Below are 115,343 nucleotides of genomic sequence, written 5' to 3' on the forward strand. Positions count from 1 at the left end.
GAAACCCGGCCCGTACAGCAGAACCTGCGTTTCCAGGGGCAATATCTGGACAGGGAAACGGGGCTGCATTACAATTTGTACAGATTTTATGATCCGGATATCGGGAAGTTTATATCGGGCGACCCTATTTCGATCCGGGGCGGGATAAATCTTTATCAGTATGCGCCTAATCCGATAAGCTGGATCGATCCGTTAGGTCTTAAACCCTGTGCCAGAGATATTGATGGTTTACGCACTGGGCCTAATAAAACCGTTGTTCGCGTTAAAACCAAAAAAGATGCACAGGAATTATTAGATGCAGCTTTCCCGGGGGCTCAAAAAGTCAAAGGTATTGGCTCACAAGATGCAATTGGTGTTCGGAAGAAAAATAAAATGGATCAGTTTAAAAGAAATGACGGGAAGGTTCGTTATAGAAAAGACTATCCAATAGATTCAAAAACAGGACGTGTTTATGGTCATGATGATCCAAAAGGCAACGGGCATGGCTCTTTACCGCATATTAATATAAAACGTGCCGATGGAACCCTAGTCAGAATTGATATAACAGGTTAAAAATGAATAAATTAATTGAATCTATAGAACGCGGTAAGGTTAGAGGTATTGAAGAATATAAACTCATTGATGGTGAACGGTATTGTTACCAATATGCTCTGAAAAAGATCGCAAATAAATACGTCACTTATCTGTTTTTTATCCCCGAATCTAAAATGGATGTAATGGAGGATTATGGCTCGGAAGAGATAAAGGAATTTTTCTCTATAACAGATGCAATTAATTATTTTACATCTATTGGTGTAGATTTTTCTCTATTTAGACCTATCAAAGGTGTGTTACCATTTTAATTAATCAAAAGTCGGGAAGAAAATTAAATCTTTCCAGCTTTTTTATTATTTAATTCCCGTTCAGTCCACTAAACCAGCACGTCCTTCACGCCCCGCTCGGTCTCAAAGCCCGCATCGGCCAGCCAGTCACCCTTGAGGTGCAGGATGGGGTGCTGTGAATAGTACGTGGTCATGCCGGTTTTACGTCCTTCGTGGCGTGCTCTATTTAGATGGAACTGGTCCAGCAAGATATGCTGATGTTATAGATTTAAATAATTACTCTAAAGTTTCCTGGAGTAAAGGTGTCAAAGTTACGTCTGGATGTTAAATCAACGTCGGAGGATTTTATGTATCCAGTGAGAATTGAATAGATCTCTCCTGAGAAATGAGGGAGGAAATCAATACCACTTGAAGGTAAGTATTATTCTGTTTCTCGATTTCCTGAAGATGAAGTATGGAAAATTAATGCATGGAGTGTGGTTTTTGAACTGAAAAAAAAGAAAATAGAAGGTGAAATCATAGTATCTTATGGAACTGTTGACTTTCTTATGAATACAGCCCCTCAAGAACGAATGGAGAAATATGAGTGCTTTGAAATATATGAGGGCCTTAAAAAAGTAGCTAATGTTTTCTTACTCCACCGATAAGCTATGGCCACAACGAGTGGGGCGAGCTGACCACGCGGCGAGACCAGCAACTGGAGTGGAACGCGCAGGGGCAGCTGACGCGGGTCATCAGCGGCAACACGGAGACGCACTACGGCTACGATGCGCTGGGGAGGCGAATCCGCAAGGCGACGTACGGGCGGCACACGGGCCATACGGCGCGGAGCCGGACGGACTTTGTGTGGGAGGGGGTCAGGCTGTTGCAGGAGAACGTGCAGCAGCAGGGCTGGCGGACATATCTGTACGATGCGGAACAGCCGTACACGCCGGTGGCGAGCGTGACGGGGCGGGGAGAAAGCAGGCAGGTGTGGTATTACCACACGGATGTGACGGGCACGCCGCAGGAGGTGACGGCGGCAGATGGAACGCTGGTGTGGGCGGGGTATATCAGGGGGTTTGGAGAGAATGCGGCGGACATCAGCAACAGCGGGGCGTACTTTCACCAGCCGCTGCGGCTGCCGGGGCAGTATTTTGATGACGAGACAGGGCTGCATTACAATCTGTTCAGATATTATGCACCGGAGTGTGGCAGGTTCGTCAGTCAGGACCCGATAGGGCTGAATGGAGGTATTAACCTCTATGCTTATGCGCCTAATCCGATTAGATGGATCGATCCTTTAGGACTTGCTATCCTGGAGCATCAATCTAATTTTGATGCGGCAAGGAGAACCGGATTTGAAAATGCGGGTATGACAAACCCTGAGGATGTCACTTTCTCGAAAGTCGATCCCAAAACTGGTACTGTTGTTGAGTTTAAAGGTCCAAATGGGGCTAAAGTTGCTTATGATGCACCTCATGCAGATATGGATGTGACAGCAGGGCATGATAAACCACATGTTGGTTGGCAATCCGCAGGAAAAAGAGGTTCCGGAGGAGCTAATAGAGGTAATATTACTTATGATGGCCCACAACATCCGCATCGCTCTGACTCTAAGGGAGATGATAAATGTTAAATTCAAATATGTCTGAACTTAGAATCGAACTGGAGAATGCGATTAAAAATCTCGGTATTCATGATTATCGTGTCGATAAACCCGAACAAATCGTTTCTGAGATAAAAGAGATATATGTTAATGGTAATCCTAGAACCTGGTGGTTATCATTAAAACATAGACAATATGTCTTTTCTTATACCGATAATTCTGGATATAAAAACATATCACAAATAGTAAGTAAACAACTCAATGAAAGCAATGTAATCAACAAACATATATTTTTGATTGCTGATGAAGATAATGAGCAAATATATGTATATAACGTTCCTCTTAACTCCCTGCCTGAAATTATAGAAAATTGCAGATATTTTGAATATTATGTTGCAGATCATGAACTATCTTGGCTTATATGTGAAAATGATCATGGTGATTTGATTGTATGCTCAACCATTAAGTAAAGCGCGAGTGCTCTTTAGCGATATAGTTGCCCATATTTAGGCGTTACTAGCCGAAGATGGCGCGATTGTCTGGCAGGGGAAACAGCAATTCTGAGGTCAGGAAGATAGCATAACCCATTAACCTGGATAGATCCGCTAGACCTGAATCCAGTTGATGCGACAGGTTATAGTGTTTAGGGTTTATTTGCTCCTGGAGCAAATAAACCTTATTACATTGGTATTACTAATGATATGGATCGACGAAGGGCCGAACATTAAAGCACTGGCAGGTTATCAAAAGAAAATGGAAGGATGCTGTCACTTGATGAAAATGTAATCTAATGGAAAGTCAGAGGTTACGAGCAATATTATATAGAAAAATATAAAACCAGAACCGGAACCATAGGTGAAAAAAATTCCTCAACAAATAGAGAGAATAAATATAATTCATTTGATCATGGGCGAAAAGATCCCTGGGCACAGGCATTTAAAGATGCTTATAATAGTAAAAAAGGTGGTTCCGGTGGAGGAAAATGCGGATGAGTGATTACAAATTTTGGGGCTGGGATAAGAAGCCGAGAACAATGCTGCGTTTTGTGAAGCCCGGAGACATATTTTGTTTTAAATTAGATGAAGATAGATATTGTTTTGGGCGAATTATAACACTAATGACTGTCGGACATCTTTCTGAATTATTTGATATAATTAAAAAATCCCCTGGAATAACAGAGTTAGAAATTAGTAATGCAAGGCGAATTATTGAACCAATTATAGTGGATACATATTCTTTATTTGATAAGAAATTAGAAAATGGAAGTGACTGGAGAATTATTGGTCATCAGGTTAATTACAATCCAAAAAATTTAGATGGTATCTATTTTGCACTTGGAATAGGTGATTCCTGTAAAAAGAAAGACTGTTACGGAAATGATTTTCTCATTTCAGAAAGTGAGTGGAAAACACTTCCTAAATTATCTCCTAAAGGGGGTTTTGATATCAAAAAACGGCTTGAAATTGCCTGAAAATGAAAATAAAAAGCCGGGAAAGATCTTTTGTCTTCCCGGATTTTATTATTTAATCCCCGTTCACCACATTATTTACCCCCGCCTTAATATGCTTCATCGACTTTTTCACCTGATAAAGCTCCTTCCGTAGATCCCTCACTTCGTCCGTCTCTGCAATCAGGATCAAACACCCCTCGGAGATCTTCACGGTGACGCCGTGCCCGGTCTCAAATCCCGCTTCTTCCTGCCAGTCACCCTTAAGGTGCTGGCTGGGGATTTGTGAGTAACAGGTGGTCATGCAGGCTTTGCTGTTGATGTGGCGGACGCTGACGCCGAGGCATTCATATTTGCTGACTAAATAAATTCTTAATTCTCCGCCGGATGCTGGCTGATTGTGGAGCTCAGGGCGAGCGAGTATGGGCGCGACATCCTGGCACTGCGCTCCCCTCTCCCCGGCCGGTGATGAGCAGCCGGCTGCCGGGGCAGTATTTTGACGACGAGACGGGGCTGCATTACAATCTGTTCAGATATTATGCACCGGAGTGTGGCAGGTTCGTCAGTCAGGACCCGATAGGGCTGAATGGAGGTATTAACCTCTAACAATATGCGCCAAATCCGTTAAGTTGGATTGATCCGCTGGGTTTAAGTGGAGAACCGATAGGCAGTGAGAACAATCCATTTGATTCTTCTCGTGCTGCTCGTCGTGAAGCTATGAGGCAAGCAGGAATACCCACAAGCCAACAACCGATCAGCCAATCACAAAATAGCTCTGGTCGAGAATATTCTTACGAAACACCAAAACCAGGTGGCGGCACTGGTTTATCATCCGTACAAGAGCAAACAATGGATATTAGTCATCCAGATAAGCCACATTGGGAAGCAGGACAAGTTAAAACAGATGATTTTGGAAATCCTCGAATGAATAAGTATGGGCGACCTCAATTACGTAATGGTAAAGGGAAAGCATATTATGGTAAAGGAGGATGCGAATGAGTGTATCTGAATACAAACGAGCATTGCTCTATAGAAAAGCTCAGGCTAATGTATGCAAAAATGATTATTTTAATAAAATACAATCATTTACTAATGATACTGTTGTAGGGGGTAATTTTCTTACCTTAGAAGAAACTGATAATATTATAAATTCTCTTAAAGATAAGAAAATAAATTCAAAAATTAAAGTGGAAATTGATAGCTATCAACAACTTGTTGAATTTATTAAAGAGAAAGTTGCAGGTCTTTCTTCTTATTTATTAATTGATGAAGAATGGAAGTTTTGCGGAATGTATAAGATAAGTAGTGAGTTTTCGAGTGATTATAATTTTGATGAATTACATTCAGACGAGATAAGAATAATATCTTGCGATCTATCTTTTCAGATTCAAATAGACTATGACCACAATAAAATAGAGTGTGAATATATTGTGTATAAATAATTTTTGATTGAATAAATATCTTTGAGCGATTATCTCTCACTGAAAGTATTTTGATTTCCCAGCCCAGCCAATCGCCCTTAAGTTGTTGGCTGGGATGGGACTACGCGAATATTGGATAGAAATTTTGGTTTTACGATTGATGTGGGAAATACCGATATAGCCAACTTTAAGACAGCACTGTGTTTTGGATGATTTTTTACTTAACCTGATTATTAAATAGTAAAATAAGTATCGTACAGATAGCTAAACTTATCAGGGGGGGCGGTAGCGTATGAACTATGACGCAATGAGTTTGATGATTTACATACGAAACTGATTGTACGATCCACCTTTCGGTTAGATTGCGTGATCTGACCCGATAGGGCTAAGAGGCGGGTTAAACCTTTATCAGTATGCACCGAATCCGTTAAGCTGGATCGATCCGCTTGGATTAGCTGTTACTCCCCTAAACAAGGAGGGATTTTATGTTTATGGGCTTTATAAACCAGGGGCTACAGAGCCATATTATTAGGTCATACAGAGCAAAATCCGTTGAAGCGAGAAGGCCAACATGCTGGAACAGGAAGACTTGGTGATGCAGAATTGAGAGTCCTTAAAGGTGAAGACGGTAAATTGACATATTCTCAGGCAAAAGGTTATGAACAAGCTTATCGAGAAAAATATAAAACAAAAACAGGTTTTCCAGGAAATGTTATTGAACCAATCGATAAGAGCCGCACTGATTCACGAGGTAAGTCTCATTATAGAAACTATCGTGCAGCAGCTAAAGAAATCGGTATAAAACCTACCAAGAGTAGAGGGTGTATTTGATATGAAACCATTAATAAAACCTGAACCAGGTGATTTGTTCTATATTCCTGCTCTCAATATATCAGATGTTAATGGTTTTGTTCTGGCTCGCTACATTGAATTTATTAAGCCAAATTTAGGTTATCTCATAGAGGTTTTTGAGCATTTTTATACTGAACCGCCTGAAAAAAAATCTGATGTAGATATGAGTGGTAGACTATTCAGACCTATATTTTGTAGCATGCGATTTTCAGATATACCAAAATGGAAAATTCTGTTCAGCGATCTTGATTATGATAAGTCAAAATCAGGATATGAGCGCATATCGTTTGCATTTGATGGAAGCATCTGGACAGGAGGTGTAAGTAAAAAAGTAAAATCAGAACAGTTAATAAATATTGAGCCATCGATTTGTTGGCGTATGGATCATATTGTATTTAGAACTATAGCTCATTTAAAAGGTTTGGTACAAAAAAATGATGTGATGGATTATCATCAGCTTCCTACAGAATATAGAGTCGATAATGAAATCGCAAAGAGAAGAGTACGTGAAATTTCGGAGTTAATGGATAAAAAATTTAAAGCTTGGGATAGAGTTTGATTTTAAGTTTTGATGTTTCTGTTTATCACGTGAGATTTTGTTATAAGTGGAACAAGTACTACGATCACAAACTGTGAGCACTTTGCATAGCTCGAACCAATCTCGCTGAAGGGTGGAATAAACTTATATGCGTATGCACCGAATCCGTTAAGTTGGATAGATCCGCTGGGGTTAGCAAATAGACCAAATAACGGGAAGTATAATATATTTCATGATTACTCTCTTGACCCTAAATATAAATATTCGAGTGATGGTGTTCAATTTAATAGAGCAAACACTGATTTTATTAATAGAATGAACAGTAATCCTTCATTTAGAAGAGATATGCTGGGACGTCATCCCGCATTAGGCGATTGGTTGAAAAACCCGAATAAAGCATTAAGCCCTCCAGATTTAACATGGCATCATCATGAAGATGTTAATAGACTGGTATTAGTTGACCGCATAGACCATGCCGATAATCAGGGTCTGTATCACCCTACCGGGAAAGGTGGACGTGATATGTGGGGCGGAGGAGAACTTGGTCGTAGAGGTAAACTGGATGGGGTAACAGGTAAACCCAGAGGGAGGAGATGTGGATGAACCAGTTAGAATATAGAAAGGCTTATAATTTAGATGAGTTAATATCTAAAATTATGAGTGGATATAAGAAAGATAATTTCTGCTTGTATACAAAGGAATACGAATCATCTGCTAGAGCGGATCTTATTTGTTATTTAGAAATGTATCCTGTTATTAGCGATGATGATGATGATGATGATGATGAAGTATATCCAGAGTTTGTTATTAATAACTCATTAGAACTTTTTTTCTATGGAGATCAATTTTTAGATGTACTAAGAAATATATCTACCCAGAAAGAAAACCCATCAATGGAAGATTTTATCGCAGGATTAAATTTTTATTTAGAGAACGATAATTTCATAGATCTTTGATTTAGAAATCGGGAAGGATTATTAATTCTTCCCGGCTTTTTGTTTATTTAATCCCCGGTCAGTCCACTAAACAATCACGTCCCACATCCCCTTAACTACCTGTTCAGCCTTGTAAAGCTGTTCGCACAGCTTCTGCACCTCGTTACCGTCCGCCATTAGCACAATACACCCGTCCGAAATCTTCACCGTCACGCTGCGCCCGGTCTCAAATCCCGCTTCTTCCTGGCAGTCGCCGCTGGGGATTTGTGAGTAACAGGCGGTCATGCAGGTTTCGCTGTTGATGTGGCGGACGCTGGCGCCGGAGGCATTCATATTTGCTGACTAAATAAATTCTTAATTCTCCGCCGGATGCTGGCTGATTGTGGAGCTCAGGGTGAGCGAGTATGGGCGCGACATCATGGCACCGCGCCTCCCTCTCCCCGGCCAGCACCGGGCGGTGATGAGCAACCGGCTGCCGGGGCCGTATTTTGACGATGAAACGGGCCTGCATTAAAATCTGTTCAGATATTATGCACCGGAGTGTGGCAGGTTCGTCAGTCAGGCCCGACAGGGCTGAAAGGGGGATTAAATCCTTACCACTATCCGTTGAATCCCGTCACAGATACAGATCCGCTGGGATTGTTTACATGTGAATTATGTAGTCGCATGATAGATGAGACTAATAATAGTCTGGATAGTCTTCCATTTAATCCGGCAAAAATGTTAACGGCTAGTTTAAATATGGCTAATTCTGCAAGATTGCACGCAAGTGGGGTAGCCAAACTCGGGATAGGTATTGCTGCTGATGGATTGGTTATATTGTCTCCAGTGGGCAATGTTTCTCTGGCATGGGGGCGTGGAATATCAAATTGGCAACTGCTTCATATAACAGGGCAAATTTATGATTATCAGAATCACTTAATGAAACCGACAAGGATAGGAGCTGGAGAAATTTATTAGGTGTATTGCCTTATAGTGAACAGTTTGACGATCCAGATGAGCCATCAATTAGCGATTTGTATAAAGAGAAATTCCATAACATGATGGATTCTCCAATGAATTTCATCAAAAAGATAGGGACATTGATGTTTGATGAATATGATTAATAAAATATCCATGTTGATCTTTATTATTGGAAGTATAATCGCGATAATATGGGTATTATATGCCACTTTATCGAAAAGAGGGATGTTTAGAGATAATCTTAAAAAAATAATCAAGATAATATGTGATTTATTTTGGGGGATAGGCTGATAACTCTGAGTAAAGAATATCAGAGACTGTACATGAAATTATTAATCCTTCGTTGAATAAAAGCCGGGAAATCATTATAGGCGGATAACCGCATCACGGAAGATATGCAGTACGTGTACCGGTATGGCTGTTACGGGAGGCTGACGCCGGAGCAGATGGCGGGGCAACTGGAGCCGGAGTACACACCCCAAAGGAAAGAGAGGTTTGTGCGTATTATTCATTGTGTGATCATAGCGGTACAGGTACTTCTGCTGGTTTGTTCTTCACACTATCAGCCCCTGATGCTGATTTATCACCAGGAATATCAGAGTCTGGAGGGGATTCTTATGGGGGCACTTCTTGCGGGAATGGCTTATACAGATGCTCGTAATAAAAATGATAGTTATAAATATACAAAAGGTGTGAGTATGGGACCCGGATTTGGAGACTGGGGGGAACTCACATGCTCCCGGCATTCGAGGTGTCTATCGGAGATTTTCGATCTGATGGATAAGGAATATGATTGGTTATCAGGTGAATTCAAGTGAAAAGAAATAGATTTTTTCTATCGTTACTATTTATGGTGTTGATTGTGTTGTTCGTTATTCTATTTTTTACATGGTTAGGTAGAGAGAATATTAAAAATGATAGCGCTATTCGAGAAGTTGCGAAAGAAGAAGTTGATAAGCTTTTTTCTCTTTATAATAAAGGGGAGTATGCTGAGATATATGATTTGTCATGTGACTCTTTCAAAAATGCCACTGCGAGAAAAGATTTTTTAACAGTTATGGGAACTAAAATGAAAATACTCGGTGAATTTAAAGGGCTAAAACTTCAATATAGTAATGTCATTAATTCAAAATCCGTGGAGTTATATTATAGAGTGGACTATATTAACTATTCTTTAATTGAAGAATTTAATTATATTAAAAATGATGGACAAAAAATATGCTTGCAAGCAATGTATACGGATGATGCGGGGAAACATGGGGAGGTAATTAAATTACATTAATGTGTGATAACTCCAGTTAGAACCTATCCCAATGCGATGAAGAATCGGGGCTGTATTATAACTAGCACCGTTTCTATAATCCGGGACTGGGAAGGTATATTACGCAGATCCAATAGGGCTGAAAGGGGGATGGAACCGATATTATTCTCCGCTGAATCCTATTACAGATAGTGATCCTCTTGGCCTTATTACTTGTGGTGCTGATAGAGGTGATCCTGGCAAGTTATTAAGATGAAAAATGGTTGAAAATAATTGCGTTAGTGAATGCTCATTTATGTCTTTACCTACAAAAAGTAACGGATTTGCTTGCTGGAATTGTGTTAACGAATGTAAAGGAAATCAAGGCTATTGATGTTTTTACTACAGGAATAAGTATGGTTAACGATAAGGATACAGCTATGTTAATTAGTGATTTAATGTTGAGATTCGGTAAGGAGCTTGATGAATCTGTTGCTGTTGTTCAGTCCCGTTGTGATGAGGATGAATTTAATGTATATCGAGAAGCGGTTGGTTTTATCATGGGTGAAATGCTTATTAAAATAATGAATCCATTATATGAAAAATATCCAGAAATAAAACCAAAAGGATTGAAATAAAACATCTGGAGCCGGATGGATAATATGTAAAAGCCGGAGGGGTTATCTTTTTCCGGCTTTTTATTATCAATTACTCATTAACTCCTGTTCCGTTCTTTTACGTTTAATCACCGGAATATCCCCGGTATCGTTCAGCGCCCCCGGAAAGGTTTTTAGCCACGCTTTCACCTTCTTTTGATTAATAAAAGTCACGCCCATCCCTTCAATACAGCCAAAGAGTCCGCGGGTATGCTGCGGCGTGATCACGATGCAATCCCTCATTACCCGCACCTTGACGGGCATCCCGTTAATAAACCCCGCCTGCGGCATCCATTCACCGTACAAACGAACTGAAAGTCTCTCAACGCGTGAGTATGTAAGTATCCCGCATAATCGAGCCATTCACATTTAGAGATCATCCGACATAATCAATCTGCCAACGCAGGAGATCGCTGTGCGTAAAGCCCGTATTACTGCGCACCAGATCATCGCTGTGATTAGATCAGTCGAATCCAGACGGACTGTTAAAGATGCCTGCCGGGAGGCCGGTATTTCTGAAGCCACCAGGGACAACTGGAAGTCTGGATACGGCGGCATGGAAGCTTCTGATATTAACTCTTGAGGATGTCAACGCCAGGATTTATGGTCGTTTTTCGCTATTTTTAATATCCGCTGTTTGATCACTTCTGCTGTCCGCTTTCCGCCATTTCATCTTCACTGATTGGCGTTGCGCTTTTGGTCAGCGCCCCGACTTTGCGTTTTTCCTTCAGTTGGTAACTTTCTCCTTTGATATTCAGTGTGGTTGAGTGATGCAGTAGCCGATCCAGGATCGCTGTTGCCAGCACGTTATCACCGAACATCTCTCCCCAGTCTGCGAAGCCTTTGTTTGACGTCAGGATAATGCTCGCTTTTTCATACCGTCGGTTCAGCAGTCGGAAGAACAGACTGGCTTCCTCACTGGTCATTGGCAGGTAACCTATTTCGTCCAGGATCAGCCCCCGCGCATAGCTCAGTTGTTGTAGCTGGCGCTCCAGGCGGTTTTCCAGCTTCGCTTTCATCAGCGTCTACCAGCCTGTCCTGCGGCATGAACAACACCCGATGGCCCACATCTGCCGCTTTCACACCGGGGGCAGCGGCCAGGTGGGTTTTCTCCACTCCGGGGGCCCCAGCAGGATCACATTCTCGCAGCGCTCCACGAACGCCAGACCGGCCAACTCCCGGACGACCTTACGATTGATGCCTGGCTGGAAGCTGAAGTCGAACTGCTCCAGCGTTTTGACTCATGGCAGACGAGCCTGTTTCAGCCGGGATTCCATTCCGCGCTGATGTCTGCCGTTCTATTCCTGCTGCAGCGCCATGCACAGGAATGTCGACTTATTTTGGGCTGACAGAGGCATTGGTCGTTAAGACTTGTATATTCATGTTGCTTACTCGCACAAAAGGGGGAAAGGAACCGTAAACAACATTGACAGGTAAGGGACTGGCATCAATTTGAATGGTGTTTTTTATAACATTATGTTTTAAAAGGTGAATTGTATTTTCATGGTGCATTATTCTGTTTTATATTGTTGTTTATGGAATATTTAACCAATATTTAATCTAAAAATAGTGTATTATATTGATTACACTTTGCTGGAGAGGTGTAAACATCAAGCGTAACCATATGATGTATATAAGTTTTTGTTTGCTGATATCATATTTTTAACAGATATTGAGCAAGTAAATCTGATCTAACTGTAACTTTAATTTTCTAAATTAATTACTTTGCTTACTTTTTTTTACCTGGTTTTGTAAAACCTCATGATGATCAGTCTATTTGTGGCTTTGTTTAAGGTTTATTTGGTTTTGTAGTCTGAATTGTATCTCCCTCCTGGAGGGCTTTCTTTAGATTCTCTGTCTCCTACGTTGTTATGTTACGTATTTGTTGCTTTGAAGGGGGGGGGGGGAATACAGTTCCATTTATCTGAGTAAGTCAGGTACACAGTAACAACTTTTTTATGAAGAATTTCCAAAATTTTTACTGCTGCGTTATTAATTGTTCAGCGATTCTTACAGATCTGTCGTTCGCTTTTGGTGAATGAAATCCGTGGACTTTTATTTACTAATTTTTTCTTTCCTGAAAAAAACAGAGGTATTGAGCGAAAAATTTTATTCCGTATGATGCCCTCCACACAAAATGTATTAACACTGAATCGTAATTTGCTTCTTTATGCTGATAACTTTCTGTCTATGCTAATACTAAAATTTAGATGACTTTTATACGGTAAAATCTGGTATGAATTTTAAAGATACTCTTCCCGGGGTGTTTCTCTGTGTCGCTATGTTTGCATGTGGTCATGCCAGGGCGAATATGCTCGTTTATCCCATGGCGGCAGAAATTAATAGTAGCCGCGAAGAGGCCACCTCGCTGTTCGTCTATTCTAAATCAGATCATGTGCAATATATTCGAACAAGAATCATGCGTATTGAACACCCTGGTATGCCACAGGAGAAGGAGGTACCAGCAGGGAATGATATAGAGACAGGACTTGTTGTCTCCCCGGAGAAATTTGCCCTTTCCCCGGGAACAAAAAAAACAATACGTGTTATCAGTACTCAGGCACCGGAAAGAGAGGAAGCCTGGCGGGTATACTTCGAGGCTGTTCCTGAACTGGAAGATGATCCACAGGCAGGCGGAAAGCAAAATTCATCCGTAAGTGTGAATCTTGTCTGGGGGGTGTTGCTGCGTGTTTCTCCGTCAGACCCCAGGCCTGCGCTGGTAACGAACGGTCACCACCTGCTGAATACGGGAAATACCCGGCTTTCTCTTATTCGGGCCGGCAACTGCGACACCACATGCCACTGGCAGAATATAGACAAAAGTATTTATCCCGGCGGGAGTGCTGATATTCCGGCCGGAATAAAAAGTAATGCATTTCGTGTGGAATATCGTACGGGTGCAAATTCACCGGTAATTTCTGCTGATTTAACAGCAGCCGGAAAGTAAAAACACACGGAGCGTACGCTATACCCTACATTTATTCTCAGGGGGAGCGGATGTATACCGAGTGTACATATATCACTGTAATAAACAACAAAGCAAGGTTATTTTTTATGAACATGAAAACATCTTTTATTGCCGCAGCTGTGGCATTGGCCACCGTTTATTCTTTTTCTGTTTCTGCGGTTCAGAAGGATATTACCGTCACTGCCAATATTGACAGTACACTTGAACTGCTGCAGGCCGATGGTTCATCCCTCCCGTCGACTATGAAGCTGGATTTCATGCCGGGTAAGGGCCTGGTCCATAAATCACTCCAGACCCGCCTTTACAGCAACGATCAGACCAAGTCGGTTAATGTAAAACTGTTGAATGCTCCACAACTTATCAACGTCCTGGATCCCACCAAAACCATTGATATGGAAGTGACTCTGGGAGGACGGTCACTGACCACCACCAATTCTGTACTGGAAGCTAAAACCCTGTTCCCGGACGGAAAAACTGGCGATGCTTCAGCTCCGCTGAACCTGGATATTGGTCAGAAGGCTGGAGCAGCCTTACAAAACCTGCCTGCCGGTGAATACAGCGGATTGGTCAGTCTGGTGATTTCACAGGCTGTCACTGCCGGCTAATAACCGGTTATTAGCTCTTCATCTGATCCGGTTTTGGGGTGTCACCGTTCGTACCTGAACCGGATCCGGTATTGATTTTATTATTCATTGCAATTCAGGTTTCTTTACGTGAGTCGTTATTTCTGGATGTATTATTTACTGGGATTGTGCAGTTTTACCAGCCAGGCAACTCTTATTCCCCCTCCTGGATTTGAATCTCTGCTGGAAGGACAGACTGAGCAAATTGAAGTGTTGCTACCAGGGCATTCACTGGGATTATTTCCGGTGGTGGTTAAACCGGACACCGTGCAGTTCATGTCCCCATTGATGGTACTTGAAAGCAGTGGGCTTGCCGCGTTGCCGGCCGCAGAACGGCAAAAAGCGCTGGCTGCACTCAGCCGTCCGTTGCTACGTAACAGCAATCTGGTCTGTGGTGTCTCAGAAGCAAAAGACAGCAGCGAGTGTGGTTACGTGGCAACAGATAAAGAGGATGTTGCGGTTATTTTTGATGAGAACAACGCTCAGTTATCTTTGTTTCTTAACCGGGACTGGTTGCCGGATGAAGAACGACGTGATAAACGCTGGCTGACTCCGACCCCGGAGGGTGTCAGCGCATTTATTCACCGCCAGACGCTGTATCTGAGTGATGATCTCTACAGTCGTAATATGACACTGAATGGTAGCGGTGCCCTGGGGCTTGGTGACGGTCGTTATCTGGGAGGCAACTGGGCGGCTATCTGGAATCAGTCAGAACATTACAATAACAGTCAGGCCTGGTTTGACAATCTGTTTGTCCGTCAGGATCTCGGCAATCAGTATTATTTCCAGGCTGGTCGGATGGATCAGCGGAATCTGTCCAGCGCCACGGGGGGGGATTTTGGGTTCAGTCTGCTTCCCCTGAGCCGGTTTGATGGATTACGAACCGGGACCACCCAAGCTTATGTGAACCATGAGGTGGACCAGAATGCCACTCCGGTTATGGTTCAGGTTACCCGAAATGCCCGTATTGATATTTATCGTGGCAGCGAGTTGCTGGGGAGTCAGTTCCTGACCCCGGGAATGCATACCCTGGATACTCACTCTCTTCCACCGGGAAGCTATCCTCTGGCGTTGCGGATATATGAGGATGGAATTCTGCGACGAACGGAGAGCCAGCCCTTCAGTAAGGGGGGGAATAGCTTCAGTGCACAGACCCAGTGGTTTATTCAGGGCGGGCAGGAAGATACCGGGGATAAAGCCAGCCATTATGACGGTGAGACTGTCATGGCTGCCGGATTCCGAACTGGGCTGCGGAAAAATATCAGTCTGACCGAAGGTATCTCTCTGGCACATGAGGCCTGGTACAGTGAAACCCGACTGAATTCACAGCATGCAGTGCTGGATGGCACGCTGGACCTTTCTGCCGGGATACTGCATGGGACAGACAGCACGAGCGGTAACACTGAGCAGGTGACATACAACGACGGATTTTCCGCGAGTCTGTGGCGTAACCATACGGAAAGTGATGCCTGTAGTGGTCGTCATCCACAGTCAGTGCATGCCAGTATGACCTGCCAGACTTCGATGAACGCCTCCCTGTCGGTTCCGGTGGGGAACTGGTATGCCCTACTGGGATACAGTACCAGCAGGACAGAAGGTCGGCCGGTTTACCGGGGATATGATGATAACAGTGACAAAGAAAATGTGTTCTGGCGACAGGCATACATCCCTGCCTCTCACCGCGAATCTGCTCAGGCTAGTGCAACGTACAGCCTTAATATGGCTGGCATGAATATTAATACCCATGGGGGAGTATGGCGAACCCGAAATGACGGAGTGAATGATGATGGCTTGTTTATGAGTGTCAGTGTGTCATATGCCTCTCAACCACCGACAATGACTGGCAGTAATGGGTATACCTCAGCCGGGACCGATATTCACAGTAGCCGGAATCAAAAAACACAGACGTCCTGGAATGTGAACCATGTGAGATCCTGGCAGCAGGATCTGTATCGTGAACTGTCGGTGGGTTTCTCCGGTTATAACGACGACAGCTGGAGCGGGAGTCTCGGCGGACGCATGAGCGGCCGTATGGGGGAACTGAGCGCCACTATCAGTAACTCCCATCAACGTAATGCGGGCAGCGCCAGTTCACTCACCGCTGGCTACAGCTCGTCTCTGGCGTTATCCCGTAATGGACTGTTCTGGGGAGGTGGTCAGGACGGTGAACCGGCCTCTGGCATGGCGGTGAACGTGGAGTCAGAGGGGGACGAGGGCAGTAGCGGGAAAGTAGTCAGCGTTCGTGGCAGCAGCCAGCCGTTCAGTCTCGGTTTTGGTCAGCAGTCGCTGTTGCTGATGGAAGGCTATAACGCCACGGAGGTGACCATTGAGGATGCAGGGGTTAGTTCACAGGGTATGGCAGGCGTAAAAGCGGGAGGGGGAAGCAGGTGTTACTTCCTGACACCCGGGCATCTGCTGGTTCACAACATCAGCGCCAGTATGAGCCGACTGTACGTTGGCCGCGTACTGGGCAAGGATGGCAGACCGCTGCTGGACGCACAGCCACTGAACCATCCATTTTTGTCGTTGGGACCTTCCGGGCGATTTAGCCTGCAGAGCGAGCATAAAGAATCCAGCCTGTGGCTGCTGTCAAAAAACAGGATCCTGCGTTGTCCGATGTCAGTACATAAACGTCGGGATGTTATGCAGGTAGTGGGTGATGTGCGGTGTGAATTAAGTGACGTGGAGGCCCTGCCACAGGCGTTGCAAATATCGCCGCGGGTCATCCGTTTGCTGAACGTGGCAGGTTTGCTGCGCCATTCCGTTCAGGAAGCCTGACGTAGAGATAAAGGCGATTACTATGAAGAATAAAATGAAGTGGACAAAGATAAACCATTATTTACATCCGAAAATTTGTTCGGCCTGCGCAATCTTGCTGATGGCTGGCGCTACACTGCCACAAGTCGCCGATGCGGAGACTACCTACGACCGGACCAGCACCGTCGACCTGAATTACGACAGGAGTAATGTACTAGGCTTTGAACGCATGTTTGAGCAGCATATAGATACGAATTATCTAGGATGGGTATGTAGATCCAATAGTAATGAAAACGAGGGGGCGTGTGACGATACAAATCTGATATGGGATAAACGGGGGGTAACAAAGATTCGTCTGCGTTTCAGAGAACAAATCAGTCATGCTGAAACTACGCTCATACTGGACGCTCGTGCTGGAGGAGCATGTGGATATTTTACTATTAATGGAGCCTGTACTTGTGTATATCCACATAACTACGTAACGGCCGGTATTTCCGCCGAAGAGCTAGCGAAAATACCGAAAGCCGGTATATGGAAAGCAACGTTGGTCTTGGATGTACATAGATGGCTAGACGGAAAAGTTGGTGTCGGGACTGCAGATATCACGCTGAATGTGACAGACCACTTTGCAGAAAATGCGGCTATTTATTTTCCGCAGTTTGGTACTGCAACACCTCGGGTGGACCTGAATCTGCACCGGCTGAATGCCTCACAAATGTCGGGCAGGGCTAATCTGGATATGTGTCTGTATGACGGAGGTGTGAAAGCCCGTTCATTACAGATGAAGATAGAAGGAAGCAATAAGTCAGGTACGGGATTTCAGGTTATAAAGAGTGATTCTGCTGATACGATTGATTATGCGGTCAGTATGAATTATGGGGGACGAAGTATTCCTGTCACCCGTGGCGTGGAGTTCAGTCTGGAGAACGTGGATAAAGCAGCAACGCGTCCGGTGGTACTTCCCGGGCAACGGCAGGCGGTACGTTGTGTGTCAGTGCCCCTTACCCTGACAACACAACCCTTTAACATCAGGGAGAAGCGTTCTGGTGAATATCAGGGAACGCTGACAGTGACAATGCTGATGGGAACACAAACCCCCTGACAGTAATTATTTATTTTATTGATATCTTTCTTATATGGTTTTTTAAATCAGAGTTCTCTTTATATATTTGCTTTATTTAATAAAGAAAATCTATTCACTTATGAAAATCAATGCGTGAGGTTCTGCTTTCCTATGACTGAGTATTTAGATGATAAAGATAAAGAATTATTGAAAGAAATCCAAAAAGATTGTGCGCAAACTTTATGGCAACTTGCATATAAAGTGGGACTTACGCCCACACCATGTTTCAAACGTTTAAAAAAACTTAAAGACAGGGGGGTTATCATTGGTCAGTTCGCTTTATTGGATAAAGAAAAACTAGGTCTTTCACTTAATGTCTTTATTATGATTAACATATCTGAGGAGCAATACGCTAGTATTTCTGAGAAAATAAAGTCAATGCCTGAGGTTATTGCCTTTTATCGAATTTCTGGATCATTTAATTATTTAATGCATACAGTATTTACAGATATGAACGATTACTATAGTTTTTATGAGAAAATAATATTAACGAATTCTTCAATTAGTGGATCTGCATCGAGCTTTGTTCTTGAGCAAATAAAGGAAACAAACGAACTGCCAGTGTGAAAGTGTGATGTGTACTTACTGATTTAATACATTATTATCCTTCTTACGGAACAACAACGGCAGATTGCGGCTGTTGAACAAGGATTTTAATCAGCAGTAGTGAGATTAAGCGGCACAGAATAACATAGCGGAATATCATATGGTTAAATATCACCCCGTGCATGTAACAAAAAACCGCATTAAAACAGATGATGTTACTGATATTTATTTCGTTGAACCCTTCTGGAAAGAAGGCGAAAACCACATAATTGAGTCATTGACGTTTTTTGAAGAGTTACAAAAGTCATTTAATTTATTCAACCATAAATATGGGTTAAATAAATATATACTCAGGATTCCCTGGGAATTTGTGCTTATACATTTGGAAAGGATCAGTAAATTAAATAGCGTCGGGTTATTTGCTGTTTCTGTTGACTTTAATAACAACCACAAATTTCTGAGCGAGTACATCAGGAGTCGCAGAGATTATGGTATGGAAGTTTGGTTTGATTTTTGTGGTAAATATTCTTATTCCAGTGAAATTAAAAACCTTGGGTTCTTTTTTCAGGCTTGCGTAGTGCCTCGTGATCCTAATTTTATTAGTAGTGTTTATCATTATCATAAGTTCCAAAAGATTCTTGTCGGGGATATAAATGATGTAGAACAGAGAGCCGTGTACCAGAACGAAGTTGATTACATGTATGGAATGCAATGGCCATCGTCATATGACGGTTTTTTCTTTCGGGATCATAAAAAAAATGAAACTTGGTGTATATAACAGAAGGAGTGAAAATTTGAATCAAAAGTATCTTATTTATTTTTTTGTTTACTTATTGTTTTGTTTTTTATTACGATTAAATATAAAGAACATCATTGTTCGTGCGGTGGGGAGGCTGGAAGTTTAGGGGATGACCGTTTATCAACAATTTTATTACAGCCACCATACGAATGGTTTATATATGCACTAGATGTATTATTTTAGTTTAATATATCGATGGTTGCTATTTGCATTGATGATGTTCCGTTACATTAAGGAATATACATCTGTATCTCGTTATACGCACACTCACATTACTAATCATTATTAATATGAGTGTGGTTCTTGTTTTACGCATGCATGGTTGCATGTGTCGTTAAATTTAAATGAGCTGACTGTATGAATTCTAAATACTTTAGAGAGGTGTTTTTTGTCTCGGTAGTTGTTATATTATTATTTTATTTGGTGTTATTTGCAGCCAGTGCCCATGCTGAAGGCGGCTTCAGCTCTGGAGGCATTGGGTTATTTATGACGGGAACAAGAGAGATGCTACTGTAGAGATAATAAATTCTGCTAAAGATTCCCCAATTCTTGTGCATTGACATCCTCCACGTCCTGAAGGGCGTGGGTTCCTGCTCCAACGGGCTGCCTGACTGCACGCTCCTTCCACAGGCAAGCACGGCGTGTCCCGCTCTAAAATGTTACGCGCGCCGTTTACATCGGCGTTCGCAGTATATCTTCATACCAGACACTTGTAAGTATCTCGCATAATCGTGCCATTCACATTTAGAGATCATACAACAGGACGGGACTGTTTTTGGGTAGCCGGAAGTTAAGCCCATACCAGAAACGTTGCAGTGTACTGAAAAATGGCGCCAGGTTGCACCTGTTCAACGATTTTCTGAAGGCGCAGGAGTATTCATTACTGATATCCTCCATTGCGCCTTCGGGAACCCACAGGACCAGCTATTTTACCGATAGTGTTTAAAAGGCGTAAGTAATGCCGAGCATGAAGTCATTGGAGGCAGCCTTTGTGTCTGCATCATAAGCGGTATGTTCATCACCAGCATAGTGATTTTTTGAAATGCTTACTTTGCCTGCATTAATGTATTTATAACTGGCGTCAATCATAATATTATCTGTTACAGCATATTTTGCACCGATACCTGCGCCCCAGGCAAAGTTATTTTTTGAAGCAGACAGAGTTTCATTAATACCAAAACCAACAGGAATGGTGTTATTACTTAGCTTCACATGAGCGAGGCCAACGCCTGCGCTGATATAGGGTGTAAACGCCGTACTATTGTGAAAATCATAATAGCCATTAACCATGTAAGTGGTCATTCGGACCTGATTTTTTACATTTATGTGTACTGGCTGACCAAATGCAATAATATCCTGCCCGCCTTTAGCATCCGTCTCACCTCTGAAAGTGGTATCCAGTTCTAAACGTACTGGAAGCTGGAATGGATCATAAAAGTCATAACCGATAGCAACCCCGCCGCCAAAAACGCCTTTGGTACGGTCAGGTAACGTTGCATGACCATTGACTATCTCATCCTGGCTGAAGGTTGAGTTGATTCCATAGACATTGACTACGGATGTCCCCGCTTTCCCGGTGATATAGATCCCTTCTTTTGCTGATGCAGTAGCGGACCAGGCTACCACAAGGGGAATGATGCAGACTGCGAAAAAGTTTTTCATTTCAGAACCTGCCTTAATATTGGGCTAAAAGACAAGTTTCACGGTATAGGGTGTGATATAACGATTACATAAACGAAGCCCAAAAAACGGTCTATTGTAACGCTGGGTTTTCTGTAAGCGGGTAAAAAATGAGATGAAAATTTTAAATAACAATACGATAATCGTCGGTATGGAAATCCATCTCCTCGCCAAATTGCCCCACGTACGGTTTCACTTCTACGTTATGTAACGGGTAGTGTTAGATAGAGCGATGCTGTAAGAAAAAGATGAAGATGAATTTGTACCCGACCAGGATAAAGCCCGTTATCCAGGAATAACGGGCAAAAATATTTACTCAAGTGCCTGGGCGAGATCTTGTTGTACCTGTTGACGCTGTTCTGGTGTTAAGACTTTGCTTAAATCAAAATAATATTTAACCCGATAATAGCGAGCCTGTTGTTCTATGTTACTGAAGGCTGCAAGCTGCTGTTTTACGGCGGCGTCATCCCATTTACCGGATTTAATCACCTCTATCAGCGCACCGTCTTTAATCCCCTTCATAGAAATCTGACTGACGTCGCTTTCCAGTTGTTGGTGAAGTTTTTTGATCCGGGTAATCTGATCGTTTGTCAGCTTCAGATGCTGGACAATAGGATCCTGGGCGGGCAGGGGAGGATTGGGAACAGCGGTGGCGAAAGCGCCAAAAGAAACGCCCGCCAGAGTCGCTGCCAGTAAAGTTGTGCGTACAAAGTTTTTCATGAAGATATCCTGATAAGGGAGTGATTAACCGTTTTTATTACCCACGAATGGCGAGCAATTATCTTCGAGCCTATCCCATTAGGCGTTATTGGCGCAGCCAGTTTGGACACGGACAGCGTGCAAAAACCGGAGCGTACACGTAGTACGTGAGGATTTTGAGCACTGCCCAGGTCCAAAATGGCAAGTAAAATAGCCCTAATGGGATAGGCTCTTAGTCAGAATACGTTGCCTGCCACATTACGCCACGCGAATTTGTTTTACGGAGAGTTACGGAGTGAAACAATCCCGCCGCGGTGAGCGGCAGGTTGCTTACAAGGTGAATGGATCGGCATCGCGCCAGGCTGGAAATTTTTCGCGATAGTCCTGCAAGGCGACGAGAGAAAGATCGGCATCAATACGTGTCGCCTGGTGTGGTTCGGCGGTGGCGATAATATCACCCTGGGGATTAATGATCCGGCTATCGCCGCGATAATGTAACCCATTGCCATCGGTGCCAACCCGGTTGCAGCCTGCGACATAAGCCTGATTTTCAATAGCGCGCGCTGTCAGTAATGTTTGCCAGTGTAGCGAGCGCGGCGCAGGCCAGTTCGCTACATACAGCGCCAGATCGTAATCATTGCGGTTGCGCGACCATATCGGAAAGCGCAGATCGTAACAGATCAGCGGCAGGATGCGCCAACCGCGCCACTGCACGATGATGCGTTTATCGCCTGCGGCATAATGTTGATGTTCATCCGCCATACGAAACAGATGGCGCTTATCATAGAGATGAACCTTACCTTCCGGTTCAACCAGTAAGAAGCGATTTACGGCGCCGCGCTCAGTTTGTAGCGCCGCGCTGCCGGCAATCAGAGCATCAGTTTGTCGGGCTTTGGCCTGCATCCACGTAATCACGCTATCTTGCGAAAGTGAGTTATTAGCGGCCTCCATCGCGAAGCCGGTGGTAAACATTTCAGGCAGAACAATCACATCCCGGCCAGATACGAGCTCTAGCTGTCTGTCAAAATGACGCAGGTTTGCCGGGCCGTCCATCCAGACTAAAGGTTGTTGCAACAGAGTAATTTTCAAACCAGACACGATCGGAGCTCCTCATTGAACAGCGTCTTTACACTGTAGCATGAGCAATAATAAAAAAGCGGCAAGAAAAAGCCCCGCGAAAGCGGGGCAGGAAAGACACGAGACTGATTATGCGGCTTCGACTTTACGCACTTTCTCCGGCAGCTTTACCGGCCTGGTCGCCAGCGCTTCAGGTTCAAAATCATCAACGTTGATACTGCGCAGGCGGCTCTCTTCCGCTTTCGCCAGAATGGCGGCTTCATCTTTATCTATAAGCCCTTTCGCCAGCGCATTGCGCGCCAGTTCATCCAGACGAGTAAACGGCAGATTTTTACCCAGTTCTTTGCAGATGCGCTGGTGGATAGGGTCGGCAGCGATGACATCACGCAGCGCTTCTTCCAGTAAACCGACCGGATTATGTTCGGCGGGCGTCAGATACTGACCGCGCCCAATGCGTGAACGTGTGGCGTTCGGCACCTGCAGGATCTTCGCAACGGCGTGATCCAGCTTATCAGACGGCGCCAGATAATGACGGCCAGTCGGGAAGATCATCGCGGTGAGCAATCCGGCCACGACGCGGTTCGGGAAGTTCTGCAGCAGATCGTCCATCGCTTGTTCAGCACGATACAGCGCATCCTGTACGCCCCAGTGCACCAGCGGCAGGTCGGCTTCGTGGCGACCTTCGTCGTCGTAACGCTTCAGTACGGCTGAGGCCAGATAAAGCTGACTCAACACATCGCCCAGACGCGCGGAGATACGCTCGCGGCGTTTCAGGCTGCCGCCCAGTACCGCCATTGACACGTCGGACAGCAGCGCCAGGTTTGCGCTCAGTCGGTTCAGATGCTGGTAATAACGCTTCGTGGCGTCGCCGGTTGGCGTATGGCTCGTTAATCCGCGGGTCAGGCCAAGCCAGAAACTGCGGACGGTATTGCTGCCGACATGACCAATATGTTTAAACAACAGTTTATCAAATGCATTCACATCATTATTCTGCGCTGCGGCCATCTCTTCCAGTACATAAGGATGGCAGCGAATGGCGCCCTGACCAAAGATCATCATGCTACGGGTCAGGATATTCGCGCCTTCCACGGTGATCGCGATAGGCGCGCCCTGGTAAGCACGCGCCAGGAAGTTGCTCTCGCCCAGCATAATGCCTTTACCCCCTGTGATATCCATCGCGTCGATAATTGACTGCTGGCCGCGGTGGGTGCAGTGGTACTTCACGATAGCCGACAGTACCGCCGGTTTTTCGCCCAGCATAATGCCGTAGGTGATTAACGATGCGGCGGCATCCATCACATAAGCGTTACCTGCAATACGCGCCAGCGGTTCCTCAATACCTTCCATCTTGCCGATAGAAATTTTGAACTGACGACGAATGTGAGCATAGGCGCCGGTTGCCAGCGCGACGGATTTCACCCCGCCAGTGGAGTTGGACGGCAGGGTAATACCGCGTCCTACCGACAAACATTCCACCAGCATACGCCAGCCCTGTCCGGCCATTTTGGGGCCGCCGATAATATAATCAATAGGCACGAAAATATCGTTACCGCGGGTTGGGCCATTCTGGAACGGAACGTTAAGCGGGAAGTGGCGACGACCAATTTCCACACCCGGCGTTGAGGTGGGGATCAGGGCGCAGGTAATACCCAGCTCTTCTTCTCCGCCTAACAATCTATCCGGATCGGAAAGCTTAAACGCCAGGCCCAACACGGTAGCTATCGGCGCCAGCGTAATGTAACGCTTGTTCCAGGTCAGGCGCATACCCAGCACCTGCTGGCCCTGCCATTCGCCCATGCAAACCACGCCGGTATCCGGAATGGCGCCTGCATCAGAACCTGCTTCCGGGCTGGTCAGCGCAAAGCAGGGGATCTCCTGGCCGCGCGCCAGTCGCGGCAGATAGTGATTCTTCTGCTCTTCCGTACCATAGTGCTGCAATAACTCGCCAGGGCCGAGTGAGTTTGGAACGCCGACGGTGATAGCCAGAATCCCGGAGACGCCGGACAGTTTTTGCAGTACACGGGACTGTGCATAAGCGGAGAACTCCAGCCCGCCGTACTCTTTTTTAATGATCATCGCAAAAAAACGATGCTCTTTCAGATAAGCCCACAGTTCCGGCGGCAGATCCGCCAGTTCATGGGTAATCTGGAAATCGTTCGCCATCCGGCACGCTTCTTCTACCGGACCGTCGAGAAACGCTTGCTCTTCGGCAGTGAGTTGCGGTTGCGGATAGTTGTGCAGTTTTTTCCAGTCAGGCTTGCCCTGGAACAGATCGCCTTCCCACCAGGTTGTACCGGCATCAATCGCTTCTTTCTCAGTGCGCGACATCGGCGGCATGACCTTACGGAAGCCGCGGAACACCGGTGCGGAAATCATTGATTTTCGCATCGGTGTGAGGTTAAACGGCACGAGGATAATGGCCAGAGGAACCAACAGCCAGATGGACCACAGGCCAGCGACGCCAAGTGCGGCGGTCCAGGCGAGCAGAATCAGGCTGCTGAGAAATAAACTCACGCGGTGATAGAACAATGCGCCGAGCAGAACAACCGTAGCGATAATACTCAAAATCATCATAACGAAAAGCTCCCTTGCTTGTAGGAGGTCTGACCACTTGTGATGATTAGGTTGTAGTGGATGTGAAATCTTTTAGCAATGTGTTTACAAAATAATTACAACAAAGCTCACATTGTTGCCGTTTTTGGGGGCACGAAAAATCAAAAGCGTGAGGCGTTAATTCGGCTTATGCTTCTCGCCTGTACTGCTATCCGGTACACTGCATACTGTCATTTACATTCATGCTGAAGGATATCCTCATGTACCAGGATCTTATTCGTAACGAACTGAACGAAGCGGCGGAAACGCTGGCTAATTTTTTAAAAGATGACGCCAATATTCACGCCATTCAGCGCGCGGCGGTCCTGTTGGCTGACAGTTTTAAAGCGGGTGGTAAGGTACTTTCCTGCGGTAACGGCGGCTCCCATTGCGATGCGATGCACTTTGCTGAAGAGCTGACAGGTCGTTATCGTGAAAATCGTCCGGGCTACCCGGCAATTGCGATTTCTGATGTTAGCCATATATCCTGCGTCAGTAATGATTTTGGCTATGACTATATTTTCTCTCGTTACGTTGAGGCGGTAGGGCGCGAAGGCGATGTCCTGTTAGGGATCTCGACGTCGGGTAACTCTGGTAACGTGATTAAAGCGATTGCCGCGGCCCGTGAAAAAGGCATGAAAGTGATTACGTTGACCGGCAAAGACGGCGGCAAAATGGCGGGAACGGCGGATATTGAAATTCGCGTACCGCACTTCGGTTATGCCGATCGTATTCAGGAAATTCATATCAAAGTGATTCATATCCTGATTCAACTGATCGAAAAAGAGATGGTTAAATAACTATACCCGTCATACTTCAAGCTGCAGGTGCGTTGGTTGCGCTCAGAAACCCCAGTCACATAGTTATCTATGCTCCTGGGGATTTCCTCCCTTACCGCCTTCCTGCAACTCGAATTATTTAGGGTATAGCATATTGTTTTCTTTGATATTTTGAGTTTTGATTGGCTGTAAAAATTACGCCTTCCCGCTTAAGGCGTTTGTGGAGGTGATGTATGTGCGAACTGCTTGGGATGAGCGCCAATGTGCCGACGGATATCTGCTTTAGCTTCACCGGACTGGTGCAGCGTGGCGGCGGAACCGGGCCGCATAAAGACGGCTGGGGAATTACCTTTTACGAAGGAAAGGGCTGTCGCACGTTTAAAGATCCGCAACCGAGCTACCATTCGCCGATTGCGAAACTGGTACAGAATTACCCGATCAAGTCCTGCTCAGTTATCGCCCATATCCGTCAGGCTAATCGCGGTGAAGTGGCGCTGGAAAATACACACCCTTTTACCCGGGAATTATGGGGACGCAACTGGACTTATGCTCATAACGGTCAGCTCAACGGTTATAAGTCGCTGGAAACCGGTAATTTTCGTCCGGTGGGGGAAACCGACAGCGAAAAAGCGTTTTGCTGGCTATTGCATAAATTAACGCAGCGTTATCCCCGCACGCCGGGCAATATGACGGCGGTATTTAAATATATTGCGACACTGGCGACGGTATTACGTGAAAAAGGCGTTTTTAACATGCTGCTGTCAGATGGGCGATATGTGATGGCGTTTTGCTCAACCCATTTGCACTGGATCACTCGCCGGGCGCCGTTTGGCGTAGCCACGCTGGTGGATCAGGATATGGAAATTGATTTCAGTTCACAGACCACGCCAAATGACGTGGTTACCGTGATTGCTACCCAGCCGCTAACGGGGAATGAAACCTGGCAAAAGATTATGCCAGGCGAATGGGCGTTATTTTGCCTCGGAGAGCGTATAATTTGAGGCCAGCTGTGGCTGAACGACTTCGTGACTCAACGGTTTGCTCACGACGTAACGTCCATCAACGATAGAAACAGTTGGCGGCTTATGCGTCTGTTCAAAATAATCGTAGCCGGGTTTTAGCTGCGCCCAGAAATCTTTGTAATAAGAATACTTATGACGCTGCATATTGGCGTCGGTCATCCGGAACGGATAAATACTCACCTGCACGCTCGGCTGACCAAAGACCAGCGCGGCGGTGACAAACTGGAAAATCTCATCAATGCCGCTGTCGGTCATGGCATAGCAGCCGACGGAAACACAGGCACCGTGAATCATCAGATATTTACCATCATAGCCATGCGCGCGATCGTAGGCATTGGGAAAACCAATGTTGATGGCCTTATAAAAACGGCTGTCTGGCTTGAGTTGATTACGCTGAACGCTGTAAAACCCTTCCGGACTTTTAAAATCGCCCTGACGGCGTTTCGGGCCTAACCCGCCGGAATAGTTGCAAATTTTGTAGCTATCAAGCAACTGGTATTGCTCACCCATTTTGACGTAGAGATCAAGAGTGCGCTCTTCTTTAAAAATCTGAATATAGACCGGTGAGCCCATTAACTGCTGCTTATACTCTTTACTGACCGGCGTGACGGGGCTGCTGCTGCTCAGCAAACCGGCAAATGAGACGCACGGCATCAGAAGCATCGCAAGAAAAAATGCGATTTTACGCATACTGCTTGTTCCTTGATAAAACGGTTACACACGCCAGAACGGCAAAAGAGTCCCCAAATCGGAGTAATCTGGATTTGGAGCGCTCACATTAGCACCACGGCAGTTTTTCGCAAGTCCCCGTGTGTACGTTTACAATTTTCCCGCCGCTTTCGTCGTCATACCTTCGAATATGTCGCATTTTTAACGCGAATGTATCTTTGCGCGCAATAAAACATACTGTACACTTAAACAGTATTGTGGGGGCGAGCGATGCGCAAAATCATACATGTTGATATGGACTGTTTTTTTGCCGCGGTAGAGATGCGTGATAATCCGGCGTTACGCGATATCCCCATTGCCATTGGCGGGAGTCGTGAGCGAAGAGGTGTTATCAGTACCGCCAACTATCCTGCGCGCCAGTTTGGCGTACGCAGCGCGATGCCGACTGCCATGGCGCTAAAGCTGTGCCCCCATCTCACCTTACTGCCTGGCCGCTTTGACGCCTATAAAGAGGCTTCACGGCATGTACGTGACATCTTTTCCCGCTACACTTCACTGATTGAACCGCTCTCGCTGGATGAAGCCTGGCTGGATGTGACTGACAGCCCGCACTGTTATGGTTCGGCAACTCTGATCGCCAGGGAGATTCGTCAGACTATTTTCAATGAACTGCAACTCACCGCCTCCGCCGGCGTTGCGCCAGTGAAATTTCTGGCGAAGATTGCCTCCGATCTCAATAAACCGAACGGACAATATGTTATTACGCCAGCCGATGTACCCGGCTTTCTTAAAACGTTGCCGTTAGCCAAAATTCCAGGCGTGGGGAAAGTTTCCGCCGCCAAACTGGAAAATATGGGGTTAAGAACCTGCGGGGATATTCAACAGTGCGATCTGGCGATGCTTCTCAAACGCTTCGGTAAATTTGGCCGGGTATTATGGGAGCGTAGTCAGGGTATTGACGAGCGTGATGTTAACAGCGAAAGGCTGCGTAAATCGGTAGGCGTTGAACGTACTCTGGCGGAGGATATTCATGAGTGGTCGGACTGCGAGGCCATTATTGAACATTTATATCCGGAACTGGAGCGTCGTCTGGCTATAGTAAAGCCCGATTTACTGATTGCCCGACAGGGCGTTAAATTAAAATTTAATGATTTTCAGCAAACCACTCAGGAACATGTCTGGCCGCAATTAAATAAAGAAGACTTAATTACCACCGCCCGTAAAACCTGGGACGAGCGTCGCGGCGAGCGCGGCGTACGGCTGGTGGGGCTACACGTAACGCTGCTCGACCCTCAACTGGAACGACAGTTGGTGTTAGGGTTATAAGTCAGGCTATTAAGATTTTATCACTATTACGATTGCGCCATCTAAATTTCAGTATTACTATACCCGCGTTTTCTCATTCTCAATAACTGCAAAGGAGGTTCATCATGACACTTTATTCTCTGAACGCACTTTGCAGACATTTCCAGGATTAATTTTCTTTTATTGCCCTGGATTAGTCTGCCATTTCCTGATTTTTTAATTCATATATGGAATGGTATATGGGCAATTATATTCGTCCTTTATCAGATGTGGTATTTTCTATCGCATCAGATAACCTGTGGATCGAAGATTCCGCGATCCAACAATTATATACGACGGCTAAGTTAACCGGTATGAAACGCGTTATCGGGATGCCAGATCTGCATCCGGGGCGCGGCTACCCTATTGGCGCAGCCTTTTTCTCGCGTGGACGCTTTTATCCGGCGCTGGTCGGCAACGATATCGGCTGCGGCATGGCGTTATGGCAAACGGATATTTTAGGGCGTAAATATAACGCCGATAAACTGGAGAAGCGTCTGGCGTCGCTGCCTGACGTGGCGGACGCGCAGTGGCTGGAGGAGAATGTCCCCGCCGCAATGCAGCATCATTCGTGGCGCTCTGCGCTGGGTTCCATTGGCGGCGGCAATCATTTTGCCGAGCTGCAGCAGGTCGATCGCATCGTCGATGCTGATTCGTTCGCTTTGTCGGGGTTGCAAAAAGCGCAGTTATTACTGCTGGTACACAGTGGTTCACGCGGTCTGGGGCAAGCTATCCTGCGTCGTCATGTGGAGGCGTTTTCGCATAACGGTTTGCCGGAAGATAGCGACGATGCGCGCCGCTACCTTGCAGAACATGACGATGCGCTGGCATTTGCCCGCAGTAATCGCGCGCTGATTGCCCGCCGGATACTGCAACAGCTCAAGGCTGAGGGCGAACCGCGGCTGGATGTGGCGCATAACTTCGTTGAACCCTGTACTGTCGCGGGTGAGGCGGGGTGGCTGCACCGTAAAGGCGCTACGCCAGATGGGCAGGGACTGGTGATTATCCCCGGCTCGCGCGGCGATTATAGCTGGCTGGTGAAACCCGTCGTCAGCGAGGAGAGCCTCTTCTCCCTGGCGCATGGCGCGGGGCGCAAATGGATGCGTACCGAGTGTAAAGACCGGTTATCGGCAAAATTTACCCCGCGACAGCTCTGCCGTACCGGGATGGGTAGCCGGGTGATTTGCCGCGATCGCCAGCTCATTTATGAAGAAGCGCCGCAGGCGTATAAATCCATCGATAGCGTTGTGGATTGTCTGGCAGACGCCGGACTGATTACGCCAGTTGCCTGCCTGCGTCCGGTGCTGACGCTGAAAACCTCAGGGGAGAAAAGCGCATGATCTTACTGCAACTTTCTTCTGCGCAGGGGCCGGACGAGTGTTGTCTGGCGGTAAAAAAAGCGCTGGATTGTCTGACGAAAGAAGCCGCCAGAGAAAAGGTATCGTTGACGCGACTTGAAACAGAGCCGGGACGATTACCAGACACGCTGCGTTCCGCGCTGGTCTCGCTGGACGGCGAAAAAGCTATGGCTTTCAGTGAACGTTGGTGTGGCACGTTACTGTGGATTTGTACCAGCCCGTATCGTCCGCACCATGGGCGAAAAAACTGGTACGTCGGCATTGGGCGCTTTTCCGCCGACGAGCACATACAGTCTGATGAGATTCGTTTCGAGACTCTGCGCTCTTCCGGCCCGGGTGGGCAGCACGTTAATAAAACCGACTCGGCAGTGCGGGCCACGCACCTGGCGAGCGGGATTAGTGTGAAGGTTCAGTCGGAGCGCAGTCAACATGCGAATAAGCGTCTGGCCCGGCTGCTGATTGCCTGGCGGCTGGAACAGCAACGGCAAAATGAGTGTGCGGCGTTGAGGTCTGAAAGGCGTCTGTTCCATCATCAGATTGAGCGCGGCAATCCGCTACGGATATTTAAAGGAATGGCGTTTACGCCACAATAATTCGGTGTTACCGGCGCTGTTATAGGGCTGTCCGGCTATTCGCGTGTAGCCGCAGCGCTATTTCAGCGCATTCAGGAGAGTTTATCTGGCAATGGATACCCGATATTCCATATTGATAGCCCGTCCAGAAATGGGACGGGCATTTTAGCGCTTTCTTACTTCGCAGGAATCGCTTTCAGCAATTCGGTCAGCAGAGTCCAGTAGTGGCCGACGCTTTCGATATGCACCTGCTCATCCGGAGAGTGAGGTCCGGTAATGGTAGGCCCAATAGAAACCATGTCCATATCCGGATAGGGTTTCTTAAACAGACCGCATTCCAGGCCAGCGTGGATAATCTGGATGTTCGGTGTCTTGTTGAACAGACGCTGATAGGTTTCCCGCACCAGGTGCATGACCGGCGAGTTCGCATCGGGCTGCCAGCCCGGATAGCTGCCTTTTGCTTCGGTTTTCGCGCCAGCCAGCTTGCCCAGCGAATCCAGCATACTCACCACATAATCTTTACCGCTGTCGATAAGAGAGCGAATCAGGCAGTGAATTTCGACATTCGCATCAGACATTGTGACCACGCCAACGTTCAGCGATGTTTCCACTACGCCTTTCGCCACGTCTGAATTGCGGATCACGCCGTTCGGCGTTGCGTTCAGCAGGCGCACAAAGGTATCGCGTGACGGCGCGGTCAATGCGGCTTTATCACTGGCAACCTCATTGAGTTGCAGCGTCAGGTTTTTCTCTTTTTCCGCCAGTTCGTTTTTCAGAATATCCTGGTAAGCGTTCACTAATGTTTTCAGAGCGCCTACGTTGTCTGCGGCAACGGCGAGGGTAGCGAACGCTTCGCGCGGAATCGCGTTACGCAGCGTGCCGCCGTTGAAATCGATCAGACGCAGATCCAGTTCTTCTGCGTGCCCGGCCAGAAAACGCGCCAGCAATTTGTTGGCATTGCCAAGGCCTAGGTGAATTTCACCACCGGAGTGGCCGCCTTTCAGGCCTTTCAGGGTTAGCTTAAAGCATGCAAATCCTGCGGGTACAGCTTCACGGGTCAACGGCAGATTAGAGGTAAAATCGATGCCGCCTGCGCAGCCCATATAGATCTCACCTTCTTCTTCAGAGTCGGTGTTGATCAGGATGTCGGCCTGCAACCAGCCGGACTGGAGGCCGAACGCGCCATCCATGCCCGCTTCTTCGGTCATGGTCAGCAGCACTTCCAGCGGGCCGTGGACGACATTATCGTCAGCCAGTACCGCTAACGCAGAAGCCATTCCAATACCATTGTCGGCGCCGAGCGTAGTACCGCGCGCTTTAACCCATTCGCCATCAATATAAGGCCGGATGGGATCTGTAGTGAAGTCGTGAACGGTGTCGCTATTTTTTTGCGGCACCATATCCAGATGCGCCTGTAAAACGACCGGCTTGCGATTTTCCATACCTGCAGTGGCGGGCTTACGGATCAGAATATTACCGACCTGGTCGCGATCCACGTAAAGGCCTTTCTCTTTGGCCCAACTCACAATATGTTCCGCGAGTTGCTCTTCGTGATAGGACGGGTGAGGAATAGAACAGATTTTGGCAAAAATATCCCACAAAGGTTGTGGTGATAACTGAGACAGTTCAGACACGATAAGTCTCCTTGGCGGTGGTCTGAAAAACGTTCTTACAGGCCACAGGGTTAGCGGAATTGATAACTCTTACGAGATGCGACTGAGAATACCACTTTCTCCGCCTGCGGGTAGTATAAAGCATACAAAAAGAGGCGTGGATTCCGCTAAACACTGGTTTTTAGCGCGTCAGGTCTCTATAATCTCGCGCAACTATTTCCCCCTCGAACACTTTTTAAGCCGTAGATAAACAGGCTGGGACACTTCACATGAGCGAAAAATACGTCGTCACCTGGGACATGTTGCAGATTCACGCACGCAAACTGGCGAGCCGCCTCATGCCTTCAGAACAATGGAAAGGCATTATTGCCGTAAGTCGTGGCGGCCTTGTACCGGGCGCACTACTGGCGCGTGAATTGGGCATTCGTCATGTCGATACCGTATGCATCTCCAGCTACGATCACGATAACCAGCGCGAACTGAAAGTGCTGAAACGTGCAGAAGGCGACGGCGAAGGCTTTATCGTCATCGACGATCTGGTCGATACCGGCGGCACCGCCGTCGCGATTCGCGAAATGTACCCTAAAGCGCATTTCGTCACGATTTTCGCTAAACCGGCGGGCCGTCCGCTGGTTGATGATTATGTTATTGATATTCCTCAGAACACTTGGATTGAGCAGCCCTGGGATATGGGTGTGGTATTTGTACCGCCGATTTCAGGTCGTTAATCAGCAGCTTTTCAGAGCGCCCGGCAATGCCGGGCGCTGTTTTATTGGTTACAATAAGCCTCTATGAGTATCCAAGGAGGCTGCACGAATGACACAGGCTAACCTCAGCGAAACCCTGTTCAAACCCCGCTTTAAACATACTGAAACGTCTACCCTTGTCCGTCGGTTCAATCGTGGGTCGCAGCCGCCCATGCAATCCGCGCTGGACGGTAAGAACGTCCCGCACTGGTATCGCATGATAAACCGCCTGATGTGGATTTGGCGCGGCGTTGATCCACGAGAAATCCTTGATGTGCAGGCGCGTATTGTGATGAGCGACGCAGAGCGAACGGATGATGATTTATACGATACGGTCATCGGTTACCGCGGCGGCAACTGGATTTATGAGTGGGCAAAGCAGGCGATGGACTGGCAGCAGAAAGCCTGTCAGGAACAGGACGCCATGCGCAGCGGACGCTACTGGCTTCATGCTTCAACGCTCTATAACATTGCCGCCTACCCGCATTTGAAGGGCGATGAGCTGGCGGAGCAGGCGCAGGCGCTGGCGAATCGCGCCTATGAAGAGGCCGCGCAGCGGTTGCCCGGCTCGTTACGTGAAATGGAATTTGCCGTTCCTGGCGGTTCGCCTGTCACCGCGTTTTTACATATGCCGAAAGGGGATGGTCCGTTTCCGACGGTGCTCATGTGCGGCGGCCTGGACGCCATGCAAACCGACTATTACACCCTGTATGAACGCTATTTCGCGCCGCGCGGTATTGCGATGTTAACGCTTGATATGCCTTCGGTTGGATTTTCATCAAAGTGGAAATTAACCCAGGATTCCAGCTTGCTCCACCAGCATGTGTTAAAAGCGCTTCCTAATGTCCCCTGGGTGGATCATACCCGTGTTGCGGCGTTTGGTTTCCGTTTTGGCGCCAACGTTGCGGTGCGTCTGGCCTATCTGGAAGCGCCGCGTTTGAAAGCGGTGGCTTGCCTGGGGCCGGTGGTCCATGCGCTACTTAGCGATCCGCAACGACAGAGCACGGTGCCGGAGATGTATCTGGATGTGCTGGCCAGCCGTCTGGGTATGCATGATGCTTCGGATGAGGCGCTGCGTGTGGAGCTCAATCGCTATTCGTTGAAAGTACAGGGGCTACTGGGCAGACGTTGTCCTACGCCAATGCTTTCCGGCTTCTGGAAAAACGATCCTTTCAGCCCGGAAGAAGAGTCTCGCTTAATTACAACATCATCTTCAGACGGTAAGCTGATAGAGATCCCTTTTAACCCGGTGTACCGCAATTTTGACCACGCGCTGCAAGAAATTACCGACTGGATTAATCATAGATTGTGTTAATAGATTGATAAATTCTATTGATTTGGTAAAACAGTTGCTTCATTAAAGGAGATCGCAATGACGTTACCGAGTGGACACCCGAAAAGTAGATTGATCAAGAAATTTACCGCGCTTGGCCCCTATATCCGGGAAGGGCAGTGCGAAGACAATCGTTTTTTTTTCGATTGCCTGGCAGTTTGCGTCAACGTGAAGCCCGCGCCAGAGAAGCGTGAATTTTGGGGCTGGTGGATGGAGCTGGAAGCACAAGAGAAACGCTTCACTTATCGTTATCAGTTTGGTTTGTTTGATAAAGAGGGCAACTGGACCGCAGTGCCGATTAACGAAACCGAAGTGGTGGAGCGACTGGAATACACGCTACGCGAGTTTCATGAAAAGCTACGCGACCTGCTGATTTCTATGGAGCTGGCGCTGGAGCCGTCTGACGATTTCAACGACGAGCCGGTAAAACTGTCGGCATAACCCTGCTGTCATGCCTGATGGCGTAGCGCCATCAGGCACAATGCGACTTATCAGAACTGGTAGGTCAACCCTATTGCCACAATATCATCGTCATTAATGCCTAACGTGTTATCGCTATTAAGCTGATTGATTTTGTAATCTACAAACGCGGACATATTTTTGTTGAAGTAATAGGTTGCGCCAACGTCAATGTAATTCACCAAATCCTCACTGCCGACGCCCTCAATATCTTTGCCTTTTGACAGCACATAGCCTAATGACGGACGCAGACCAAAATCAAACTGATACTGGATAACTGCTTCGAAGTTTTGGGTTTTATTGGCAAATCCGCCGGAAACTGGCGTCATGTTGCGGGTTTCTGAATAGAAGGTCGCAATATAAATATCATTAGCGTCATACTTAACACCCGTAGCCCAGGCTTCGGCTTTATCGCCCGTACCGCGGCGCTGCAGATTTTGCTCCCTGGTGCGATCGGAGAGAGTATAAGCGCCGCTGACGGCAAAATCGCTGCCGCCGAAATCATAGCTCACGGATGTGCCGAAGCCGTCGCCGTTTTGCTTTTTCACATCGCGATTTTCGTTTTTCCCCTGATACTGTAAGGTAAGATCCAGTCCATCAACGATGCCGAAGAAATCGGTATTGCGGTAAGTCGCCAGCCCGCTGGCGCGTTTAGTCATAAAATTATCGGTCTGAGCGGAAGAGTCGCCGCCGAATTCGGGAAACATATCCGTCCAGGCTTCAACATCGTACAGCGCGCCCAGGTTACGTCCATAGTCAAAAGAACCGATATCTTTTAATTTCAGGCCAGCAAAGGCCAGGCGGGTTTTTTGCTGGGACGAATCACTTTCGGCTTTATTACCGGCAAACTCAGCTTCCCAGCGCCCGTAGCCGGTCAATTGATCGTTAATTTGCGTTTCGCCTTTAAAACCAAAACGAACGTAGCTTTGATCGCCATCTTTGCTGTCATAATCGCTCATATAGTGCATGGCTTTAACTTTTCCATACACATCAAGCTTATTACCGTTTTTATTGTAAACCTCGGCGGCGTGAACAGATGCTGATGCGATGATACTCACCACTATTGCCAGAGTGCTCTTATTCATTTCCATTCCTGTTTTAATTACGCGCTATGATTTGTCGGGAAACCCGGTAAAAAACAGGAAGGTTTTTAACGTTCGGTAATGAAAGATTTATGACAAAGTGAGAATTTTTTTAAAAAAATATGTTTAATTGTTGCGGTAATAAAATGGTCAAATTCTGCCGCTACGCTTGCTGATCCTGCGCAACAAAATTTCACGCTACGCGTACAGGTTGTTGGCAACCGGAGCCAGTCCTGCTAAAACGTTCATTTGGTCTTTATTTCTTATTTTGAACGGCAGAGAATCATGAGTGACAGCCAGACGCTGGTCGTAAAACTCGGCACCAGCGTGCTAACAGGCGGATCGCGCCGCCTGAACCGTGCCCATATCGTAGAACTTGTCCGCCAGTGCGCGCAGCTACACGCCGCGGGACATCGTATTGTTATTGTTACCTCTGGCGCGATTGCCGCCGGACGTGAACATCTCGGCTACCCGGAACTGCCGGCAACAATTGCCTCTAAACAGCTTCTGGCGGCGGTAGGGCAAAGCCGTCTGATTCAACTGTGGGAGCAGTTGTTTTCAATTTACGGTATCCACATCGGGCAGATGCTGTTGACGCGTGCGGATATGGAAGACAGAGAGCGCTTTCTGAACGCCCGCGATACGCTGCGTGCATTACTGGATAACCATATTGTGCCGGTTATCAATGAAAATGATGCCGTTGCGACAGCGGAAATTAAAGTGGGCGACAACGATAACCTCTCCGCGCTGGCGGCGATCCTGGCAGGCGCGGATAAACTGCTGCTGCTGACCGATCAGCAAGGATTATTTACCGCCGATCCGCGTAGCAATCCGCAGGCGGAGCTTATCAAAGATGTGTATGGCGTTGACGATGCGCTGCGCTCTATCGCGGGAGACAGCGTTTCCGGGCTGGGAACCGGTGGTATGAGCACTAAGCTTCAGGCGGCAGACGTGGCCTGTCGCGCGGGTATTGATACGATTATTGCCTCAGGCAGTAAACCGGGCGTTATCGGCGATGTGATGGAGGGGATTTCCGTCGGCACCCGTTTTCATGCGCAAGCCTCGCCGCTGGAGAACCGCAAACGCTGGATCTTCGGCGCGCCGCCGGCAGGCGAAATTACGGTTGATGAAGGCGCGACCGCGGCAATGCTGGAACGTGGCAGTTCACTTCTGCCAAAAGGCATCAAAAGCGTGACGGGCAATTTCTCGCGGGGGGAGGTCATCAGAATTTGTAACCTGCAAGGGCGTGATATTGCTCATGGCGTCAGCCGTTATAACAGTGATGCTCTGCGGCGGATAGCCGGTCACCACTCTCAACAAATCGATGCGATTCTGGGCTATGAATATGGCCCGGTCGCTGTTCATCGTGATGACATGATTACTCGATAAGGAACAGGCATATGCTGGAACAAATGGGCATTGCTGCTAAAGCGGCGTCGTATAAGCTGGCGCTGCTCTCCAGCTGCGAAAAAAATCGCGTGCTGGAAAAAATAGCCGATGAACTGGAAGCGCAAATGGAAAGTATCCTCAGCGCGAACGTACAAGATGTTGAGCAGGCGCGAGCCAACGGCCTGAGCGAAGCGATGCTGGACCGCCTGGCGCTGACCCCTGCGCGTCTGAAAGCGATTGCTGACGATGTGCGCCAGGTCTGTAATCTCGCCGACCCGGTCGGGCAGGTGATCGACGGCGGTCTGCTGGACAGCGGGCTACGTCTGGAGCGCCGCCGCGTGCCGTTGGGCGTGGTTGGCGTTATCTATGAGGCGCGTCCGAATGTTACCGTTGATGTGGCTTCTTTGTGTCTGAAAACCGGTAATGCGGTGATTCTACGCGGTGGGAAAGAGACGCATCGCACGAATGCCGCAACCGTTCGTGTCATTCAGAAGGCGCTGAAAGCTTGCGGTTTACCGGAGGCGGCGGTTCAGGCGATTGATAATCCGGACCGTTCGCTGGTCAATGAAATGCTGCGTATGGATAAGTACATCGATATGCTGATCCCGCGCGGCGGCGCAGGCTTGCATAAACTGTGCCGCGAGCAATCCACCATTCCGGTGATTACCGGCGGGATTGGCGTGTGCCATATTTTTGTCGATAGCAGCGCAGACATCGCCCCGGCGCTGAAGATTATTGTTAACGCCAAAACCCAGCGCCCGAGCACCTGTAACACGGTGGAAACCTTGCTGGTGCATCAGGACATCGCAGAACGCTTTTTGCCTGCGCTGAGTAAGCAGATGGCGGAGAGCGGCGTGACGTTGCATGGGGATGAAACCGTCATGCAGGTACTGCATGGCCCTGCCAAACTGGTGCCGCTGAAACCGGAAGAGCTGGATAACGAGTTTCTGTCTCTGGATCTGAACGTTGTGGTGGTCGAAAATATGGATGGCGCTATCGCCCACATTCGCGTACATGGTACTCAGCACTCCGATGCGATTTTGACGTGTGATATGCATAATGCTGCGCGTTTTGTGAACGAAGTGGATTCCGCTGCGGTTTATGTCAACGCCTCTACCCGTTTTACCGATGGCGGGCAGTTTGGGCTTGGCGCAGAAGTGGCGGTCAGCACGCAGAAATTACATGCCCGCGGTCCGATGGGGCTTGAAGCGCTTACCACCTATAAGTGGATCGGCTTTGGCGATGGTACGATTCGTGCGTAATTAATGACGAGCGGTGCAAAAATAGCCGGTTGAGTAGCAAGGCTATTGACGCACCGCCCGGTTAGTTTTAACCTTCTACCCCGTGATTCACCCGCGTGAACACACCCTTCTCAGGGCCGATATAGCTCAGTTGGTAGAGCAGCGCATTCGTAATGCGAAGGTCGTAGGTTCGACTCCTATTATCGGCACCATCTCAATCAAGTAGTTACAAACTTTTCTGTCATAACAATCTTCTCATTTTCTTTCTCGCATACTTGCTGAGCATGGTATAGATGTCTATGAGGACGTCAGTCCGCAAAGCATTCGTTCTGCATGGTATGCCTTTCGCTATTCTCAGGCGCGTGAAATGAAAGTTTTCTTTGACGGAGTCTATATAAAAATATGAAATTGATAATAATTCTCCTTCTCGCGTTATTCCCGTTATGTTCATCTGCCAGCAATCATTATGCCCTTGTTTTTGAAAATAACACGATACTGCTTGTTTTAAATCTTAAATGTTCTCCCTGTGATTTAAACTGCGCAAATATTCAATACCAGCTTTTCAATAAAGAGACGGAGTCTGTTATTTCAGGGGCTGCTAAGCCTGTGACAACGGGCATCGAAAATAATTTTTGCGGTTATATGATGCGTAATAATAATACGTTCTATACATTAATTGAATCAGATAATGAAAACGTATGGGATATGTCTGTTGAGGAGAAGGGAACTCAACAGAACAAAGATGCCGTGCAAAAAGTAAAATATCAGCTTAATGCTATTTTTGACAATGGTACATGCTGAATTCTGGCTTGTCTCAGGGATACGATCGTATCCCTGAATATTTCCCATCAAAACTCAGGAATAAAATTACTCTTACTAATATATTTTTCCAGCATGGCGGTATATTGTCGCCAGTTCCCGGAGTCGTTGATTACTGCATAATTTATCGATGCTCCCGGCGTTGGCGAGCGTGTTAGCGGCACATCACGTGCTGTTTTCGGCGCAACCATGATATCGCCGATACTTTTCTTGTTATCCATCGTTAGCGTTAAACTCATATACCACGAGGTGGGGTTAACTATCCGTATAGTATTCTCTTTAGCAATAAAGCGTAATTTTTTCTCCTCCGCTTCCGTTGGCGCTTTTAATCCGGTCGGGCGAATTAAAATTTTTAGCCGCAAACGAAGCGGTAATACCAGTTTTCGCGGGTGGTTTTTAATGTCCTGGGTGACTGGCGGTATCTGATAAATGTTTAGCCAGAAGAGACTCTCCCGGTCCGTTGCCAGCTGCTGGCGGGAACTCAGGAGCAGGCGAAGCGTTCTCAGTTCTCCTGGCTGCATTTTAAATACCGGCGGCAGCGCCACCAGCGGCGTTTTGCTGTTATCCGGAGAGGCGTCAATGTTTCCGGCGTCGGTCCATACCTGTAACAGCATCGGCGTTGTATTATCGTTGGATAATGTCAACGATTGAGCGACCTCATCTGAAGCAAAAATAATTCGGGTTCTGTCAATATTAACGGCGGCTTGTGCCGGGCCATACCATCCCGTCAACCCAAGTAGCGTTAATATGACTTTACTGAAAACTAACCACTGCCTGTAATTGCGCATTCACGCTTCCTGCCGTTACTGTTTGTCCGCCGATCGCCTCAAGCGAGGCAGTAAAATCACCGCTATAGGTTTCTACTGAACCGGATGATACCCGTGTGGTTAAATCTTTATAGCCATACCAGCCTCGGGCGTTGCCAGTGCCTGTCTTGATCCGATCGGGTAACAGGTTAATCGGCGTACCGGCATCGTTATAGATGCGGATACCCACTCCGGAAGCTACGCCAGGTTCGCCATAATGGGTGTCCAGTAGCCACGACAGACCGCCTGCGGATGTGGTTAGCCCCAGGCGACGCGCCGCCGCCACGGCGGTGGGTTGATTAACGACAAAACCCATTGCGACATTAGCGGCGCTGGTGGACGGGAGGGCGCTGGACACTGCGCCGGACTCACATTCCAGGCTGACGTGGAAAGGCGCCTGACTATTGCCTCCGGCGGCTAATATGCCGACGGCGACAGGGGGAATTTTCACGATCGCAGGATAATCTGTGATTTTACATAACGCGCCGCGAACATAGGTGACGCTATTATATGTACTCCATGCCCCGGGCCAATAGCTGGGCCAGCCATAATAATCGCTGGCATGATCCAGTCCCGCTTTGATCCGCTCGGTAATCAAGCCTGGGCCTTTAAACGCGATATAACCCCGAGGCTGCGTCCAGGTATCTCGGTCCATTGGATTCTGGTAGGCAAAATATTTTCTTGAGTCAATTTTAAACATCTCATATAACACGTTGCTAAACGCGCTGGCAGGAATATAAATATATTTGTCATCCTGAAACCAACTGTCTGCGGTAAGTTGGCGTTCTTTCCAGAAACGGCTGTAATATTCGCCGGTACTGAGGTTTGTCATACGGACAGCAACATTACGCTCCACATCATAATAAGCGCCTTCTACTTCGGGAGTAAAAAATGCCCCCGCAAAAGCGCTATCGCCATTTGTCGAATACATCTCATAGAGCTTCCCGGCATCGGCGGTATCGCAGCGGTAAAGTACCTGTTTACTGGAATAGGGCGTTCCGGTGGCGGCCGTCAGGAAGTTACCGATCCCACTGGCCAATAGTGTGCCGGAGGGTTGAAATGTTTCACTATTACTGACGCTAATCACCGTTGGCAAACCGATATTACCGGTATTCGTGTCAGTTGCGCCGATCCAGTTTTGCGCCGTGTAGCCCGCTTTTATCGCCGCGTCAGAGAGCGCGCTCTTATCGGTGACTTTGATACAGGACGACCATGTTCCGGCGCTGACGAACAGGCTGGTGATAAACAATAGCGTTCGGAAACTAAAAAGCATTGTGCTATTCCTTCTCGCAGATTTTGTTCAGATAGAGAAACGGTTCTTTGGTGTGAAGATCGAGTTGGTAGGCAACCCGGCAACGCTGGTTTGCCCCTGTTCCCCAGCGTACCAGTAGAGAACCCGACGGATGGGCGATACGGGCATAAATCTGCCCACTCTGGCCGACCATGCCGATGTTTGTGCCTTCACCGTTGAAAACATCAGCGCCCATTGGCGGTATGCCGCCATCCGGCATCTTCACGGAGATCAGCACTGCTTTGCCGCTGATAGTGGCGAAATTGACACGCGCGATGGCGCCAGCATACGGCACAATCTGCTGACTTCCTCCCGTCAGTTCGGCATCGCTGCGCATCTTACGGGTGTCGAGCGTAACGTTATTGACGCGGTAAGGAGATAATGAAGGCAGAATGGCGTAACCAAAGCGATCAACCACAGCGCCCTGGCCATTTTGTACGATCGCGCCCTGCGCGCCATCGGCATGAATAAGCGCAAAGGTATCGCTGGTATAGGGGCCAGCCGTCAGACCGCCAGGGTGGAGTACCAGGGTGCCGGACACGCCCAGCCCTTCCTGACGATAGTTATCACCCTGGTCATAGTTGGCGCGAAGTGCGCCAAACCGGGTGTTTTGTTGTAGATTACCGCCAAACGTCGTTGGCGCGCTGCTATCGCTATTACTATTGCGATAACGCTCGTAGCCGCCATAAACCGACCATGACAGGTCGCTGTTTTCACCGCTACTGCCGGTCATGGATACGGTTGAGGAACGGCTTTGACTGGACTGGTTATAATTCATAGCGACAGACGTTCTGTTTTCGCCCCAATCCAGCGGTATAGAGACATTAAACGACATTGTGGTTTCGGTATATTTTTGTCGGCTACTCACGTCCAGTGGTTCGTTAACGCCGTGATAAAAGCGATCGTAATCCCAGGTGGTGCGCTGTCGTGCGATATTCACCCCGTAGCTTATATTCCGCCACTGGTTGCTATACCCCATTTGTAGCTGTGTTATACGCGATTGGTTATTGTAGTAGTCTGCGGTGCTGGCGCTGAGGTTAAGCGTGCCAAGCCGTCCTAACGGCTGGCTTACCGTCGCGGACAGGCGATTGCGCTGATGCAGCGTGTCGGAGTAGTAATCAATCCCCGTTTTTGCTTCCCGGCGTACGCCGAGCACGTCCTGAAGATCGCGAAAGCCGTTGGTTGAATAACGATAAGCCGCCAGCACCAGGTTAGTGCCGGTGGTAAACGTTTTGCTGTAACTGAGTTCCGCGCGCCAGCCTTGTTGGCGATCGTTATGCTCTGCGCGCGCATTCGACCAGGTGGCGTTGAGGCCGAATGCGCCCATACCGGTGGCCCAGACGCCGCCCGCCAGCCATGCCTGGTAACGCTGCGCAATTCGTGAACCGAGGTTGAGGGTAATGGTGTTATTAACGCCGTGCTGGAACGTTCCCTCAAAGAAACGATTTTCAATATCGTAGTACTGACGAACCCTGCCGAAGGCCAGCGAATAGTGCCAGTTACCGGGACGTACCGAATCCGGCACGGAAGAATAAGGCACGGTGAAACGTGAGGTTTTACCGCTGGCCTCGATAACCTCTACCTCCAGATCGCCTTGATAACGGGTGTTGTACAGATCGTCAATATAAAATGGGCCCGGCGGAACGTTGGTTTCATAAATCACTTTCCCCAGTTGTTTTACTACCACGTGCGCGCTACTGGCCGCTACGCCCCGAACTTCCGGCGCATAACCGCGTTTGCCCTGCGGGCGCATCCGCTCGTCGGTGACTAGTTTAGCTCCGTTAAAAGACAGACTGCCGAATAAGCTGGAGTCCGTATAGCTATCGCCCAGCGACAGAATACTGTTAATAGACGCGACAGGTCTTTGCACCCAGGTTCGAACGCTATTATAGCGCCAGGCGCTTCCGCTCTGGTTGCTATTGGCATAGCGCAGATTACTTTGATGACGGACCTGCCAAAGTCCGAGGTTAACGCCCATGTTTAAACCGCTCCATAAGTATTGGTAGCGATAATGGCTGTCGGTATTTTCGGTGTGGGTCCAGTTTGTGTTATGGCGTAAAAACAGCGCCAGCGCGCCGCTATCCCACTCTGAAGGAGAGATATAACCGCGCGGTTTGTGCGTAAGTTCGGTCATTGGAATCGTCAGCAACAGGCGAAGCGTGGCGCTATCAAATTGCCAACCGGCATGAGGCACCCACTCCCTGAGCGGGCGACACTCGGTCGCAGCGTCGGTCGCGGGGAGTGATTTTATTTGTGCCGCTTTCATCACCGATAAGGGCAGGCAGGGTTCAGCCTGTTGACCCTCTTTTACAGCATTAAATCGAATATTAGTGCTCGAGGCTACCAGCGTGCCATTAACGTAAACGTCGGCAAGATAGTCTCCGGAAGGCGTTTGCCGTTCATTAAAACGGGCAATATTTTGTCCGTAAGTGGCCCCCTGAAGTAGCGCAGGATCAAAATAATACTCTTCACCTTGCGCGGAGCCTGAGCAAACTATGGCGATCAATAGCGCAAGGCTTTTGCGGTTCAAATTAATGGTGGGGGACATCGTAGCTCTCGCTTATCCTTGCGCCCAGGTCGTTAACCAAAGTAACGGTGACTGTACCGGAGAAGGATTTGAGTGACCGTTTGCCCGGCAGCCACCAGGTTTGACTGGAGAAAGGGGCAATCATGTCAGCATCCAGGTTATACGAAGCGCCGTTCACTTTTACATTCAGGTTACTTAAAGAGGCAAACCAGGGCTGCGGATTAACAATAACAATACCGCTTTTTCCGGAACCCTTATTTACCGTTTTAATCTGTAGTTTTTTCGCCAGATTATCAGGTTTACCTAGCCCGTCAGGACGATAGAAAAGTTTTATTCTTGAGCGCAGCATCACCAACATTTTATTTTGCCCGCTGTCGCTGCCAATATTCGTTGGTGGCACCTGTAATACGTTAAACCAGAATACTGACTCACGATCCTGCGGCAATTTTTTCGTGTTGTTATAAATTACACGTACCACCTGGCCTGCTTTGGGTTGAATACGAAATACCGGCGGCGTGGCAATAAACGGCATCGCGCTGCTATTTTCCGGGCTGGTATTCATATCGCCATCGTCAAACCAGGTTTGTACGATATAAGGTATTGCATCATTATTTTTTAACTGCACATCTACGGAGGAGGCTGTTGATGGGTAAATTATTCGACTACCCAAAATAGTAACGCTCGCCCACGATGCTGTGGCGGGTAGGGCCAGCAATAGAAAAACTATTAAGTAATATAATGCGGAATGTCGGGTATCCATTTTCATCTCAACAACTCCCTGGCGATTGAAAATGGTCTGGCGTTTCAACGCCAGACCATAGCGACAATTATTTATACGAAACGGCGTATTGTAGGGTGGCAGCGACTGTCCCAGCCTCTGCTTTCCCGGTAGAGTAATACCGCGCGGTATAAGTCGCGCTCGCTTCAGAAGCATTTGGTTCCAGCTGTAGGTCGCCGTCGCCAGTAAAGCCGCCGGTCAGATTGATTGGCTCCCCTGAAGTGTCGAGTAATTGGACTTCAACATTTTTCGCGCTGCCAGTATTACCCAGGTTACCGTTACTGGTGACCTGATTACCGACAAAGACAGTGGAAATTTTTGTTGTTTTGTCCTTAGAGCCGGTACACCCGGACAGCCCAATATCAAACGTTATTGGCCCCGCAGTTTTCCCTTGTTCTGATAAATCTTTAGTACTTACTGTTGGCAATAACACGACGGGTTTAGCCTGATTACCATTAATCACGACCGAGCATGTTTCATCAGAGACTTCCCCTTGAAAGGTGATGGTGTTATCAGAAACAGCCATCGCGCTGCTGGAGACAAGAAGCGAGCCTGTGATCATTGCTAAATATTTTTTCATAGACATATGATAATGTTCCTGTATTAATCTTTACTTTTTCAGGACGAGTGCAATTCGCCCGAATGTTTCGTGCTTATGGAGGAGTGGTAAAAATAACGATCATTAACTCTATTTTTGGATGTGAGCTATACCCTCCTGACTATTGATAATGCGATATAAAACAAACAGACTTATTTCTCTTATCATGAAATAGAGCGATAAGCGCTTTCGTCCATACATCTCATTGGTACAACTGATAGTGTTATCATTTGATTGAGTGTAATCCGATAACAATTCTCTCCGCGTCTGAATAGATAGACTATGTTGCAATACAAACCTGCACATTTTTGCTATGTAAAATCCGTATCAGTTAAACCTCCCGATGGATAATACGATGGTGAGATTAAGGTAAATTTTCTGAAATGTGCTTCTGAAACAGTATAATTAGTCTTACTTTTTTCTTACTTTTGGCCTTTCAGAAGTTTCCTGAGTTTGCGTTAAGGTAAAGAAAAGTGTTCAGATTTACCTATAACTGTTTGATTTGTAATGTGCGGGTAATACTTGTGTCAATTATTGTTTACTATAAGTGAGACTTATAAGTTAAACTCAGGTTAATTAGGGGGCTGAATTCTTTTTTGAGCATGATAATATGTCGTCTGAATGATGGATGCAGTTACCTTTAGGATTGTCATGAATGAAAGCATATTTTTACTTGATAAGCGTGTTGTATTTGATAGTACGAAGATGACCTTATCGCATGGTAATGAGATAATCAGAATATCAGAAGCTGAGACCCATCTGCTTCTTGCTTTTTGGCATGGTCTTTACAAAAAAGAAGATATTATTCATTTTGTTTGGGAAAATCGTGGAGGCTGCGTCTCAGAATCAAGTTACTATAAACTCATTAATCAAATGAGAAATGATTTTAGTAGCATCGGTCTACAGCCATCTGATATCGTAACTCGCCCTCGGGTGGGGGTGTCGCTGTCTGTTGCCATTGAACCTATAAAAAAAATCACCTCCCTAAAGGTGAGTGATGAAAACGTTAAGGGCACCCCGACTCGGGAGAACATATTTTACAAAATTAAACGTCACAGCGTATTTGTGGTATTAACAGGAGCCATTCTTCTGGCATTGCTCTATGGTGTATTTACTATATATAAAGCGCCTGTTCGTAACAGCTCTGATAGTTTTTTTACATATCTTGGCGAATATAACGATTATGCAATCTATAAAACAAAAGAGGATAAGGTCACATTAAGTGAAGTAGTTTTTGCTTTTAACTCTCTAAAAATTAAAATTTACCGGCAAAATGGACGCCATCTTTATTATATCAGGGAGCCTAACATGAATATTTTTCTGCAATGCTTAAATCCTGTTGAAATGGCGGTGCCAAAATGTATTACAGTAAAAGAACGTTACTGATTATATTTGTAATATTTATCGCCATTGTCGCAATCGGATCGGTAATAGCGCTTGAGTGGGTAAATCGTGACTCTTATAGAACCAATAATCTTATATGCACGACAAAATCAGAAGCGTATATTGCGCCACGAAAATTGTACATGGATGGTGGACTTGTGCTGGATCTTAAATCCGGCAGGATTACCCTACACTACGATGTTACTACCGATACGAAAGAGAAACGGCTTTTTTTTCGTGATATCTGCATCAGCAAACTGCGCAGAACGGGTATGAAAACATTTACTTTTAAAGTCAATTCAGTTAAGACTTTTGAGTCTGATACTGCTGGCGATTTGTTTTCCTGGTTGAGACTGTTACAGCCTGGTACGATTAATGAGTTAAAGATGGTCAAAATTGGGAAAAATACCTACATGTTTTCGCTTAATCGGCATTTGTATAATGTGTGTACCACCAGTAGTAACGTTGAGTTGTAGCCAATAATCCCTGTATTGATGGGAATTCGTTCCGTGATGGTTATGCCTCATCAGGCAGCGAACCTGGCATCTGGCTAACATATTGAATTTAGATATCTGCTATCGCTTATTTTAACGATAGTATCCTGCGCCTGTTGGGTATTGATATTTTCTTGTCTATTTTCGGCACAGGGAGTGCCATCTTGCTATCATTAAGAACGTATAACCTATCTCTCAATATTGCTTTTCTATATTAATGTTACTTTAGTTATCCTATAAAAGCGTACCGTGGCAAAAGGAAGGCCGGTAAGAGGGCAATGATTTGAAAGTAAGAAAGTTATTTCTGATGTTGTTTATTGCCGTTCCACTGATCGTAATGATATTGGTGGGGTTACTCGCGGGTATCTTCCAGCTAAAACGAGATATCGCCGTCAGCGCCAATACGCTGCTGCGGTTTAGCGCGGATATATCCGCCGCCTCCTGGCAAGTCGCCGGAAAAGCCGCCAGACTGGCTGAGAGTTCCTGCACTGACACGCTGAAAGAACTGTCCAGAACGCGGGCCTTCACTCCTTATGTCCGTGACATTGGGTTTCTGGAAAATGGTGATATCACTTGTTCCTTTGTCACAGGAACCGAACGCTATCATTTTTCCCGGCTGGCAGGGCTTTCTTTACCTGCTTCTTATCCGGAACGGTGGTTGCGATCTATCGGTAGTATGGCCGAAGGACCCGATCGCCTTGTTGTGGTTTATGTGAAAAAAGTAGCAGCGAATAAAGCGGCTTTCGTCATCGTGGATTCGCAGTATGTCCAGGAGCTCATGGAGATATTGGCTGCAGAGAGAGCATCAGCCTTTAGCCTGACATTCGGCACAGGGGAGGCGATTACAAGCGCTGCGACGTTGCGCGGTAAGGCGTTTTTAACGCAGCGCTTCACCTCAACCGATCACACTATCCAGCTGATGGTGCGAACCCCCTTCTCAACGTTATCGGCATACTGGTTACAAAACCTTTTTATTTTTGTTCCGCTGTCATTGTGTCTTTCTGTAGGGATGATGTTGTTCTACAGGCGCTGGTATTTAAAACGTTTATCTCTGGCCCGGGAGATTGCCAGGGGAATAACGCACAATGAGTTTACGGTACATTATCAGCCTGTTTTTAATGTTAAACACGGTAGTTGCGGCGGCGTGGAGGCGCTAATGCGCTGGCCGCAACCGGATGGCCGTTTTATAACCCCGGATATTTTTATTACCGCCGCAGAAAATGAAGGCATGATTATTCCACTCTCTCGTCATCTGTTCGAACTGATTGCTCATGACGTGATAAACTGGACTGTACCGGATGATTTCTATATCAGCGTAAATATATCGCCTGCGCATCTTATGGATGACGGTTTTATACAAGATATAGAGGCGCTCAGGACTCGTTTGGGAACGATAACGCTTATGTTGGAGCTCACCGAGCGTAGCCTGATTGTAGAACCTTCACAGGTCGCAGAAAAACTTTCAACGCTCCGTGAAAAAGGCGTGTTAATAGCGATTGATGATTTTGGGACCGGCTATTGCTCACTCTCCTATCTCCAGCAATTACCTGTAGACTCTCTTAAAATAGACAGAACGTTTATCGATACCATTGATACCAGCAGCGATGATGTTCCTGTCCTGGATACTATCATTACGCTGAGTCAGCGACTGGGGCTCAATGTGGTTGCCGAAGGGGTCAGTACCCAGCACCAATTGCGTTACATCTTAAGCCACGGGGTAGGATTCGTTCAGGGATTTCTTTATGCCAGGCCGATGGAGGCTAATGACTTTATGAGCTGGCTTGGCAAGTCAGCCCAGAGGCAAAATGGTCTGCTCAAGGGGGAAAACGAATCTGCGAGTGGCCTGGTGGCTGAATAATACAGGAGCTCGCTACGGAAAAAAATTCAATAGCGCGATATATCCTGGTAATATGTTTATGCCGTGAAGAAACGTGATAGCACTGGGGCGGATATTTTTATGAGTCAGAACAATTATCTGATTGACAAAAGAGTTATTCTTGATTGTGAACGAATGACGCTTTCCTGCGCCGGAGAGTCGATAACGATATCTGAATCGGAACGCAGTTTGCTTATCGCTTTTCATGAAGGCCTTTTTAAAAAAGATGATTTAATTAACTATGTCTGGGGTCGCAAAGGTGTCGTGGTCTCTGATGCCAGTTATTATAAACTGATTAACCAGCTACGAGGATCATTTGATAAAATTGGTCTTAAGGGGGCATCTGTTGTGACTCGCCCTCGCGTGGGTGTTTTACTCTCAGTTTCCATTGAACCGTTGAGTGATGAGGCGCAAAATATGCCGTTGCCTGCTGTTGCTGAAACAGAATTATCGACGGTTGAAGTGCGGCACGATGACACTATTATTACCCCAATACCGGGCGCTGTGAATAAAAAAGATTGGCTCTACTTTTGCCTGGCCGCGCTTCTGATGTTTTTTATGATGTATAAAGTTAAGGGTGAAAATATTGATTACTTTACCCTTCAGGGTTCGTATGATGGATACACTTTTTATAGTGTCGGGCATGATAAAACCCATCTGACGGATATCGTTGAAGCGTACTCTGAGATGAGTAATGAAATACATAAACAAAACGGAAAAATCATTTATTACATTCGCGTTCCTAATACAAATATTTTTGTCCAGTGTCTTAACCAACTTGATATAGCGGAGCCGAAATGCATTTCCATAAAAGAACGTTATTAAGCGTGGCGACGCTTGGTATGCTGGCTGTTTCAGTCGTACTGATGGTAGTTTGGGTACGAAACAGTAACCATAGTTCTATTAATACTAATGAATTTTTATGTACGACAAGAACAGTAACGACGATACAGCCTAAAGATATCCATGCCGATGGCAGTCTTGTTCTTGATTTTAAGATGAAGAGAATTACGCTTCAATATGAAATAAAAACAAAAGATAACGGTGTAAAAATATTATACCGGGACGTATATATGAAAAATTTACATCGAACAGCGCCTGGTGTTTATACGTTCGAAGTATCCCAGGTAAAAGTCTTTGCCACGGACACAGCTGGCGATCTGTTATCATATTTACGGGTTCTGCATCCGGAAGCGGCTAATGAGATTCGAATATCTAAAGTGGGTGAGAAAACCTTTTTCTATTCTCTTAATCGGCAGCTTTATAACGTTTGTACCGCGCAGTAGATCTGAATGTTGTCTGAATGTGTCAGAAAGCGAGTTGCGAAATTGCCCTCCGCAAGGGTAAAGGTTAACTCAATAATCAATTAAAATACATGTAAAACAATGAGTTATGAATTTTTTACTCTTCAGGGAGGTAACTGATACTCGCTGATAACCTCTCGCAGTCCGCCTGATGGATGCGATGCCAGGATCGGGTCTGAAGCAACTATGAATCCGCTATTAATAAAAAAGTAAGAACTCTGTAAGACTGATTTCATATCCATTATCGAATATATCAGGTTATATTACCTCCGCAGTTGGCATGACTGGTAATAAGCGCATTAGGTGCTCTTAATCTAAATGCTATTTGTGTGCCATAAGTTCCGGTACCGCCTTAATTATATATCAAAAATGGAGTGGTTTTAATGAAAAGACGGTCTTCGTTCCTTGTTTTTTTAGGTTTATTATTAGCGTCACCTTTAGCTTTGGCTAACGATCAGCACACCGTATCGTTTGGTTATGCACAAACTCATCTCAGTTCATTGAAAAATAGCGATAGCAAAGATCTGCGAGGCTTTAATTTTAAATATCGTTACGAGTTTAATGAGACCTGGGGGATGTTAGGCTCATTCACCGCGACGCGCAATGAAATGGAGAACTACACCTGGAAAGAGGGGAAATTGCATAAAAATGGTTCCGATTCTGTGGACTATGGTTCTTTGATGTTTGGACCAACATATCGTTTTAATGACTATGTGAGCCTGTACGGCAATGCGGGTATAGCGACGATGAAATTTAATAAACACTCAAAAGAAGACTCCTTTGCCTACGGCGCTGGCGTAATATTTAATCCAGTTAAGAGTATATCTATCGATGCATCATGGGAAGCCAGTCGTTTCTTCGCTGTGGATACCAATACATTTGGTGTCAGCGTAGGTTATCGCTTCTGACATTAAAAGTATAAGCGTTACGTTTATGGCAAGGAATTAAAAATAATATGGCGCTGCTACAGAATAGGGATGGTTATGAGCGCTCAGGTAATCTTAAGAGGAAGATAAAACACTCACCGTAGCGTTATTCTATTGATGAAATTATGATAAATTCACTATCGGAACAACTTCCGTTAAAAACGATAGGTATAGTTTTAACGGATGATTATTATACTTATTTAGGCATCGCTTCACTCTTTGAGGATGGGAAGTGCTTTATGTTCCCACTCAATGGAGAATATAATTCGTGTCAGATATCAGCTAGCGAAGATATCATAATTATTATTGATGGACGAGTTTTGATTCAGGGGGTCTGGAAAGGTTTTAAGGCGCTCATGCAGCATTATCCACATGCTCGTCGAATCTGGCTCACGCGCAGAGATATTGGAAAACTTTATCCACATGGCTGCGATAGAGATCCTGATATCGATCCCGATTTGGCAAAGCCTGTTTTTATTGAACATTTCATTAAATACGCTTGTGCAAACGATGTAGCGGTCGGTGAACTTGCGCCGTTGACAAAAAAGGAGGAGGAGTTGTTATGGCACTTTTTATATAAAAAGTCGATGAGTCAGATCGCCAGTAGCTATGGCATGAGTCGTAAGACTTTGTACATTCATAGATTGCGTATCTGTCGTAAATATGGCTTCAAACGCTTTTTCCATTTGCTATTTATTTACCAAAGAAGTCGCCATATCTTCGCATCTAAAATTTGCCGTGTAGACAAAAACGCCGATCAGGCTTGAAGCAAACAAGATGAAAAAGTTAACGATGAGAGAGTGTGAAAGCATCAATCCTACTATGCTGCTTGCCATTAAGATACTTATCTCGGCGCTTGACGAAAAAACAAAAATAAGACTCAGAGAGCATATTGAAAAAACTGAACAAGAAATAGCCTCAAGCATACATGATAGCATCATGACAGAGACTTTTCTTCAGCAAATGAAAGACATTCGTTACATCTTAAATATAGTTCCTTGACGGCGTTCAGAAGCAAGAACGCGTTATTATTTAATGATTAATAGACCAGGTATTAGTATGAAAAAGATCTTAGTATGTTTCGTCGGCTTGGCTTTAACCGCATGTAGCGCTAATTCGTTGAATTATGGCGCTGAACAGGTACGGGTGATGACCAGCGAGCCAGGTAAGGAATGCAGCTACTTAGGGGATATCACGGGCAGCCAGGGGAATTTCTTTACCGGTGGCTGGACTTCCAACAGTAACCTGGAAACGGGTGCCCGTAACGATCTGAAAAACAAAGCTTATAAAATGGGCGGCAATACGGTAGTCCTGTTAACCCAGCGTGCAGGCCAGACAGGAAGTTCATGGCACGGTTCGGGCTCAAGCAAACAAACCAATGTCACGTTAAGCGGGAACGTTTATCGTTGCCCTCGTTAACCTTATTTTGCAGGCAATATATGCCTGTTTAGCGCGCGCGCCGCACTGGCGACGCGCGCGCTATTTGGGCTAACCTTGCTTTTTCTCGCTGTATTCCCGCCAACCGCCGCCTAATGCTTTATACAGATTAATGATATTTAGCTGTTGCATGAGCCGTGTGCGTACCAGGCGCTGTTGCGCGCCATAAAGCATACGATGGGTATCAAGCAGCGTAAGGTAGTCATCGACGCCTTCCTGAAAACGGAGTCCGGCCAGCTCATAGGCGATTTGACTGGCTTCAACCGCGCGTTGTTCTGATTGCACCTGGTCATTCAGCGTACGCTGTCCCGCCAGACCATCCGCCACGTCGCGAAAGGCTTGCTGAATAACGTTTTCATACCTGGCGATTTCAATCTGTTTTTGGACATGCGCCCTATCCAGGTCAGCGCGTAATGCGCCGCCGTGAAAGAGAGGCAAGGTGATTTGCGGTAGAAAGCGCCAGCTTCCCGATCCCGGTTCAAAGAGTCCGCTAAGAGACGCGCTGGCCGTTCCCGCCGCGCCTGTCAGGCTGATGGTCGGGAAGAAGGCGGCGCGCGCTGCGCCTATCCGGGCGTTTGCGCCACGCAGCCTGTACTCGGCGGCGCGAATATCCGGGCGGCGTACCAGCAGATCTGACGGTAATCCGCCTGGCAATGTGGTCGGGATCGCGCCTTCCGTTAGCGTGACTGCCTCGTTTAGTCGACGCGACAGTTCAGGCGTGAGCGGCTGGCCCAACAGCAATTCCAGCGCGTTACGATCCCGCGCCAACTGTCGCGTATACGCCGCGCGATTGATTTCCGCAGAACGCAGCGCGATCTCCGCCATACGCAGATCGAGCTGTGTGGCGTTGCCTGTCCGGGCAAGCTGGGTTGTCAATGTGTATGAACTTTTTTGCGCGGCCAGCGTATTTTCGGTTAAGCGCAGCAGCTCCCGGTCAGCCCGTAGCGTCAGCCAGGCGCTGGCGACTTCGGAAACCAGGCTCATTCGCGCCGCAATGTACGTCTCATCAAGCGCCATATAGGCGGCTAATGCCTGGTCGCTAAGGCTTCGCACTCGCCCCCAGAGATCCAGTTCCCAGGCCGTCGTCGCCCCAGCCATCTCGTAGCGTCGGTTAATCTCAGGCTCGTCCGTGACGCTGAGATCGGCGGGAGTGCGACCGGCGTCCATGGCGGTGGCGATGCCGAGCGTCGGCAGCATCTCCGCGCGCTGAATACGGTATAACGCCCGGGCGGCTTCAACATTGAGCCCTGCCTTGCGTAAATCCCGATTATTGCGTAACGCGATCGCGATCAGTTCCTGTAGAAGCGGATCGTGGAAGAAATCACGCCAGCCAATGTCAGCGGCATCCGGCGCGCCAGAAACGGTTGACGTTGCGTAGGGATAGACCATCGCAGTCGGCGATGCGGGGCGTTCGTGCTTCGGCGCCATCGTACAGCCAGCAAGCGTGGTGACGAAAGCAAGCGTCGCCAGCGTGGCGGTCTGCCGATAGCCTGTAAAAGTGATCTTCATTATGCCATTCCCATCATTATGCTTGCTGATCATGTGAATCAACGCGGTTCTCACGCTTTAATGCCATCCTGCGAACCACCACGTAAAATACAGGCGTCAATAACAGGCCGAAGAGCGTGACGCCCAACATGCCGGCAAACACGGCGATGCCCATCGCATGTCGCATTTCAGCGCCGGCACCCGTCGCGAGTACCAGCGGTACTACACCTGCGATAAAGGCGAATGAGGTCATCAGGATAGGACGCAGACGCAGGCGGGATGCTTCCAGTACGGCGGTCAGCGGGTCTGCGCCGTCGTGTTCTTTGGCGCGGGCAAACTCGACAATCAAAATGGCGTTCTTGGCCGCCAGGCCGACCAGCACCACGAAACCAATCTGCGTAAAGATATTGTTATCTCCGCCAGATACCCACACGCCGACAATGGCTGAGAGTAATGACATAGGCGCAATAAGCAGGACGGCGAAGGGCAGCGACCAACTGTTGTACTGCGCCGCCAGGATCAGGAAGGCCAACAGCACCGCCAGCGCAAAAATAGCAAGCGCGGAGTTGCCGGCCTGTTTTTCCTGATAAACCAGATCGGTCCATTCGAAGACCATCCCTTCCGGTAACGTTTCACGCACGATCTTTTCAATCGCGTCCGTCGCCTGTCCGGAGGAGAAACCCGGAGCCGGTCCACCGCTAATATCTACCGAGGGGAAGCCGTTGTAATGGATGATTCTGTCCGGCCCCGACTGGCGCATAATCGTGACGAAAGCGCTAAGCGGGATCATCTCGCCCTTCGCATTGCGGACTTTAAGCAGGCCGATATCCTCTTGTTGCATACGGAATGGCGCATCGGCCTGCGCCATCACCCGCCAGGTGCGGCCAAATCGGTTGAAATCGTTGACGTAAAGCGAGCCGAGGTTAATTTGCAACGTTTCAAAGATGTCGGTGAGCGATACCCCCATTGATTTCGCCTTTACCCGGTCGATATCCACCTGTAATTGCGGGGCATTCGTCTGGAAACTGGCCAGCATATTGGCCAGTTCGGGCGTCTGCATCGCCTTAGACATAATCTCGCTTTGCACCTTTGTCATCGCTTCAAATCCCAGTTCCGCACGATCTTCAATCTGCAATTTAAAGCCGCCCGTCGCGCCAAGCCCTGGAACCGGCGGCGGCGGGAAGATGCCAATAAACCCGTCGGGAATGTGGCTAAATTTGTGCATTAGCTTTCCGGCGATAGCGTTAGCGGAAAGCGAAGGATCTTCACGCTCGTCAAAGGGTTTCAGCATGGCGAACATCAGCGCCGAATTTGGCACATTTACCGGGCCGTTAACCGACAGACCGGGGAAGACGACGACGCTTTCAACGCCGGGTTCCGCCAGCGCGATAGCGGACATCTGTTTTACGACCGCCTCTGTGCGATCCAACGATGCGCCGCTTGGGAGCTGGGCGATGCCGACGAGATAGTATTTATCCTGCGCAGGCACAAACCCGTTCGGCACCTGATGGAAGCCAAGCCAGGTCAGCCCCACAAAGCCAGCATAGAGCACCATCACAATGACGCTGCCGCGCACGGCCCGACGGACGGCGCTAACATAGCGGTTCGACGCGCTGTCGAAGAAACGGTTAAAGCGATGGAAAAAACCGCCAGTGACCGTGCCCATCAACCGCGTTAGCCAGTCAGCCTTCGCAGTATCGTGGTGCGGTCTTAGCAAAATGGCGGCCAGCGCAGGGGAGAGCGTCAGCGAGTTAATGGCCGAAAGGATGGTCGAAATAGCGATGGTCAACGCGAACTGACGATAAAACTCACCCTGCAGGCCCGCCAGGAATGCGGAAGGGATAAAGACCGCCGTTAGCACCGAGGTAATAGAAAGAATGGGACCAGTGACTTCATCCATCGCCTTCTTTGCCGCCTCTCCGGGACTTTTGCCCTGCGAGATATGCCGTTCCACGTTTTCGACCACAACGATGGCGTCATCGACAACGATACCTATCGACAGGACCAAACCAAACAGCGAAAGCGTATTCAGCGAAAAGCCAAACAGGTGCATCAAGGCAAAGGTGCCGACCAGCGAAACGGGAACCGCCACCAGAGGAATAATGGACGCCCGCCAGGTTTGCAGGAACAGCACCACGACAAGGACGACCAGCACGAGGGCTTCCAGCAACGTAATCGCCACCGATTGCAGCGATGCGCGCACGAAGACCGTAGGATCATAGGCAATCCGGTATTCGATATCCTGCGGGAAGTTTTGCTGTAACTCATCCATTTTGCCGCGAATCGCGTTAGAAACGTCAATCGCATTGGCGCCTGGACTTTGAATAATCTGTAACGCTGGCGCCGCTTCGCCATTCAGTAAACTGCGCAGCGTATAGGCATCTGCGCCCAGCGTGACGCGGGCAACATCACGCAGACGCGTCACCTCGCCGTCAGCGCCGATTTTTACCACAATCTCGCCGAACTGTTCTTCGCTGGTCAGGCGGCCCAGCGTGTTTACCGTCATCTGAAAAGCGGCGGAGGCCTCCGGCTGTTGCCCGACGGAACCGGCGGCGACCTGTACGTTTTGTTCCCGCAACGCCGTAACGATATCACTGGCGGTAAGACCGCGGTTGGCGATTTTCGCCGGGTCCAGCCAGACGCGCATGGCGTACTCGCCCGCGCCCCAGACGAGAACATCGCCGACGCCGGGTAAACGGGCCAGCTCGTCGCGAACCTGCCGGATGGCGAAGTTAGACAGGTAAAGCGAGTCATAGCGTTTTTGCGGCGAGACAAGATGGACCACCATCAACATATCGGGGGACGTTTTCTCCGTTACAACGCCAATTCGCTGGACTTCTTCGGGCAGGCGGGGCAGCGCGCGGGATACCCGGTTTTGCACCTGAATTTGCGCCATATCAGGATCGGTTCCCTGTTCGAAGGCGATAGAGATAACCATGCGACCATCAATGGCCATCTGGGTATTCATATACAACATGCCGTCAACGCCGTTGATCACCTGTTCCAGCGGCGCGGCTACCGTATCGGCAATCACTTGCGGGTTAGCGCCGGGGTAGCTGGCGCTAACCTGTACCGTGGGCGGCGTAACGGCCGGATATTCACTCAGCGGCAGTTTTAAAAAGGCGATAGCGCCAGCCAGCAGCATTAACAGCGACAGGACGATGGCGAAGATGGGGCGTGCAATGAAAAAGTGGGTGAATTTCATTGGCGCACCGCCTTCGACGCGCTGTCGCCGTCCGCTTTAGTCAATGTCGCGGTCTGTTTATCGGTCACATTCTGCCGCATCGGCACCAGACGCGGCGCAACGGTCATGCCAGGACGCACCAGCCCCTTGAGGATGATTTTTTCTCCCGGCTGTACTCCCTGTGTAACGACGCGGAGTCCATCGACCATTTGTCCCAACTCAACCGGACGATACTCCACCTGATTCTCCTTGCCGACGATCAGCACATAGTTTTTGCCCTGATCGGCGCTCACCGCCAGATCGTCAATTAGCACGGTTTCCCGCGGCTCGCCGATGGGCAAACTGATTCGGGCAAACAGGCCGGGAGAAAGCATTCCGTCGGGGTCAGGAATCACGGCGCGCGCCCGGATAGTGCCGGTGCTGCGGTTCATCTGATTGCCCATAAAGTCGAGTACGCCCTGATAAGGCAGCCCGTTATCGGTGGTTAACCCCATGTTGACTACCGGTGGATTTTTGTCGGAGCGGGTATGCCGTAACGCCTTCAGCCAGGTGGCTTCGTCAATATCGAAATACACATACATGGGATTGTGAGACACGATAGTCGTCAGAAGCGTGGCGTTACCCGCTACGCCGCCGCTGACCAGATTGCCCCGGGTCACCAGTATGCGGTCAACGCGTCCTGCAATGGGCGCGGTAATACGGGTCCAGGAGAGTTCAAGGCGCGCTGCGGCGACGGCGGCTTTGGCCGATTGCATCTGCGCCTGTCGCGCATTACGCGTGGCGGTGACATCGTCAGCGTTTTTACGTGATACGGCGCCGCTGGCGACCAGTCGTTGAATGCGATCGAAATCCGCCTGCGCCTGGCGGGCCAGTACTTCAGCCTGACGTAATTGCGCGACGGCGGTGTCGAGGGCGACCTCGAACGGGCGCGGATCGATCTGGAACAGCAGTTGTCCGCGGCTTACCAGACGTCCTTCCGGAACGCTGACGGCGTCAAGGGTTCCTCCCACGCGCGAACGCAGCTCCACGGTCTCCGGCGCGGCCAGAAAACCGGTGAATTCCGCCGTAGGCGCGAGTGTGCGGCTAAGGGCTTTAGCAACCGGTACCGACGGTGGAGGCGGCGCGCTGGCCGGGGGGCCGACGGCGTTGTCTTTATCCCATAGTGCTTCGCCGGCCATGTAAATCACGCCCCCGATGGCGGCGATGACGCCAGCTATCAACATAATTTTGAATGTTCTACGCATGTCGTTTCCCTCTTTACCGCAGCGTGTCGGCCATTCCGCAACGCTGCCGCAGAATTTTTGGCAAAGGCTAGGCGTTACAACGAAGGAAAGGTCAAGCGTTCCTGGCGGGTTTTTTCGGGGCGTGGGTCGGCATCGTGGCGTAAATGTCTCGCATCATCCTCTTTTATGAGCCATCTCACATTCTCGCCGAACCGTGCAGCCTGAATACGCTTGACCTTCCCACAATGGCAAGCTTTAGGCTTTCTGATACCGAATAGTCAGGATGGGGAAGTCGTCATGAGTCAGTCAGAAAATCGTCACGACACGATAAGCTTACTTATTGAAGGTATGACCTGCGCGTCGTGCGTCGCTCGCGTTGAAAAAGGTATTAAGGCTGTGCCTGGCGTAACGGACGCTACGGTGAATCTGGCGACGGAGCGCGCCACCGTCCGCGGGACGGCGTCGGCGGAGGCGGTGATCGCGGCGATTGAAAAAACGGGGTATGAGGCGCGACCGGTAGAGACGGCGGGGCAGGGCGAAGACGACTCTGAAGAGAAAAAAGAGGCCGAGCGCGTCAGGCTGAAGCGCGATCTGATTCTCGCCAGCGTGCTGGCGCTCCCCGTTTTTGTGCTTGAAATGGGCTCGCACCTTATTCCTGGTATGCACGAGTGGGTGATAAAAACGATTGGCCTGCAACAAAGCTGGTACTGGCAATTTGCACTGACCCTGTTGGTGCTGACGCTCCCCGGTCGCCGTTTTTACCTTAAAGGGTTCCCGGCGCTGGCGCGTCTGGCGCCGGACATGAACTCGCTGGTCGCCGTGGGAACCGCAGCGGCATTCGGCTACTCGCTGGTGGCGACCTTTACGCCCGACCTGTTGCCTGAAGGGACGGTAAACGTCTATTACGAGGCCGCCGCAGTGATTGTCGCGCTTATTCTGCTGGGGCGCTTTCTGGAGGCAAGGGCGAAGGGGCGGACTTCCGAAGCGATTAAACGTCTGGTGGGGCTACAGGCGCGGGTCGCGCATGTGTTACGCGAGGGCCGCATCGTGGATATCCCTGTCGACGAGGTTGTGCTGGGCGACTGTGTGGAGGTTCGGCCAGGCGAGCGGATCCCGGTTGACGGCGAAGTGACCGAAGGCCGCAGCTTCGTTGACGAGTCGATGATTACCGGCGAACCGATACCGGTAGAGAAATCCGCAGGAAGCGCGGTGGTGGGCGGTACCGTAAACCAAAAAGGCGCGCTCACGCTGCGGGCGACCGCCGTCGGCGGACAGACCATGCTGGCGCAAATCATTCGTCTGGTGGAACAGGCGCAGGGTTCAAAACTGCCGATTCAGGCCGTCGTGGATAAAGTGACGCTGTGGTTTGTCCCGATGGTAATGCTTATTGCTGCGCTGACCTTTGTGGTATGGCTGGCGTTTGGGCCGTCGCCAGCGCTGACTTTCGCTCTGATCAATGGCGTTGCGGTGCTGATTATCGCCTGTCCTTGCGCGATGGGCCTGGCGACGCCGACCTCCATTATGGTGGGAACCGGTCGTGGGGCGGAAATGGGCGTGCTGTTCCGTAAGGGGGAGGCGTTACAGCTACTCAAAGACGCTAAGGTGGTGGCCGTAGACAAAACCGGGACGCTTACCGAAGGCCGCCCGGTACTGACCGATCTCGACGTGGCCAGCGGCTTTGAGCGCCGTGAGGTGCTGGCGAAAGTCGCGGCGGTAGAATCGCGTTCAGAGCATCCGATTGCCCGTGCGATTGTCGTGTCGGCAGAAGAGGAAGGGATCGCGCTACCAGGCATGAGCGGCTTCGAATCGGTGACCGGGATGGGCGTATACGCTACCGTTGACGGTACGCGTGTTGACGTGGGGGCCGATCGCTATATGCGCGAAATTGGCGTGGATATTAGCGGCTTCGCCACCACCGCCGAACGGTTAGGGCAGGAAGGGAAATCGCCGCTCTATGCGGCTATTGACGGTCAACTGGCGGCGATTATCGCCGTGGCCGATCCGATCAAACCCAGTACGCCCGCCGCAATTAACGCTTTACATCAGCTCGGCATTAAGGTCGCCATGATCACTGGCGATAATGCCCGCACGGCACAGGCTATCGCCAGACAGTTAGGGATTGATGACGTGGTCGCCGAGGTATTGCCAGAAGGGAAAGTCGAGGCGATACGGCGCCTGAAAGCGGCGTATGGGCAGGTGGCGTTTGTCGGCGATGGCATCAACGATGCGCCAGCGCTGGCGGAGTCCGACGTGGGGCTGGCGATTGGCACCGGCACCGATGTGGCGGTGGAATCCGCCGACGTCGTACTAATGTCCGGCAACCTGCAAGGCGTGCCGAATGCTATCGCGCTGTCTAAAGCGACCATCCGCAATATCCACCAGAATCTGTTCTGGGCCTTTGCTTACAATACGGCGCTGATTCCTGTCGCGGCAGGCGCGCTATTTCCGGTCTGGGGCATATTATTGTCCCCGGTATTCGCCGCAGGGGCGATGGCGATGTCGAGCGTGTTCGTGCTGGGCAACGCTTTGCGGCTGCGCCGTTTCCGGGCGCCGATGGCAACCCCATCCGACACATCCACGACCTGAGGAGGAGCGTCATGAACATCGGTAAAGCAGCTAAAGCATCGAAAGTCTCGGCCAAAATGATTCGCTACTATGAACAGATTGGTCTGATTCCCGCGGCAAGTCGGACGGATTCCGGCTATCGGGCCTATACCCAGGCTGATGTTAATCAATTGCATTTTATACGCCGCGCGCGCGACCTCGGTTTTTCAGTTGCTGAAATCAGCGACTTACTGAATCTTTGGAATAACCAGTCGCGGCAAAGCGCTGACGTCAAACGCCTGGCGCAGACGCACATTGATGAACTGGACAGACGTATCCAGAACATGCAGCACATGGCGCAAACCCTCAAAGCGCTGATTCACTGCTGCGCCGGCGACGCGCTGCCAGATTGCCCCATTCTGCATACGCTTGGACAACCTGACGATAGCGAGCCGGAGGCGCGTACCGGAGCGGTATTGCGCCGTCCTCGTCGTCATGGACTGACAAAGCGTCTGTAAGTCCTGAGATTACGCTTGACCTTCCAACACTGGCAAGGCCCAGACTGGCAACAATTCCCACACAAAAGGAGTTCACCATGCAGTTCCATATTGATGACATGACCTGCGGCGGCTGCGCCAGTACGGTAAAAAAGACGATTCTGACTCTTGATGCTAATGCGACGGTGAGAACCGACCCGGCGACGCGTCTGGTTGACGTTGAAACGTCGCTATCCGCGGAGCAGATTGCCGCCGCCCTGCAAAAGGCCGGTTTCCCGCCGCGCGAGAGGTAATCGTCAATGGCGATCGGTCTGGCGACAGGCCGGTCGCGATACGCTAGCCACGCTTCGCTTTCCTTTGCATGAGATAATCCCCATAAAAAATGTGACAAATCATGTGCCAGTAAGCTTTGTTAATAATATGTAATGATTTGTCTATTTTTGCTAACATTTTACCTGCTATATACAAAAAGATAACAAATAAGTAGCGCAACGCTACCTTGTTACGTCGCTTTGACGACGGGAGCGCTCCAGCGTTTCGCCGCTTCAAAGCTTGATGTTATTTTTTGATGCAGGACACTACCTATGTACACCCCCCTGAACTGGACGACGACACAACGACATGTGGCGTTTGCCAGCTTTACCAGTTGGATGCTGGATGCGTTTGATTTCTTTATCCTTGTCTTTGTACTTAGCGATCTCGCCGAATGGTTTCACGCTTCCGTATCGGACGTTTCCATTGCGATTATGCTGACCCTGGCGGTACGTCCCATTGGCGCGCTGCTATTTGGTCGAATGGCGGAAAAGTACGGACGTCGACCGATACTGATGCTCAATATTCTGTTCTTTACGGTGTTTGAACTGCTTTCCGCCTGGTCGCCCACCTTCATGGCATTTCTGATTTTTCGGGTCATGTACGGCGTGGCGATGGGCGGGATATGGGGCGTCGCGTCATCACTGGCGATGGAAACCATTCCCGATCGTTCGCGTGGCCTGATGTCGGGCATTTTTCAGGCGGGCTATCCCTGCGGCTATCTGTTCGCCTCGGTTATTTTTGGCCTCTTCTACAGTATGGTAGGCTGGCGCGGTATGTTCCTGATTGGCGCCCTGCCTGTTGTCTTGCTGCCTTATATCTGGTTTAAAGTGCCGGAATCCCCCGTCTGGCTGGCGGCCAGAGCGCGTAAAGAGAATACCGCGCTGCTTCCTGTTCTGCGCAAGCAGTGGAAGTTGTGTCTGTATCTGGTGCTGGTCATGGCGTTCTTTAACTTTTTCAGTCACGGCACGCAGGATCTCTATCCTACCTTCCTGAAGATGCAGCATGGTTTTGATCCGCATCTGATCAGTATCATTGCGATTTTTTATAACATTGCCGCCATGCTCGGCGGTATTTTCTACGGTACGCTATCGGAACGTATTGGGCGTAAAAAAGCGATCATGATCGCCGCCTTTCTTGCGCTTCCGGTACTCCCGCTATGGGCATTTTCCAGCGGATCATTCACGATTGGCCTGGGCGCGTTCCTGATGCAGTTTATGGTGCAGGGCGCCTGGGGTGTCGTGCCGACCTGGCTGAACGAGCTGGTTCCGGCGAATGCGCGCGCCGTGCTGCCAGGGTTTGTTTACCAACTGGGTAATTTACTGGCGTCGGTTAATGCGACGTTACAGGCCCGTATCGCGGAAACGCATGGTGGCAATTACGGGTTGGCAATGGCGATCGTGGCTGGCGCGGTGGCTATTTTAATCTGTGTATTTGTGGCATTTGGTCGCGAGACCCGGGGAGTCGTCATCTCCGGTACAGATAGCGACGCCCTCCCGGAGTCGGCCGTCGGTCATCGCACGTAAACACTACGCTCCTGGCGCATACTGTCGCCGGGAGCACGCCTTCCCCCCGTCGTTTTCACGCCCTTTCAACGAACAACAAAGGTTAATGATGGCATCTGCCTTTCGTGACCATTACAATCATCGCTTACTTTTTTCTTTATAAGAAATTGATTGTTGGACCTTAAAATTATCAACGGAGCGAAGATATCATGTTGAAAGATAACCAAAAAAACAACGAGTCTGTTGCCCCGAATAGCGCCTTTCTGTCTGAGTTACAACGTGCATTACCGGAATTTTTTACCGCCGATCGCTATAACGAGCAGGGCGAACTGATCGCGAAAGGAGGATTTGATCTCGCCAAATTTGAGCGCGCGCTGAAAGCGCGTAATATTGATGAGCTGACTAGCGGTTATCAGATTGATTTTATTGGCAAAGATTACGCAAAAAAACAGGCGGGTGAAAAATCCGTTACCGTTATCGTTCCTGACGTGGAACACAATACTCTGGCAGAAAATAAAAACAGCCATAATCTTTTTCTGACCGGAGATAATCTGGATGTGTTACGCCATCTGCAAAATAATTACGCCGATACCGTCGATATGATCTATATCGATCCCCCTTATAACACCGGGTCGGACGGGTTTGTCTATCCCGATCATTTTGAATATAGCGATCGGGCGTTGCAGGATATGTTTGGTCTTAATGATACTGAACTGGCACGTTTAAAATCCATTCAGGGTAAATCGACGCACTCCGCGTGGTTATCTTTCATGTATCCGCGTCTTTTCCTGGCCAGGAAGCTCCTGAAAGATACCGGATTTATTTTTATCTCTATCGACGATAATGAGTACGCCAATCTTAAATTAATGATGGATGAGATTTTTGGCGAAGGCGGATTTGTCACCAATGTGATGTGGAAGCGCAAAAAAGAGATTTCTAACGACTCTGATAACGTTTCCATCCAGGGGGAATACATTCTTGTTTACGCCAAAACCGGTCAGGGCGCTTTACGTTTAGAACCGCTTTCTAAAGAGTATATTCAGAAATCCTATAAAGAACCGACCGAACAGTTTCCAGAAGGGAAATGGCGGCCGGTGCCGTTAACGGTGTCAAAAGGGCTGAGCGGCGGCGGCTATACCTATAAAATTACCACGCCGAATGGTACGGTACACGAAAGACTATGGGCTTATCCTGAAGCCAGTTACCAAAAACTGGTGGCCGATAATCTGGTCTATTTTGGCAAAGATAACGGCGGTATTCCCCAGCGAGTCATGTACGCGCACCACAGTAAAGGGCAGCCAACGACCAATTACTGGGATAACGTAGCGTCGAATAAAGAGGGGAAAAAGGAGATTCTGGATCTCTTCGGCGACAACGTTTTTGATACGCCGAAACCGACCGCATTATTGAAGAAAATCATCAAGCTCGCTATCGATAAAGACGGCGTCGTCCTGGACTTTTTTGCCGGTTCCGGCACTACGGCCCATGCGGTGATGGCGCTGAATGAAGAAGATGGGGGGCAGCGCACGTTTATTCTGTGTACTATCGATCAGGCATTAAGCAATAACACTATCGCGAAAAAAGCAGGTTATAACACTATTGATGAAATCAGCCGTGAGCGAATTACACGCGTTGCGGCGAAGATCCGCGCCAACAATCCCGCGACCAATAGCGACCTCGGTTTTAAACATTATCGTTTTGCCACTCCGACACAGCAGACGCTGGACGATCTGGATAGCTTCGATATTGCTACCGGCCATTTTATCAATACCAGCGGTCAACTGGCCGCTTTCACCGAGTCAGGATTTACCGACATGATCAATCCTTTTTCCGCCAGAGGATTGGGCGTGCCGGGCGGCGCAAGCGGCGAAGAGACCTTATTAACGACATGGCTGGTCGCCGATGGTTATAAAATGGATATTGACGTACAGACCATTGATTTTTCCGGCTATTGCGCCAGGTATGTTGATAATACGCGCCTGTATCTGATTGATGAACGATGGGGAACAGAGCAGACCCGCGATCTTCTCAACCACATTGGTACGCATCAGCTTCCGGTTCAGACTATTGTCATTTACGGCTACTCTTTCGACCTTGAATCCATTCGTGAACTGGAAATCGGCTTAAAACAGCTTGATCAAAAAGTGAACCTGGTGAAGCGTTATTAAGAGGGGATGATGATGAATATTTTACTGGAAGAACTTCCCCATCAGGAACAGGCGTTAGCGGCGATTCTGGCGAGTTTCACCGGTATCGATCACGCGCAGGCCGATCATAATCACTATGCTAATCCGCTGATTAAGGAACGTTACGACGATAAGGCCAATATTGACGTTAAAATGGAGACCGGGACGGGCAAAACCTATGTCTATACCCGGTTGATGTATGAACTGCATCAGAACTACGGGCTCTTCAAATTTGTGCTGGTGGTGCCGACGCCAGCCATTAAAGAAGGCGCGCGGAACTTTATCACCAGCGATTACGCCAGACAGCATTTTTCACAGTTCTACGAAAATACGCGGATGGAACTTTGCACCATTAACGCCGGTGATTTTAAAGTAAAGTCGGGGCGTAAAAATTTTCCGGCCCAGCTATTAAGTTTTACTGATGCCAGCCGTCGTGATAGCCATACGATTCAGGTTTTGCTGATCAATGCGCAAATGCTCAATTCCGCCAGTATGACGCGAGACGATTACGATCAAACGCTACTGGGCGGGCTGACGTCGCCTGTTAAAGGGCTGCAAATGACGCGACCGGTGGTCATTATTGATGAACCGCATCGTTTTGCGCGAGATAACAAATTTTATCGAGCGATTCAGGCCATTCAGCCGCAAATGATCGTCCGCTTTGGCGCTACCTTCCCGGATATTGTCGAAGGTAAGGGTAAAAATAAATGTGTACGTAAAGATTACTATCGCCGGCAACCGCAGTTTGATCTCAACGCGGTGGACAGTTTTAACGATGGTTTGGTGAAAGGTATTGATATTTATTACCCGAATCTCCCCGAAGAACAGGCCAACAATCGTTATATCGTTGACAGCGTCACGGCAAAGAAATTAATCCTCCGACGGGGGAGCAAAATTGCCGAGGTTGGCGTGGGCGAAAATCTCGCCGATGTCGATGCGGGATTTGAAGGCAGTATCGAATATGCCGGCAGTAAAATGTTGTCGAACGATCTGGAGCTGGAGGCAGGGATGGCGCTGGTGCCAGGAACCTTTGGCGCGAGCTACCAGGAACTGATTATTCAGGAAGCCATTGATAAGCATTTTGATACCGAGCAGGCAAATTTCTTACGCAGCAATGAGCCAGAAAATAATGCCCCGCGTATTAAGACCTTAAGCCTTTTCTTTATTGACAGTATTAAAAGCTATCGTGATGACGAAGGCTGGTTGAAAGTCACTTTTGAGCGTTTGCTGAAAAAGAAACTGACGCAACTGATTGACGATTATCAGCGCAAGACCCTGCCGCGAGAAGTGGAGTATCTGTCGTTTCTGCAGGCCACGCTCGCCAGCCTGCACTCGGATAACCAAAACGTCCACGCTGGTTACTTTGGCGAAGACCGCGGAAGCGGCGATGAGGCGATCCAGGCTGAAGTAGATGATATTCTGAAAAATAAAGAGAAGTTGCTCAGTTTTTCAGACCATCACGGCAACTGGGAAACGCGACGCTTTCTGTTTTCAAAATGGACGCTTCGCGAAGGCTGGGATAACCCGAATGTTTTTGTCATTGCTAAATTACGTTCTTCCGGTAGCGAGTCGAGCAAAATTCAGGAAGTGGGGCGCGGCCTGCGGCTACCGGTAGATGAAAACGGCCATCGCGTTCATCAGGAAGAGTGGCCGTCCCGGCTGTCGTTTCTGATTGGTTATGATGAAAAAGCGTTTGCCAGTATGCTGGTTGATGAGATTAATCGCGATAGCAAAGTTCAGCTTAACGAGCAGAAACTGGATGAGGCGATGATCACACTCATCGTCACCGAGCGACAAAAAGTCGATCCTGCGTTTACGGAGCTTCGTTTGCTGGAAGATCTGGATGATAAAAAACTGATCAACCGGAGTAATGAGTTTAAACCCAGCGTCACGCTTAACGGGGAAACCAAAAGTGGTTTTGCGTGGCTACTGGAGTTCTACCCTGAGCTGACGCAGGCGCGGGTGCGAGCGGATCGCATTCGTGACAATAAGCCCGCCTCCCGACTGCGAGTCAGGTTACGCAAAGAGAATTGGGAACAACTTAGCAGTATCTGGGAGCAGTTTTCCCGCCGTTATATGCTGCAATTCGAGCGTAGCGGCGCTTCTCTGGAACAGATTGCCGCCGAGGTGCTGCGCGATCCGGCGCTGTATATACGCCAGAAGCCAAGCCAGGTGCAACAACGGCTGGTATCGAATGAAGATAATGGCCGTTTTGAAGTGGCGCAGCGGGAAGGCGAATTAGCCGCCAGCGAATTTATGGCGGGCATGAAATATGGCCATTTTCTTAAGCAACTGGCGTTACGCACCAGTCTGCCGGTTAACGTCCTGCACCCGGTGTTAATGGCGATGCTGCGTGATGTTTTGCACGGAGATTCACGTTATTTAAGCGAGATCTCGTTGGACAATATGACCCGCGCATTACAGACGCGGATTAATGCGCATTTTGCGCAGCGCCACGATTATCTGCCTCTCGACTTCCAGGCTTCAACGTCGGTATTTGATTCCACGGCACGGCAGTTCAGAGAGGAGATTAGCGCTGAAATTGTGGGGAAAAATGTGGATGAGAATGCGATAGACGATCCCCGTTCTCTCTATCAAATACCGCCGTTGCGTTATGACAGCGTCGATCCAGAATTGCCGCTATTAAAATACGATTATCCGCAACAGGTTTCTGTGTTTGGCAAACTGCCTAAGCGGGCCATTCAGATCCCCAAATATACGGGGGGCTCTACTACGCCGGATTTTGTGTACCGTATTGAGCGTCAGGACGCCGACAGTGTTTATTTACTGGTTGAAACTAAAGCAGAAAATATGCGCGTAGGCGATCAGGTTATTCTTGATGCGCAACGTAAATTCTTCGATATGCTGCGTCGGCAAAATATCAATGTCGAGTTTGCGGAAGCGACCAGCGCGCCAGCGGTATTTTCTACGATCAATGGCTTGATTGAGGGGAAGGCAAACTAACGGGTTTGAATGAACCTTAACGGTTATCTTTTTGATAGACCATATAAAATGGCCGCCGCGCAGCGAGCGTTGCGGTCATTCTCCCTGTGCTAATCCCCCGTCCCGTAAACCGCGTTGACTTGAAGGTTATCGTTTTACGTCTATTCTTAACTTTCAGCTACGCGTATTTTGCTGAAATTGCAAATAGTCTTGAAGACGCTGTTTTTTTGTTTTGCCGTTATTTTTATAACGGCCAGGTAGATATTGCCAAGTGAATGTAACTAAGGGAGACATGTTATGCTAAATAGATACTACCGTTTCGCTGTCGAAAAAGACGACCCCTCCGAAGCGCCAGAGTCGGGCGATAAACCTGACAGCCAGCCGCAAAAAAAATCGTAATTTATCTGGATATTCCCCGACGTTTATACGTTTGGGGAAAATAACCGTTTCGTTTCAACCTGGTTGCGAACAGTGAATATTTTACACGAAGTGACTATATATAAACGGGAGGGAACATGGAGTTTGATGCATTCTTTTTAGCGAGACTCCAGTTTGCCTTTACCGTCTCTTTTCATATTATCTTCCCCGCGATTACGATTGGCTTAGCCAGTTACCTGGTGGTACTGGAAGGTTTATGGCTAAAAACGCGTAATCCTGTCTGGCGCTCGCTCTATCAGTTCTGGCTCAAAATTTTTGCCGTCAACTTCGGGATGGGCGTGGTCTCCGGTCTGGTCATGGCTTACCAGTTCGGAACGAACTGGAGCGGTTTCTCCCAGTTCGCCGGCAGTATCACCGGGCCTTTATTAACCTATGAAGTGCTCACCGCATTCTTCCTGGAAGCGGGATTCTTAGGCGTGATGCTTTTTGGCTGGAACAAAGTCGGGCCGGGCCTGCATTTCTTGTCTACCTGTATGGTGGCGCTGGGCACGTTAATGTCGACGTTCTGGATTCTGGCGTCTAACAGCTGGATGCATACCCCGCAGGGATTTGAAATTCATAACGGTCAGGTGGTCCCGGTGGACTGGTTCGCGGTGATTTTCAACCCGTCGTTCCCGTATCGCCTGTTGCATATGTCCGTTGCGGCGTTTTTAAGTAGCGCGATGTTTGTCGGCGCGTCCGCAGCCTGGCATTTACTGAAAGGTAACGATACGCCGGCTATCCGCCGTATGTTCTCGATGGCGTTATGGATGGCGGTCGTGGTGGCGCCCGTTCAGGCATTGATTGGCGATATGCACGGCCTTAACACCCTGAAGCATCAGCCGGTCAAAATTGCCGCGATTGAGGGGCACTGGGAAAATACGCCCGGCGAGCCAACGCCGCTTACGCTGGTAGGCTGGCCGGATATGGAGGCGGAACGGACCCGCTATGCGCTTGAGATCCCGGCGTTGGGCAGTCTGATCCTGACGCATAGCCTGGACAAACAGGTGCCTGCGCTAAAAGATTATCCCAAAGAGGATCGCCCCAACTCTACCGTGGTGTTCTGGTCTTTCCGTCTGATGGTGGGTATGGGCGTACTGATGATCTTCCTGGGGCTGGCCAGCCTGTGGCTACGCTACCGACGCCGACTGTATCATTCGCGGCCCTTTATGCACTTTGCGCTGTGGATGGGGCCGTCCGGGCTTATCGCCATCCTTGCCGGATGGGTGACGACGGAAGTAGGACGCCAGCCGTGGGTGGTCTATGGCCTGCTGCGAACGCGTGATGCGGTTTCCGCGCACAGTACCTTGCAGATGAGCATCAGTTTGCTGGCCTTCTTTGTGGTCTATTCCCTGGTCTTTGGGGTTGGCTATATTTATATGATTCGCCTTATCCAGAAAGGGCCGCAGCCGGCGGAGACACCGACCGCTGAAACCGATGGCAGACCCGCGCGTCCTATCTCTGCCGTGGGAGAATCGCTTGAGCAGGAGAAACGCGAATGACCATCGATCTTCCGGTTATCTGGTTTGCTATTATCGTGTTCGCCACGCTGATGTATATCGTAATGGATGGGTTCGATCTGGGCGTCGGTATCCTGTTTCCGTTTATTCGCGATAAACACGATCGCGATGTTATGGTGAACTCGGTCGCGCCGGTATGGGACGGGAACGAAACCTGGCTGGTGTTGGGCGGGGCCGGGCTTTTTGGCGCGTTCCCGTTGGCTTATGCCGTCATCACCGACGCGCTGACTATCCCGCTGGTGGTTATGCTGCTTGGTCTTATCTTTCGCGGCGTCGCTTTTGAATTCCGTTTTAAAGCCACCGAGTCGCATCGCGCGTTCTGGGATAAATCCTTTATCGTCGGGTCAATCCTGGCGACCTTTGCCCAGGGGGTTGTGGTGGGGGCGGTGGTGAGCGGTTTTCAGGTGGAAGGGCGAACCTTTAGCGGTTCGCAGCTTGACTGGCTGACGCCGTTTAACCTGTTCTGCGGCGTCGGTCTGGTCGTCACCTACGCGCTGCTGGGCGCTACCTGGCTGATTATGAAAAGCGAAGATCCGTTGCATAGCCGGATGTGCGCGCTGTCGCGCCCGTTGTTGATCGTCTTGTTGCTGGTGATGGGAGGCGTCAGCGTGTGGACGCCGCTCACCCACGACGACATCGCCGAGCGCTGGTTCACGCTGCCCAATTTATACTACTTCCTGCCGGTGCCTGTGCTGGTGTTGGCTTTTAGCGTCTGGCTATGGCGCAGCGTGAAAAAACCAGAATCCCATGCGCGTCCATTTATTCTCACGCTAGGGCTGATTTTTCTGGGGTTCAGCGGGTTAGGCATCAGTATTTGGCCGAATATTATTCCACCGGATATTTCGCTGTATGCCGCCGCCGCGCCGCCGCAAAGTCAAAGCTTCATGCTGGTTGGGGCGCTGATAATCATCCCGATTATTCTGGCTTATACCTTCTGGAGCTACTACGTCTTCCGTGGAAAAGTGCGACATGGTGAGGGATATCACTGATGGTTAAAGTGAAAAAATGGTCGCGGCGAGTCGTATGGATGGTCGCGATATGGTGCGCCAGCGTGCTTCTGCTGGCGGGCGTCGGAATGTTGTTCAGACTGCTCATGACCTCCGCAGGATTTCGCTCCTGACTGATACCCCCGGACGCGCTTTCGTCGCTGGCGAAAGCGCGTTTTTATCGACAGATCGGCGTTTATCGATCACCTTTGCTCGTCTTATCTCTCCCCTCAATAGCGGTTGATAATTATTCTCATCTTTATTGTCGTTCCCGGGCCGCAGTGATATGGTTACACAGTGGCTAACGCTCTGGTATAACGCAGATAAACGGTATTGATAATGTCTCCGATCTCCTGTCACTCTTCCGCCGCCCCGGCGATGAAAAAGATCTTTTCCGTCAGCGACTTCATCGCGTTTGGCGAGCGTTATGGCATTGATTACCGCTTCCCTGCGTTACCGCAGTATACGCAGAGTAGTCCCGTACTTCATGGCGATATCGAAGAGATAGCGCTTCCCGGCGGGATTTGCATTACACGCTCGGATGTTCACGTGTTACAACCTTATGAAACCACCTCTCGCCATAGCAGTCCGCTGTATATGCTGGTGGTGCTGGAAGGTAACGTCGCGCTGGCTGTCAATGAGCAGACCTTTTTGTTGAGCGCGGGGATGGCGTTTTGCTCGCAACTGAGTGAGCAGCAGACGATACGCGCCCATCACGGCGCAGACAGCAAATTGCGCACCTTATCGCTGGGAATGTACCCGGACGGCGGATGGCGGGAGCGTTTGCCTGTCTCGCTGGCAGACGAGTGGGAACATAGCGCAACCTCGGCGATGGTCTGGCAGGTGCCGGAGTTTCTGCTTTCAGGGCTACGCTATGCGCAGCAGCCCGGACCTCATGCGGCGTCACGCCAGTTAATGCTGGAAGGCATCATGCTGCAATTGCTGGGCTATGCGCTAAATCTATGTCAGCCCGCAACGCAAAAACGCGGGCTTCCCGTCACCGGTGAATATCAGCGGCTGGAGCTCATTCGGCGTTTACTGGAGCAGACGCCGGAAAAAGCCTACACGCTGAACGAACTGGCGCGTCGGGCGGCAATGAGTCCGAGTAGCCTGCGGTGCAAGTTTCGCCATGCCTATGGGTGTACCGTGTTTGATTATCTGCGCGATTGCCGCCTGGCGCGCGCGCGTCGTTATCTGATGGAGGGATACAGCGTGCAGCAGGCCGCCTGGATGTCAGGCTATCAACATGCCACTAACTTTGCGACGGCATTTCGTCGGCGTTATGGCTGCTCGCCTGGCGAGCTGCGTGACGCGTCTCTGACGGCGTCCCGCCACTGTGCGTAACGCGCCCCGCCAGAGCGGTAATATCCGCCGCTAACCCGGTTTTCTGCCGTTTTGGGTGATGTTTTATCATTGCGCATAGGCAATCTGGCGTTACGCATAGTGGTCCGTCATCTCTAAAAGGTAATAATTCTTATTTACAATAAAGATGCCTTTGGAGATGTTCATGTTTGCGACAACGCGTATGGCGCTATTGATAGGCGGAGCTATCGGCGGCGCGACTTTTCCTCTTTTTGCCCAGGAAACCACAAAAAATGATACCGTCATTGTCACCTCGCCCGTTCAGAGTGGCGCGACCAAGCTGGCGACGCCAGATATTGAAACGCCGCAGTCGGTATCCATTATTACCCGCCAGCAGTTTGAAGAGCAGGGCGCAACCAGCGTGCGTCAGGCGGTCAGCTACACCCCAGGCGTATACAGTAATCAGATAGGCGCCTCTAACCGCTTTGATTACATCGTATTGCGTGGTTTTTCGGACGGTAGTCTGGATAACGTCTATCTCGACGGGTTAAAAATGATGGGCGACACCAATTCACACAGTTCGTTGGTGGTTGACCCCTGGTTTCTGGAAGATATCGAGGTGGTACGCGGCCCGGCGTCCGTTCTGTATGGACGTTCATCGCCAGGCGGCATTGTCGCGCTGACGTCGCGAAAACCGGCGTTTGATGCCGGGGGAGAGGTGAAGCTGTTTGCCGGCAATCACAACCAGCGCGGGGCGGCTTTTGATGTGACCGGCCCACTGGATGACAATGAACGTGTGGCGGCGCGTCTTAGCGGCATGACACGTTACGCCGATTCGCAGTTTACCCCCTTGAAAGAGGAACGTTATGCGCTGATGCCGAGCCTGACCTGGCGAATTACCGATCGGACGCGTCTTGATCTTATGGCCTATCTGCACCGTGATCCGGAAGGCGGTAGCCACTCCGGACTGCCTTATCAAGGCACGGTTGTACCTTATAACGGCGGAAAAATTTCTAACACTTTCTTTGAAGGTGAAGATGACTACGACAAATACGATCGCCGTGAAAATATGGTGGGTTATAACATTGAGCATCTGTTCGATAACGGCTGGTCGGTACGGCAAAAACTGCGCTATTTGCATACCAAAGTGACGTTGAATCAGGTCTATGCCGCAGGTTGGTTGAATGAAACGGCGCTGAATCGCGGCTATTCCGGCTCCGGGGAGAAAATGTCGGCTATCGCGCTGGATAATCAGCTCGACGGCAGCGTGGATACCGGGGCGATTAATCATCGTCTGCTGGTGGGGATCGATTATCAGGATCGCAGTAATCATACTACTGGCTATTATGGCGCGTTTCCGCCGATTGACGCTTTCAACCCCGTTTATGGCGCTCAGCCGGATTACATTACGTTGTATAGCCGTGAAAAACATAAGCTGCGGCAGACCGGATACTATTTACAGGATCAGATGTCATGGGATCGCTGGCGCTTTACGTTGGGCGGTCGTTACGATCGGGTCAGCGTGTCTAACATCGACAAACTTCATGATTCACGCAGCGATCTCGATAAAAACAACGTCAGCACCCGTGCCGCGTTGCTTTATCTGTTCGACAATGGCGTCGCCCCCTATCTCAGTTATTCTACCGCGTTTACGCCGACCAGCTTCGCCGACGAAAACGGCAATGTGCTGGAACCGATGAAAGGCAAGCAGTGGGAGGCGGGGGTAAAATACGAACCGCTGGGGGGGAACAGCCAGTTTAGCGCCGCCGTGTATCGTATTAACCAAACCAATATCGCGACCAAAGAAGAACCTACCGATCCGTACCGCTCGATTGGTGAAATTGAGTCTAAAGGGGTTGAACTGGAGGCCATTAGCCATTTGTCGGATAGCGTCCGTTTGCAGGCGGCGTATACCTATACTGATATCCGTTATAAGAAAAGTAGCCCGCAAGAGCAGGGTAAGCGCGCGGTTTATGCTCCACGGAACCAGGCCAGCGCCTGGCTAAGCTACGATGTGAAAAGCGGTCTGTTAGAGGGGCTGACTTTGGGCTCCGGCATCCGGTACGTCAACGGCGTGACCAGCGATCGCCTGAATACCCACACCTTGCCGTCCTATACACTGGTCGATATGGTGGTAGGGTATGATTTATCCAGCATTGGGTTAAATGGCTTGAGCGCCCAGCTCAACGTAAATAACCTGACGGACAAACGCTATGTCGCTGCCTGTAATTCGCTCTCTTATTGTTATTTTGGCGCCGAGCGTAGCATTGTAGGCAGCGTTTCATGGGCGTTTTGATAACGCTTATCGTCCGGTAGCAAAGGCTACCGGACAAACATTAGCGGTGCGTCACGCCTTCATAGAGAAGTCTGAGCGCAAACATCCCGATAATGGCGCCGATAACACGGCTGGCAATGCGCTGTATTCGTCCATAAGCGCGGCGGACTGCGGGGAGCGAAAAGGCCTGGCTGAGAAAAATACGCCAGATAACGGATGACAGCACAATTCCGGCCCAGGCCATTAACCTTGCCCATGTGGGCGTTTCTGCGCTAAGCGTTACGGAAAAAATACTGATAAAAAACAGTACGGTTTGCGGATTGGATAAATCGGTCATTAATCCCCGGCGAAAGAAAATTGTCCACGGGGCGGCAATCGGCGTCTGGAGCGTGCTCATTTGCGGCGTCGCCTGGTGGCGAATACTGTTCCAGGCGAACCATAATAAATAGGCCCCGCCGACAATTTTGATAAGAGAAAATACCGCTTCGCATTGCGTAATGAGCGTCGCCAGACCGAAAAGCCCCAGCCCGGAATAAAAGGCGTCTCCCGTGGCGACGCCCAGGCCGGTGATGACTCCCGCCCGGCGTCCTGATGCGAGGCTGGTTTGCACCACCACAAACAAATTCGCGCCGGGATTAAAAAAGGTTAACACAAACAGACTGACGGTAAGCACAACGGCATGAAACGGCTCCATAGGCAACTCTTCTCTTAGCCTCAAGAAATAACCTTCATCTTATTAATAGTCAAACCAGATGATTGCGAGTGAGATCACAAAGCAGGGGCGTTTTAATCCGCGTTGTTACGCCGACAGAGCGGGGGCTGACTGGATTTTTCCAGCAATCTACACTACTTATTTAATCAGTCCGAACGGCCTTTTTGTTCTGATAAAGCGATGATGGCGTAATAATAAAACGAGGGTTTTGCTATGAAAACTGGCTACAAGGTTATGCTTGGCGCATTAGCGTTTGTCGTGACAAACGTTTATGCCGCAGAGATCATGAAAAAAACGGACTTTGATAAAGTCGCCTCCGAATACACGAAAATTGGCACGATTTCCACCACCGGGGAAATGTCGCCGCTGGACGCCAGAGAAGATTTAATCAAAAAGGCGGATGAAAAAGGGGCGGATGTGGTGGTGCTGACGTCCGGGCAGACAGAAAATAAAATTCATGGTACGGCTGATATTTATAAAAAGAAATAAAAGCGTTGCATCATAAAAATACCCGCCAGGGTTTCCGGCGGGTATTTTTATTCCTGGCAACCAGCATCCGTTTTGCCGGATGACGGCCTGCAGTAAACGTAGCGCCATCAGGCATTCAGGACGCTGTCATTTGTCTTAATTACCCGACTGGTCTTTGGCTCCTGCTTTTAAACGACGCCACAGAGTGGTGCGGCTAATCCCCAGATAACGCGCCGCGGCGCTCTTATCGCCCTTAAAGCGCGCCAGTACATCCTGTAACGTGTGCGCATCCACGGTTGAAGGCGTCAGCTCTGCTGTGTTCACCATAAGCTCAGGTAATAACTGCCGCATAAATTGCCTGTCCAGCGTTGGCGCGGGATCGACGCTTAAAAAAAGCGCCAGGCGCTCCATCATATTACGCAGTTCGCGAATATTACCGGGCCAGCGCCAGGCCAGCAAAAGCGGCTGACACTGTGTCAATCCATGACGTATCGATTCGGTAAACGGAATTTCCATTGCCGCCAGCGACTGTTTTAAAAAGCTTTCCGCCAGCGGCAAAATATCAGCCTGCCGCTCGCGCAAAGGAGGAAGCGTCAGACGCAGAATACTCAGGCGATAAAAGAGATCGGGGCGAAAACGTCCTTGCATTATTTCCCGATCCAGATCGCAATGCGTAGCGCTGATCACCCGGACATCCACCGGGATCGGCTGGTGTCCGCCGACGCGAGTGACGGCTTTTTCCTCCAGTACGCGCAAAAGTCGGGTTTGTAACGGCAAGGGCATTTCGCCGATTTCATCCAGAAACAGCGTGCCGCCGTGTGCGATTTCAAATAGCCCCGCCCGGCCTCCTCGTCGTGAACCGGTAAACGCACCCTCTTCATAACCAAACAGTTCCGCTTCCAGCAACGACTCGGTAATCGCGCCGCAATTGACGGCGACAAAGGGAGGGGATGGCTTATTCTGACGGTGAGGCTGGCGGTGAAAAAACGTCTGGTGAATCGCCTGCGCCGCCAGCTCTTTTCCGGTCCCTGTTTCCCCCTGAATCAGCACTGCAGCACGGGAGCGGGCATAGAGCGTAATCGTCTGGCGGAGCTGCTCCATTTGCGGCGACTGGCCGCGTATATCGCCCAGTTCATACCGGGTTTGTAATCCCTTGCCGGATGGGTAATCCACGCGCTGTCGCCGTGTCAGACGGGTCATATCCAGCGCATCATGAAAAGCCTGACGAACGGTCGCCGCGGAATAAATAAAGATGGCGGTCATACCCGCTTCTTCCGCCAGATCGGTAATTAATCCCGCGCCGACGACGGCCTCAATACCGTTGGCCTTAAGTTCGTTAATTTGCCCGCGCGCGTCCTCTTCGGTGACATAGCTTCGCTGTTCAAGACGGAGGTGAAACGTTTTCTGAAAGGCAAGTAAAGCCGGAATGGTCTCCTGATAGGTCACGATACCGATAGACGAGGTGAGCTTTCCCGCTTTCGCCAGCGCCTGTAATACATCGAATCCGCTGGGCTTGATGAGGATCACCGGTATTGACAGGCGACTTTTTAAATAGGCCCCGTTCGAACCCGCCGCGATAATCGCGTCGCAGCGCTCGGTCGCCAGTTTTTTGCGAATGTAGGTCACCGCCTTTTCAAAGCCGAGTTGAATAGGCGTGATGGTCGCCAGATGATCGAATTCCAGGCTGATATCCCGAAACAGTTCGAACAGACGCGTTACGGAGACCGTCCAGATCACCGGTTTATCGCTATTATCGCGCGGAGCGCTGTGAGCAGTCGTCATCGCAGTAGGTTCATCTTTAAGGGGCGATTTTTTGTTTTAAACGTGTTTCATAAATGTTGCAATGAAACGGAGCGATTCGTTTCATGAAACGTTAGCTGACACGTTTTTCTTTTCCCTTAATCGCGCTTATTCATAACAGGAATAACTGTAATTACCTGTTTTTAAATCTCATTGTATTTAATTTTCTCGCAGCCTCTTTGCCTGGCATAGCCTTTGCTTTGGTGAATACATTCTGAGTAACAATTTACTAACATGAGGACGAGATATGTCTTTACATTCGCCGGGGCAGGCATTTCGCGCCGCGCTCGCTAAAGAGAATCCATTACAAATTGTCGGCGCTATTAATGCCAACCATGCTCTGTTGGCCCAACGGGCCGGGTATCAGGCTATCTATCTTTCTGGCGGCGGCGTAGCGGCGGGCTCGCTCGGACTGCCGGATCTGGGGATTTCTACGCTGGATGATGTGTTAACCGATATCCGGCGCATCACGGATGTTTGCCCGCTGCCGCTGTTGGTGGATGCGGATATTGGCTTTGGCTCCTCCGCCTTTAATGTCGCGCGGACGGTAAAGTCCATAGCCAAAGCGGGCGCCGCCGCGCTGCATATTGAAGACCAGGTTGGCGCTAAGCGCTGTGGACACCGTCCAAACAAAGCGATCGTCTCGAAAGAGGAGATGGTAGACAGAATTCGGGCGGCAGTGGATGCGCGCACCGATCCGAACTTTGTGATCATGGCGCGTACCGATGCGCTGGCGGTGGAAGGGCTGGAGGCGGCTCTCGATCGCGCGCAGGCTTACGTGGACGCGGGGGCTGACATGCTGTTCCCGGAGGCGATCACCGAACTGTCGATGTACCGCCAGTTCGCCGATGTGGCGCAGGTGCCGATCCTCGCCAACATCACTGAGTTTGGCGCGACGCCGCTATTTACGACCGACGAGTTGCGCAGCGCACACGTGGCGATGGCGCTCTATCCGTTGTCGGCGTTTCGCGCCATGAACCGCGCCGCAGAAAAAGTCTATACCGTGCTGCGCCAGGAAGGGACGCAAAAGAACGTGATCGACATCATGCAGACCCGCAACGAGCTGTACGAAAGCATCAATTACTACCAGTTCGAAGAGAAGCTGGACGCGCTGTACAGGAATAAAAAATCGTAGCCTGTAGGCCTGATAAGGCGAAGCCGCCATCAGCCAATGCCGGATGGCACTACGTTTAACCCGCCTACGGTACGGCCTACACGCCTCAATACCCTACACATTAAAAAAATGACGAGGACACTATGAGCGACACCACGATCCTGCAAAATAATAACCATGTCATTAAGCCTAAAAAATCGGTCGCGCTTTCCGGCGTACCTGCCGGAAATACCGCTCTGTGTACCGTGGGAAAAAGCGGTAACGATCTGCACTATCGCGGTTACGACATTCTCGATCTGGCGGAGCACTGCGAATTTGAAGAAGTCGCGCATTTACTGATCCACGGAAAATTACCGACCCGCGACGAGCTGAACGCGTATAAAAGCAAGTTAAAAGCGCTGCGCGGATTACCCGCCAATGTCCGTACCGTTCTGGAAGCGTTACCGGCGGCCTCGCACCCGATGGACGTGATGCGTACCGGCGTTTCTGCGCTGGGCTGCACCCTGCCGGAAAAAGAGGGACATACCGTCTCCGGCGCGCGCGATATTGCCGATAAGCTGTTGGCCTCGCTCAGCTCTATCCTTCTTTACTGGTATCACTACAGCCACAACGGCGAACGTATTCAGCCGGAAACCGACGATGATTCCATCGGCGGCCATTTCCTGCATCTGCTGCATGGTGAAAAGCCAACCCAAAGCTGGGAAAAGGCGATGCATATTTCGCTGGTGCTGTATGCCGAGCATGAGTTCAACGCCTCGACGTTTACCAGCCGGGTGATTGCCGGGACCGGCTCGGATGTTTACTCCGCGATTATCGGCGCGATTGGCGCGCTGCGCGGCCCGAAACACGGCGGGGCGAATGAGGTGTCGCTGGAAATTCAACAGCGTTATGAAACGCCGGACGAGGCAGAGGCGGATATCCGTAAACGCGTGGAAAACAAAGAGGTGGTGATTGGCTTTGGACATCCGGTTTACACCATCGCCGACCCGCGCCATCAGGTGATCAAACGGGTGGCGAAACAGCTTTCAGAAGAAGGCGGCTCGCTGAAGATGTACCACATCGCCGACCGTCTGGAAACGGTGATGTGGGAGACCAAAAAGATGTTCCCGAATCTCGACTGGTTTTCGGCGGTCTCCTACAACATGATGGGCGTCCCTACCGAAATGTTCACCCCGCTGTTTGTCATCGCCCGCGTTACCGGCTGGGCGGCGCACATTATTGAACAGCGTCAGGACAACAAAATTATTCGCCCCTCTGCCAACTATACCGGGCCGGAAGATCGTCCGTTTGTCTCGATAGACGATCGTTGCTAACTCACTCTTATTAAAAATAAAACGCAGGAAACGTACCCTATGTCTACCCAAGAACTGAACATCCGCCCAGACTTTGACCGTGAAATCGTTGATATCGTTGATTACGTTATGAATTACGACATCACCTCAAAGGTGGCGTACGACACCGCGCATTACTGCCTGCTCGACACGCTCGGCTGTGGTCTGGAAGCGCTGGAATACCCGGCCTGTAAAAAATTGCTTGGGCCAATCGTGCCAGGCACGGTGGTGCCCAACGGCGCACGCGTGCCGGGCACCCAGTTTCAGCTCGATCCGGTACAGGCAGCCTTTAACATTGGCGCGATGATCCGCTGGCTCGATTTTAACGATACCTGGCTTGCCGCCGAGTGGGGCCATCCTTCTGATAACCTCGGCGGTATTCTGGCGACGGCTGACTGGCTGTCACGCAACGCCGTCGCCGCCGGCAAAGCGCCGCTGACCATGAAACAGGTATTGAGCGGGATGATCAAAGCCCATGAAATTCAGGGCTGCATCGCGCTGGAAAACGCCTTCAACCGTGTCGGGCTTGACCATGTGCTGCTGGTGAAAGTGGCCTCGACTGCGGTGGTCGCTGAAATGCTGGGGCTGACGCGCGATGAGATCCTCAACGCGGTATCGTTGGCGTGGGTCGACGGCCAGTCGCTGCGTACCTATCGTCATGCGCCGAATACCGGTACGCGCAAATCCTGGGCGGCGGGAGATGCGACTTCGCGCGCGGTACGTCTGGCGCTGATGGCGAAAACCGGCGAGATGGGCTATCCCTCGGCGCTCACCGCCAAAACCTGGGGCTTCTACGACGTTTCATTCAAAGGTGAAACGTTCCGTTTCCAGCGTCCTTACGGCTCCTACGTGATGGAAAACGTGCTATTCAAAATTTCTTTCCCGGCAGAATTCCACTCGCAAACCGCCGTCGAAGCGGCGATGACGCTGTATGAGCAGATGCAGGCCGCGGGCAAAACGGCAGCGGATATCGAGAAAGTGACTATCCGCACCCACGAAGCCTGTCTTCGCATTATCGATAAAAAAGGCCCACTCAATAACCCGGCGGACCGCGATCACTGTATCCAGTATATGGTCGCCGTGCCGCTGCTGTTCGGACGGTTAACCGCGGCGGATTATGAAGACGAGGTGGCGCAGGACAAGCGTATTGACGCCCTGCGCGAGAAAATCGTGTGTTATGAGGACCCGGCTTTTACCGCCGACTATCACGACCCGGAAAAACGTGCTATCGGCAATGCGATCACCGTGGAGTTTACTGATGGCTCACGCTTTGGCGAGGTTGTCGTGGAGTATCCGATTGGTCATGCGCGTCGCCGCGCCGACGGTATTCCGAAGCTTATCGAAAAATTTAAAATTAACCTGGCGCGTCAGTTCCCGACTCGCCAGCAGCAACGCATTCTGGATGTCTCCCTGGACAGAGCCCGCCTGGAGCAGATGCCGGTTAACGAATACCTCGATTTATATGTCATCTGAGCCAGCCAGCAGCAAGGCGTAAGTTCAACAGGAGAGCGTGATGTCTTTTAGCGAATTTTATCAGCGTTCCATTAACGAACCGGAGGCGTTCTGGGCCGAGCAGGCCCGGCGTATCGACTGGCGACAGCCGTTCACGCAGACGCTGGATCATAGCCGTCCACCGTTTGCCCGCTGGTTTTGCGGCGGCACCACTAACTTATGTCATAACGCCGTCGACCGCTGGCGGGATAAGCAGCCGGAGGCGCTGGCGCTGATTGCCGTCTCATCAGAGACCGATGAAGAGCGCACATTTACCTTCAGCCAGTTGCATGATGAAGTCAACGCTGTGGCCGCTATGCTGCTGTCGCTGGGCGTGCAGCGTGGCGATCGCGTATTGGTCTATATGCCGATGATTGCCGAAGCGCAGATAACCCTGCTGGCCTGCGCGCGCATTGGCGCGATCCATTCGGTGGTCTTTGGCGGTTTTGCCTCGCACAGCGTGGCGGCGCGCATTGACGATGCCAGACCGGCGCTGATTGTGTCGGCGGATGCCGGAGCGCGGGGCGGTAAAATTCTGCCGTATAAAAAGCTGCTCGATGACGCTATTGCGCAGGCGCAGCATCAGCCGAAACACGTTCTGCTGGTGGACAGAGGGCTGGCGAAAATGGCGTGGGTGGATGGGCGCGATCTGGATTTTGCCACGTTGCGCCAGCAGCATCTCGGCGCGAGAGTGCCGGTGGTGTGGCTGGAATCCAATGAAACCTCGTGCATTCTTTACACCTCCGGCACTACCGGCAAACCGAAAGGCGTCCAGCGCGACGTCGGCGGTTATGCGGTGGCGCTGGCAACCTCGATGGACACCATTTTTGGCGGCAAGGTGGGCGGCGTATTCTTTTGCGCATCGGATATCGGCTGGGTCGTCGGCCACTCCTATATCGTTTACGCGCCGCTGCTGGCAGGCATGGCGACTATTGTTTACGAAGGACTGCCGACGTACCCGGACTGCGGGGTCTGGTGGAAAATTGTCGAGAAATACCAGGTTAACCGGATGTTTTCCGCTCCGACCGCGATTCGCGTGCTGAAAAAATTCCCGACGGCGCAAATCCGCAATCACGATCTCTCCTCGCTGGAGGCGCTTTATCTGGCCGGTGAGCCGCTGGACGAGCCGACGGCCAGTTGGGTGACGGAGACGCTGGGTGTGCCGGTTATCGACAATTATTGGCAGACGGAGTCCGGCTGGCCGATCATGGCGTTGGCCCGCGCGCTGGACGACAGGCCGCCGCGTCTGGGAAGTCCCGGCGTGCCGATGTACGGTTATAACGTCCAGCTACTCAATGAAGTCACCGGCGAACCTTGCGGCATAAATGAAAAGGGAATGCTGGTGATCGAAGGGCCGCTGCCGCCGGGCTGTATTCAGACTATTTGGGGCGACGATGCGCGTTTTGTGAAGACTTACTGGTCGCTGTTTAACCGTCAGGTTTATGCCACTTTCGACTGGGGGATCCGCGACTCCGAGGGGTATTACTTTATTCTGGGCCGTACCGATGATGTGATTAATATTGCGGGTCATCGGCTGGGGACGCGAGAAATAGAAGAAAGTATCTCCAGCTACCCGAACGTAGCGGAAGTGGCGGTAGTGGGGATAAAAGACGCTCTGAAAGGGCAGGTAGCGGTGGCGTTTGTCATTCCGAAGCAGAGCGATACGCTGGCGGATCGCGAGGCGGCGCGCGACGAGGAAAACGCGATTATGGCGCTGGTGGACAACCAGATCGGTCACTTTGGTCGTCCGGCGCATGTCTGGTTTGTCTCGCAGCTCCCCAAAACGCGTTCCGGAAAGATGCTTCGCCGCACGATCCAGGCGATCTGCGAAGGCCGCGATCCGGGCGATCTGACAACCATTGACGATCCCGCGTCGTTGCAGCAAATTCGCCAGGCGATCGAGGAATAGCCGTAAGCCGGATAAGCCGCGTCCGGCAACGGGTTAGCGTTTGCGACTGAATAGTGGGGTGTAAAGTCGGGAAAGGGCGGCAGCGCGCCGCCCTGTAACAGAATTAACGCAGAATATTTTTTTCAGCCAGATCCAGCGCGAAGTAACTGAAGATCAAATCGGCGCCGGCGCGTTTAATCGAGCCCAGACTTTCCAGCACGACCTTTTCTTCATCGATGGCGCCAGCCATAGCAGCAAATTTAATCATGGCGTATTCACCGCTCACCTGGTAAGCGCCAAGCGGCAACTCTGTGCGTTCGCGGATTTCACGCAGCACGTCCAGATACGCGCCGGCCGGTTTCACCATTAAGCAATCCGCGCCCTGGGCTTCGTCGAGCAGTGATTCGCGAATCGCTTCACGGCGGTTCATCGGATTCATTTGATACGTCTTGCGGTCGCCTTTTAACGCGGTACCCGCTGCTTCACGGAAGGGGCCGTAGAAAGAAGAGGCGAACTTAGTGGAGTAGGACATTATTGCCGTATCGGTAAAACCGGCGGCATCCAGCGCCTGGCGGATAGCCTGGACTTGTCCATCCATGGCCGCGGAGGGCGCAATAAAATCTGCTCCAGCCGCCGCCGCGATAACGGCCTGCTTGCCGAGGTTGGCCAGCGTCGCATCGTTATCCACACCGTGTTCGCACAACACGCCGCAGTGGCCGTGCGAGGTGTATTCGCAGAAGCAGGTGTCGGACATGACGATCATCTCCGGCACGGTTTGCTTACAGATGCGGGACATTCTTGCCACCAGACCGTCTTCTTTCCAGGTATCGCTGCCGGTGTCATCAGTATGGTGGGAAATGCCGAAGGTCATAACGGAACGAATGCCAGCATTTGCGATACGTTCAATCTCTCGCGCCAGCTGCTTTTCCGGGATACGCATTACGCCGGGCATGGCATCAATAGCTTTGTAATCGTCGAGTTCTTCTTCAACAAAGATCGGCAACACCAGGTCGTTCAGGCTAAGTGTTGTCTCTTCAAACATAGCGCGCAGCGCAGCGGATTTGCGCAGGCGGCGAGGGCGATGGATAAGGTCTGTCATGGTCTGCCTGATGTTTGTGGAATCGAAGGCCCAGTATACCTGAATCTGCAGGCAGATGTTTTACGAAAACGGTCCTTAACGTAGCAGGCGCAGCCCCGGCGGCGGCAGAACATGGCGCTTCTTTTATATACCGAAGATTAATACCTCAGGCACTATATCATTTTAAATAAGAATTAGTTTTACGTTGTTTTTAGTTTTATTTCATCGTCATTTAAGTAAATGTGGGTTTCAACATTATTCATGTTTATTTTGTTTTTCTTTAATCCATATTTATCTTATATGTATTTTGTTTTTTTATTTTCTTGTAAGGTCATGAAAAAGAATGCTTTTCAATTATAAAATTTCCTTTTATTACGTCCTTTTAATTCATGTCCGAATCCGGACTGAGGATAAAGAATAATTGAACCTTTTAGCAATGACGCCGCATAATCCTTCTTGCTAAACATCTCTATGTTTTTATGCATTGATAATTGATGGATCAACTATATTACGTCCCTGAGGAGGGATGACAAATGCACTCCTGGAAAAAGAAACTTGTAGTCTCACAATTAGCATTGGCTTGCACTCTGGCAATCACTTCTCAGGCGAATGCTACTACTTATAACACTTTTGGGTATCATGACGACGCAGACACTGCATTTAGCTGGAGTGACTGGGAAAATGCAGATAATCTGAATTACATTACCTATAATGGTTACATTTACAACAACACAACTGATGGTGCTTATGACCAGACCTTCAACGGTGATGTAGTTAATGGGGTAATTTCTACTTATTACCTGAACAACGATTATGCAGATAACACCGCAAATACGTTGAACATCTATAATTCAACCATTCACGGCATGATTACTTCTGAACTAGTTTATGATCATGACAAGTATGGTTGGACAAATGGTACAGATGTTGATTATAGATGGAACGATGGTGATACATTTAATCTGAATATTGCTGATTCCACCATTGATGACGATTATGAGTATTTTTATTTTACCGATAGCTATCTGGATGCTGATGGTAAAAGAACATCAGAAGATATGCGTACCGCAGATTATGCTTATCTAGGCACTGCAGTTACGTTAGATGTAGAAAGCAATATCAATATTACTGATAATTCTCGTGTTGCAGGTATCACTTTAAGCCAAGGTAATACTTATAATGGGGATTATGCTACTGGCGGTGATAGTGCTTATGCTCATACTTGGGACAATACCATTACGGTTGACAATTCAACCGTAACGTCTGGTGCCTTTACTCCGTTAGAAGGTAGCGGCTGGTACGGAAACTCTGAAGAGCCAAGCGATTATTCTGGCAACGCTGTTTATGATGCAACGACAGGAACCTGGTATCATAATCCGAATGACACTGCTTTATCGTTCTCAGATGATCCTGACTCATACTATTCGATGAAGAACAATGTTACGTTCACCAACGGTTCAACGTTGATGGGTGATGTTGTGTTTACGAGTAACTTCAACAATGCTGACGACGCGAATGCTGATTCCAATGGCGATGGTGTTATCAGCGCCAGCGATGGTTTCAGCCCAATCGGTTATGACACCAACAATGATGGCGTAGAAGATACGAATGGCGGTTGGAGTCACGACAACGATAACGTTGATGAACTGAACCTCAAACTGGATAACGGTAGTAAGTGGGTAGGTGACGCATACTTTAGCTATGAGTATATCGCACCGGCTGATATGTACGATCTTGAAGATGGTACTAACAGCTTAGAACCAAGTTCTACTGTGGATAAATGGGGCAACGTTGTTGATGACAAGACCTTCCAGAGCGGTATCTTCACTGTAGCGCTGGATAACGGTTCTGAATGGGATACGGTAAACACTTCAAACGTCGATACCCTAACTGTTAATAATGGTTCTCAGGTTAACGTAGCTGATAGTTCTTCTTTAATCGCAGACACCATCACATTGACCAATGGTTCAACGATGAACCTCAGTTCCTATGGTGAAGTTGATACCGATCACCTGACGGTTGATAGTTACAGTAAAGTTGATCTGACAAACGAAACTGCTTATCTGTATGCTAACACTATTACCGTATCAAACGGCGGTGAATTCAGCATCGGTGCTGGTGAATTTGATGCCGATTCTTTCGGTACAGATACTCTGGAACTGACCAACGCTGGTGTATTTAACATCAACAACAGCGACTATGTGCTGAATGCTGATTTGGTTAACGGCCACACCAACACAGCCGATACATCAAACGCTACCTATGGTTACGGTGTCATCGCTATGACTTCTGACGGTCATTTGACCGTGAATGGTAATGGTGATTATTACAACGGTGATAACACTGCCGATACTACTTACAGTGCTAACGGTGAAGCGGATAATAGCTACACTGACAACGTTGTAGCCGCAACTGGTAACTATAAAGTGCGCATCGACAACGCTACTGGTGCCGGTTCTGTTGCGGATTACAAAGGCAACGAGCTGATTCGTGTCAATGACGTAAACACCGACGCAACCTTCTCTGCAGCAAACAAAGCTGACCTGGGTGCTTACACCTATCAGGCTAAGCAGGAAGGCAACACTGTCGTGCTGGAACAGATGGAACTGACCGACTACGCTAACATGGCGCTGAGCATTCCTTCTGCGAACACCAATATCTGGAACCTGGAACAAGACACCGTTGGTACTCGTCTGACCAACGCTCGTCATGGCCTGGCGGATAACGGCGGCGCATGGGTAAGCTACTTCGGTGGTAACTTCAACGGCGACAACGGCACCATTAACTACGATCAGGATGTTAATGGCATCATGGTCGGTGTTGATACCAAAGTTGATGGTAACAACGCTAAGTGGATCGTTGGTGCGGCAGCAGGCTTCGCGAAAGGCGATCTGAGCGATCGTACCGGTCAGGTGGATCAGGACAGCCAGTCTGCCTACATCTACTCTTCCGCTCGTTTCGCAAACAACATCTTTGTTGACGGTAACTTGAGCTACTCTCACTTCAACAACGATTTGTCTGCTAACATGAGCGACGGTACTTACGTTGACGGCAACACCTCTTCTGACGCCTGGGGCTTCGGCTTGAAACTGGGTTATGATCTGAAGCTGGGTGATGCAGGTTACGTAACGCCTTACGGCAGCGTATCCGGTCTGTTCCAGTCTGGCGACGACTACCAGCTGAGCAACGACATGAAAGTTGACGGTCAGTCTTACGACAGCATGCGTTATGAACTCGGTGTAGATGCAGGTTATACCTTCACTTACAGCGAAGATCAGGCGTTGACCCCGTACTTCAAACTGGCTTACGTTTACGACGACTCCAACAACGATGCTGACGTAAACGGCGACTCTATCGACAACGGCGTAGAAGGTTCTGCGGTACGTGTTGGTCTGGGTACTCAGTTCAGCTTCACGAAGAACTTCAGCGCCTACACCGATGCTAACTACCTCGGCGGCGGTGATGTTGATCAAGACTGGTCTGCAAACGTTGGTGTTAAATATACCTGGTAATCATTTTCTCTCAGGAGAAATAAAGGTAATTTAAACTGAAAAATGCCCGTCAAGGACTTGACGGGCATTATTGCAAGGAATGCATATGTTATCTTTAAGCAAGCCACTACAGGAATTCTACAGACTCGATAAATGCCTTTCTAAGCATGGTACGCGTTTCGAGTTTGTTAATGATAAAGAGATTATCTGTTCACCTGATGAAAGTAATACCCATACCTTTGTTATTTTAGAGGGGGTTGTTTCGTTAGTTCGGGGTGATAAAGTTCTTATTGGTATTGTGCAGGCCCCCTTTATTTTCGGTTTAGCCGATGGTGTGGCGAAAAAAGAGGCACAATATAAATTAATTGCGGAGAGCGGTTGCATCGGTTATCGCCTCTCATCATCACAAACTCTCGCCATCATTGAGCAGAACCAACTGTGGCGTGAAGCCTTCTGTTGGATAGTATGGAAAAGTCAGGTACTGGAACTTCGTGACAAGCAGCTCATTGGTAATAATTCTTACGACCAGATTCGTGCGACGTTAATGACAATGATTGAGTGGGATGAAGAACTTCGCTCACGTATTGGTGTTATGAATTATATTCATCAACGAACGCGCGTATCGCGATCGGTGGTGGCGGAAGTTCTCGCGGCCCTGCGTAAGGGTAATTACATTGAAATGAATAAAGGCAAACTGATCAGTATTAACCGTTTGCCCTCCGAATATTAACAAAAATGTTGCGCCTCGTCTGATATAGCGCGAGGCGCGACGACTCAGGATGCAGGAATAGCAATCGGTTTATTGCCGCTTAGCTCAGTAACCAAATCGTTAATCCCGTCGCTCATATTGGTAAAACGAGTGAGGGGGGAACGGGTTACGACCACAAAAGCGCCAATATTATATTGTGGGATCATCGCCATATAGGTAATAAAACCGCCGCCGCCGCCTGTTTTCTGGATAATGCCAGGACGTCCGTCTTTTGGCGCCATATAGACCCAGCCCAGACCGAGTGCGTCGGCTTTACCCGGTACGTCCATCCCAATGATTTTCTTTAACTGTGTGCGCTGATAAATCAACGTTTGCATACGATCGGCCTGTTGGCTACGGTGATAGAAATCTGACGACAGATACTGTTGCATCCAGCGCATCATATCTCCTGGCGTAGAATAGACCCCGCCGCTGCCAATGGCTGCCAGCGTATTATTACAGGGGCTTGCGCCTTTCTCTGCCACCATCAGACGCTTACACTGATCGGGAGAGGGGGTAAACGTGGTGTCTTTCATTCCCAGCGGGCGGGTAATCTTTTCTTCAAACAGTTGCGTATAAGGTTTGCCGGAGGCGGTCGCCAGCGCGTCGGCTAACAGGTCGAACGCCAGATTGGAATAGGCCGCCTGCGAGCCTGGCGCGACTTTTAACGTTGCTGTGGAGAGCCAGTTCCAGCGTTGTTCGCGGGTTGGCCAGACAAATACCGGACGATGCGCCGCGCCGCCGGGCTGTTCTCGCGGAAGCGCGCTGGTATGGGTTGCTAAGTTGACCAACGTAATCGGCGTGCCTTGATACGTCGGGACATGCGCGCCGGGAGGCGCATATTTGCTGAGCGGATCGTTTAATTTTACCGTTCCCTGATCGAGCAATTTTACCAACATTTCACTGGTCATTAGCTTGGTGAGAGAAGCGATACGAATGACCGAATCAAGCTGTGGACGAACATTATTGCCCGGTCTGGTGTCACCGAAACTACGAAACACGCGTTGATTGCCGTCGATCACCACCAGCGCCATGCCCGTGGCGCCGCTACCATAAAAGATATGCTCGGCATAACGATCAACGATATCAGAGGCAAAAACCGGATCGGCAATCGGCTGAGCCGCCTGGACAGAAGTAAGTGATGCCGCAAACAGCATGGCAGTAAAAAGCAGACTACGTTTCAACGGTGATGTCCATAAGTGAAATAACGGTGGTTATGCGTATTTATACTACCCGGCGGCACATTGCAAAACGTTAAAGAGAAAAAAGTGGGTGAAAAAACGTAACAGGCGGGTTTTCGTGATGGAGAATGTTTACTTTTGTGATAGAGCGCTTGTGATAACCTGATAGCGTCAGCCTGCCTGCTTAGGATGAAACTCGTCGAAACAATTCTGTTGAGCAGAAGTGCGAACTAAGCGTCACAACGTAGGTCACAATGCCTGGTTTAGCCCTTTCATTTGCGTGGGCATGGCGTGATATTGCCGTCATCACAGCAGCCGTAATAAAGAGAAGAAGTTAGCAGGAGAGCATGATGTTTAAATCTTTTTTCCCAAAGCCAGGGCCATTTTTCATGTCGGCGTTTGTTTGGGCGCTGATCGCCGTCATTTTCTGGCAGGCAGGAGGAGGAGATTGGGTGGCGCGACTTGTAGGGGCATCCGATGAAGTGCCTATCAGCGCAGCGCGCTTCTGGTCGCTGGACTATCTGATTTTTTATGCTTATTACCTGATTTGCGTGGGATTATTTGCAACGTTCTGGTTCATCTATAGCCCGCACCGCTGGCAGTACTGGTCGATACTTGGCACCTCGCTCATTATTTTTGTCACCTGGTTTTTGGTGGAGGTTGGTGTTGCGGTTAACGCCTGGTACGCGCCGTTCTATGATTTGATTCAAACGGCGCTCAGCTCGCCGCACAAGGTCACTCTTGGTCAATTTTATCATGAAGTGGGGGTGTTTCTCGGTATTGCGCTTATCGCCGTGGTGATCGGTGTGCTGAACAACTTCTTTGTCAGCCACTATGTATTTCGCTGGCGTACCGCAATGAATGAGCACTATATGGCGCACTGGCAGTACCTGCGCCATATCGAAGGGGCCGCCCAACGTGTGCAGGAAGACACCATGCGTTTTGCCTCTACACTGGAGAATATGGGCGTGAGTTTTATCAATGCCATCATGACGCTCATCGCCTTTCTGCCGGTGTTGGTCACTCTGTCAGCGCATGTGCCGAATTTACCCATCGTAGGGCATATCCCTTACGGCCTGGTCATTGCCGCTATAGTCTGGTCATTAATGGGGACGGGCCTGCTGGCGGTCGTCGGGATCAAATTGCCGGGGCTGGAATTTAAAAATCAGCGAGTGGAAGCCGCTTATCGTAAGGAGCTGGTCTACGGTGAAGATGACGCCAGCCGCGCCACGCCGCCCACCGTCCGTGAACTGTTTAGCGCGGTGCGCCATAACTACTTCCGTCTCTACTTTCACTATATGTATTTCAACATCGCGCGCATTCTCTATTTGCAGGTCGATAACGTTTTCGGTTTGTTCCTGCTGTTTCCTTCCATTGTTGCCGGTACGATTACGCTGGGGCTGATGACGCAAATCACCAACGTGTTTGGTCAGGTGCGCGGTTCGTTCCAGTATTTGATTAACTCCTGGACGACTCTGGTGGAGCTGATGTCTATTTATAAACGTTTACGTAGCTTTGAACGCCAGTTGGATGGTCAGCCAGTTCAGGAAGTGACCCACTCTTTTAGCTAACAGAAGGAAACGTTATGTCGGCGGCGTCCCGTCTTTATCCTCTGCCTTTTCTGGCGGTCGCCATATTGGCTGGCTGTAGTAGTCAATCCGGGCAGCCGGTGAGCAAGGGCGAGAAGCCTGTCGACGTGGCAAGCGTAGTTCGTCAGAAAATGCCGGCCAGTGTCAAAGACAGAGAGGCCTGGGCGAAAGATATCGCGACAACGTTTAAGAGCCAGGGGCTGGCGCCGACGGTAGAAAATATCTGTTCGGTGCTGGCTGTCGCCCAGCAGGAGTCCGGTTATCAGGCGGATCCTGTCGTGCCGGGGCTAAGTAAAATCGCCTGGCAGGAGATTGATCGCCGCGCTGAACGACTACACATTCCGCTGTTTCTGGTGCACACCGCGCTGAAAATTAACTCCCCCAACGGCAAGAGCTATAGCGAACGCCTGGACACGGTAAAAACCGAAAAACAGCTTAGCGCTATTTTTGACGATTTTATTAATATGGTTCCTATGGGGCAGACGCTATTTGGCTCATATAACCCGGTGCATACGGGCGGCCCGATGCAGGTCAGCATTGCCTTTGCCGAACAGCACGCGAAAGGCTATCCGTGGAAGATGACGGGTACGGTACGTCAGGAGGTCTTTACGCGCCGTGGCGGGTTGTGGTTTGGAACCTACCATTTGCTGAATTACCCGGCGAACTACAGCGCGCCTGTTTTCCGCTTCGCCGACTTCAACGCGGGATGGTACGCCAGCCGTAACGCTGCGTTCCAGAATGCCGTCAGTAAAGCCAGTGGGGTAAAACTGGCGCTGGATGGCGATCTGATTCGTTATAACAGCAAGGAACCGGGCAAAACAGAGTTAGCGGTGCGCAAACTGGCAGGGCAGTTGGGAATGAGTGAGCGTGAAATTCGCAGCCAACTGGAGAAAGGCGATAGCCTGGCGTTTGAAAAAACGGCGCTCTACAAGAAAGTCTATAAACTGGCCGAGGCCAAAACGGGCAAGACGCTTGCGCGGGAAATGTTGCCCGGTATTCAACTGGAAAGTCCGAAGATCACACGCAAGCTGACGACCGCCTGGTTTGCTAAACGAGTTGATGAGCGGCGGGCGCGGTGTATGGGGCGATAAATTTCGCGCTGGGATACTTTCTCCAGCGCGCTAAGGTTTATTGGTGACGGTGACGCCAGCGTAAAAACGCGGCGATAACGGCGAAAATGAGGCAGCCCGTGAGGAAGGGCACCAGGCCAAAAATCGTCCCGACGCCCAGCCCAATCTCTACCCGCGGTCGACCTGTATCCTGTACCTGCATCAGATGCTCATAGATGCCCGGCGCATGAACCAGCAGGTTTAAGAGTTGCGCTCCGGCCCAGAAGCAAAACAGTACAAATATGGCGTAAGCAATATTTCCGGGCGTAGAGGAGGTTTCTCGATGCTTCCCGCTGAACAGCGATTTTGAGAGAGTGAAATCAGCCATAAAGACCTCCAGGATGATCGGCTACGATCTGGCGTTATGCCATCGGCTTACTGTGAAGTCTGACAGGTCATTGTGTTTGTCAATATCAGAATCATGGTAATTTCACATACGGAATGTATCCATCGCGTAAATTTTTGTTAGTTGTCACAAAACGATCACTTTTATCAAAATCAATTAACATTTAAGAAATTCCGTATCCCCCACAGACTCGCTCGCCAGAAGTATGCAAAAATACGTTTTTGTTGCTGTTAATACGTCGGAGTCGTTATGCGTTTGCCCGTAAAAATTCGTCGTGACTGGCACTACTATGCCTTCTCTATTGGCCTTATCTTTATTTTGAATGGTGTCGTAGGATTGCTGGGTTTTGAGGCGAAAGGATGGCAAACCTATGGCGTTGGGCTGGTAACGTGGATTATTAGCTTCTGGCTGGCGGGGTTCATCATTCGCCGGCGCGAAGAGGATGAGGTAAAAGACGCCCGATAAACGTTGCGCTATCGGGCGTGCGCTATTACATCGTGGTTTTTAAGGCATTATTCGCCGTATGGCGTTCCAGCGCCAGCTCAATCAGACGGCTGATCAAATCGGTATAGCCCAATCCGCTCGCCTGCCAGAGTTTTGGATACATACTGATATTGGTAAAACCTGGCAGCGTATTGATCTCGTTAATCACGACCTCATTGTCTGCCGTTAAAAAGACATCGACACGCGCCATACCCGCGCACCCCAGCGTCTGATAAGCCTGGATCGCGATCGCGCGAATCTTGTCATTCACCTCGGAAGGGATCTGCGCAGGCACGACAACTTGTGCGCCGTTATCATCAATATACTTAGTATCGTAGGCGTAAAATTCGCTATTCAGTACGATTTCGCCGCAGGTACTGGCCTGTGGGTTATCGTTACCTAATACGGCGCATTCGATCTCGCGCCCTTTGATCCCTTGCTCCACCACCACTTTATGATCGAATTCGAAAGCCAGCGCGACCGCCTGCTGATATTGCGCTTCGTTAGCGACTTTACTGACGCCGACCGAAGAGCCCTGATTGGCGGGCTTAACGAACAGCGGCAGTCCCAGACGGGATTCAACCTCGGCAAAACTAAACGCGTGACGATTCGTTCGGGTGAGTGTAATAAACGGGGCGATATTCAGTCCTGCATCGCGTAGCAGTCGTTTGGCGACGTCTTTATCCATGCAGGCTGCGGAGCTCAGCACGTCTGAACCGACAAACGGTAAGTTTGCGACGCGTAGCATCCCCTGCAATGAGCCGTCTTCGCCCAGCGTACCGTGGACGATAGGAAAAATAACATCTACCGTCGGTAGCGGCTGCCCGTTCTGGGCGTTAATCAATTGGTGTTGATGTTTGCCAGGCACCTGGGCCAGACTGATTGCCGAAGGACGTAGCGCGATATGTGCCGGATCGTCTGCATTCTGCAAATAATTTTCCGCATCGTTAACATGCCATTGTCCCGCTTTATCTATCCCTAACAGCACCACGTCGAAGCGGGTTTTATCGATCGCATCAACGATATTTTTCGCTGATTGCAAAGACACTTCATGTTCCGCCGACTTACCGCCAAATACTATTCCTACCCGCAATTTCGCCATCTTAAAAACCCATTCCATCGAATGCAAAGCGTATACATTACCACGACAAAACGCGGGTTTCGCGGGGTTCTGCCATAATGTTTATGGGATGTGAGAACGGAGGCCGCGTGAGAGGTAAGGGTTTTCTGATTATTGTGCTGTTGGGCGGCATTGGCGGGCTGGGATATCGTTATCTTCCCTCTTATTATAATCCTTTTGCTCCGCTACAACTTGCCGATCCGCCAGGCTGGATCACTACCTTTAAACTACAGCGCCTGACGCCGTCGCAGTGCCGGGAGCTTTTGACGGCGGCCAATCAACAGGGATTAATTTCATCACAACCTGTTGCGGATAGCGCTGGTGAATGTCCCTTGTCCCATGTTGTGCGCGTCAGAGATTTTGGCCAGGTTAAACTGAGCAGCAGTTTTTTAGCCTCCTGCCCGCTGGCGCTGCGCTCCGCGCTGTTTGTCGAACAGCAGGCAAAACCTTTAACAGAAACGTGGATGAAGCGCCGCCTGACCCGCATCGAACATCTGGGCAGCTATGCCTGCCGTAATATTTATCACCGCCCGGATGCGCGTCGCAGTGAACATGCCAGCGCAGAAGCGCTGGATGTCAGCGGGTTTCAGCTATCAGATGGCCGAAAAATCACTGTTCTGCGCGGCTGGGGGCGTCAGGAGACGGGGCCCTGGTTACGCGCTATGTTAAACGCCAGTTGCCATTATTATGGCAATGGGCTCGGGCCTGACTATAACGCTGCGCATGCTAACCATTTTCATCTTGGAATGCGGGGCTACGGCGTGTGTCGTTAAAGCATAAACGTCTGCCTTGCGCGGCTATATAATGTGACATGTTTCACAAAAATGATGAACGGGGAGACAAAATAGCAAAGTGTGACGTATCGCACCTCTGGAACCACCAGGAAAAAGAGAACTTGATAAGCTAACGCGTATTTTCAGCTACTTACCGTTACGAGTCTTATGGAATCCTGGAAAGTTAATCTAATTTCCGTTTGGTTTGGATGTTTTTTTACCGGGCTGGCAATCAGCCAAATCCTGCCATTCTTACCCCTTTATATTTCCCAGCTTGGCGTCTCTTCCCATGAAGCGTTATCAATGTGGTCCGGGTTAACGTTTAGCATCACGTTTCTTATTTCCGCCATTGTGTCGCCGATGTGGGGCAGTCTTGCCGATCGTAAAGGGCGTAAACTGATGCTATTGCGCGCGTCGCTCGGGATGGCGATAGCTATTCTACTGCAGGCATTTGCGACCCATGTCTGGCAACTTTTCCTGCTGCGCGGAATCATGGGGTTAACGTCAGGCTATATCCCCAATGCCATGGCGCTGGTAGCCTCTCAGGTACCGCGCGAACGTAGCGGCTGGGCGCTCAGTACGCTTTCTACCGCGCAGATCAGCGGCGTTATCGGCGGGCCGTTAATGGGCGGCTTTGTCGCGGATCATATCGGGCTGCGGGCGGTATTTCTGATTACCGCCATGCTGTTGGTGGTGAGCTTTCTGGTCACGCTATTTTTAATTAAAGAAGGCGTGCGTCCGGTCATCAAGAAAAGCGAACGCCTGAGCGGTAAAGCCGTTTTTGCGTCGTTACCTTATCCTGCGCTGGTGATCAGTTTGTTTTTTACCACGATGGTCATTCAACTCTGTAATGGTTCCATCAGTCCAATCCTGGCGCTGTTTATCAAATCAATGATGCCGGACAGTAATAACATCGCCTTTCTTAGCGGGTTAATTGCCTCGGTGCCCGGTATCTCCGCGCTTATCTCCGCGCCTCGTCTGGGAAAACTTGGCGACAGAATCGGCACGGAAAGAATTCTGATGGCCACGCTTATCTGCGCAGTGCTGCTTTTCTTCGCGATGTCCTGGGTCACCACGCCGTTCCAGTTGGGGCTGTTGCGTTTCTTGTTGGGCTTTGCCGATGGCGCGATGTTACCCGCCGTACAAACGTTATTGGTGAAATACTCCAGCGACCAAATTACCGGACGTATTTTTGGCTACAACCAGTCATTTATGTACCTGGGCAACGTGGTTGGGCCGTTGATGGGCGCGACGGTATCGGCGATGGCCGGTTTCCGCTGGGTTTTTATCGCTACGGCGGCGATCGTGTTGATCAATATTGGGCAACTGACCCTGGCGTTACGTCGTCGGCGTAACGCGCAAAAAGCGAAAGGCCAATAGCGGTGCATCGTAACGGCGCTTCTGCCGTTACGATATGGTTTAAATTAAAAGATATATTCTTTATCCGTGAAGTTTTTCTATAGATGGCATAACCTTAAATTATGATATAGCGTGATTATTGTTTTTTGATGGTTTATTATCGTCTCGTTTTCGGTCTGAGAAACGTTTCGCTGCGGCGACAGTGATAATTATTTGTGTAAAGTTCTTCCTGTATCATAAAAATAGTACTTTCAGCCTCTAGGCAGTGGTTCTTCATAGTGATAACGTCACCCTGGAACTAATAAGGAAATATGGTCATGAAAAATCTCATAGCAGAGTTGTTGCTTAAGCTAGCCCAAAAAGAAGAAGAGTCGAAAGAACTGGTTGCTCAGGTAGAAGCGTTAGAGATTATCGTCACAGCAATGTTACGTAACATGGCGCAAAACGAGCAGGAGATGTTGATACGTCAGGTAGAGGGGGCACTTGAAGGCGTAAAGCCGGATGCCAGCGTTCCTGATCACGATACGGAATTGCTGCGCCAATATGTAAAAAAGTTGCTGAGACACCCCCGGCACTAATCGTATTTTAAAACAATACAGTTGTTATAACGTTACTTTTATGAAATACCATAGCCGCTTCGTTTTTATTTTCTTCTGGTTAATACAGAGCAAAATAAAAACGAAGCGGCTATGGTAATAACAGTGTAACGTTATGCGTTGTTCTTCTGCATCCTGCGTGACTGTGGATAATCGAGTTGCACATTAGCCTACGGTTTGTCAATCAATAAAACATATATTGCTAACGGTAAGTAATACTTTTACTGCCGGGTGGTATTTTTGCCAGTAACAGCCAGACTTATATAAAGTCCCTGGGATATTTCCCAAAGGGACAACGTGTAATGCGTACACTGACAAAAGGATGGTGCTATGAAAATAACATTACTGGTGACTTTACTTTTTGGCCTGGTCTTTTTAACGACCGTTGGTGCAACCGAAAAACCGTTAACGCCGCAACAGCAGCGCATGACGACCTGTAATCAGCAGGCGACAGCGCAAGCGTTGAAAGGCGATGCGCGTAAAACCTACCTTAGCGACTGCCTGAAAAACAGTCAGTCAGCCCCTGGCGAGAAAAGCCTGACGCCGCAACAGCAGAAAATGCGTGAATGCAATGTTCAGGCGACGGAACAATCCCTGAAAGGCGATGACCGTAGCAAGTTTATGAGCGCCTGCCTGAAAAAAGCGGCGTAGTGCTATCGGGTGAGCCCTGAAAAACACTCACCCGAAATTTCATACTTCCTCCATGCGCTCTGTTTCTATAATTTGGGAAAATTGTTTCTAAATGTTCCCAAAAATAATGAATGATGAAAATTTTTACCGAAAAGCGGTTGAACAGGCGGTAGCGCCGCCTGACCCTTCTGATGATCGTCAGCGCTCCGGATTGCGCTTCGCCCGGCGCATCAGGCTACCGCGCGCGGTGGGGTTAGGGGGGATGTTTTTACCGGTGGCCGCCGTGTTAGTGTCGCAACCTGTCTTTGGCGGCTGGTGGCTATTGCTGGTCGGCTGGTCTTTTGTCTGGCCGCATCTGGCGTGGCAGTGGGCGGCGAAAGCCCTTGATCCGCTACGCCAGGAAATTTACAACCTGAAAGTGGATGCGATCCTCTCCGGCATGTGGATCGCGCTGATGGGCGTCAATATGTTGCCTGCCGCCGCGCTGTTTATGATGATGAGCATGAATCTGATGGGGGCTGGCGGGCGGCGGCTATTCACTGTCGGAATGGGCCTTTTGCTGGCGTCATGTCTGGTGACGTTGCAGCTTACCGGGCTACCCGTCGCGATGCGAAGCTCATCGCTGGAAGTCACGCTCTCTTTGCCCGTCATTATGTTGTATCCGCTTCTGTTCGCCTGGGTAAGTTATCAAACGGCCATTAAATTAGCGGAACATAAGCGACGCTTGCAGGCGATGAGCTCGCGGGATGGCATGACCGGCGTCTATAACCGACGCCACTGGGAAATTTTATTACGTAATGAATTCGATCACAGCCGACGCCACCATCGGGAGGCGACATTGTTGATTATCGATATCGATCATTTTAAGAGCATTAACGACACCTGGGGACATGATGTTGGGGATGAGGCTATTATCGCCCTGACGCGTCAATTACAGTTAACGCTACGCGGGAGTGATATTATCGGGCGCTTTGGCGGCGACGAATTTGCGGTGATTATGTGCGGAACGCCGGCAGACAGCGCGATTACCGCCATGTCGCGAGTGCATGAACGGCTAAATACCTTACGCTTGCCGGGCGCGCCGCAGGTCATGTTACGTATCAGCGTGGGCGTGGCGCCGTTAACGCCACAAATCGGTCATTATCGGGAATGGTTAAAGTCTGCGGATATGGCGCTTTACAAAGCAAAGAATGCCGGACGTAACCGCACCGAAGTGGCGGCATGACGTCCAGCCGGGCTTCAGGATTTACTGAGCGCCTCTGATTTTTCCATACACTTCGTCATCGCTTCTATTACCGCAGCGCGGAAGCCACGTTCTTCCAGAACGCGTACGGCTTCAATCGTCGTTCCGCCAGGCGAGCACACCATATCTTTCAGTTCGCCGGGATGCTTTCCGGTTTCGAGTACCATTTTCGCCGATCCCATAACGGCCTGCGCGGCGAATTTATAAGCCTGAGCGCGAGGCATACCGCCCAGAACGGCTGCGTCCGCCATCGCCTCGATAAACATAAAGACATAGGCCGGCGAAGATCCGCTCACGCCAACCACCGGATGGATCATCGGCTCAGCAATCACTTCCGCCTCGCCAAAGCAGCGGAAAATATTCAGCACATCAGCCGTATCTTCCGGTGTGACCAGCGCGTTGGGCGTGACGGAGGTCATTCCTGCGTTGACCAGCGACGGCGTATTCGGCATAGCGCGAATGATTTTACGGTCGTGTCCCAGCGCGCGCGCAAGCTGATCAAGCGTTACGCCTGCGGCGATAGAGACCACCAGCGAGTCTTTGTTCAGGCTGGAGGAGATTTCACTGAGCACTTTCACCATAATGCCCGGTTTTACCGCGCCGAAAACGATATCCGCGACCTGAGCGACCTCCTGCGCGCTTTGCGCCGCATTAATGCCGTACTGGTCATGCAGGGCGGCAACTTTATCGGGGGAGGGGGTGTAGACCCAGATCTGACCGGGAAGTACCTGACCGCTGGCAATCAGTCCGCCAAGAATAGCCTTGCCCATATTACCGCAGCCAATAAAACCGATTTTCTTCTCCATCTCGTCACTCCCTATGTTTGTGTGTTATGGGGAATGGTTAGCTTAACGCGGATTGAAAACGGGCAGAAGGAGAAACAGCACTTTGATGAAAGACAAAAGCGCGAGACAATAAAAGATTGTATACCGTACGGGAGACATTATGACCATCTGGGTGGATGCGGATGCGTGTCCGAATGTCATTAAAGAAATTTTGTACCGCGCCGCCGAGCGGATGCAGTTGCCGCTTATTCTGGTTGCCAATCAGGCCTTGCGCGTGCCGCCTTCGCGTTTTATCCGCACGCTCCGCGTGGCCGCCGGGTTTGACGTGGCGGATAACGAAATCGTGCGTCAATGCGAAGCGGGCGATCTGGTGATTACCGCAGATATTCCGCTGGCGGCTGAAGTGCTGGAAAAAGGCGCTGCGGCTCTTAATCCCCGGGGAGAACGCTATAGCGACGCCACGATTCGCGAACGTCTGACGATGCGTGACTTTATGGACACGCTACGCGCCAGCGGCGTACAAACGGGGGGACCAAACACTCTCTCGCCGCGCGATCGTCAGCATTTTGCCGCCGAGCTGGATAAGTGGTGGCTGGAAAGCCAGCGTAAAAAATAAATCGTGTAATGAAAAATTTACAGTTTATTCATTTCTGATTCTTGCTATAGTACTAATATTGTGACTTTAGTACCTTTGTGTAAATTATTATTTACATTTATACGTTGTACTAGTTAGATGATATGATTATAACATTGCTGATATCAAATCCTGCGTATGCGCAGTTCCTGGGGGAACGCCTGCTATGATGCAACCTCTTTATCTTGTTGGCCCGCGGGGCTGTGGGAAAACCACCATCGGTATGGCGCTGGCGCAGGCAACCGGTTTTCGGTTTGCAGATACCGACCGCTGGCTGCAATCGCACGTGCAGATGAGCGTCGCTGATATCGTTGAAAAAGAAGGCTGGGGAGGGTTCCGCGCCCGGGAAACCGCGGCCCTGGAGGCGGTAAGCGCGCCTTCGACTGTCGTGGCGACGGGGGGCGGTATTATTCTCACGGAGTATAACCGACGTTATATGCACCATGTTGGCGTAGTGATTTATCTGTGCGCGCCGGTATCCACGCTGGTTAACCGGCTTGAGGCTGAACCTGAAGCGGATCTGCGCCCGACCCTCACCGGCAAGCCGTTGAGCGAAGAGGTTCGGGAAGTGCTTGAGCAGCGTGACGCGTTGTATCGCGAAACGGCGCATTACATTATTGACGCGACGAAAACGCCGGCCCAGGTCGTTTCTGAAATTATCGCGGCGCTGCCGCCCTCGACGCAACGGTTACAGGGAGATGTCTATACTTAACGCTCACCCAGAATAAAGGAAACGCTATGCCAACCAGACCACCTTATCCGCGGGAAGCTTATATCGTCACCATTGAAAAAGGCACGCCGGGCCAGACGGTGACGTGGTATCAGCTACGGGCTGACCATCCAAAACCTGATTCGCTCATCAGCGAGCATCCGACCGCAGAAGAAGCGATGGATGCGAAAAAACGTTACGAAGATCCGGATAAATCATAGACGCATGACCCACTCGGAAGGGATTCTGAGTACCCCTAAATTGTATCTCCATCACATTCTTGAAACATTTATACTGGCAACTAAAACCGTAAATTAAGCGATAACAATACAATATTGGAGTTATTTGGAATCTTTACACAATACGTTGCTCATCTGCTGCTACGCTTTCTGAGATTTGTAGGGCAGGTAGCGCGGTGAGCGTGTGAATATTTGCCCGGGAATTACGACGAAGTAATAAGGTGGAATAAAAATGAGTGCGTCGTTGGCAATCCTCACAATCGGCGTTGTGCCAATGAGCGAAGTGTTACCGCTTCTGACGGAATACATCGACGAACAACACATCACCCATCATAGCCTGCTGGGAAAAATGAGCCGGGAAGACGTTATGGCGGATTACGCTGTAGAGCCTGGCGACGATCCGCTTTTGACGTTGCTGAATGATAACCAGATAGCCCATGTTTCCCGTCAGAAAGTGGAGCGAGATTTACAGAGCGTTGTCGAGGTGCTGGATAACCAGGGTTATGATGTCATTATACTGATGAGCACCGCGGCGATTAAAAGTATGGCAGCCCGTAATTCTATTTTGCTTGAACCGCTGCGTATTATTCCACCGCTTGTCGCCTCTATTGTGGATGGGCATCAGGTGGGCGTGATTGTGCCTGTTGCAGAACTTCTGGCGGCCCAGGAGAAAAAATGGCAGGTATTGCAAATGCCGCCGGTGTATTCGCTGGCGAATCCGGTTCACGGTTCTGAGCAACAGTTAATTGATGCCGGGCAGGCGCTACTGGATCAAGGCGCGGACGTCATTATGCTGGATTGTCTGGGTTTTCATCAGCGTCATCGGGATATTTTACAGCAGGCGCTGGATGTGCCGGTTTTACTCTCTAATGTTTTGATTGCGCGGTTAGCTTCAGAACTGCTTGTCTAATTTTACGTGACAGGCCGAACGTCAGGACTCTATATTGGGTGTTAATTTAATAATGAGACGGGGCCTGATTATGCTACAAAGCAATGAATACTTTTCCGGGAAAGTGAAGTCTATTGGATTTACCAGCAGTAGCACCGGCCGGGCCAGCGTTGGTGTGATGGCGGAAGGGGAGTATACCTTTGGCACCGCCGAACCCGAAGAGATGACGGTTGTGAGCGGCGCGTTGAAGGTACTGTTGCCGGGAACTGTCGAATGGAAAGTGTATACAGCCGGTGAGGTGTTTAACGTGCCTGGCCACAGCGAGTTTCATCTCCAGGTTGCTGAGCCCACCTCGTATCTGTGCCGCTATTTGTAACGGTGAGTCCCCTCTCCGGCGGAGAGGGGCCCTCTGGTTAGCGCTGCGCTTCGCCGCCTAATCCTTCCACCAGGCTTTGAATCAGCGCCGCCAGCTCGCCGGTCATCAGGATAAAGTCCGCGTCAAAACGTTGGGCAAAATCTTCCCGGTCGATATCTTCGTTCTGATCGCGCAGCTCATCGCAGAATTTCAGACGCTTAATGGAGCCGTCGTCGCACATGACGAATTGAATACGCTGCTGCCAGTCGAGCGCCAGCTTCGTGACCACTTTACCCGCTTCAATATGAACGGCGATCTCGTCGCTGACCAGATCCTGCTTTTTCGCGCGGATCACGCCGCCATCTTCCAGCATCGCTTTCAATTCGGCTTCGTCCAGCAACTGGAAACCCTGAGCGACCGTGCCGGAGCGCACCCACTCGGTGAGCGTCAGCTCAATCGGATTTTCCAGCGCCAGCGGGACGACCGGCAGCGAGCCAAGACTTTTACGCAGTAGCGCCAAAGTATCTTCCGCTTTTTTCGCGCTGGCGCAGTCAACCATAATCAGGCCGTTAACGGTATCAATCCACATCATTGTCTGACTGAAGCGGCTAAACGCGCGCGGCAGCAACGAATGCAACACTTCATCCTTCAGGGAATCTTTTTCCGTCTTCTTCAGCTTGCGTCCCTGATCGGCTTCCAGTTTCTGGATTTTCGCCTCCAGAGCCTGTTTGATCACTGGCGATGGCAGGATTTTCTCTTCTTTGCGCGCGCAAATAATAATTTGGCCATTGGCGGTGTGCGTTAACGCATCGCTGTGAGAGCCCATCGGCGGAACCCAGCCCATTTTGGCCATATCCTGGCTACCGCATGGGGTAAACGTCATTGAGGCGAGCTGTTTCTCCATCTCTTCGGCGCGTAATGTAATATCGCGGCTAAGACGGTAAACCATTAAATTTTTGAACCACAGCATGATAATTTCCACGGCCTTGTCGTTAAATCCAGGCGGTATAGTAACGAATTGTCGGCAGGCTTGCATTGCCAATCAGAACGGTGAATTCTACCCTGTTGATATTCCCAAAAAATGAGGAGCGGTATGTGCGTATTGGTATCGATTTAGGCGGCACAAAAACGGAAGTCATTGCGCTTGATGATGCAGGAGAGCAGCGGTTTCGCCATCGTCTGCCTACGCCGCGGGAGGATTATCAGCAAACGATAGAAACCATCGCTACGCTGGTCGACATGGCGGAACAGGCGACCGGCCAGACCGGTAGCGTTGGCATTGGCATTCCCGGTTCTCTCTCGCCTTACACCGGCGTGGTAAAAAACGCTAACTCTACGTGGCTTAACGGCCAGCCGTTCGATAGCGATGTGAGCCGTCGTCTGAAGCGTGAAGTGCGGTTAGCCAACGATGCCAATTGCCTGGCGGTATCGGAAGCGGTAGATGGCGCGGCGGCGGGGGCGCAAACGGTATTTGCGGTGATTATCGGTACCGGGTGCGGCGCGGGCGTAGCGCTAAATGGCCGGGCGCACATCGGCGGCAACGGTACGGCAGGTGAATGGGGTCACAATCCGTTGCCGTGGATGGATGACGATGAGTTGCGTTACCGCGAAGAAATTCCCTGTTATTGCGGTAAACAAGGCTGTATCGAAACCTTTATTTCCGGTACGGGATTTGCCACGGATTACCAGCGTTTGAGCGGTAACGCGCTAAAAGGCGATGAGATTATTCGTCTGGTCGACGCGCAGGACGCCGTGGCGGAACTGGCGTTAAGCCGTTATGAGCTACGGCTGGCGAAAGCATTATCTCATGTCGTGAATATTCTGGATCCGGATGTCATTGTGCTGGGCGGCGGTATGAGCAATGTTGAGCGCCTGTACAAGACGGTTCCGTCGCTGATGAAATCGTTTGTTTTTGGCGGCGAGTGCGAGACGCCGGTACGTAAGGCGCGGCATGGCGATTCAAGCGGCGTGCGCGGCGCGGCCTGGCTGTGGCCGCTGGCGTAACGTTTTTAGCCGGATGGCATCATCCGGCAACCGGCGTGACCGATGGCTGCTTGTGTTTTAGACGTCCGTATACCAGCAACGACGACATGGCGGAAAACGAGAGCAGGGCGGCGGGAAGCGCCACGTAGTGGTACGCAAAACCTAGCGTCAGCATCAGCCCGCCGCACCAGGCGCCAATCGCGCTACCGAGATTAAAGGCGATTTGCCCTCCCGCCGCGCCCAGCAGTTCGCCGCCTTTGGCGTTTTGCAGCAGCAGGATTTGCAGCGGCGCAGAGAGCGCAAACAGACCAGCGCAGCAGATAAACGCGAAAGTCAACGATGCTGTTTTGTATCCGCTGAAGAAAAAGAGCGCCATGAGAGAGAGCACGATAACGAGGTCAGTCACTACCGCGATGCGCAGCGGAGTATATCTGCCGGAGAGTTTGCCGCTTAACAGATTGCCTAACACCATCCCCAGCCCGACCAGCATCATAATAAACGTCATGCTCGTCTCCGAAAAACCGGAGATGTACATCATAAATGGCTTGATATAGCTGAACCAGGCAAAAACGCCCGCATTGCCGAACATCGTGGCGGCGAAAATGAGCCACGGCGCAGGACTACGCAAGAAGTGGAACTGCTCGCGCAGGCTGCCTTGGGCTTTGTCACGGATATCCGGCACCCAGAAGAAAATTGCGGTGAGCACAGCGATGTTGAAAACCGCGATCAATAAAAAGGTGTAGCGCCAGCTAAATTCCTGGCTCAGGTAAGTGCCGACCGGAATGCCCACCAGATTCGCCACCGTCATTCCTGAAACCATACCCGCGACGGCGGCGGTGACTTTCCCGGGGCGGATAATCTTTGACAGGACAATGGCGCCGACGCCAAAAAAGGCGCCGTGCGGAAAGCCGGAAACCAGTCTGCCGACGGCGAGCATCAGATATGACGAGGAAAAGGTAAATATGGCATTGCCCATCACGCACAGCGTGACCAGAAACAGCAGTATATGTTTAAGCGAAAAGCGGCTGGAAAAGAGCGCCATAACAGGCGCGCCCAGCACGACGCCGAAGGCGTAAAACGAGATCATATGCCCGGCGGCGGGAATCGTTATCCCGACATCGCGTGCCAGCTCCGTCAGCACGCCCATAATGCCAAACTCGGCCATCCCCAGTCCGAACGTACCCAGCGCCAAAGAAAAAATAACTTTTTTCATACCACCTGCCGAAAATAAAGGCGCATATTGCGCGCTGTGGCTGTGAATTGTCACAGCCAATCAACGTATAGCTTGCGGATAAGCGCGAGGTAATACCATTCCTTATCCGTCTTTGTGTATTCATTATTATGCTATGTCATGACAGTATGCTGTGCGCAGGATGACCTCGCGTTACTCCACAGCAAACGCTTTGTCCAGTTTGCTATAACCAAGCCCATTGATTTTTTTCACTTTTATCTGCACAGGAATACGTTCTTTCATGGCTTCCACGTGGCTAATCACACCGATGGTCTTCCCGCTGGCATTCAGCGCGTCGAGCGCATCCAGCGCGGCGTCCAGCGTTTCGCTATCAAGCGTGCCGAAGCCTTCGTCGAGGAACAAAGAATCAATGCGCGTTTTATGGCTGACCAAATCTGATAACGCCAGCGCCAGCGCCAGGCTGACCAGGAAACTTTCGCCGCCTGATAACGTTCGCGTATCGCGCACGGCGTCGGCCTGCCAGGTATCGACAACCTCCAGTTCCAGCGCGTCGCTGGCTTTGCGCTGCAATAAATAGCGGCCATGCAGGCGGGTGAGCTGATGATTCGCCAGCCAGACCAGATTATCCAGCGTCAGTCCCTGGGCGAATTTGCGGAACTTATCACCTTCTTTAGAGCCGATCAGCGCATTGAGATAGCCCCAGTCTTCCACTTGCTGAGAGGCTTGTTTCATTTCTGCCATCAGCGCGCGTTGGCGCTGCCGATTATCTGCATCCTGTTTAATTTGCTGGCGGATTTCCCCCTGGCGTGTCGTGTTTTCGCGCAGTTGTTGCGCCAACTGCGTCAGCCGCTGCGCGAGCTGCTCCGCCGTACACGTTGGGTCCAGACCGGCGGGCGGCTGTTGCTGATGGTCAGCCAGCGCCTGCGCGGACTGCGCGCTTAACGCCTTCGCTTGTTGTAGCTGACTTTCCAGCGTTTGTTGTTGTTTTTCCAGACGGGTCACGGTCTCTTCATCCAGCAACGCCGCCAGGAACGTTGCCTGGCTGTCAAACGGGCTATTTTTTAACGCCGCATCAAAGTGCGCTATCGCCTCGGCGGCGCGCTGCTGTTCCTGCGTCGTCTGTTCCTGCAGGGTTTGCAACTGGCTTTGTAATGACACGCACTCATCATGCGCCTGCCGCCAGTTATCCAGCGGCACGTCGTCGTCGGAATCCGCGGTATCCGTTTGCGGTAGCGTTTCCAGCAACGGGGCAAGCCTGTCGATCTGCGTTTGCAAATCCGCGAACTCGGTCTGACGCTGTTGCCATATTTTCGCTTCGTCGGCGCGCTCATTCAGCCACGAAGCCTCGTCTTCTGGCGCAGGAAGGGAAAGCGTATACTGCGCCAAATCAGCCGTCAGCGACGCCTGACGCTGCGCAATCTGCGCGGTAAAGCGCGCTACCTGTTCAGTATGCGCCGCGATTTGCGTTTGTAGAGCATGACGCTGGCTGAGCTGATCCAACTGTTGCTCATGCTCTTCCGCGGCGGCCAGCCAGCCCGCGAGGTCTTCTTGCGGCTGGAGCTGAACGCCCAGCGTAGCGCACAGCGTTTGCCATTCCTCAGTAAGCGCTTGCTCCTCCTGCAACAACGACTGCGCCTCGCTTTTATCCCGCTGTAATTGTTGCGTTAAGGCATCTAACTGTCCTCGCAGCGCCGCGCCTTCTTCCGCCAGCGTTTTGACCTCTTTTTCCAGCGCGTCGCGGCGGGTTTGATTCGCGCTCAGTTCCAGCGCCTGATAGGCGGCGATGGCGGGGTGCGTCGTCGAGCCGCAAAGCGGACACGGCTGGCCGGACTGTAAGTGCGCCCGCTGGCTTTCCAGATCTTTGATGCGCGCCTCCTGCTCGCAAATAGTGCGAACGTCCGCAAGCTCCTGCGCTTTAGTCTTATAACTCAAACGTTTATCCGCCAGACGTTGGGTGTATTGCGCCTGCTCCTGATGATGACGCGCGATAGCTGCCTGTAGCTGCGCCTGACGCTTTTGTTTCGGGAGAATTTGCCCCTGAAGCGCGGCGAGACGATGGCGTAGCGGACGCTGCCGGGTATGCAATGCTCTGGCTTCCGCCAGCGCTTGTGGCGTGAGGTCGAGCGTGAGCGGCGGTAGCGCATCACGCTGACGCGTATCGCTCAGCAACTGCTGTTGCCATTGGCTCAGTTGCGCCCGATCGTGGGATTGTTGTGTTAATAATGCTCGCCACCCCGCCAGTTCGCTGCGCCAGACGCGGATGCCGTCGTGTTCCGCCAGCCATGTCTTCAACCGCTGCCCTGTGGCGTTCAGTTGCGTGAATTGTCGATGCGCGCAGGCGCGGATACGCTGGCGCAGGCGATACGCGCTTTGTAAGCGAGCATTCACTTCATCACTGTGCTGGCGAACACGCTCAACGGCGCGGGTTTGTTCCTGAATGCGCTCCCAATGCGGGCGCAACTGGCGAGCAGGTTGCGCCAGAGTCAACGCCGCGAGCTGCGGCTGCGCTTTTTCTCGCGCCTCTTGCGCCGCGTACAGCGCCTGCTGCCGGGCGTGTAATTCAGTGTGGAGTTCGTTTTTTCGGGTCAACCAGTGAAGGTGCTGCTGCTGTCCCTGCTGGCTGGCCAGTAGGCGTTTCTCTTCGTCAGTAAGCGCCTGCAAACTGGCTTCCAGTTGCTGTAACTGTTCGTCCGCCAATAGGGCGACGCCGCTGGCCTGCGCTTGTAACTTTTCCAGTTCGAGACGGGCTGATTTATGTTTTTCAAATACCTGTGCGGAGATCTGCCCGTAAATCTCAGTGCCGGTGAGCTCCTCCAGAAGCTCTGCGCGCTCTTTCGCTTTGGCGTTAAGAAAGGCGGCGAACTGCCCCTGTGATAACAACATCGAACGGGTGAAGCGCCCGTAGTCCAGCCCGGTCAACGTGGCGATCATCTCCAGTTTATCCTTTACCTTATCGGCAAAGATCTTTCCGTCTGAACACCGCGCCAGCTCCACGCGTGGGGCCTGGAGATTGCCGTCAGGCTGATTTCGGGCTCGGTTCTGGCTCCAGAACGCGCGCCAGGCTTCGCCTTTTACCTCAAACTCCACTTCGGCCAGACATTCCGCCGTATCGCGCGTCATCAAATCGTTTTGCGACTGCGATACCGTATTCAGGCGCGGCGTTTCGTGGTACAGCGCCAGGCAGATGGCGTCAAGTAAGGTGGTTTTTCCCGCGCCGGTCGGGCCGGTAATGGCGAATAACCCGTTACTGGCAAACGGTTCGGCGGTAAAATCGACCTTCCATTCTCCTTTCAGCGAGTTCAGGTTTTTCAGACGCAAACTGAGAATTTTCATGCCTCATGCTCCTCATTCAGCGCGTAGAGCGTGCTGGAAAAGAGCTGATTCAGGCGTTCGCGCTGCGGGGTATCTAACGCTTCCAGCGCCAGACGCCGCGCAAAAACCTCCTCCACGCTAAGCTCGCTTAATGTTTCCCGCCGGTCGTTCGCCAGCGAGCGCTCACGCTGTTCGCGGCTACGGCGCACCAGTAATACCTCTACGGGTAGCGACTCCGTTAGCGTCTGTATTCTGCGCTGGATATCGTGCAGATAATCATCGGTGGTGATTTCAATATCCAGCCAGACGGGGGGCGATTGCTCAACGCCGCGCCACTGCTCAAGCTGTTCGGTAATTGATGCCAGGTCGCCTTTTAAAACCGCCAACGGTTGAGTCACGGGGACAGCCAGACTTTCGGTGCTTTGCCATTTCCCCTGCTCGAAGGTCACCAGATGCACGCATTTGCTTTTGCCGCACTCATCAAAGCTGAGGGCGATGGGCGAGCCGCAATAGCGGATATGCTCTGTACCACCGACACATTGCGCGCGGTGAATGTGTCCCAATGCGATATAATCTGCGGGGGGGAAATGCTGCGCCGGAAAGGCATCCAGCGTACCGATATAAATGTCGCGAACCGCATCGCTTTTGCTGGCACCGACGGTGGTTAAATGCCCCGTCGCGATAACCGGCAGCTTTCGTTCGCCGCGTAGCTGGCACGCTTCCCGATATTGCTGTTGATAATAATCGGCAATCGCATGAAGAAGTTGCTGCTGTTTCTCGCTGCCGGATAACCCCGCCTGACTGGTAATAATGTCGCGCGGGCGCAAAAAGGGAATGGGGCACAGTACGGCGCCCGGAGAACCGTCGCGACGATGAAGTAGCCGCGGCGCATAGCCCGCGCTGGCGATCACGGTTGTATTGAGAAACGCCAGAATGTCGCGCGATTCGTTTAGCGTGGCGACGGAATCATGATTACCGGCCAGCACCACCAGATGACAGCCCGTTTGCTGTAAATTAACGACGAAACGGTTATAAAGTTCTCGGGCATAGCTTGGCGGCGAACCGGTATCAAAAATATCGCCAGCGACAATAATGGCATCCACCTGATGGGCCTGCGCGGTCTCCAGCAGCCAGTCCAGAAAAGCCTGATGCTCCGCGGCGCGGCTTTTACTGTAGAAGTTTTGTCCCAGATGCCAGTCAGAGGTGTGGAGGATGCGCATAATTGTTCCATGCAAAAAAAGCGTGAACGGGATTATACACGTCATCCCCTCCATTTTTGGGCGCAATTTACCGCCGGTACACGGTAATGCACGGTTTCACCGGTGTCATAAATCATCAACATGCTGTCAATGCCGCCTTTTTTTTCATAAATCTGTCATAAATCTGACGCATAATGGCGCGGCATTGATAACTAACGACTAACAGGGCAAATTATGGCGAGACGTATTCTGGTCGTAGAAGATGAGGCGCCGATCCGTGAAATGGTGTGCTTCGTGCTCGAACAAAATGGCTTTCAGCCCGTAGAAGCCGAAGATTATGACAGTGCGGTGAATAAACTTAATGAACCCTGGCCGGATCTCATCCTTCTTGACTGGATGTTGCCCGGCGGGTCAGGGTTACAGTTTATTAAACATCTCAAACGTGAAGCCCTGACCCGGGATATTCCGGTGGTTATGCTGACCGCAAGAGGTGAGGAAGAAGATCGTGTGCGCGGACTGGAAACCGGCGCTGACGATTACATTACCAAGCCGTTTTCCCCCAAGGAGTTGGTGGCGCGCATTAAAGCCGTTATGCGGCGCATCTCGCCGATGGCGGTCGAAGAGGTGATCGAGATGCAGGGACTGAGCCTTGATCCCGGCTCTCACCGCGTGATGACCGGCGACAGCCCGCTGGATATGGGGCCGACCGAATTTAAATTACTCCATTTCTTTATGACGCACCCGGAACGGGTTTACAGCCGCGAACAGCTACTCAATCATGTCTGGGGCACCAATGTGTACGTTGAAGACCGGACGGTCGACGTGCATATTCGCCGTTTGCGTAAGGCGCTGGAGCACAGCGGCCACGACCGGATGGTGCAAACGGTACGCGGGACAGGGTATCGTTTTTCGACCCGCTTTTAATGCCTTTTCCGCCAGTAGAACACAGGTTTCTGGCGGAGAAGGCTTTCCATTCTTGAGGGAGTATGACGCGTGCTGGAACGGCTGTCATGGAAAAGGCTGGTGCTGGAGCTGGTGCTCTGTTGCATCCCCGCGCTTATCCTTAGCGCTTTTTTTGGTTATCTGCCGTGGTTTTTACTGGCGGCGGTGACGGGACTGCTTGTCTGGCATTTCTGGAATTTGTTACGCCTCTCCTGGTGGCTTTGGGTCGACAGAAGTATGACGCCGCCGCCGGGGCGGGGAAGCTGGGAACCGCTGTTATACGGTTTACACCAGATGCAGTTGCGAAATAAGAAGCGTCGCCGCGAGCTGGGGAACCTGATTAAACGTTTTCGCAGCGGCGCGGAGTCGCTGCCTGATGCCGTGGTACTGACCACAGAAGAGGGCGGCATTTTTTGGTGTAACGGTTTGGCGCAACAGATACTGGGGCTACGCTGGCCGGATGACAACGGGCAGAATATTCTCAATCTACTGCGTTATCCGGAGTTTACCCAGTATTTAAAAACGCGTGATTTCACCCGTCCGCTTCATTTGGTGCTCAATACCGGGCGGCATCTGGAGATCCGCGTCATGCCTTATACCGATAAACAACTCCTGATGGTGGCGCGCGATGTGACGCAAATGCATCAGCTTGAAGGCGCCAGACGTAACTTTTTCGCCAACGTTAGCCATGAGTTGCGTACGCCCTTGACGGTATTGCAAGGCTATCTGGAAATGATGCAGGAACAGGCGCTGGAAGGGGCGACGCGAGAGAAAGCGCTGCATACGATGCGCGAGCAAACGTATCGTATGGAAGGGCTGGTAAAACAACTACTTACGCTGTCTAAAATTGAGGCGGCCCCGGCGCTGTTATTAAATGAAAAAGTGGATGTACCGATGATGCTGCGGGTCGTGGAGCGTGAAGCGCAGACGCTCAGCCAGCAGAAACATACCTTTACGTTTGAGGTCGACGATAGTCTTAGCGTTCTGGGCAATGAAGAGCAGCTACGTAGCGCGATCTCAAACCTGGTGTATAACGCGGTAAACCATACGCCGGCGGGAACGCATATTACGGTGAGCTGGCGACGTGCCGTGCATGGCGCTGAATTTTGCATTCAAGATAACGGTCCGGGGATTGCTGCCGAGCATATTCCTCGTCTGACCGAACGCTTCTACCGCGTCGATAAAGCGCGTTCGCGGCAAACGGGCGGCAGCGGCCTGGGATTGGCGATTGTGAAACATGCGTTGAATCACCATGAAAGCCGCCTTGAAATCGACAGTTCGCCTGGCAAAGGAACGCGATTTAGCTTTGTGCTGCCGGAACGTTTAATTGCCAAAAATAGCGATTAATTGCCTTTCGTAAGTATAACTTTCCATAAGCCAGCGGATGCTGGCTTATTTTCTTTGCAGTTAAGACGGGCTCGTTGAAACATTCAACGTTTGGTGATTTTTTGTTCGCATGATTAGCCATAACTTTTTCATGAGAATGGTGTTTTATTCTGGTTGTAAATTTCATATCGCTATATTCATCTGGTTTTTAGATCCCACCTTGCTTTAAAACGTTATAAGCGTTTAAATTGCGCTTCAGGTGCTGTCATTACGACTGCATTTGCGCGGTAAATCGAAAAACAATTCTTCGCCGCATCGGTCCGGGAGCTTTTCCCGCTGAAATTGATAAAAAACGCCGCTTTATAATCCTCCGGGAAAGGCAAAAATTTTAATGTTTACAACATCACCATCCACAGGCAGTAAGACTTTATGACCCATCAGTTAAAATCGCGCGATATCATCGCCCTGGGCTTTATGACATTTGCGCTGTTCGTTGGCGCAGGCAATATTATCTTTCCTCCTATGGTCGGTTTGCAGGCGGGTGAACACGTCTGGACAGCCGCTATTGGCTTTCTGATTACCGCCGTGGGGCTACCGGTTCTTACTGTTGTGGCGCTGGCGAAAGTCGGCGGCGGCGTAGACAGCCTCAGTACGCCGATTGGTAAAGTGGCGGGACTCCTGCTGGCGACCGTTTGCTATCTGGCCGTCGGGCCGTTATTTGCGACGCCGCGTACCGCGACGGTGTCGTTTGAGGTCGGTATCGCTCCGTTGACCGGCGATTCTGCAATGCCGTTGCTGATTTACAGCGTGGTCTATTTCGCTATCGTTATTCTGGTTTCCCTCTATCCGGGTAAACTGCTGGATACGGTAGGGAATTTCCTGGCGCCGTTGAAAATTATTGCGCTGGTCATCCTGTCCGTCGCGGCTATCGTTTGGCCTGCCGGTCCAATCAGCAACGCCCTGGACGCTTATCAGAATGCGGCCTTTTCTAACGGATTTGTGAACGGCTATCTGACGATGGATACGCTGGGCGCGATGGTGTTTGGTATCGTTATTGTGAACGCGGCGCGTTCTCGCGGCGTGACCGAAGCGCGCCTGTTGACGCGTTACACGGTCTGGGCCGGCCTGATGGCGGGCGTGGGGCTGACGCTGCTTTACCTTGCCTTGTTCCGCTTAGGTTCTGACAGCGCGACGCTGGTCGATCAGTCAGCGAACGGCGCGGCGATTCTTCATGCCTATGTTCAGCATACCTTTGGCGGCGCGGGAAGCTTCCTGCTGGCGGCGCTGATCTTTATCGCGTGTCTGGTGACGGCGGTGGGGCTGACCTGCGCCTGCGCTGAGTTTTTCGCGCAGTATATTCCGCTGTCTTACCGCACGCTGGTCTTTATTCTCGGCGGCTTCTCTATGGTGGTGTCAAACCTCGGACTGAGCCATCTGATTCAAATCTCCATTCCGGTGCTGACGGCTATCTATCCGCCGTGTATCGCACTGGTTGTATTAAGTTTTACCCGCTCATGGTGGCATAATTCCACCCGCATCATCGCGCCGGCCATGTTTATCAGTCTGCTTTTTGGTATCCTTGACGGCATCAAAGCATCTGCCTTTGGCGATATGCTGCCAGCCTGGAGTCAGCGTTTGCCGCTGGCGGAACAGGGACTGGCGTGGTTGATGCCAA

Annotated in this window: 103 protein-coding genes, 1 tRNA gene and 13 pseudogenes (1 of these 117 running past the window's edge); 85 read left to right on the top strand and 32 right to left on the bottom strand. The window is 50.2% G+C overall.

Annotation, left to right across the window (positions count from 1 at the left end; genetic code table 11):
* Positions 1-552, top strand: a 552-nt coding sequence (locus ACLJQD_RS11785) for an RHS repeat-associated core domain-containing protein (RefSeq protein WP_139780098.1), incomplete at its 5' end; no start/stop codon positions are given.
* 2 nt (positions 553-554) lie between these two features.
* On the top strand, positions 555-842 hold the full coding sequence (locus ACLJQD_RS11790) for a hypothetical protein (protein ID WP_017442165.1): 288 nt from the start codon (positions 555-557) through the stop codon (positions 840-842).
* Between the two features lie 68 nt (positions 843-910).
* Here the strand turns inward: ACLJQD_RS11790 and ACLJQD_RS11795 are convergent.
* Positions 911-1,045: pseudogene (locus tag ACLJQD_RS11795) on the bottom strand (SymE family type I addiction module toxin); the annotation flags it as partial.
* A 425-nt stretch (positions 1,046-1,470) separates the two neighbouring features.
* On the opposite strand from ACLJQD_RS11795, the pseudogene ACLJQD_RS11800 reads away from it, so the two are divergent.
* From ACLJQD_RS11800 to ACLJQD_RS11810, 3 genes and pseudogenes are all read left to right on the top strand, one after another.
* A pseudogene (locus tag ACLJQD_RS11800) lies at positions 1,471-2,439 on the top strand (polymorphic toxin type 47 domain-containing protein); the annotation flags it as partial.
* Positions 2,433-2,879: a protein SciX gene (sciX, locus tag ACLJQD_RS11805; RefSeq protein ID WP_000935097.1), complete on the top strand. Its 447-nt coding sequence runs from the start codon at positions 2,433-2,435 to the stop codon at positions 2,877-2,879. The pseudogene ACLJQD_RS11800 and the gene sciX, both read left to right, overlap by 7 nt.
* A gap of 518 nt (positions 2,880-3,397) precedes the next feature.
* Positions 3,398-3,880 (top strand): immunity 26/phosphotriesterase HocA family protein, encoded by a 483-nt coding sequence (locus ACLJQD_RS11810; protein ID WP_017442170.1) that lies wholly within the window; start codon positions 3,398-3,400, stop codon positions 3,878-3,880.
* Between the two features lie 52 nt (positions 3,881-3,932).
* Here the strand turns inward: ACLJQD_RS11810 and ACLJQD_RS11815 are convergent, their stop codons facing one another.
* On the bottom strand, positions 3,933-4,160 hold the full coding sequence (locus ACLJQD_RS11815; RefSeq protein ID WP_017442171.1) for a SymE family type I addiction module toxin: 228 nt from the start codon (positions 4,158-4,160) through the stop codon (positions 3,933-3,935).
* Positions 4,161-4,333: 173 nt separating this feature from the next.
* On the opposite strand from ACLJQD_RS11815, the pseudogene ACLJQD_RS11820 reads away from it, so the two are divergent.
* The 8 genes and pseudogenes from ACLJQD_RS11820 to ACLJQD_RS11855 form a co-directional block, all read left to right on the top strand.
* Positions 4,334-4,459 (top strand): annotated as a pseudogene (locus ACLJQD_RS11820) (RHS repeat-associated core domain-containing protein); the annotation flags it as partial.
* 114 nt (positions 4,460-4,573) lie between these two features.
* The gene (locus tag ACLJQD_RS11825) at positions 4,574-4,855 is read left to right on the top strand and encodes a hypothetical protein (protein WP_176132412.1); all 282 of its coding nucleotides are present in this window, start codon (positions 4,574-4,576) and stop codon (positions 4,853-4,855) included.
* Entirely contained in the window at positions 4,852-5,298 is a 447-nt protein-coding gene (locus ACLJQD_RS11830) for a hypothetical protein (RefSeq protein WP_017442172.1), read from the top strand. The genes ACLJQD_RS11825 and ACLJQD_RS11830 overlap by 4 nt, the downstream gene beginning before the upstream one ends.
* Before the next feature lie 352 nt (positions 5,299-5,650).
* Positions 5,651-5,740 (top strand): annotated as a pseudogene (locus ACLJQD_RS11835) (RHS repeat-associated core domain-containing protein); the annotation flags it as partial.
* An 89-nt stretch (positions 5,741-5,829) separates the two neighbouring features.
* Positions 5,830-6,108: a hypothetical protein gene (locus tag ACLJQD_RS11840; RefSeq protein WP_197398372.1), complete on the top strand. Its 279-nt coding sequence runs from the start codon at positions 5,830-5,832 to the stop codon at positions 6,106-6,108.
* Position 6,109: 1 nt separating this feature from the next.
* Positions 6,110-6,688, top strand: coding sequence for a hypothetical protein (locus ACLJQD_RS11845; RefSeq protein WP_017442174.1), 579 nt, complete (start codon positions 6,110-6,112; stop codon positions 6,686-6,688).
* A gap of 93 nt (positions 6,689-6,781) precedes the next feature.
* Positions 6,782-7,270: pseudogene (locus ACLJQD_RS11850) on the top strand (HNH endonuclease); the annotation flags it as partial.
* Positions 7,267-7,623: a hypothetical protein gene (locus ACLJQD_RS11855; RefSeq protein ID WP_017442175.1), complete on the top strand. Its 357-nt coding sequence runs from the start codon at positions 7,267-7,269 to the stop codon at positions 7,621-7,623. The pseudogene ACLJQD_RS11850 and the gene ACLJQD_RS11855, both read left to right, overlap by 4 nt.
* 66 nt (positions 7,624-7,689) lie before the next feature.
* On the opposite strand, the gene ACLJQD_RS11860 is transcribed toward ACLJQD_RS11855, so the two are convergent.
* On the bottom strand, positions 7,690-7,935 hold the full coding sequence (locus ACLJQD_RS11860; protein ID WP_017442176.1) for a hypothetical protein: 246 nt from the start codon (positions 7,933-7,935) through the stop codon (positions 7,690-7,692).
* Positions 7,936-8,071: 136 nt separating this feature from the next.
* Between ACLJQD_RS11860 and ACLJQD_RS11865 the strand changes: the two are divergent.
* The 6 genes and pseudogenes from ACLJQD_RS11865 to ACLJQD_RS11890 all read left to right on the top strand — a co-directional run.
* A pseudogene (locus ACLJQD_RS11865) lies at positions 8,072-8,244 on the top strand (RHS repeat-associated core domain-containing protein); the annotation flags it as partial.
* Between the two features lie 24 nt (positions 8,245-8,268).
* On the top strand, positions 8,269-8,562 hold the full coding sequence (locus tag ACLJQD_RS11870; protein WP_129369132.1) for a hypothetical protein: 294 nt from the start codon (positions 8,269-8,271) through the stop codon (positions 8,560-8,562).
* A gap of 449 nt (positions 8,563-9,011) precedes the next feature.
* Positions 9,012-9,383: a hypothetical protein gene (locus ACLJQD_RS11875; protein WP_223195353.1), complete on the top strand. Its 372-nt coding sequence runs from the start codon at positions 9,012-9,014 to the stop codon at positions 9,381-9,383.
* On the top strand, positions 9,380-9,847 hold the full coding sequence (locus tag ACLJQD_RS11880) for a hypothetical protein (protein WP_017442178.1): 468 nt from the start codon (positions 9,380-9,382) through the stop codon (positions 9,845-9,847). Before ACLJQD_RS11875 ends, ACLJQD_RS11880 begins: the two co-directional genes overlap by 4 nt.
* Positions 9,848-9,876: 29 nt before the next feature.
* Positions 9,877-10,034 (top strand): annotated as a pseudogene (locus tag ACLJQD_RS11885) (RHS repeat-associated core domain-containing protein); the annotation flags it as partial.
* 130 nt (positions 10,035-10,164) lie between these two features.
* Positions 10,165-10,443 (top strand): hypothetical protein, encoded by a 279-nt coding sequence (locus tag ACLJQD_RS11890; RefSeq protein ID WP_077907264.1) that lies wholly within the window; start codon positions 10,165-10,167, stop codon positions 10,441-10,443.
* Between the two features lie 66 nt (positions 10,444-10,509).
* Here the strand turns inward: ACLJQD_RS11890 and ACLJQD_RS11895 are convergent, their stop codons facing one another.
* On the bottom strand, positions 10,510-10,824 hold the full coding sequence (locus tag ACLJQD_RS11895; RefSeq protein ID WP_072103451.1) for a SymE family type I addiction module toxin: 315 nt from the start codon (positions 10,822-10,824) through the stop codon (positions 10,510-10,512).
* Between the two features lie 52 nt (positions 10,825-10,876).
* On the opposite strand from ACLJQD_RS11895, the pseudogene ACLJQD_RS11900 reads away from it, so the two are divergent.
* Positions 10,877-11,035, top strand: a pseudogene (locus ACLJQD_RS11900) (transposase); the annotation flags it as partial.
* 67 nt (positions 11,036-11,102) lie between these two features.
* On the opposite strand, the pseudogene ACLJQD_RS11905 reads toward ACLJQD_RS11900, so the two are convergent.
* A pseudogene (locus ACLJQD_RS11905) lies at positions 11,103-11,693 on the bottom strand (ATP-binding protein).
* Positions 11,694-12,697: 1,004 nt separating this feature from the next.
* Between ACLJQD_RS11905 and tcfA the strand changes: the two are divergent.
* From tcfA to tioA, 6 genes are all read left to right on the top strand, one after another.
* Positions 12,698-13,408 (top strand): fimbrial chaperone TcfA, encoded by a 711-nt coding sequence (tcfA, locus tag ACLJQD_RS11910; RefSeq protein WP_001009507.1) that lies wholly within the window; start codon positions 12,698-12,700, stop codon positions 13,406-13,408.
* A gap of 50 nt (positions 13,409-13,458) precedes the next feature.
* Positions 13,459-14,034, top strand: a complete 576-nt coding sequence (tcfB, locus tag ACLJQD_RS11915) for a fimbrial protein TcfB (protein WP_000287812.1) — start codon at positions 13,459-13,461, stop codon at positions 14,032-14,034.
* Positions 14,035-14,142: 108 nt separating this feature from the next.
* A complete protein-coding gene (gene tcfC, locus ACLJQD_RS11920; RefSeq protein ID WP_017442183.1) occupies positions 14,143-16,830 on the top strand; it encodes a fimbrial outer membrane usher protein TcfC in 2,688 nt (895 codons plus the stop codon).
* Positions 16,831-16,852: 22 nt separating this feature from the next.
* Positions 16,853-17,911, top strand: coding sequence for a CfaE/CblD family pilus tip adhesin (locus ACLJQD_RS11925; RefSeq protein ID WP_000791808.1), 1,059 nt, complete (start codon positions 16,853-16,855; stop codon positions 17,909-17,911).
* Between the two features lie 132 nt (positions 17,912-18,043).
* A complete protein-coding gene (gene tinR, locus ACLJQD_RS11930) occupies positions 18,044-18,499 on the top strand; it encodes an Lrp/AsnC family transcriptional regulator TinR (protein WP_000141547.1) in 456 nt (151 codons plus the stop codon).
* A 139-nt stretch (positions 18,500-18,638) separates the two neighbouring features.
* Positions 18,639-19,256, top strand: a complete 618-nt coding sequence (gene tioA, locus ACLJQD_RS11935) for a protein TioA (protein WP_017442092.1) — start codon at positions 18,639-18,641, stop codon at positions 19,254-19,256.
* A gap of 602 nt (positions 19,257-19,858) precedes the next feature.
* On the opposite strand, the pseudogene ACLJQD_RS11940 reads toward tioA, so the two are convergent.
* Positions 19,859-19,971 (bottom strand): annotated as a pseudogene (locus ACLJQD_RS11940) (hypothetical protein); the annotation flags it as partial.
* Between the two features lie 56 nt (positions 19,972-20,027).
* Between ACLJQD_RS11940 and ACLJQD_RS11945 the strand changes: the two are divergent.
* Positions 20,028-20,216 (top strand): annotated as a pseudogene (locus ACLJQD_RS11945) (hypothetical protein).
* Between the two features lie 3 nt (positions 20,217-20,219).
* Here the strand turns inward: ACLJQD_RS11945 and pagN are convergent.
* From pagN to fadE, 4 genes are all read right to left on the bottom strand, one after another.
* The gene (pagN, locus tag ACLJQD_RS11950) at positions 20,220-20,939 is read right to left on the bottom strand and encodes an adhesin/invasin protein PagN (protein WP_000787605.1); all 720 of its coding nucleotides are present in this window, start codon (positions 20,937-20,939) and stop codon (positions 20,220-20,222) included.
* 330 nt (positions 20,940-21,269) lie between these two features.
* Positions 21,270-21,677 carry a Spy/CpxP family protein refolding chaperone gene (locus ACLJQD_RS11955; RefSeq protein ID WP_001642720.1) on the bottom strand — a complete coding sequence of 136 codons (408 nt, stop codon included), beginning with the start codon at positions 21,675-21,677 and terminating at the stop codon, positions 21,270-21,272.
* A 309-nt stretch (positions 21,678-21,986) separates the two neighbouring features.
* A complete protein-coding gene (locus ACLJQD_RS11960; protein WP_000015789.1) occupies positions 21,987-22,754 on the bottom strand; it encodes an amidohydrolase in 768 nt (255 codons plus the stop codon).
* A 108-nt stretch (positions 22,755-22,862) separates the two neighbouring features.
* Positions 22,863-25,307, bottom strand: a complete 2,445-nt coding sequence (gene fadE / locus ACLJQD_RS11965) for an acyl-CoA dehydrogenase FadE (RefSeq protein ID WP_000973043.1) — start codon at positions 25,305-25,307, stop codon at positions 22,863-22,865.
* A 239-nt stretch (positions 25,308-25,546) separates the two neighbouring features.
* Here fadE and lpcA point away from each other — a divergent pair, with 239 nt between their 5' ends.
* A complete protein-coding gene (gene lpcA, locus ACLJQD_RS11970) occupies positions 25,547-26,125 on the top strand; it encodes a D-sedoheptulose 7-phosphate isomerase (RefSeq protein ID WP_000284051.1) in 579 nt (192 codons plus the stop codon).
* A 212-nt stretch (positions 26,126-26,337) separates the two neighbouring features.
* Positions 26,338-27,105: a class II glutamine amidotransferase gene (locus ACLJQD_RS11975; protein WP_000333387.1), complete on the top strand. Its 768-nt coding sequence runs from the start codon at positions 26,338-26,340 to the stop codon at positions 27,103-27,105.
* Here ACLJQD_RS11975 and dpaA read toward each other — a convergent pair.
* Positions 27,076-27,816 (bottom strand): peptidoglycan meso-diaminopimelic acid protein amidase, encoded by a 741-nt coding sequence (gene dpaA / locus ACLJQD_RS11980; protein ID WP_001225658.1) that lies wholly within the window; start codon positions 27,814-27,816, stop codon positions 27,076-27,078. The genes ACLJQD_RS11975 and dpaA overlap by 30 nt on opposite strands.
* A 249-nt stretch (positions 27,817-28,065) precedes the next feature.
* On the opposite strand from dpaA, the gene dinB reads away from it, so the two are divergent.
* The 3 genes from dinB to prfH all read left to right on the top strand — a co-directional run bounded on the left by dinB (position 28,066) and on the right by prfH (position 31,090).
* The gene (dinB, locus tag ACLJQD_RS11985; RefSeq protein WP_001226204.1) at positions 28,066-29,121 is read left to right on the top strand and encodes a DNA polymerase IV; all 1,056 of its coding nucleotides are present in this window, start codon (positions 28,066-28,068) and stop codon (positions 29,119-29,121) included.
* Between the two features lie 218 nt (positions 29,122-29,339).
* On the top strand, positions 29,340-30,479 hold the full coding sequence (locus ACLJQD_RS11990; protein WP_000528886.1) for an RNA ligase RtcB family protein: 1,140 nt from the start codon (positions 29,340-29,342) through the stop codon (positions 30,477-30,479).
* The gene (gene prfH, locus ACLJQD_RS11995; RefSeq protein ID WP_017442093.1) at positions 30,476-31,090 is read left to right on the top strand and encodes a peptide chain release factor H; all 615 of its coding nucleotides are present in this window, start codon (positions 30,476-30,478) and stop codon (positions 31,088-31,090) included. The genes ACLJQD_RS11990 and prfH overlap by 4 nt, the downstream gene beginning before the upstream one ends.
* A gap of 155 nt (positions 31,091-31,245) precedes the next feature.
* Here the strand turns inward: prfH and pepD are convergent, their stop codons facing one another.
* Entirely contained in the window at positions 31,246-32,703 is a 1,458-nt protein-coding gene (gene pepD / locus ACLJQD_RS12000; RefSeq protein ID WP_017442094.1) for a cytosol nonspecific dipeptidase, read from the bottom strand.
* Positions 32,704-32,951: 248 nt separating this feature from the next.
* Here pepD and gpt point away from each other — a divergent pair, with 248 nt between their 5' ends.
* From gpt to crl, 3 genes are all read left to right on the top strand, one after another.
* A complete protein-coding gene (gene gpt, locus ACLJQD_RS12005; protein WP_001292018.1) occupies positions 32,952-33,410 on the top strand; it encodes a xanthine phosphoribosyltransferase in 459 nt (152 codons plus the stop codon).
* 88 nt (positions 33,411-33,498) lie between these two features.
* Complete coding sequence (gene frsA, locus ACLJQD_RS12010; RefSeq protein WP_000189586.1) at positions 33,499-34,743, top strand: esterase FrsA; 1,245 nt, start codon at positions 33,499-33,501, stop codon at positions 34,741-34,743.
* 57 nt (positions 34,744-34,800) lie between these two features.
* Entirely contained in the window at positions 34,801-35,202 is a 402-nt protein-coding gene (crl, locus tag ACLJQD_RS12015) for a sigma factor-binding protein Crl (protein WP_000174693.1), read from the top strand.
* Between the two features lie 50 nt (positions 35,203-35,252).
* Here the strand turns inward: crl and phoE are convergent, their stop codons facing one another.
* The gene (gene phoE / locus ACLJQD_RS12020) at positions 35,253-36,305 is read right to left on the bottom strand and encodes a phosphoporin PhoE (RefSeq protein WP_001043673.1); all 1,053 of its coding nucleotides are present in this window, start codon (positions 36,303-36,305) and stop codon (positions 35,253-35,255) included.
* Positions 36,306-36,587: 282 nt separating this feature from the next.
* On the opposite strand from phoE, the gene proB reads away from it, so the two are divergent.
* The 4 genes from proB (at position 36,588) to ACLJQD_RS12040 (ending at position 39,733) form a co-directional block, all read left to right on the top strand.
* A complete protein-coding gene (proB, locus tag ACLJQD_RS12025; protein ID WP_001285275.1) occupies positions 36,588-37,691 on the top strand; it encodes a glutamate 5-kinase in 1,104 nt (367 codons plus the stop codon).
* A gap of 11 nt (positions 37,692-37,702) precedes the next feature.
* A complete protein-coding gene (gene proA, locus ACLJQD_RS12030; RefSeq protein ID WP_017442095.1) occupies positions 37,703-38,953 on the top strand; it encodes a glutamate-5-semialdehyde dehydrogenase in 1,251 nt (416 codons plus the stop codon).
* 115 nt (positions 38,954-39,068) lie between these two features.
* Positions 39,069-39,144 (top strand) — tRNA-Thr (locus ACLJQD_RS12035).
* Positions 39,145-39,334: 190 nt separating this feature from the next.
* Positions 39,335-39,733 (top strand): hypothetical protein, encoded by a 399-nt coding sequence (locus ACLJQD_RS12040; protein ID WP_017442096.1) that lies wholly within the window; start codon positions 39,335-39,337, stop codon positions 39,731-39,733.
* Between the two features lie 47 nt (positions 39,734-39,780).
* Here ACLJQD_RS12040 and stbE read toward each other — a convergent pair whose 3' ends face one another.
* The 5 genes from stbE to ACLJQD_RS12065 all read right to left on the bottom strand — a co-directional run bounded on the left by stbE (position 39,781) and on the right by ACLJQD_RS12065 (position 45,739).
* Positions 39,781-40,539: a fimbrial biogenesis chaperone StbE gene (gene stbE, locus ACLJQD_RS12045; RefSeq protein WP_017442097.1), complete on the bottom strand. Its 759-nt coding sequence runs from the start codon at positions 40,537-40,539 to the stop codon at positions 39,781-39,783.
* The gene (gene stbD, locus ACLJQD_RS12050; RefSeq protein ID WP_000899100.1) at positions 40,505-41,830 is read right to left on the bottom strand and encodes a fimbrial usher protein StbD; all 1,326 of its coding nucleotides are present in this window, start codon (positions 41,828-41,830) and stop codon (positions 40,505-40,507) included. The genes stbE and stbD overlap by 35 nt, the downstream gene beginning before the upstream one ends.
* 4 nt (positions 41,831-41,834) lie before the next feature.
* Positions 41,835-44,396, bottom strand: a complete 2,562-nt coding sequence (locus ACLJQD_RS12055) for a fimbrial outer membrane usher protein (RefSeq protein WP_017442098.1) — start codon at positions 44,394-44,396, stop codon at positions 41,835-41,837.
* The gene (stbB, locus tag ACLJQD_RS12060) at positions 44,380-45,141 is read right to left on the bottom strand and encodes a fimbrial biogenesis chaperone StbB (protein WP_000781492.1); all 762 of its coding nucleotides are present in this window, start codon (positions 45,139-45,141) and stop codon (positions 44,380-44,382) included. Before stbB ends, ACLJQD_RS12055 begins: the two co-directional genes overlap by 17 nt.
* A gap of 61 nt (positions 45,142-45,202) precedes the next feature.
* Entirely contained in the window at positions 45,203-45,739 is a 537-nt protein-coding gene (locus ACLJQD_RS12065; protein WP_000062033.1) for a fimbrial protein, read from the bottom strand.
* Between the two features lie 663 nt (positions 45,740-46,402).
* Between ACLJQD_RS12065 and ACLJQD_RS12070 the strand changes: the two genes are divergently transcribed.
* The 9 genes and pseudogenes from ACLJQD_RS12070 (at position 46,403) to ACLJQD_RS12110 (ending at position 53,153) form a co-directional block, all read left to right on the top strand.
* Entirely contained in the window at positions 46,403-47,137 is a 735-nt protein-coding gene (locus tag ACLJQD_RS12070; protein ID WP_001005861.1) for a transcriptional regulator, read from the top strand.
* Positions 47,110-47,410, top strand: a pseudogene (locus tag ACLJQD_RS12075) (hypothetical protein). Before ACLJQD_RS12070 ends, ACLJQD_RS12075 begins: the two are co-directional and overlap by 28 nt.
* Positions 47,411-47,911: 501 nt before the next feature.
* On the top strand, positions 47,912-49,486 hold the full coding sequence (locus ACLJQD_RS12080; RefSeq protein ID WP_072103452.1) for an EAL domain-containing protein: 1,575 nt from the start codon (positions 47,912-47,914) through the stop codon (positions 49,484-49,486).
* Between the two features lie 99 nt (positions 49,487-49,585).
* Positions 49,586-50,329: a transcriptional regulator gene (locus tag ACLJQD_RS12085; RefSeq protein ID WP_001527382.1), complete on the top strand. Its 744-nt coding sequence runs from the start codon at positions 49,586-49,588 to the stop codon at positions 50,327-50,329.
* Positions 50,302-50,790, top strand: coding sequence for a hypothetical protein (locus ACLJQD_RS12090; protein ID WP_000545419.1), 489 nt, complete (start codon positions 50,302-50,304; stop codon positions 50,788-50,790). The genes ACLJQD_RS12085 and ACLJQD_RS12090 overlap by 28 nt, the downstream gene beginning before the upstream one ends.
* 401 nt (positions 50,791-51,191) lie before the next feature.
* On the top strand, positions 51,192-51,716 hold the full coding sequence (locus ACLJQD_RS12095; RefSeq protein ID WP_000830237.1) for an Ail/Lom family outer membrane beta-barrel protein: 525 nt from the start codon (positions 51,192-51,194) through the stop codon (positions 51,714-51,716).
* A gap of 143 nt (positions 51,717-51,859) precedes the next feature.
* A complete protein-coding gene (locus tag ACLJQD_RS12100; protein WP_000610824.1) occupies positions 51,860-52,501 on the top strand; it encodes a helix-turn-helix transcriptional regulator in 642 nt (213 codons plus the stop codon).
* Positions 52,502-52,511: 10 nt separating this feature from the next.
* On the top strand, positions 52,512-52,736 hold the full coding sequence (locus ACLJQD_RS12105) for a membrane protein (protein ID WP_000737127.1): 225 nt from the start codon (positions 52,512-52,514) through the stop codon (positions 52,734-52,736).
* A gap of 57 nt (positions 52,737-52,793) precedes the next feature.
* Complete coding sequence (locus ACLJQD_RS12110) at positions 52,794-53,153, top strand: DUF4156 domain-containing protein (protein WP_000722978.1); 360 nt, start codon at positions 52,794-52,796, stop codon at positions 53,151-53,153.
* Positions 53,154-53,222: 69 nt separating this feature from the next.
* Here ACLJQD_RS12110 and mdsC read toward each other — a convergent pair whose 3' ends face one another.
* From mdsC to mdsA, 3 genes are read right to left on the bottom strand one after another with little or no spacing between them, the layout of a single operon-like run.
* Positions 53,223-54,680 carry a multidrug efflux transporter outer membrane subunit MdsC gene (mdsC, locus tag ACLJQD_RS12115; protein ID WP_023242838.1) on the bottom strand — a complete coding sequence of 486 codons (1,458 nt, stop codon included), beginning with the start codon at positions 54,678-54,680 and terminating at the stop codon, positions 53,223-53,225.
* A 16-nt stretch (positions 54,681-54,696) separates the two neighbouring features.
* A complete protein-coding gene (gene mdsB, locus ACLJQD_RS12120; RefSeq protein WP_000673153.1) occupies positions 54,697-57,864 on the bottom strand; it encodes a multidrug efflux RND transporter permease subunit MdsB in 3,168 nt (1,055 codons plus the stop codon).
* The gene (gene mdsA / locus ACLJQD_RS12125) at positions 57,861-59,087 is read right to left on the bottom strand and encodes a multidrug efflux RND transporter periplasmic adaptor subunit MdsA (RefSeq protein ID WP_001254851.1); all 1,227 of its coding nucleotides are present in this window, start codon (positions 59,085-59,087) and stop codon (positions 57,861-57,863) included. The genes mdsB and mdsA overlap by 4 nt, the downstream gene beginning before the upstream one ends.
* 276 nt (positions 59,088-59,363) lie before the next feature.
* Here mdsA and golT point away from each other — a divergent pair, with 276 nt between their 5' ends.
* From golT to foxA, 13 genes and pseudogenes are all read left to right on the top strand, one after another.
* Positions 59,364-61,652 carry a gold/copper-translocating P-type ATPase GolT gene (gene golT / locus ACLJQD_RS12130; RefSeq protein WP_017442101.1) on the top strand — a complete coding sequence of 763 codons (2,289 nt, stop codon included), beginning with the start codon at positions 59,364-59,366 and terminating at the stop codon, positions 61,650-61,652.
* Positions 61,653-61,663: 11 nt separating this feature from the next.
* On the top strand, positions 61,664-62,128 hold the full coding sequence (golS, locus tag ACLJQD_RS12135; protein ID WP_001020584.1) for an Au(I) sensor transcriptional regulator GolS: 465 nt from the start codon (positions 61,664-61,666) through the stop codon (positions 62,126-62,128).
* Between the two features lie 77 nt (positions 62,129-62,205).
* Positions 62,206-62,400, top strand: a complete 195-nt coding sequence (golB, locus tag ACLJQD_RS12140; protein ID WP_001159470.1) for a gold resistance metallochaperone GolB — start codon at positions 62,206-62,208, stop codon at positions 62,398-62,400.
* A 291-nt stretch (positions 62,401-62,691) separates the two neighbouring features.
* Positions 62,692-63,945 carry an MFS transporter gene (locus tag ACLJQD_RS12145; protein ID WP_000288504.1) on the top strand — a complete coding sequence of 418 codons (1,254 nt, stop codon included), beginning with the start codon at positions 62,692-62,694 and terminating at the stop codon, positions 63,943-63,945.
* A gap of 188 nt (positions 63,946-64,133) precedes the next feature.
* A complete protein-coding gene (locus ACLJQD_RS12150) occupies positions 64,134-66,092 on the top strand; it encodes a site-specific DNA-methyltransferase (protein ID WP_017442102.1) in 1,959 nt (652 codons plus the stop codon).
* Positions 66,093-66,101: 9 nt separating this feature from the next.
* The gene (locus tag ACLJQD_RS12155; protein ID WP_077907258.1) at positions 66,102-69,074 is read left to right on the top strand and encodes a type III restriction-modification system endonuclease; all 2,973 of its coding nucleotides are present in this window, start codon (positions 66,102-66,104) and stop codon (positions 69,072-69,074) included.
* A 276-nt stretch (positions 69,075-69,350) separates the two neighbouring features.
* On the top strand, positions 69,351-69,452 hold the full coding sequence (gene ssaA / locus ACLJQD_RS12160; RefSeq protein WP_000934834.1) for a small effector SsaA: 102 nt from the start codon (positions 69,351-69,353) through the stop codon (positions 69,450-69,452).
* A 116-nt stretch (positions 69,453-69,568) separates the two neighbouring features.
* Positions 69,569-70,972, top strand: a complete 1,404-nt coding sequence (locus ACLJQD_RS12165) for a cytochrome ubiquinol oxidase subunit I (RefSeq protein ID WP_000393711.1) — start codon at positions 69,569-69,571, stop codon at positions 70,970-70,972.
* Entirely contained in the window at positions 70,969-71,979 is a 1,011-nt protein-coding gene (gene cydB / locus ACLJQD_RS12170; protein ID WP_000151047.1) for a cytochrome d ubiquinol oxidase subunit II, read from the top strand. Before ACLJQD_RS12165 ends, cydB begins: the two co-directional genes overlap by 4 nt.
* Positions 71,979-72,050 (top strand): annotated as a pseudogene (locus ACLJQD_RS12175) (DUF2474 family protein); the annotation flags it as partial. The gene cydB and the pseudogene ACLJQD_RS12175, both read left to right, overlap by 1 nt.
* Positions 72,029-72,220, top strand: a complete 192-nt coding sequence (locus ACLJQD_RS12180) for a hypothetical protein (protein ID WP_229023495.1) — start codon at positions 72,029-72,031, stop codon at positions 72,218-72,220. The pseudogene ACLJQD_RS12175 and the gene ACLJQD_RS12180, both read left to right, overlap by 22 nt.
* A gap of 95 nt (positions 72,221-72,315) precedes the next feature.
* Positions 72,316-73,320: a ferrioxamine uptake transcriptional regulator FoxR gene (gene foxR, locus ACLJQD_RS12185; protein ID WP_017442104.1), complete on the top strand. Its 1,005-nt coding sequence runs from the start codon at positions 72,316-72,318 to the stop codon at positions 73,318-73,320.
* A 145-nt stretch (positions 73,321-73,465) separates the two neighbouring features.
* Positions 73,466-75,574, top strand: a complete 2,109-nt coding sequence (gene foxA / locus ACLJQD_RS12190) for a ferrioxamine B receptor FoxA (protein ID WP_001127717.1) — start codon at positions 73,466-73,468, stop codon at positions 75,572-75,574.
* A gap of 40 nt (positions 75,575-75,614) precedes the next feature.
* On the opposite strand, the gene ACLJQD_RS12195 is transcribed toward foxA, so the two are convergent.
* Positions 75,615-76,247 (bottom strand): LysE family transporter, encoded by a 633-nt coding sequence (locus ACLJQD_RS12195; RefSeq protein ID WP_000433131.1) that lies wholly within the window; start codon positions 76,245-76,247, stop codon positions 75,615-75,617.
* Between the two features lie 231 nt (positions 76,248-76,478).
* Here ACLJQD_RS12195 and yahO point away from each other — a divergent pair, with 231 nt between their 5' ends.
* On the top strand, positions 76,479-76,754 hold the full coding sequence (gene yahO, locus ACLJQD_RS12200; protein WP_000848026.1) for a DUF1471 family periplasmic protein YahO: 276 nt from the start codon (positions 76,479-76,481) through the stop codon (positions 76,752-76,754).
* Positions 76,755-76,889: 135 nt separating this feature from the next.
* Here the strand turns inward: yahO and prpR are convergent, their stop codons facing one another.
* On the bottom strand, positions 76,890-78,515 hold the full coding sequence (gene prpR, locus ACLJQD_RS12205) for a propionate catabolism operon regulatory protein PrpR (protein ID WP_017442105.1): 1,626 nt from the start codon (positions 78,513-78,515) through the stop codon (positions 76,890-76,892).
* A gap of 265 nt (positions 78,516-78,780) precedes the next feature.
* On the opposite strand from prpR, the gene prpB reads away from it, so the two are divergent.
* The 4 genes from prpB (at position 78,781) to prpE (ending at position 84,378) form a co-directional block, all read left to right on the top strand.
* Positions 78,781-79,668: a methylisocitrate lyase gene (prpB, locus tag ACLJQD_RS12210; RefSeq protein WP_000052221.1), complete on the top strand. Its 888-nt coding sequence runs from the start codon at positions 78,781-78,783 to the stop codon at positions 79,666-79,668.
* 122 nt (positions 79,669-79,790) lie between these two features.
* Complete coding sequence (gene prpC / locus ACLJQD_RS12215) at positions 79,791-80,960, top strand: 2-methylcitrate synthase (RefSeq protein ID WP_001285878.1); 1,170 nt, start codon at positions 79,791-79,793, stop codon at positions 80,958-80,960.
* Positions 80,961-80,999: 39 nt separating this feature from the next.
* Positions 81,000-82,451, top strand: coding sequence for a bifunctional 2-methylcitrate dehydratase/aconitate hydratase (locus tag ACLJQD_RS12220; protein ID WP_000107068.1), 1,452 nt, complete (start codon positions 81,000-81,002; stop codon positions 82,449-82,451).
* Positions 82,452-82,491: 40 nt separating this feature from the next.
* Positions 82,492-84,378, top strand: a complete 1,887-nt coding sequence (gene prpE, locus ACLJQD_RS12225; protein ID WP_017442106.1) for a propionate--CoA ligase — start codon at positions 82,492-82,494, stop codon at positions 84,376-84,378.
* A gap of 103 nt (positions 84,379-84,481) precedes the next feature.
* On the opposite strand, the gene hemB is transcribed toward prpE, so the two are convergent.
* Positions 84,482-85,456, bottom strand: coding sequence for a porphobilinogen synthase (gene hemB / locus ACLJQD_RS12230; RefSeq protein ID WP_000130724.1), 975 nt, complete (start codon positions 85,454-85,456; stop codon positions 84,482-84,484).
* 512 nt (positions 85,457-85,968) lie between these two features.
* Here hemB and ACLJQD_RS12235 point away from each other — a divergent pair.
* Both ACLJQD_RS12235 and iprA read left to right on the top strand, forming a co-directional pair.
* The gene (locus ACLJQD_RS12235; RefSeq protein ID WP_017442107.1) at positions 85,969-88,947 is read left to right on the top strand and encodes an autotransporter outer membrane beta-barrel domain-containing protein; all 2,979 of its coding nucleotides are present in this window, start codon (positions 85,969-85,971) and stop codon (positions 88,945-88,947) included.
* A gap of 85 nt (positions 88,948-89,032) precedes the next feature.
* The gene (gene iprA, locus ACLJQD_RS12240; protein WP_000950242.1) at positions 89,033-89,656 is read left to right on the top strand and encodes a hydrogen peroxide resistance inhibitor IprA; all 624 of its coding nucleotides are present in this window, start codon (positions 89,033-89,035) and stop codon (positions 89,654-89,656) included.
* Between the two features lie 44 nt (positions 89,657-89,700).
* Here iprA and ampH read toward each other — a convergent pair whose 3' ends face one another.
* Positions 89,701-90,858, bottom strand: coding sequence for a D-alanyl-D-alanine-carboxypeptidase/endopeptidase AmpH (ampH, locus tag ACLJQD_RS12245; protein ID WP_000830777.1), 1,158 nt, complete (start codon positions 90,856-90,858; stop codon positions 89,701-89,703).
* Positions 90,859-91,205: 347 nt separating this feature from the next.
* Between ampH and sbmA the strand changes: the two genes are divergently transcribed.
* Positions 91,206-92,426 (top strand): peptide antibiotic transporter SbmA, encoded by a 1,221-nt coding sequence (gene sbmA, locus ACLJQD_RS12250; protein ID WP_000477024.1) that lies wholly within the window; start codon positions 91,206-91,208, stop codon positions 92,424-92,426.
* 14 nt (positions 92,427-92,440) lie between these two features.
* A complete protein-coding gene (gene yaiW / locus ACLJQD_RS12255; protein WP_001271421.1) occupies positions 92,441-93,535 on the top strand; it encodes a surface-exposed outer membrane lipoprotein YaiW in 1,095 nt (364 codons plus the stop codon).
* A 37-nt stretch (positions 93,536-93,572) separates the two neighbouring features.
* Here the strand turns inward: yaiW and ACLJQD_RS12260 are convergent, their stop codons facing one another.
* Positions 93,573-93,881: a YaiY family protein gene (locus tag ACLJQD_RS12260; RefSeq protein ID WP_000763139.1), complete on the bottom strand. Its 309-nt coding sequence runs from the start codon at positions 93,879-93,881 to the stop codon at positions 93,573-93,575.
* A gap of 267 nt (positions 93,882-94,148) precedes the next feature.
* On the opposite strand from ACLJQD_RS12260, the gene ACLJQD_RS12265 reads away from it, so the two are divergent.
* Positions 94,149-94,364, top strand: a complete 216-nt coding sequence (locus ACLJQD_RS12265; RefSeq protein WP_001239243.1) for a DUF2754 family protein — start codon at positions 94,149-94,151, stop codon at positions 94,362-94,364.
* Between the two features lie 25 nt (positions 94,365-94,389).
* Here the strand turns inward: ACLJQD_RS12265 and ddlA are convergent, their stop codons facing one another.
* A complete protein-coding gene (ddlA, locus tag ACLJQD_RS12270; RefSeq protein WP_001096588.1) occupies positions 94,390-95,484 on the bottom strand; it encodes a D-alanine--D-alanine ligase in 1,095 nt (364 codons plus the stop codon).
* Between the two features lie 77 nt (positions 95,485-95,561).
* On the opposite strand from ddlA, the gene ACLJQD_RS12275 reads away from it, so the two are divergent.
* The 5 genes from ACLJQD_RS12275 to adrA all read left to right on the top strand — a co-directional run bounded on the left by ACLJQD_RS12275 (position 95,562) and on the right by adrA (position 100,085).
* The gene (locus ACLJQD_RS12275) at positions 95,562-96,275 is read left to right on the top strand and encodes an extensin family protein (protein WP_000480794.1); all 714 of its coding nucleotides are present in this window, start codon (positions 95,562-95,564) and stop codon (positions 96,273-96,275) included.
* A 168-nt stretch (positions 96,276-96,443) separates the two neighbouring features.
* Positions 96,444-97,655, top strand: coding sequence for a multidrug efflux MFS transporter (locus ACLJQD_RS12280; RefSeq protein ID WP_000446768.1), 1,212 nt, complete (start codon positions 96,444-96,446; stop codon positions 97,653-97,655).
* A gap of 296 nt (positions 97,656-97,951) precedes the next feature.
* A complete protein-coding gene (gene iraP, locus ACLJQD_RS12285; protein ID WP_001518423.1) occupies positions 97,952-98,212 on the top strand; it encodes an anti-adapter protein IraP in 261 nt (86 codons plus the stop codon).
* Positions 98,213-98,560: 348 nt separating this feature from the next.
* Positions 98,561-98,881 (top strand): phosphate starvation-inducible protein PsiF, encoded by a 321-nt coding sequence (psiF, locus tag ACLJQD_RS12290; protein ID WP_017441686.1) that lies wholly within the window; start codon positions 98,561-98,563, stop codon positions 98,879-98,881.
* 91 nt (positions 98,882-98,972) lie between these two features.
* Positions 98,973-100,085, top strand: a complete 1,113-nt coding sequence (gene adrA / locus ACLJQD_RS12295) for a diguanylate cyclase AdrA (RefSeq protein WP_000484098.1) — start codon at positions 98,973-98,975, stop codon at positions 100,083-100,085.
* 14 nt (positions 100,086-100,099) lie between these two features.
* On the opposite strand, the gene proC is transcribed toward adrA, so the two are convergent.
* Positions 100,100-100,909 (bottom strand): pyrroline-5-carboxylate reductase, encoded by an 810-nt coding sequence (gene proC / locus ACLJQD_RS12300; protein WP_000412193.1) that lies wholly within the window; start codon positions 100,907-100,909, stop codon positions 100,100-100,102.
* Positions 100,910-101,048: 139 nt separating this feature from the next.
* Between proC and ACLJQD_RS12305 the strand changes: the two genes are divergently transcribed.
* The 5 genes from ACLJQD_RS12305 (at position 101,049) to ppnP (ending at position 103,735) form a co-directional block, all read left to right on the top strand.
* The gene (locus ACLJQD_RS12305) at positions 101,049-101,504 is read left to right on the top strand and encodes a YaiI/YqxD family protein (RefSeq protein WP_000158137.1); all 456 of its coding nucleotides are present in this window, start codon (positions 101,049-101,051) and stop codon (positions 101,502-101,504) included.
* 184 nt (positions 101,505-101,688) lie between these two features.
* Complete coding sequence (aroL, locus tag ACLJQD_RS12310) at positions 101,689-102,234, top strand: shikimate kinase AroL (RefSeq protein ID WP_017441687.1); 546 nt, start codon at positions 101,689-101,691, stop codon at positions 102,232-102,234.
* A gap of 26 nt (positions 102,235-102,260) precedes the next feature.
* Complete coding sequence (gene yaiA, locus ACLJQD_RS12315) at positions 102,261-102,452, top strand: protein YaiA (RefSeq protein WP_001143161.1); 192 nt, start codon at positions 102,261-102,263, stop codon at positions 102,450-102,452.
* Positions 102,453-102,702: 250 nt separating this feature from the next.
* Positions 102,703-103,380, top strand: a complete 678-nt coding sequence (locus tag ACLJQD_RS12320; RefSeq protein WP_001276437.1) for an AroM family protein — start codon at positions 102,703-102,705, stop codon at positions 103,378-103,380.
* A gap of 70 nt (positions 103,381-103,450) precedes the next feature.
* Positions 103,451-103,735, top strand: a complete 285-nt coding sequence (gene ppnP / locus ACLJQD_RS12325) for a pyrimidine/purine nucleoside phosphorylase (RefSeq protein WP_000941953.1) — start codon at positions 103,451-103,453, stop codon at positions 103,733-103,735.
* Positions 103,736-103,772: 37 nt separating this feature from the next.
* On the opposite strand, the gene rdgC is transcribed toward ppnP, so the two are convergent.
* On the bottom strand, positions 103,773-104,684 hold the full coding sequence (rdgC, locus tag ACLJQD_RS12330; protein ID WP_000964305.1) for a recombination-associated protein RdgC: 912 nt from the start codon (positions 104,682-104,684) through the stop codon (positions 103,773-103,775).
* 125 nt (positions 104,685-104,809) lie between these two features.
* Here rdgC and mak point away from each other — a divergent pair, with 125 nt between their 5' ends.
* Positions 104,810-105,718 (top strand): fructokinase, encoded by a 909-nt coding sequence (mak, locus tag ACLJQD_RS12335; protein ID WP_001219277.1) that lies wholly within the window; start codon positions 104,810-104,812, stop codon positions 105,716-105,718.
* 19 nt (positions 105,719-105,737) lie between these two features.
* On the opposite strand, the gene araJ is transcribed toward mak, so the two are convergent.
* The 3 genes from araJ to sbcD all read right to left on the bottom strand — a co-directional run bounded on the left by araJ (position 105,738) and on the right by sbcD (position 111,421).
* Positions 105,738-106,910 carry an MFS transporter AraJ gene (gene araJ, locus ACLJQD_RS12340; protein ID WP_000755630.1) on the bottom strand — a complete coding sequence of 391 codons (1,173 nt, stop codon included), beginning with the start codon at positions 106,908-106,910 and terminating at the stop codon, positions 105,738-105,740.
* A 171-nt stretch (positions 106,911-107,081) separates the two neighbouring features.
* The gene (gene sbcC, locus ACLJQD_RS12345) at positions 107,082-110,222 is read right to left on the bottom strand and encodes an exonuclease subunit SbcC (protein WP_017441688.1); all 3,141 of its coding nucleotides are present in this window, start codon (positions 110,220-110,222) and stop codon (positions 107,082-107,084) included.
* Positions 110,219-111,421: an exonuclease subunit SbcD gene (gene sbcD / locus ACLJQD_RS12350; RefSeq protein ID WP_017441689.1), complete on the bottom strand. Its 1,203-nt coding sequence runs from the start codon at positions 111,419-111,421 to the stop codon at positions 110,219-110,221. The genes sbcC and sbcD overlap by 4 nt, the downstream gene beginning before the upstream one ends.
* Positions 111,422-111,634: 213 nt before the next feature.
* On the opposite strand from sbcD, the gene phoB reads away from it, so the two are divergent.
* The 3 genes from phoB to brnQ form a co-directional block, all read left to right on the top strand.
* Positions 111,635-112,324, top strand: a complete 690-nt coding sequence (phoB, locus tag ACLJQD_RS12355) for a phosphate response regulator transcription factor PhoB (protein WP_000113918.1) — start codon at positions 111,635-111,637, stop codon at positions 112,322-112,324.
* Between the two features lie 69 nt (positions 112,325-112,393).
* A complete protein-coding gene (phoR, locus tag ACLJQD_RS12360; protein ID WP_017441690.1) occupies positions 112,394-113,689 on the top strand; it encodes a phosphate regulon sensor histidine kinase PhoR in 1,296 nt (431 codons plus the stop codon).
* 408 nt (positions 113,690-114,097) lie between these two features.
* Positions 114,098-115,343 carry the 5' portion of a branched-chain amino acid transporter carrier protein BrnQ gene (gene brnQ / locus ACLJQD_RS12365; protein ID WP_000149625.1) on the top strand. The gene runs 74 nt beyond the window's last position, so 1,246 of the gene's 1,320 nt are visible here — the first part of the coding sequence; the start codon lies at positions 114,098-114,100; the stop codon falls past the right edge of the window.

This window comes from Salmonella sp. SAL04214, from assembly GCF_046550615.1.
Taxonomy (GTDB): domain Bacteria; phylum Pseudomonadota; class Gammaproteobacteria; order Enterobacterales; family Enterobacteriaceae; genus Salmonella; species Salmonella enterica.

Excerpts from the sequence above, each read along its gene's own strand:
- ACLJQD_RS11790 (WP_017442165.1), top strand. The coding sequence starts at position 555 with ATGAATAAATTAATTGAATCTATAGAACGCGGTAAGGTTAGAGGTATT.
- sciX (WP_000935097.1), top strand. The coding sequence starts at position 2,433 with ATGTTAAATTCAAATATGTCTGAACTTAGAATCGAACTGGAGAATGCG.
- ACLJQD_RS11810 (WP_017442170.1), top strand. The coding sequence starts at position 3,398 with ATGAGTGATTACAAATTTTGGGGCTGGGATAAGAAGCCGAGAACAATG.
- ACLJQD_RS11815 (WP_017442171.1), bottom strand. The coding sequence starts at position 4,160 with ATGACCACCTGTTACTCACAAATCCCCAGCCAGCACCTTAAGGGTGAC.
- ACLJQD_RS11825 (WP_176132412.1), top strand. The coding sequence starts at position 4,574 with ATGAGGCAAGCAGGAATACCCACAAGCCAACAACCGATCAGCCAATCA.
- ACLJQD_RS11830 (WP_017442172.1), top strand. The coding sequence starts at position 4,852 with ATGAGTGTATCTGAATACAAACGAGCATTGCTCTATAGAAAAGCTCAG.
- ACLJQD_RS11845 (WP_017442174.1), top strand. The coding sequence starts at position 6,110 with ATGAAACCATTAATAAAACCTGAACCAGGTGATTTGTTCTATATTCCT.
- ACLJQD_RS11855 (WP_017442175.1), top strand. The coding sequence starts at position 7,267 with ATGAACCAGTTAGAATATAGAAAGGCTTATAATTTAGATGAGTTAATA.
- ACLJQD_RS11860 (WP_017442176.1), bottom strand. The coding sequence starts at position 7,935 with ATGAATGCCTCCGGCGCCAGCGTCCGCCACATCAACAGCGAAACCTGC.
- ACLJQD_RS11870 (WP_129369132.1), top strand. The coding sequence starts at position 8,269 with ATGATAGATGAGACTAATAATAGTCTGGATAGTCTTCCATTTAATCCG.
- ACLJQD_RS11875 (WP_223195353.1), top strand. The coding sequence starts at position 9,012 with ATGGCGGGGCAACTGGAGCCGGAGTACACACCCCAAAGGAAAGAGAGG.
- ACLJQD_RS11895 (WP_072103451.1), bottom strand. The coding sequence starts at position 10,824 with ATGGCTCGATTATGCGGGATACTTACATACTCACGCGTTGAGAGACTT.
- tcfA (WP_001009507.1), top strand. The coding sequence starts at position 12,698 with ATGAATTTTAAAGATACTCTTCCCGGGGTGTTTCTCTGTGTCGCTATG.
- tcfB (WP_000287812.1), top strand. The coding sequence starts at position 13,459 with ATGTATACCGAGTGTACATATATCACTGTAATAAACAACAAAGCAAGG.
- ACLJQD_RS11925 (WP_000791808.1), top strand. The coding sequence starts at position 16,853 with ATGAAGAATAAAATGAAGTGGACAAAGATAAACCATTATTTACATCCG.
- tinR (WP_000141547.1), top strand. The coding sequence starts at position 18,044 with ATGACTGAGTATTTAGATGATAAAGATAAAGAATTATTGAAAGAAATC.
- tioA (WP_017442092.1), top strand. The coding sequence starts at position 18,639 with ATGGTTAAATATCACCCCGTGCATGTAACAAAAAACCGCATTAAAACA.
- pagN (WP_000787605.1), bottom strand. The coding sequence starts at position 20,939 with ATGAAAAACTTTTTCGCAGTCTGCATCATTCCCCTTGTGGTAGCCTGG.
- ACLJQD_RS11955 (WP_001642720.1), bottom strand. The coding sequence starts at position 21,677 with ATGAAAAACTTTGTACGCACAACTTTACTGGCAGCGACTCTGGCGGGC.
- fadE (WP_000973043.1), bottom strand. The coding sequence starts at position 25,307 with ATGATGATTTTGAGTATTATCGCTACGGTTGTTCTGCTCGGCGCATTG.
- lpcA (WP_000284051.1), top strand. The coding sequence starts at position 25,547 with ATGTACCAGGATCTTATTCGTAACGAACTGAACGAAGCGGCGGAAACG.
- ACLJQD_RS11975 (WP_000333387.1), top strand. The coding sequence starts at position 26,338 with ATGTGCGAACTGCTTGGGATGAGCGCCAATGTGCCGACGGATATCTGC.
- dpaA (WP_001225658.1), bottom strand. The coding sequence starts at position 27,816 with ATGCGTAAAATCGCATTTTTTCTTGCGATGCTTCTGATGCCGTGCGTC.
- dinB (WP_001226204.1), top strand. The coding sequence starts at position 28,066 with ATGCGCAAAATCATACATGTTGATATGGACTGTTTTTTTGCCGCGGTA.
- ACLJQD_RS11990 (WP_000528886.1), top strand. The coding sequence starts at position 29,340 with ATGGGCAATTATATTCGTCCTTTATCAGATGTGGTATTTTCTATCGCA.
- prfH (WP_017442093.1), top strand. The coding sequence starts at position 30,476 with ATGATCTTACTGCAACTTTCTTCTGCGCAGGGGCCGGACGAGTGTTGT.
- gpt (WP_001292018.1), top strand. The coding sequence starts at position 32,952 with ATGAGCGAAAAATACGTCGTCACCTGGGACATGTTGCAGATTCACGCA.
- frsA (WP_000189586.1), top strand. The coding sequence starts at position 33,499 with ATGACACAGGCTAACCTCAGCGAAACCCTGTTCAAACCCCGCTTTAAA.
- crl (WP_000174693.1), top strand. The coding sequence starts at position 34,801 with ATGACGTTACCGAGTGGACACCCGAAAAGTAGATTGATCAAGAAATTT.
- phoE (WP_001043673.1), bottom strand. The coding sequence starts at position 36,305 with ATGAATAAGAGCACTCTGGCAATAGTGGTGAGTATCATCGCATCAGCA.
- proB (WP_001285275.1), top strand. The coding sequence starts at position 36,588 with ATGAGTGACAGCCAGACGCTGGTCGTAAAACTCGGCACCAGCGTGCTA.
- proA (WP_017442095.1), top strand. The coding sequence starts at position 37,703 with ATGCTGGAACAAATGGGCATTGCTGCTAAAGCGGCGTCGTATAAGCTG.
- ACLJQD_RS12040 (WP_017442096.1), top strand. The coding sequence starts at position 39,335 with ATGAAATTGATAATAATTCTCCTTCTCGCGTTATTCCCGTTATGTTCA.
- stbE (WP_017442097.1), bottom strand. The coding sequence starts at position 40,539 with ATGCGCAATTACAGGCAGTGGTTAGTTTTCAGTAAAGTCATATTAACG.
- stbD (WP_000899100.1), bottom strand. The coding sequence starts at position 41,830 with ATGCTTTTTAGTTTCCGAACGCTATTGTTTATCACCAGCCTGTTCGTC.
- ACLJQD_RS12055 (WP_017442098.1), bottom strand. The coding sequence starts at position 44,396 with ATGTCCCCCACCATTAATTTGAACCGCAAAAGCCTTGCGCTATTGATC.
- stbB (WP_000781492.1), bottom strand. The coding sequence starts at position 45,141 with ATGAAAATGGATACCCGACATTCCGCATTATATTACTTAATAGTTTTT.
- ACLJQD_RS12065 (WP_000062033.1), bottom strand. The coding sequence starts at position 45,739 with ATGTCTATGAAAAAATATTTAGCAATGATCACAGGCTCGCTTCTTGTC.
- ACLJQD_RS12070 (WP_001005861.1), top strand. The coding sequence starts at position 46,403 with ATGAATGAAAGCATATTTTTACTTGATAAGCGTGTTGTATTTGATAGT.
- ACLJQD_RS12085 (WP_001527382.1), top strand. The coding sequence starts at position 49,586 with ATGAGTCAGAACAATTATCTGATTGACAAAAGAGTTATTCTTGATTGT.
- ACLJQD_RS12090 (WP_000545419.1), top strand. The coding sequence starts at position 50,302 with ATGCATTTCCATAAAAGAACGTTATTAAGCGTGGCGACGCTTGGTATG.
- ACLJQD_RS12095 (WP_000830237.1), top strand. The coding sequence starts at position 51,192 with ATGAAAAGACGGTCTTCGTTCCTTGTTTTTTTAGGTTTATTATTAGCG.
- ACLJQD_RS12100 (WP_000610824.1), top strand. The coding sequence starts at position 51,860 with ATGATAAATTCACTATCGGAACAACTTCCGTTAAAAACGATAGGTATA.
- ACLJQD_RS12105 (WP_000737127.1), top strand. The coding sequence starts at position 52,512 with ATGAAAAAGTTAACGATGAGAGAGTGTGAAAGCATCAATCCTACTATG.
- ACLJQD_RS12110 (WP_000722978.1), top strand. The coding sequence starts at position 52,794 with ATGAAAAAGATCTTAGTATGTTTCGTCGGCTTGGCTTTAACCGCATGT.
- mdsC (WP_023242838.1), bottom strand. The coding sequence starts at position 54,680 with ATGAAGATCACTTTTACAGGCTATCGGCAGACCGCCACGCTGGCGACG.
- mdsB (WP_000673153.1), bottom strand. The coding sequence starts at position 57,864 with ATGAAATTCACCCACTTTTTCATTGCACGCCCCATCTTCGCCATCGTC.
- mdsA (WP_001254851.1), bottom strand. The coding sequence starts at position 59,087 with ATGCGTAGAACATTCAAAATTATGTTGATAGCTGGCGTCATCGCCGCC.
- golT (WP_017442101.1), top strand. The coding sequence starts at position 59,364 with ATGAGTCAGTCAGAAAATCGTCACGACACGATAAGCTTACTTATTGAA.
- golS (WP_001020584.1), top strand. The coding sequence starts at position 61,664 with ATGAACATCGGTAAAGCAGCTAAAGCATCGAAAGTCTCGGCCAAAATG.
- golB (WP_001159470.1), top strand. The coding sequence starts at position 62,206 with ATGCAGTTCCATATTGATGACATGACCTGCGGCGGCTGCGCCAGTACG.
- ACLJQD_RS12145 (WP_000288504.1), top strand. The coding sequence starts at position 62,692 with ATGTACACCCCCCTGAACTGGACGACGACACAACGACATGTGGCGTTT.
- ACLJQD_RS12150 (WP_017442102.1), top strand. The coding sequence starts at position 64,134 with ATGTTGAAAGATAACCAAAAAAACAACGAGTCTGTTGCCCCGAATAGC.
- ACLJQD_RS12155 (WP_077907258.1), top strand. The coding sequence starts at position 66,102 with ATGATGAATATTTTACTGGAAGAACTTCCCCATCAGGAACAGGCGTTA.
- ssaA (WP_000934834.1), top strand. The coding sequence starts at position 69,351 with ATGCTAAATAGATACTACCGTTTCGCTGTCGAAAAAGACGACCCCTCC.
- ACLJQD_RS12165 (WP_000393711.1), top strand. The coding sequence starts at position 69,569 with ATGGAGTTTGATGCATTCTTTTTAGCGAGACTCCAGTTTGCCTTTACC.
- cydB (WP_000151047.1), top strand. The coding sequence starts at position 70,969 with ATGACCATCGATCTTCCGGTTATCTGGTTTGCTATTATCGTGTTCGCC.
- ACLJQD_RS12180 (WP_229023495.1), top strand. The coding sequence starts at position 72,029 with ATGGTGCGCCAGCGTGCTTCTGCTGGCGGGCGTCGGAATGTTGTTCAG.
- foxR (WP_017442104.1), top strand. The coding sequence starts at position 72,316 with ATGTCTCCGATCTCCTGTCACTCTTCCGCCGCCCCGGCGATGAAAAAG.
- foxA (WP_001127717.1), top strand. The coding sequence starts at position 73,466 with ATGCCTTTGGAGATGTTCATGTTTGCGACAACGCGTATGGCGCTATTG.
- ACLJQD_RS12195 (WP_000433131.1), bottom strand. The coding sequence starts at position 76,247 with ATGGAGCCGTTTCATGCCGTTGTGCTTACCGTCAGTCTGTTTGTGTTA.
- yahO (WP_000848026.1), top strand. The coding sequence starts at position 76,479 with ATGAAAACTGGCTACAAGGTTATGCTTGGCGCATTAGCGTTTGTCGTG.
- prpR (WP_017442105.1), bottom strand. The coding sequence starts at position 78,515 with ATGACGACTGCTCACAGCGCTCCGCGCGATAATAGCGATAAACCGGTG.
- prpB (WP_000052221.1), top strand. The coding sequence starts at position 78,781 with ATGTCTTTACATTCGCCGGGGCAGGCATTTCGCGCCGCGCTCGCTAAA.
- prpC (WP_001285878.1), top strand. The coding sequence starts at position 79,791 with ATGAGCGACACCACGATCCTGCAAAATAATAACCATGTCATTAAGCCT.
- ACLJQD_RS12220 (WP_000107068.1), top strand. The coding sequence starts at position 81,000 with ATGTCTACCCAAGAACTGAACATCCGCCCAGACTTTGACCGTGAAATC.
- prpE (WP_017442106.1), top strand. The coding sequence starts at position 82,492 with ATGTCTTTTAGCGAATTTTATCAGCGTTCCATTAACGAACCGGAGGCG.
- hemB (WP_000130724.1), bottom strand. The coding sequence starts at position 85,456 with ATGACAGACCTTATCCATCGCCCTCGCCGCCTGCGCAAATCCGCTGCG.
- ACLJQD_RS12235 (WP_017442107.1), top strand. The coding sequence starts at position 85,969 with ATGCACTCCTGGAAAAAGAAACTTGTAGTCTCACAATTAGCATTGGCT.
- iprA (WP_000950242.1), top strand. The coding sequence starts at position 89,033 with ATGTTATCTTTAAGCAAGCCACTACAGGAATTCTACAGACTCGATAAA.
- sbmA (WP_000477024.1), top strand. The coding sequence starts at position 91,206 with ATGTTTAAATCTTTTTTCCCAAAGCCAGGGCCATTTTTCATGTCGGCG.
- yaiW (WP_001271421.1), top strand. The coding sequence starts at position 92,441 with ATGTCGGCGGCGTCCCGTCTTTATCCTCTGCCTTTTCTGGCGGTCGCC.
- ACLJQD_RS12260 (WP_000763139.1), bottom strand. The coding sequence starts at position 93,881 with ATGGCTGATTTCACTCTCTCAAAATCGCTGTTCAGCGGGAAGCATCGA.
- ACLJQD_RS12265 (WP_001239243.1), top strand. The coding sequence starts at position 94,149 with ATGCGTTTGCCCGTAAAAATTCGTCGTGACTGGCACTACTATGCCTTC.
- ddlA (WP_001096588.1), bottom strand. The coding sequence starts at position 95,484 with ATGGCGAAATTGCGGGTAGGAATAGTATTTGGCGGTAAGTCGGCGGAA.
- ACLJQD_RS12275 (WP_000480794.1), top strand. The coding sequence starts at position 95,562 with ATGTTTATGGGATGTGAGAACGGAGGCCGCGTGAGAGGTAAGGGTTTT.
- ACLJQD_RS12280 (WP_000446768.1), top strand. The coding sequence starts at position 96,444 with ATGGAATCCTGGAAAGTTAATCTAATTTCCGTTTGGTTTGGATGTTTT.
- iraP (WP_001518423.1), top strand. The coding sequence starts at position 97,952 with ATGAAAAATCTCATAGCAGAGTTGTTGCTTAAGCTAGCCCAAAAAGAA.
- psiF (WP_017441686.1), top strand. The coding sequence starts at position 98,561 with ATGAAAATAACATTACTGGTGACTTTACTTTTTGGCCTGGTCTTTTTA.
- adrA (WP_000484098.1), top strand. The coding sequence starts at position 98,973 with ATGTTCCCAAAAATAATGAATGATGAAAATTTTTACCGAAAAGCGGTT.
- proC (WP_000412193.1), bottom strand. The coding sequence starts at position 100,909 with ATGGAGAAGAAAATCGGTTTTATTGGCTGCGGTAATATGGGCAAGGCT.
- ACLJQD_RS12305 (WP_000158137.1), top strand. The coding sequence starts at position 101,049 with ATGACCATCTGGGTGGATGCGGATGCGTGTCCGAATGTCATTAAAGAA.
- aroL (WP_017441687.1), top strand. The coding sequence starts at position 101,689 with ATGATGCAACCTCTTTATCTTGTTGGCCCGCGGGGCTGTGGGAAAACC.
- yaiA (WP_001143161.1), top strand. The coding sequence starts at position 102,261 with ATGCCAACCAGACCACCTTATCCGCGGGAAGCTTATATCGTCACCATT.
- ACLJQD_RS12320 (WP_001276437.1), top strand. The coding sequence starts at position 102,703 with ATGAGTGCGTCGTTGGCAATCCTCACAATCGGCGTTGTGCCAATGAGC.
- ppnP (WP_000941953.1), top strand. The coding sequence starts at position 103,451 with ATGCTACAAAGCAATGAATACTTTTCCGGGAAAGTGAAGTCTATTGGA.
- rdgC (WP_000964305.1), bottom strand. The coding sequence starts at position 104,684 with ATGCTGTGGTTCAAAAATTTAATGGTTTACCGTCTTAGCCGCGATATT.
- araJ (WP_000755630.1), bottom strand. The coding sequence starts at position 106,910 with ATGAAAAAAGTTATTTTTTCTTTGGCGCTGGGTACGTTCGGACTGGGG.
- sbcC (WP_017441688.1), bottom strand. The coding sequence starts at position 110,222 with ATGAAAATTCTCAGTTTGCGTCTGAAAAACCTGAACTCGCTGAAAGGA.
- sbcD (WP_017441689.1), bottom strand. The coding sequence starts at position 111,421 with ATGCGCATCCTCCACACCTCTGACTGGCATCTGGGACAAAACTTCTAC.
- phoB (WP_000113918.1), top strand. The coding sequence starts at position 111,635 with ATGGCGAGACGTATTCTGGTCGTAGAAGATGAGGCGCCGATCCGTGAA.